Source organism: Micromonospora sp. NPDC050276, from assembly GCF_044459545.1.
Taxonomy (GTDB): domain Bacteria; phylum Actinomycetota; class Actinomycetes; order Mycobacteriales; family Micromonosporaceae; genus Micromonospora.
The window spans coordinates 301043-411411 of record NZ_JBITJA010000007.1; the positions used below are offsets into that span (position 1 = coordinate 301043).

111 protein-coding genes, 1 tRNA gene and 4 pseudogenes (1 of these 116 cut by a window edge) are annotated in these 110369 nt (G+C 71.7%); 64 read left to right on the top strand and 52 right to left on the bottom strand.

Features of this window, described 5'->3' with window-relative positions:
- Window positions 1–607, bottom strand: a pseudogene (locus ACIBF8_RS17825) (hypothetical protein); the annotation flags it as partial.
- Window positions 608–1448: 841 nt separating this feature from the next.
- On the opposite strand from ACIBF8_RS17825, the gene ACIBF8_RS17830 reads away from it, so the two are divergent.
- Complete coding sequence (locus ACIBF8_RS17830) at window positions 1449–3224, top strand: glycoside hydrolase family 6 protein (RefSeq protein WP_396784154.1); 1776 nt, start codon at window positions 1449–1451, stop codon at window positions 3222–3224.
- 122 nt (window positions 3225–3346) lie between these two features.
- On the opposite strand, the gene ACIBF8_RS17835 is transcribed toward ACIBF8_RS17830, so the two are convergent.
- The 4 genes from ACIBF8_RS17835 to ACIBF8_RS17850 form a co-directional block, all read right to left on the bottom strand.
- Window positions 3347–3733, bottom strand: a complete 387-nt coding sequence (locus tag ACIBF8_RS17835) for a hypothetical protein (protein WP_396784156.1) — start codon at window positions 3731–3733, stop codon at window positions 3347–3349.
- Between the two features lie 83 nt (window positions 3734–3816).
- The gene (locus ACIBF8_RS17840) at window positions 3817–4092 is read right to left on the bottom strand and encodes a hypothetical protein (protein ID WP_396784157.1); all 276 of its coding nucleotides are present in this window, start codon (window positions 4090–4092) and stop codon (window positions 3817–3819) included.
- 77 nt (window positions 4093–4169) lie between these two features.
- Window positions 4170–5144 (bottom strand): hypothetical protein, encoded by a 975-nt coding sequence (locus ACIBF8_RS17845; protein ID WP_396784158.1) that lies wholly within the window; start codon window positions 5142–5144, stop codon window positions 4170–4172.
- 11 nt (window positions 5145–5155) lie between these two features.
- Window positions 5156–5749, bottom strand: a complete 594-nt coding sequence (locus ACIBF8_RS17850; protein ID WP_396784160.1) for a hypothetical protein — start codon at window positions 5747–5749, stop codon at window positions 5156–5158.
- Between the two features lie 147 nt (window positions 5750–5896).
- Between ACIBF8_RS17850 and ACIBF8_RS17855 the strand changes: the two genes are divergently transcribed.
- The 8 genes from ACIBF8_RS17855 (at window position 5897) to ACIBF8_RS17890 (ending at window position 14841) form a co-directional block, all read left to right on the top strand.
- A complete protein-coding gene (locus ACIBF8_RS17855; protein ID WP_396784327.1) occupies window positions 5897–6331 on the top strand; it encodes a hypothetical protein in 435 nt (144 codons plus the stop codon).
- The gene (locus tag ACIBF8_RS17860) at window positions 6331–8724 is read left to right on the top strand and encodes a nitrate- and nitrite sensing domain-containing protein (RefSeq protein ID WP_396784161.1); all 2394 of its coding nucleotides are present in this window, start codon (window positions 6331–6333) and stop codon (window positions 8722–8724) included. The genes ACIBF8_RS17855 and ACIBF8_RS17860 overlap by 1 nt, the downstream gene beginning before the upstream one ends.
- Window positions 8724–9146, top strand: coding sequence for a roadblock/LC7 domain-containing protein (locus ACIBF8_RS17865; protein ID WP_396784162.1), 423 nt, complete (start codon window positions 8724–8726; stop codon window positions 9144–9146). The genes ACIBF8_RS17860 and ACIBF8_RS17865 overlap by 1 nt, the downstream gene beginning before the upstream one ends.
- Window positions 9133–9525, top strand: coding sequence for a DUF742 domain-containing protein (locus ACIBF8_RS17870; RefSeq protein ID WP_396784164.1), 393 nt, complete (start codon window positions 9133–9135; stop codon window positions 9523–9525). The genes ACIBF8_RS17865 and ACIBF8_RS17870 overlap by 14 nt, the downstream gene beginning before the upstream one ends.
- The gene (locus tag ACIBF8_RS17875; protein ID WP_396784166.1) at window positions 9506–10108 is read left to right on the top strand and encodes a GTP-binding protein; all 603 of its coding nucleotides are present in this window, start codon (window positions 9506–9508) and stop codon (window positions 10106–10108) included. Before ACIBF8_RS17870 ends, ACIBF8_RS17875 begins: the two co-directional genes overlap by 20 nt.
- An 88-nt stretch (window positions 10109–10196) precedes the next feature.
- Complete coding sequence (locus tag ACIBF8_RS17880; protein ID WP_396784167.1) at window positions 10197–11234, top strand: lactonase family protein; 1038 nt, start codon at window positions 10197–10199, stop codon at window positions 11232–11234.
- A gap of 157 nt (window positions 11235–11391) precedes the next feature.
- A complete protein-coding gene (locus ACIBF8_RS17885) occupies window positions 11392–13146 on the top strand; it encodes a substrate-binding domain-containing protein (protein WP_396784169.1) in 1755 nt (584 codons plus the stop codon).
- Window positions 13147–13359: 213 nt separating this feature from the next.
- Entirely contained in the window at window positions 13360–14841 is a 1482-nt protein-coding gene (locus ACIBF8_RS17890; RefSeq protein WP_396784170.1) for a sugar transferase, read from the top strand.
- Window positions 14842–14850: 9 nt separating this feature from the next.
- On the opposite strand, the gene ACIBF8_RS17895 is transcribed toward ACIBF8_RS17890, so the two are convergent.
- Window positions 14851–15981: a PP2C family protein-serine/threonine phosphatase gene (locus tag ACIBF8_RS17895; RefSeq protein ID WP_396784171.1), complete on the bottom strand. Its 1131-nt coding sequence runs from the start codon at window positions 15979–15981 to the stop codon at window positions 14851–14853.
- 97 nt (window positions 15982–16078) lie between these two features.
- On the opposite strand from ACIBF8_RS17895, the gene ACIBF8_RS17900 reads away from it, so the two are divergent.
- Window positions 16079–16702: a MarR family winged helix-turn-helix transcriptional regulator gene (locus tag ACIBF8_RS17900; RefSeq protein ID WP_396784172.1), complete on the top strand. Its 624-nt coding sequence runs from the start codon at window positions 16079–16081 to the stop codon at window positions 16700–16702.
- A gap of 58 nt (window positions 16703–16760) precedes the next feature.
- On the opposite strand, the gene ACIBF8_RS17905 is transcribed toward ACIBF8_RS17900, so the two are convergent.
- Window positions 16761–17999, bottom strand: a complete 1239-nt coding sequence (locus ACIBF8_RS17905) for an ROK family protein (RefSeq protein WP_396784174.1) — start codon at window positions 17997–17999, stop codon at window positions 16761–16763.
- A gap of 78 nt (window positions 18000–18077) precedes the next feature.
- Between ACIBF8_RS17905 and xylA the strand changes: the two genes are divergently transcribed.
- From xylA to ACIBF8_RS17920, 3 genes are all read left to right on the top strand, one after another.
- Complete coding sequence (gene xylA / locus ACIBF8_RS17910) at window positions 18078–19265, top strand: xylose isomerase (RefSeq protein ID WP_396784175.1); 1188 nt, start codon at window positions 18078–18080, stop codon at window positions 19263–19265.
- A gap of 10 nt (window positions 19266–19275) precedes the next feature.
- Window positions 19276–20703 carry a xylulokinase gene (gene xylB, locus ACIBF8_RS17915; protein ID WP_396784176.1) on the top strand — a complete coding sequence of 476 codons (1428 nt, stop codon included), beginning with the start codon at window positions 19276–19278 and terminating at the stop codon, window positions 20701–20703.
- A gap of 93 nt (window positions 20704–20796) precedes the next feature.
- The gene (locus ACIBF8_RS17920) at window positions 20797–22230 is read left to right on the top strand and encodes an MFS transporter (RefSeq protein ID WP_396784177.1); all 1434 of its coding nucleotides are present in this window, start codon (window positions 20797–20799) and stop codon (window positions 22228–22230) included.
- A 61-nt stretch (window positions 22231–22291) separates the two neighbouring features.
- On the opposite strand, the gene ACIBF8_RS17925 is transcribed toward ACIBF8_RS17920, so the two are convergent.
- The 5 genes from ACIBF8_RS17925 to ACIBF8_RS17945 form a co-directional block, all read right to left on the bottom strand.
- A complete protein-coding gene (locus ACIBF8_RS17925) occupies window positions 22292–23965 on the bottom strand; it encodes a glycoside hydrolase family 13 protein (protein ID WP_396784329.1) in 1674 nt (557 codons plus the stop codon).
- A gap of 28 nt (window positions 23966–23993) precedes the next feature.
- Complete coding sequence (locus ACIBF8_RS17930; protein ID WP_396784178.1) at window positions 23994–25040, bottom strand: LacI family DNA-binding transcriptional regulator; 1047 nt, start codon at window positions 25038–25040, stop codon at window positions 23994–23996.
- A 66-nt stretch (window positions 25041–25106) separates the two neighbouring features.
- A complete protein-coding gene (locus tag ACIBF8_RS17935; RefSeq protein WP_396784179.1) occupies window positions 25107–26072 on the bottom strand; it encodes a carbohydrate ABC transporter permease in 966 nt (321 codons plus the stop codon).
- Window position 26073: 1 nt separating this feature from the next.
- Complete coding sequence (locus ACIBF8_RS17940) at window positions 26074–27120, bottom strand: carbohydrate ABC transporter permease (protein ID WP_396784180.1); 1047 nt, start codon at window positions 27118–27120, stop codon at window positions 26074–26076.
- Window positions 27121–27186: 66 nt separating this feature from the next.
- Window positions 27187–28530, bottom strand: a complete 1344-nt coding sequence (locus ACIBF8_RS17945) for an ABC transporter substrate-binding protein (RefSeq protein ID WP_396784181.1) — start codon at window positions 28528–28530, stop codon at window positions 27187–27189.
- 250 nt (window positions 28531–28780) lie between these two features.
- Here ACIBF8_RS17945 and ACIBF8_RS17950 point away from each other — a divergent pair, with 250 nt between their 5' ends.
- Window positions 28781–29554 carry a peptidoglycan DD-metalloendopeptidase family protein gene (locus tag ACIBF8_RS17950; RefSeq protein WP_396784182.1) on the top strand — a complete coding sequence of 258 codons (774 nt, stop codon included), beginning with the start codon at window positions 28781–28783 and terminating at the stop codon, window positions 29552–29554.
- A gap of 257 nt (window positions 29555–29811) precedes the next feature.
- Here ACIBF8_RS17950 and ACIBF8_RS17955 read toward each other — a convergent pair whose 3' ends face one another.
- The 4 genes from ACIBF8_RS17955 to ACIBF8_RS17970 are packed head-to-tail and all read right to left on the bottom strand — an operon-like array spanning window position 29812 to window position 31616.
- Window positions 29812–29955, bottom strand: coding sequence for a GPGG-motif small membrane protein (locus ACIBF8_RS17955; RefSeq protein ID WP_007464364.1), 144 nt, complete (start codon window positions 29953–29955; stop codon window positions 29812–29814).
- Window positions 29946–30722 carry a metallophosphoesterase gene (locus ACIBF8_RS17960; protein WP_396784183.1) on the bottom strand — a complete coding sequence of 259 codons (777 nt, stop codon included), beginning with the start codon at window positions 30720–30722 and terminating at the stop codon, window positions 29946–29948. The genes ACIBF8_RS17955 and ACIBF8_RS17960 overlap by 10 nt, the downstream gene beginning before the upstream one ends.
- A gap of 10 nt (window positions 30723–30732) precedes the next feature.
- Complete coding sequence (locus tag ACIBF8_RS17965; protein ID WP_124823215.1) at window positions 30733–31008, bottom strand: hypothetical protein; 276 nt, start codon at window positions 31006–31008, stop codon at window positions 30733–30735.
- The gene (locus ACIBF8_RS17970; RefSeq protein ID WP_396784184.1) at window positions 31005–31616 is read right to left on the bottom strand and encodes a nucleotidyltransferase family protein; all 612 of its coding nucleotides are present in this window, start codon (window positions 31614–31616) and stop codon (window positions 31005–31007) included. The genes ACIBF8_RS17965 and ACIBF8_RS17970 overlap by 4 nt, the downstream gene beginning before the upstream one ends.
- 153 nt (window positions 31617–31769) lie before the next feature.
- Between ACIBF8_RS17970 and ACIBF8_RS17975 the strand changes: the two genes are divergently transcribed.
- Complete coding sequence (locus tag ACIBF8_RS17975) at window positions 31770–32438, top strand: dTMP kinase (protein WP_396784185.1); 669 nt, start codon at window positions 31770–31772, stop codon at window positions 32436–32438.
- Here the strand turns inward: ACIBF8_RS17975 and ACIBF8_RS17980 are convergent.
- Window positions 32423–33115 carry an SDR family NAD(P)-dependent oxidoreductase gene (locus ACIBF8_RS17980; RefSeq protein ID WP_396784187.1) on the bottom strand — a complete coding sequence of 231 codons (693 nt, stop codon included), beginning with the start codon at window positions 33113–33115 and terminating at the stop codon, window positions 32423–32425. The genes ACIBF8_RS17975 and ACIBF8_RS17980 overlap by 16 nt on opposite strands.
- Before the next feature lie 209 nt (window positions 33116–33324).
- On the opposite strand from ACIBF8_RS17980, the gene ACIBF8_RS17985 reads away from it, so the two are divergent.
- From ACIBF8_RS17985 to ACIBF8_RS18005, 5 genes are all read left to right on the top strand, one after another.
- Window positions 33325–33510, top strand: coding sequence for a hypothetical protein (locus ACIBF8_RS17985; protein WP_396784188.1), 186 nt, complete (start codon window positions 33325–33327; stop codon window positions 33508–33510).
- A gap of 64 nt (window positions 33511–33574) precedes the next feature.
- Window positions 33575–33754, top strand: coding sequence for a hypothetical protein (locus ACIBF8_RS17990; RefSeq protein ID WP_396784189.1), 180 nt, complete (start codon window positions 33575–33577; stop codon window positions 33752–33754).
- Between the two features lie 76 nt (window positions 33755–33830).
- Window positions 33831–34745: a MurR/RpiR family transcriptional regulator gene (locus ACIBF8_RS17995; RefSeq protein ID WP_030488123.1), complete on the top strand. Its 915-nt coding sequence runs from the start codon at window positions 33831–33833 to the stop codon at window positions 34743–34745.
- Window positions 34742–35683, top strand: a complete 942-nt coding sequence (gene murQ / locus ACIBF8_RS18000) for an N-acetylmuramic acid 6-phosphate etherase (RefSeq protein WP_396784191.1) — start codon at window positions 34742–34744, stop codon at window positions 35681–35683. Before ACIBF8_RS17995 ends, murQ begins: the two co-directional genes overlap by 4 nt.
- 378 nt (window positions 35684–36061) lie before the next feature.
- Window positions 36062–37051: an RNA polymerase sigma factor RpoD/SigA gene (locus ACIBF8_RS18005; protein WP_203148097.1), complete on the top strand. Its 990-nt coding sequence runs from the start codon at window positions 36062–36064 to the stop codon at window positions 37049–37051.
- Window positions 37052–37123: 72 nt separating this feature from the next.
- Here ACIBF8_RS18005 and ACIBF8_RS18010 read toward each other — a convergent pair whose 3' ends face one another.
- On the bottom strand, window positions 37124–38101 hold the full coding sequence (locus ACIBF8_RS18010; RefSeq protein WP_396784192.1) for an NlpC/P60 family protein: 978 nt from the start codon (window positions 38099–38101) through the stop codon (window positions 37124–37126).
- 501 nt (window positions 38102–38602) lie between these two features.
- On the opposite strand from ACIBF8_RS18010, the gene ACIBF8_RS18015 reads away from it, so the two are divergent.
- The gene (locus ACIBF8_RS18015) at window positions 38603–39124 is read left to right on the top strand and encodes a DUF6232 family protein (RefSeq protein ID WP_396784194.1); all 522 of its coding nucleotides are present in this window, start codon (window positions 38603–38605) and stop codon (window positions 39122–39124) included.
- A gap of 49 nt (window positions 39125–39173) precedes the next feature.
- Here ACIBF8_RS18015 and ACIBF8_RS18020 read toward each other — a convergent pair whose 3' ends face one another.
- Both ACIBF8_RS18020 and ACIBF8_RS18025 read right to left on the bottom strand, forming a co-directional pair.
- Window positions 39174–39503 (bottom strand): DUF3817 domain-containing protein, encoded by a 330-nt coding sequence (locus ACIBF8_RS18020; RefSeq protein ID WP_396784195.1) that lies wholly within the window; start codon window positions 39501–39503, stop codon window positions 39174–39176.
- A 25-nt stretch (window positions 39504–39528) separates the two neighbouring features.
- A complete protein-coding gene (locus ACIBF8_RS18025) occupies window positions 39529–39951 on the bottom strand; it encodes a hypothetical protein (protein ID WP_396784197.1) in 423 nt (140 codons plus the stop codon).
- 131 nt (window positions 39952–40082) lie between these two features.
- On the opposite strand from ACIBF8_RS18025, the gene ACIBF8_RS18030 reads away from it, so the two are divergent.
- From ACIBF8_RS18030 to ACIBF8_RS18040, 3 genes are read left to right on the top strand one after another with little or no spacing between them, the layout of a single operon-like run.
- Window positions 40083–40424 carry a DUF6158 family protein gene (locus ACIBF8_RS18030; RefSeq protein WP_396784331.1) on the top strand — a complete coding sequence of 114 codons (342 nt, stop codon included), beginning with the start codon at window positions 40083–40085 and terminating at the stop codon, window positions 40422–40424.
- A complete protein-coding gene (locus tag ACIBF8_RS18035; protein ID WP_396784198.1) occupies window positions 40424–40762 on the top strand; it encodes an SRPBCC family protein in 339 nt (112 codons plus the stop codon). Before ACIBF8_RS18030 ends, ACIBF8_RS18035 begins: the two co-directional genes overlap by 1 nt.
- 53 nt (window positions 40763–40815) lie before the next feature.
- Window positions 40816–41355 carry a DUF1360 domain-containing protein gene (locus ACIBF8_RS18040; protein ID WP_396784199.1) on the top strand — a complete coding sequence of 180 codons (540 nt, stop codon included), beginning with the start codon at window positions 40816–40818 and terminating at the stop codon, window positions 41353–41355.
- A gap of 57 nt (window positions 41356–41412) precedes the next feature.
- Here ACIBF8_RS18040 and ACIBF8_RS18045 read toward each other — a convergent pair whose 3' ends face one another.
- The 3 genes from ACIBF8_RS18045 to ACIBF8_RS18055 all read right to left on the bottom strand — a co-directional run bounded on the left by ACIBF8_RS18045 (window position 41413) and on the right by ACIBF8_RS18055 (window position 43265).
- A complete protein-coding gene (locus ACIBF8_RS18045; RefSeq protein WP_396784200.1) occupies window positions 41413–41607 on the bottom strand; it encodes a hypothetical protein in 195 nt (64 codons plus the stop codon).
- A 23-nt stretch (window positions 41608–41630) separates the two neighbouring features.
- Entirely contained in the window at window positions 41631–41864 is a 234-nt protein-coding gene (locus ACIBF8_RS18050) for a hypothetical protein (RefSeq protein ID WP_396784332.1), read from the bottom strand.
- Between the two features lie 306 nt (window positions 41865–42170).
- Window positions 42171–43265: a 3-deoxy-7-phosphoheptulonate synthase gene (locus tag ACIBF8_RS18055; RefSeq protein ID WP_396784201.1), complete on the bottom strand. Its 1095-nt coding sequence runs from the start codon at window positions 43263–43265 to the stop codon at window positions 42171–42173.
- 273 nt (window positions 43266–43538) lie between these two features.
- Here ACIBF8_RS18055 and ACIBF8_RS18060 point away from each other — a divergent pair, with 273 nt between their 5' ends.
- Window positions 43539–43757, top strand: a complete 219-nt coding sequence (locus ACIBF8_RS18060; RefSeq protein WP_396784202.1) for a hypothetical protein — start codon at window positions 43539–43541, stop codon at window positions 43755–43757.
- Here the strand turns inward: ACIBF8_RS18060 and ACIBF8_RS18065 are convergent.
- Window positions 43724–44461, bottom strand: a complete 738-nt coding sequence (locus tag ACIBF8_RS18065) for a phosphodiesterase (protein WP_396784203.1) — start codon at window positions 44459–44461, stop codon at window positions 43724–43726. The two genes, ACIBF8_RS18060 and ACIBF8_RS18065, sit on opposite strands and share 34 nt — an antisense overlap.
- Before the next feature lie 101 nt (window positions 44462–44562).
- On the opposite strand from ACIBF8_RS18065, the gene ACIBF8_RS18070 reads away from it, so the two are divergent.
- From ACIBF8_RS18070 to ACIBF8_RS18085, 4 genes are all read left to right on the top strand, one after another.
- Window positions 44563–45852 carry a M16 family metallopeptidase gene (locus tag ACIBF8_RS18070; RefSeq protein ID WP_396784205.1) on the top strand — a complete coding sequence of 430 codons (1290 nt, stop codon included), beginning with the start codon at window positions 44563–44565 and terminating at the stop codon, window positions 45850–45852.
- Window positions 45849–47186 carry a M16 family metallopeptidase gene (locus tag ACIBF8_RS18075; RefSeq protein WP_396784206.1) on the top strand — a complete coding sequence of 446 codons (1338 nt, stop codon included), beginning with the start codon at window positions 45849–45851 and terminating at the stop codon, window positions 47184–47186. The genes ACIBF8_RS18070 and ACIBF8_RS18075 overlap by 4 nt, the downstream gene beginning before the upstream one ends.
- 235 nt (window positions 47187–47421) lie before the next feature.
- A complete protein-coding gene (locus tag ACIBF8_RS18080) occupies window positions 47422–48447 on the top strand; it encodes an aspartate-semialdehyde dehydrogenase (protein WP_396784208.1) in 1026 nt (341 codons plus the stop codon).
- A gap of 201 nt (window positions 48448–48648) precedes the next feature.
- Complete coding sequence (locus ACIBF8_RS18085) at window positions 48649–49089, top strand: PPOX class F420-dependent oxidoreductase (protein ID WP_396784334.1); 441 nt, start codon at window positions 48649–48651, stop codon at window positions 49087–49089.
- Between the two features lie 15 nt (window positions 49090–49104).
- Here ACIBF8_RS18085 and ACIBF8_RS18090 read toward each other — a convergent pair whose 3' ends face one another.
- The gene (locus tag ACIBF8_RS18090; RefSeq protein ID WP_396784209.1) at window positions 49105–49686 is read right to left on the bottom strand and encodes a nucleotidyltransferase family protein; all 582 of its coding nucleotides are present in this window, start codon (window positions 49684–49686) and stop codon (window positions 49105–49107) included.
- A gap of 247 nt (window positions 49687–49933) precedes the next feature.
- On the opposite strand from ACIBF8_RS18090, the gene ACIBF8_RS18095 reads away from it, so the two are divergent.
- The 4 genes from ACIBF8_RS18095 (at window position 49934) to ACIBF8_RS18110 (ending at window position 53931) form a co-directional block, all read left to right on the top strand.
- Window positions 49934–50350: a CBS domain-containing protein gene (locus ACIBF8_RS18095; RefSeq protein ID WP_396784210.1), complete on the top strand. Its 417-nt coding sequence runs from the start codon at window positions 49934–49936 to the stop codon at window positions 50348–50350.
- A 298-nt stretch (window positions 50351–50648) separates the two neighbouring features.
- Window positions 50649–51020 carry an SCP2 sterol-binding domain-containing protein gene (locus tag ACIBF8_RS18100; protein ID WP_396784212.1) on the top strand — a complete coding sequence of 124 codons (372 nt, stop codon included), beginning with the start codon at window positions 50649–50651 and terminating at the stop codon, window positions 51018–51020.
- A complete protein-coding gene (locus ACIBF8_RS18105) occupies window positions 51020–53080 on the top strand; it encodes a glycogen debranching N-terminal domain-containing protein (RefSeq protein WP_396784213.1) in 2061 nt (686 codons plus the stop codon). Before ACIBF8_RS18100 ends, ACIBF8_RS18105 begins: the two co-directional genes overlap by 1 nt.
- A gap of 95 nt (window positions 53081–53175) precedes the next feature.
- Entirely contained in the window at window positions 53176–53931 is a 756-nt protein-coding gene (locus ACIBF8_RS18110; protein WP_396784214.1) for a lysophospholipid acyltransferase family protein, read from the top strand.
- A gap of 27 nt (window positions 53932–53958) precedes the next feature.
- Here ACIBF8_RS18110 and ACIBF8_RS18115 read toward each other — a convergent pair whose 3' ends face one another.
- The 5 genes from ACIBF8_RS18115 to ACIBF8_RS18135 form a co-directional block, all read right to left on the bottom strand.
- On the bottom strand, window positions 53959–54681 hold the full coding sequence (locus ACIBF8_RS18115) for a hypothetical protein (RefSeq protein WP_396784216.1): 723 nt from the start codon (window positions 54679–54681) through the stop codon (window positions 53959–53961).
- 72 nt (window positions 54682–54753) lie between these two features.
- Window positions 54754–55467, bottom strand: a complete 714-nt coding sequence (locus ACIBF8_RS18120) for a response regulator (RefSeq protein WP_396784217.1) — start codon at window positions 55465–55467, stop codon at window positions 54754–54756.
- Window positions 55440–56648, bottom strand: a complete 1209-nt coding sequence (locus ACIBF8_RS18125) for a hypothetical protein (protein WP_396784219.1) — start codon at window positions 56646–56648, stop codon at window positions 55440–55442. The genes ACIBF8_RS18120 and ACIBF8_RS18125 overlap by 28 nt, the downstream gene beginning before the upstream one ends.
- Window positions 56638–57816 carry a sensor histidine kinase gene (locus tag ACIBF8_RS18130; protein WP_396784220.1) on the bottom strand — a complete coding sequence of 393 codons (1179 nt, stop codon included), beginning with the start codon at window positions 57814–57816 and terminating at the stop codon, window positions 56638–56640. The genes ACIBF8_RS18125 and ACIBF8_RS18130 overlap by 11 nt, the downstream gene beginning before the upstream one ends.
- Window positions 57817–57934: 118 nt before the next feature.
- Entirely contained in the window at window positions 57935–58330 is a 396-nt protein-coding gene (locus ACIBF8_RS18135) for a VOC family protein (RefSeq protein ID WP_396784221.1), read from the bottom strand.
- A gap of 500 nt (window positions 58331–58830) precedes the next feature.
- Between ACIBF8_RS18135 and ACIBF8_RS18140 the strand changes: the two genes are divergently transcribed.
- Together ACIBF8_RS18140 and ACIBF8_RS18145 are read left to right on the top strand one after the other, a co-directional pair.
- A complete protein-coding gene (locus ACIBF8_RS18140; RefSeq protein WP_396784222.1) occupies window positions 58831–59829 on the top strand; it encodes a hypothetical protein in 999 nt (332 codons plus the stop codon).
- A gap of 45 nt (window positions 59830–59874) precedes the next feature.
- Window positions 59875–60291 (top strand): VOC family protein, encoded by a 417-nt coding sequence (locus ACIBF8_RS18145; RefSeq protein ID WP_396784337.1) that lies wholly within the window; start codon window positions 59875–59877, stop codon window positions 60289–60291.
- An 8-nt stretch (window positions 60292–60299) separates the two neighbouring features.
- Here ACIBF8_RS18145 and ACIBF8_RS18150 read toward each other — a convergent pair whose 3' ends face one another.
- Window positions 60300–60431 carry a hypothetical protein gene (locus tag ACIBF8_RS18150; protein ID WP_396784223.1) on the bottom strand — a complete coding sequence of 44 codons (132 nt, stop codon included), beginning with the start codon at window positions 60429–60431 and terminating at the stop codon, window positions 60300–60302.
- 462 nt (window positions 60432–60893) lie between these two features.
- Window positions 60894–60966: transfer RNA gene (locus tag ACIBF8_RS18155), tRNA-Arg, on the bottom strand.
- Window positions 60967–61126: 160 nt separating this feature from the next.
- Here ACIBF8_RS18155 and ACIBF8_RS18160 point away from each other — a divergent pair.
- Entirely contained in the window at window positions 61127–61822 is a 696-nt protein-coding gene (locus ACIBF8_RS18160; protein WP_396784224.1) for a hypothetical protein, read from the top strand.
- A gap of 260 nt (window positions 61823–62082) precedes the next feature.
- On the opposite strand, the pseudogene ACIBF8_RS18165 reads toward ACIBF8_RS18160, so the two are convergent.
- Window positions 62083–63084: pseudogene (locus ACIBF8_RS18165) on the bottom strand (alpha/beta hydrolase); the annotation flags it as partial.
- Window positions 63085–63315: 231 nt separating this feature from the next.
- Entirely contained in the window at window positions 63316–63723 is a 408-nt protein-coding gene (locus ACIBF8_RS18170) for an HPF/RaiA family ribosome-associated protein (protein WP_396784225.1), read from the bottom strand.
- Between the two features lie 304 nt (window positions 63724–64027).
- On the opposite strand from ACIBF8_RS18170, the gene ACIBF8_RS18175 reads away from it, so the two are divergent.
- The 3 genes from ACIBF8_RS18175 to ACIBF8_RS18185 all read left to right on the top strand — a co-directional run bounded on the left by ACIBF8_RS18175 (window position 64028) and on the right by ACIBF8_RS18185 (window position 67588).
- Window positions 64028–64762 carry a single-stranded DNA-binding protein gene (locus tag ACIBF8_RS18175; RefSeq protein WP_396784227.1) on the top strand — a complete coding sequence of 245 codons (735 nt, stop codon included), beginning with the start codon at window positions 64028–64030 and terminating at the stop codon, window positions 64760–64762.
- A 301-nt stretch (window positions 64763–65063) separates the two neighbouring features.
- Complete coding sequence (locus ACIBF8_RS18180) at window positions 65064–66050, top strand: cobalamin biosynthesis protein (protein WP_396784339.1); 987 nt, start codon at window positions 65064–65066, stop codon at window positions 66048–66050.
- Window positions 66047–67588, top strand: a complete 1542-nt coding sequence (locus ACIBF8_RS18185; RefSeq protein ID WP_396784229.1) for a cobyric acid synthase — start codon at window positions 66047–66049, stop codon at window positions 67586–67588. Before ACIBF8_RS18180 ends, ACIBF8_RS18185 begins: the two co-directional genes overlap by 4 nt.
- Before the next feature lie 391 nt (window positions 67589–67979).
- Here ACIBF8_RS18185 and ACIBF8_RS18190 read toward each other — a convergent pair whose 3' ends face one another.
- Window positions 67980–68381, bottom strand: coding sequence for a rhodanese-like domain-containing protein (locus ACIBF8_RS18190; protein ID WP_145785474.1), 402 nt, complete (start codon window positions 68379–68381; stop codon window positions 67980–67982).
- Window positions 68382–68754: 373 nt separating this feature from the next.
- On the opposite strand from ACIBF8_RS18190, the gene ACIBF8_RS18195 reads away from it, so the two are divergent.
- The 4 genes from ACIBF8_RS18195 to ACIBF8_RS18210 all read left to right on the top strand — a co-directional run bounded on the left by ACIBF8_RS18195 (window position 68755) and on the right by ACIBF8_RS18210 (window position 72813).
- Window positions 68755–69342, top strand: coding sequence for a uridine kinase (locus tag ACIBF8_RS18195; protein ID WP_396784340.1), 588 nt, complete (start codon window positions 68755–68757; stop codon window positions 69340–69342).
- A 139-nt stretch (window positions 69343–69481) separates the two neighbouring features.
- Window positions 69482–70825: a dipeptidase gene (locus ACIBF8_RS18200; protein WP_396784342.1), complete on the top strand. Its 1344-nt coding sequence runs from the start codon at window positions 69482–69484 to the stop codon at window positions 70823–70825.
- A 77-nt stretch (window positions 70826–70902) separates the two neighbouring features.
- Window positions 70903–71109 carry a hypothetical protein gene (locus ACIBF8_RS18205; protein WP_030333429.1) on the top strand — a complete coding sequence of 69 codons (207 nt, stop codon included), beginning with the start codon at window positions 70903–70905 and terminating at the stop codon, window positions 71107–71109.
- A 111-nt stretch (window positions 71110–71220) separates the two neighbouring features.
- A complete protein-coding gene (locus ACIBF8_RS18210; RefSeq protein WP_396784230.1) occupies window positions 71221–72813 on the top strand; it encodes an ATP-dependent DNA ligase in 1593 nt (530 codons plus the stop codon).
- A gap of 19 nt (window positions 72814–72832) precedes the next feature.
- Here the strand turns inward: ACIBF8_RS18210 and ACIBF8_RS18215 are convergent, their stop codons facing one another.
- Entirely contained in the window at window positions 72833–73654 is an 822-nt protein-coding gene (locus tag ACIBF8_RS18215; RefSeq protein WP_396784231.1) for an SURF1 family protein, read from the bottom strand.
- Window positions 73655–73916: 262 nt separating this feature from the next.
- On the opposite strand from ACIBF8_RS18215, the gene ACIBF8_RS18220 reads away from it, so the two are divergent.
- Entirely contained in the window at window positions 73917–75320 is a 1404-nt protein-coding gene (locus tag ACIBF8_RS18220; RefSeq protein ID WP_396784232.1) for a cobyrinate a,c-diamide synthase, read from the top strand.
- Window positions 75317–75886, top strand: coding sequence for a GNAT family N-acetyltransferase (locus ACIBF8_RS18225; RefSeq protein WP_396784233.1), 570 nt, complete (start codon window positions 75317–75319; stop codon window positions 75884–75886). The genes ACIBF8_RS18220 and ACIBF8_RS18225 overlap by 4 nt, the downstream gene beginning before the upstream one ends.
- Before the next feature lie 46 nt (window positions 75887–75932).
- On the opposite strand, the gene ACIBF8_RS18230 is transcribed toward ACIBF8_RS18225, so the two are convergent.
- Window positions 75933–78065, bottom strand: a complete 2133-nt coding sequence (locus ACIBF8_RS18230) for a transglycosylase domain-containing protein (RefSeq protein WP_396784235.1) — start codon at window positions 78063–78065, stop codon at window positions 75933–75935.
- 121 nt (window positions 78066–78186) lie between these two features.
- On the opposite strand from ACIBF8_RS18230, the gene cobC reads away from it, so the two are divergent.
- The 4 genes and pseudogenes from cobC to cobA form a co-directional block, all read left to right on the top strand.
- Window positions 78187–79272 carry an Rv2231c family pyridoxal phosphate-dependent protein CobC gene (gene cobC, locus ACIBF8_RS18235; RefSeq protein WP_396784237.1) on the top strand — a complete coding sequence of 362 codons (1086 nt, stop codon included), beginning with the start codon at window positions 78187–78189 and terminating at the stop codon, window positions 79270–79272.
- Entirely contained in the window at window positions 79272–80357 is a 1086-nt protein-coding gene (gene cobT / locus ACIBF8_RS18240) for a nicotinate-nucleotide--dimethylbenzimidazole phosphoribosyltransferase (RefSeq protein ID WP_396784344.1), read from the top strand. Before cobC ends, cobT begins: the two co-directional genes overlap by 1 nt.
- 40 nt (window positions 80358–80397) lie before the next feature.
- Window positions 80398–80847 (top strand): annotated as a pseudogene (locus tag ACIBF8_RS18245) (bifunctional precorrin-2 dehydrogenase/sirohydrochlorin ferrochelatase); the annotation flags it as partial.
- A gap of 87 nt (window positions 80848–80934) precedes the next feature.
- Window positions 80935–81657 (top strand): annotated as a pseudogene (gene cobA / locus ACIBF8_RS18250) (uroporphyrinogen-III C-methyltransferase); the annotation flags it as partial.
- Between the two features lie 62 nt (window positions 81658–81719).
- Here the strand turns inward: cobA and ACIBF8_RS18255 are convergent.
- Together ACIBF8_RS18255 and ACIBF8_RS18260 are read right to left on the bottom strand one after the other, a co-directional pair.
- Window positions 81720–81914 carry a DUF397 domain-containing protein gene (locus ACIBF8_RS18255; RefSeq protein WP_396784238.1) on the bottom strand — a complete coding sequence of 65 codons (195 nt, stop codon included), beginning with the start codon at window positions 81912–81914 and terminating at the stop codon, window positions 81720–81722.
- Window positions 81911–82750 carry a helix-turn-helix domain-containing protein gene (locus tag ACIBF8_RS18260; RefSeq protein ID WP_396784239.1) on the bottom strand — a complete coding sequence of 280 codons (840 nt, stop codon included), beginning with the start codon at window positions 82748–82750 and terminating at the stop codon, window positions 81911–81913. The genes ACIBF8_RS18255 and ACIBF8_RS18260 overlap by 4 nt, the downstream gene beginning before the upstream one ends.
- A gap of 523 nt (window positions 82751–83273) precedes the next feature.
- Here ACIBF8_RS18260 and ACIBF8_RS18265 point away from each other — a divergent pair.
- Window positions 83274–83555: a hypothetical protein gene (locus ACIBF8_RS18265; protein ID WP_396784240.1), complete on the top strand. Its 282-nt coding sequence runs from the start codon at window positions 83274–83276 to the stop codon at window positions 83553–83555.
- A gap of 87 nt (window positions 83556–83642) precedes the next feature.
- Here the strand turns inward: ACIBF8_RS18265 and otsB are convergent, their stop codons facing one another.
- The 4 genes from otsB to ACIBF8_RS18285 form a co-directional block, all read right to left on the bottom strand.
- On the bottom strand, window positions 83643–86207 hold the full coding sequence (gene otsB / locus ACIBF8_RS18270; protein WP_396784345.1) for a trehalose-phosphatase: 2565 nt from the start codon (window positions 86205–86207) through the stop codon (window positions 83643–83645).
- Between the two features lie 41 nt (window positions 86208–86248).
- Window positions 86249–87649, bottom strand: a complete 1401-nt coding sequence (locus tag ACIBF8_RS18275; RefSeq protein ID WP_030488230.1) for a trehalose-6-phosphate synthase — start codon at window positions 87647–87649, stop codon at window positions 86249–86251.
- A 142-nt stretch (window positions 87650–87791) separates the two neighbouring features.
- On the bottom strand, window positions 87792–88181 hold the full coding sequence (locus ACIBF8_RS18280; protein WP_396784241.1) for a hypothetical protein: 390 nt from the start codon (window positions 88179–88181) through the stop codon (window positions 87792–87794).
- Window positions 88174–88458, bottom strand: a complete 285-nt coding sequence (locus ACIBF8_RS18285; protein ID WP_396784242.1) for a hypothetical protein — start codon at window positions 88456–88458, stop codon at window positions 88174–88176. The genes ACIBF8_RS18280 and ACIBF8_RS18285 overlap by 8 nt, the downstream gene beginning before the upstream one ends.
- A gap of 210 nt (window positions 88459–88668) precedes the next feature.
- Here ACIBF8_RS18285 and ettA point away from each other — a divergent pair, with 210 nt between their 5' ends.
- The 4 genes from ettA (at window position 88669) to ACIBF8_RS18305 (ending at window position 92261) form a co-directional block, all read left to right on the top strand.
- A complete protein-coding gene (ettA, locus tag ACIBF8_RS18290; protein WP_396784243.1) occupies window positions 88669–90345 on the top strand; it encodes an energy-dependent translational throttle protein EttA in 1677 nt (558 codons plus the stop codon).
- 13 nt (window positions 90346–90358) lie between these two features.
- Window positions 90359–90805 carry a thioesterase family protein gene (locus ACIBF8_RS18295; RefSeq protein WP_112584127.1) on the top strand — a complete coding sequence of 149 codons (447 nt, stop codon included), beginning with the start codon at window positions 90359–90361 and terminating at the stop codon, window positions 90803–90805.
- On the top strand, window positions 90802–91545 hold the full coding sequence (locus ACIBF8_RS18300; RefSeq protein ID WP_396784244.1) for a hypothetical protein: 744 nt from the start codon (window positions 90802–90804) through the stop codon (window positions 91543–91545). Before ACIBF8_RS18295 ends, ACIBF8_RS18300 begins: the two co-directional genes overlap by 4 nt.
- Window positions 91546–91676: 131 nt before the next feature.
- Window positions 91677–92261, top strand: a complete 585-nt coding sequence (locus ACIBF8_RS18305; RefSeq protein WP_396784246.1) for a YbjN domain-containing protein — start codon at window positions 91677–91679, stop codon at window positions 92259–92261.
- 21 nt (window positions 92262–92282) lie between these two features.
- Here ACIBF8_RS18305 and ACIBF8_RS18310 read toward each other — a convergent pair whose 3' ends face one another.
- The 5 genes from ACIBF8_RS18310 to ACIBF8_RS18330 form a co-directional block, all read right to left on the bottom strand.
- Window positions 92283–92711 carry a globin gene (locus ACIBF8_RS18310; protein ID WP_396784248.1) on the bottom strand — a complete coding sequence of 143 codons (429 nt, stop codon included), beginning with the start codon at window positions 92709–92711 and terminating at the stop codon, window positions 92283–92285.
- A gap of 124 nt (window positions 92712–92835) precedes the next feature.
- A complete protein-coding gene (locus ACIBF8_RS18315; RefSeq protein ID WP_396784249.1) occupies window positions 92836–94218 on the bottom strand; it encodes an MFS transporter in 1383 nt (460 codons plus the stop codon).
- Window positions 94219–94450: 232 nt separating this feature from the next.
- Window positions 94451–95491: a mechanosensitive ion channel family protein gene (locus ACIBF8_RS18320; RefSeq protein ID WP_396784251.1), complete on the bottom strand. Its 1041-nt coding sequence runs from the start codon at window positions 95489–95491 to the stop codon at window positions 94451–94453.
- A 79-nt stretch (window positions 95492–95570) separates the two neighbouring features.
- Window positions 95571–96254: a cation diffusion facilitator family transporter gene (locus tag ACIBF8_RS18325; RefSeq protein WP_396784253.1), complete on the bottom strand. Its 684-nt coding sequence runs from the start codon at window positions 96252–96254 to the stop codon at window positions 95571–95573.
- A complete protein-coding gene (locus tag ACIBF8_RS18330; protein WP_396784254.1) occupies window positions 96251–96610 on the bottom strand; it encodes an ArsR/SmtB family transcription factor in 360 nt (119 codons plus the stop codon). The genes ACIBF8_RS18325 and ACIBF8_RS18330 overlap by 4 nt, the downstream gene beginning before the upstream one ends.
- Before the next feature lie 348 nt (window positions 96611–96958).
- Between ACIBF8_RS18330 and ACIBF8_RS18335 the strand changes: the two genes are divergently transcribed.
- The gene (locus tag ACIBF8_RS18335) at window positions 96959–97495 is read left to right on the top strand and encodes an HNH endonuclease (RefSeq protein WP_030333470.1); all 537 of its coding nucleotides are present in this window, start codon (window positions 96959–96961) and stop codon (window positions 97493–97495) included.
- A gap of 14 nt (window positions 97496–97509) precedes the next feature.
- Here ACIBF8_RS18335 and ACIBF8_RS18340 read toward each other — a convergent pair whose 3' ends face one another.
- A complete protein-coding gene (locus ACIBF8_RS18340) occupies window positions 97510–99102 on the bottom strand; it encodes a DUF6194 family protein (RefSeq protein WP_396784256.1) in 1593 nt (530 codons plus the stop codon).
- Window positions 99103–99156: 54 nt separating this feature from the next.
- Between ACIBF8_RS18340 and ACIBF8_RS18345 the strand changes: the two genes are divergently transcribed.
- Window positions 99157–99930 (top strand): MerR family transcriptional regulator, encoded by a 774-nt coding sequence (locus ACIBF8_RS18345; protein WP_396784258.1) that lies wholly within the window; start codon window positions 99157–99159, stop codon window positions 99928–99930.
- On the opposite strand, the gene ACIBF8_RS18350 is transcribed toward ACIBF8_RS18345, so the two are convergent.
- The 3 genes from ACIBF8_RS18350 to ACIBF8_RS18360 form a co-directional block, all read right to left on the bottom strand.
- On the bottom strand, window positions 99876–100649 hold the full coding sequence (locus ACIBF8_RS18350; RefSeq protein WP_396784346.1) for a class F sortase: 774 nt from the start codon (window positions 100647–100649) through the stop codon (window positions 99876–99878). The two genes, ACIBF8_RS18345 and ACIBF8_RS18350, sit on opposite strands and share 55 nt — an antisense overlap.
- 75 nt (window positions 100650–100724) lie before the next feature.
- The gene (locus tag ACIBF8_RS18355; protein WP_396784259.1) at window positions 100725–101249 is read right to left on the bottom strand and encodes a hypothetical protein; all 525 of its coding nucleotides are present in this window, start codon (window positions 101247–101249) and stop codon (window positions 100725–100727) included.
- A 344-nt stretch (window positions 101250–101593) separates the two neighbouring features.
- Entirely contained in the window at window positions 101594–102049 is a 456-nt protein-coding gene (locus ACIBF8_RS18360) for an Lrp/AsnC family transcriptional regulator (RefSeq protein WP_396784260.1), read from the bottom strand.
- A gap of 141 nt (window positions 102050–102190) precedes the next feature.
- Here ACIBF8_RS18360 and ACIBF8_RS18365 point away from each other — a divergent pair, with 141 nt between their 5' ends.
- The 8 genes in view from ACIBF8_RS18365 to ACIBF8_RS18400 are tightly spaced (at most 23 nt apart) and all read left to right on the top strand, a layout consistent with a single transcriptional unit that may run on beyond the window.
- The gene (locus ACIBF8_RS18365; protein ID WP_396784261.1) at window positions 102191–103096 is read left to right on the top strand and encodes a tryptophan 2,3-dioxygenase; all 906 of its coding nucleotides are present in this window, start codon (window positions 102191–102193) and stop codon (window positions 103094–103096) included.
- Window positions 103072–104391 carry a kynureninase gene (gene kynU / locus ACIBF8_RS18370; RefSeq protein WP_396784262.1) on the top strand — a complete coding sequence of 440 codons (1320 nt, stop codon included), beginning with the start codon at window positions 103072–103074 and terminating at the stop codon, window positions 104389–104391. Before ACIBF8_RS18365 ends, kynU begins: the two co-directional genes overlap by 25 nt.
- Complete coding sequence (locus ACIBF8_RS18375; protein WP_396784263.1) at window positions 104388–105725, top strand: FAD-dependent oxidoreductase; 1338 nt, start codon at window positions 104388–104390, stop codon at window positions 105723–105725. The genes kynU and ACIBF8_RS18375 overlap by 4 nt, the downstream gene beginning before the upstream one ends.
- A gap of 23 nt (window positions 105726–105748) precedes the next feature.
- Entirely contained in the window at window positions 105749–107230 is a 1482-nt protein-coding gene (locus tag ACIBF8_RS18380) for a 2-hydroxymuconic semialdehyde dehydrogenase (RefSeq protein ID WP_396784347.1), read from the top strand.
- A 23-nt stretch (window positions 107231–107253) separates the two neighbouring features.
- Window positions 107254–108051, top strand: a complete 798-nt coding sequence (locus ACIBF8_RS18385; RefSeq protein ID WP_396784264.1) for a 2-keto-4-pentenoate hydratase — start codon at window positions 107254–107256, stop codon at window positions 108049–108051.
- On the top strand, window positions 108048–109043 hold the full coding sequence (locus ACIBF8_RS18390) for an acetaldehyde dehydrogenase (acetylating) (RefSeq protein ID WP_396784265.1): 996 nt from the start codon (window positions 108048–108050) through the stop codon (window positions 109041–109043). Before ACIBF8_RS18385 ends, ACIBF8_RS18390 begins: the two co-directional genes overlap by 4 nt.
- Window positions 109040–110104, top strand: a complete 1065-nt coding sequence (gene dmpG, locus ACIBF8_RS18395; protein WP_396784267.1) for a 4-hydroxy-2-oxovalerate aldolase — start codon at window positions 109040–109042, stop codon at window positions 110102–110104. The genes ACIBF8_RS18390 and dmpG overlap by 4 nt, the downstream gene beginning before the upstream one ends.
- Window positions 110101–110369, top strand: partial view of a 2-keto-4-pentenoate hydratase gene (locus tag ACIBF8_RS18400; protein ID WP_396784268.1) — the beginning only. The gene runs 505 nt beyond the window's last position; only the first 269 of its 774 coding nucleotides appear in the window; its start codon is at window positions 110101–110103; its stop codon lies beyond the right edge, outside the window. Before dmpG ends, ACIBF8_RS18400 begins: the two co-directional genes overlap by 4 nt.

Consider the following 110369-nt stretch of genomic DNA (forward strand, 5'->3'; position numbering starts at 1 on the left):
CCGAGCCGTGCTCGTCCTTGGACTCCCAGTCCTTCTTGTGTTCGTCCTTGGAGTCCCAGTCCTTCTTGTCACGGCTGTTTTCGGCGTCCTGGCCGTGCTCCTCGCCCTTCCAGTCCTTGCTGCCCTCGTCGCCGTAGGCGTCGGCGGCAGCGCCGCCGCCCTGGCCACCCTTGTTCTCGTCCTTGCCCTTGTCGTCCTTGCCCTTGTCGTCCTTGCCCTTGTCGTCCTTGCCCTTGTCGTCCTTGCCCTCGTGGTCCTTGCCCTTGTCGTCCTTGCCCTTGTCGTCCTTGCCGTGCTCGTCCTTGCCCTTGTCGTGGTCGGAGGAGTCCTCCTCCTCACGCCACTCGCGGTCCTCGCCCCGGTCTTCGTGCGCCGGCTTGAGCTTGACCTTGCCGGTGACCTTGGACCACACGTACGCGTGCTCCTGCCGATCCGGGCAGATCTCGAGGAGCTTGACCTTGTCGCCAGCCTTGACGACGTGCGGCTTGGCGTAGACCTTGCCGTCGTCGTGGCCGTCGGCGAACGCGATCCCCGGTGCGAACACCAGGAGCGACGCGCCGCCGAGCGCGGCGCCCGCAACGACCTTCCCGAGCATCTTCTTAGCCATGACCTGCGTCACTCCATCCCTGTTGTCCTGAGCTCGGCGACAACCGAGCTAAGACCGACGTTAGACCTTTTCATGACTTATGAAGTGAAAGATTCGCGTTTTGACCTTTGATCCACGTAAGAGGTGAAGGGGTGCTACGCGGCTTTCGCCGCACTGAGCGCCGTGTCGAGCGGCCCGCGGCGTCCTGGGCGGCGAATCGTGTTCGGTGCTCGCCGTGCGGACCCGCGTGGGTCATCCGGTAATGACGGTGGCGGACCGCTCGGGTCTACTCGGGGGTATCCGTCCGAAACCGGAGAGCGAACCGCACCAGACCGCGCGGATCGCACAGCCGGGTGTGATCGACACGGCTTCCGTAATTTCGGGGTATCCCCCTAACGGGACGGCGCGGTTTCCGTGAACCCGAGTCGAGCACGCCACCCGTGCGCTGCGGTGGGTTTGCGCGGCGTGCTGAGCGGGGTCGGTCCGGTCGACGCGTGCTCTTCCCGGTCGGGGCACCGAAACCGTGCTGGAGGGGCCGGATACCGATGTGGTGCCGAGCCGGCCCCGGGCAACGCATCGAGCCATTGCCATGGAAGCGCTCCCATGCAAGAATCGGCGAACGCGGTTCAGCGAGCCACACCGCGCAGGCAGGGCAGTCGAGGGCACCCGGTTCACCGGGCGACGTCCCGCCGCCGATCGACCGGCCGACGCATGGGCCGGGCACCACCACCACCATCGCCCGTCCGGGTCGGGCGCCCCCCAAAAAATCCCGTTGGCGCCGGCGGCCGTCCGTGTAGGACGCCCACCGGGCCGTCCCGCCGGGCCGTACCTGGGCTCGGTCTCGCCCAAGGAGATCAGTGGCATGAATGTGTGGAGAAGGCTAACCGGCCCACGCCGGGCCCTCGCGCTCGCCGGCGCGGGTGCCCTGGTCGCCGGTGGGCTCGTAACGATTCCGGTTACCGCGGCGCAGGCCGCGACGCAGTGCGACATCGCTTACACGAGCAACGACTGGCCCGGCGGCTTCACCGCGAGCATCACCATCAAGAACGTCGGCGACCCGCTCAACGGCTGGACGCTGGGCTGGACCTTCCCCAACTCCGGCCAGCGCGTGCAGCAGGGCTGGTCGGCCGAGTTCACCCAGTCCGGCAGCCAGGTCACCGCCCGGAGCCTGTCCTACAACGGCACCCTGGCCACCGGCGCGTCGACGAGCATCGGCTTCAACGGCGCGTGGAGCGGCAGCAACCCCAAGCCGACCTCGTTCACCCTGAACGGCGTGGTCTGCAACGGTGGCACCACCCCGCCGACCACGCCCCCGCCGACCACGCCCCCGCCCACCACGCCCCCGCCCACCACGCCCCCGCCGACCACACCTCCGCCCGGCACCAAGGTCGACAACCCGTACGCCGGGGTGCGCGGTTACGTGAACCCGGAGTGGAAGGCCAAGGCGGACGCCGAGGCCGGCGGAAGCCGGGTCTCCAACAACCCCACCGCCGTCTGGCTGGACCGGATCGCCGCGATCAACGGCACGCCGAACAGCAGCTCAAACGGCGCCTTCGGGGTGCGGGACCACCTGGACGAGGCGCTGCGCCAGGGCGCCGGTTACATCCAGTTCGTGATCTACAACCTGCCCGGCCGGGACTGCTCCGCGCTCGCCTCCAACGGTGAGCTGGGCCCGGACGAGCTGCCCAAGTACAAGGCCCAGTACATCGACCCGATCGCCGCGATCCAGAGCGATGCCAAGTACCGCAGCCTGCGGATCATCAACGTCATCGAGATCGACTCGCTGCCGAACCTGGTGACCAACACCTCCGGACAGGCCGGCGGTACGGTGATGTGCGACACGGTCAAGGCCAACGGCGCTTACGTCAACGGTGTCGGCTACGCCCTCGCCAAGCTGGGCGCTATCGGCAACGTCTACAACTACGTCGACGCCGGTCACCACGGCTGGCTGGGCTGGGACACCAACTTCGGCCCGACCGCCGACATCCTGAAGACCGCCGCCGTCGCCTCCGGCAGCACGGTCAACAACGTGCACGGGTTCATCGTCAACACGGCGAACTACTCGGCGCTGCGCGAGCCGTACTTCAAGGTCACCGACAACGTGAACGGCCAGACGGTGCGGCAGTCCAAGTGGGTCGACTGGAACTACTACGTCGACGAGCTCTCCTTCGCTCAGGCGTTCCGCGACAAGCTGGTCTCGGTCGGCTTCAACTCCAACATCGGCATGCTGATCGACACCTCCCGCAACGGTTGGGGCGGCTCCGCGCGGCCCACCGGGCCGGGCGCCACGACCAGCGTCGACACGTACGTCAACGGGGGTCGCATCGACCGACGCCTCCACCTCGGCAACTGGTGCAACCAGGCCGGCGCCGGCCTCGGCGAGCGGCCGCGGGCCAACCCGGAGCCGGGCATCGACGCCTACGTCTGGGTGAAGCCGCCGGGTGAGTCGGACGGCTCCAGCAAGGAGATCCCGAACAACGAGGGCAAGGGCTTCGACCGGATGTGCGACCCGACGTACGGCGGCAACGCCCGCAACGGCAACAACCCGTCGGGCGCCCTGGCCGACGCACCGATCTCCGGTGCGTGGTTCTCCGCCCAGTTCCAGGAGCTCATGCGCAACGCCTACCCGGCGCTCTGATCGGGTAGCTCACGCACCAACCCGCTGCCAGTGGTTGGTGAGGCACTGCCGGCAGCAGGTTCCCCCCGGGTCCCCGGCTCGACCGTCGACGGTCGAGCCGGGGACCCCCCTTTGTGCCTCGATCAGGGCACGGTGCGTTCGATCGCCGCTCGGCCCTGCTCGGCCAGGTCCCGGCGGGCCTTGTCCAGGTTCTCCGGTGTGAGGTCCTGGCCGCGGGCCATCACCAGGTCCTCCGGTTCCCAGGGTTGCTCGCCCCCGGTGCGGATGTTGTCCCCGCCGGCGCCGGTGCCCGTCCCGGTGGCCCCGGAGCCGGCAGCGTACGGGTCGCCGATCAGATCGTCGGTGTCCGGCGCGAGATCGTCCGGTCGGCTGCGGGGCTCGGCGAAGCCCGGCGTGTCCCGGTCGGGGCCTCCGCCGGTCCGCAGCTGCGGCACGGTGGTGTCATCATCCACCGCCGAGGCCACCTCGGGGCTGTCCTCCAACGGCGGTTGGCGATCGCGATCGGTCATGGTGCTGCCTCCTGTGTCCGACACGGTGCCTGGATTCCCTCGCGTACCCCCTCGTGCCGCGCTCATGCCGCGCGGCACGGCGGTCAACTGCCGGGCTGCTGCTCGTTCGGTGCCGGCGGTTCCGCCGGGCGCAACCACTGCCAGAGCAGCATGAGCAGGCCGAACACGAGCATCGCCAGCCCGGCCCAGAGGTTGATCCGTACCCCTTCGGCCTTGTCGATCTCGGCCCGGCTGTCGAAGATGCCGATCAGCGTCACGATGATCCCGTACGCGACGAAGAGACCACCGATCACCCGGCGGATGTCAAACAGCCGGGCCGCGGCAGAACGCCGCTGCTCCGCCTGCGCCTCGTCGATCAACGGGTCCTGTGCCGGCTGGACGTCGCACGAATGCGCCCCGCCCGACCGGCCGGGGCGCCCTCGTATCCGTGGGCGATTCAGCGACCCAGTACGCGGTCCAGGAAGTCCCGGTAGTTGCGGACCGCCATCCGCAGTTGCTCGGTGTCGGCCGAGCCGGCGTCCTGCCAGCCGCCGAGCGTGCTCTTCTGCGCGGCCAGCGCCGAGGAGAGCGCCTGGATGGCCTCCTCCACCAGCGACTGCGCCTCGCCGGCCGCCGCCTTCGGGTCGTCGACGAAACGCAGCTGCACATCGCGCCAGCGGTCCCGGAAGCCCTGCGCGGTGTCCGTGTCGAGGAGTGTGGCCGGCTCGGCCGCGACGGTCGACCCAGCGGGTCGGGATGTTCCGGCGGACTCCAGCGTCGGGCTGGTGTCGTCACCGGGGACCGGCTCGCCGTCCGCGTCCGGGTCGACCATCTCCGGTGTCGCGCTGCCGTAGCCGACCGCGCCCGCCGGGGCGATGTCCCGATCGCTGGTCAGATCGCTGCGCCGCTCGGGGCCGCCGTCTGTACTTCCCGGCGGAACGACGGTCCGCGTGGAGGTGTCCGCGTCGGTGCGGTCGTCGAGGTCGGTGCGGTCGTCGACGTCCGTGTCGCGGCGGTGCAGCTCGGCGGTGGGGTCGGCGCGTAGGCCTTCCCGCTCGCCGTCCTCGGCGCCGTCGCCCGGCTGGGCGGTCCGTTCGGCCCGGGGGTCCGGCTGATCCTGCGGCCGTGGGCTGGCCAGCGCGGAGGCGGCCACCGCGTCGGCGACCGTGGTGGCGCCGAACGTCGTCGGCAGCGGCCCCGGCTCGTTGAATCCGCCCTCGTCGGTGGACCGGTCGTCGCGCCGGTGGCGCGGGTCGGTGTCGTCGGTTCGCTCGTGGGCGGCGGCCTGGTCGTCGAAGGTGCCCCGATCGTCGAGAGCGTCCTCGGGTACGTCGGAGCGGCCGGCCCGGTCGTCGGCCGGCGGTACCGGCACCGGTGCGGACCGGACGGCCTCCGGGTGGTCGTTGCTCACCTGCTGCTCTTCCTGGCGCATCGGTGGCCTCCTCAGCGGCTCGTGGCGTCGTGGTCCGGGTGGTGGCGCTGTTCGGGCGTACGGTTGCCGACCGGCTTCTCGCCGAGGAGGTCGGCGAAGAGTGCGCGGTAGTGCACGACCGCCTGTCGCAGCTCCTCGGTGCTGGCCTCGCCCCGGGAGTTGCGCAGGTAGATCTCGTGTGCGTCCCGGTAGTTGGTCAGCGTGCGGGCGTGCTCGACGGAGAGATGGGCGATCTGGTCGGAGAAGTCACCGGTCGGGTAGCCCTGCTCCTCGATGAGCCGGGTAACCAGTTCGTCCGCGTCACCCACGGTCTCGCCGGGGGAGTCGATGAAGCGGACCTGGAGTTCCTCCCAGGCGGCGCTGTATCGGGCCCGGGACTGCGGGCTGAGTGGGGTGAGCGTGAGCTCGGCATGCCGGCGTTCCCGGTCGCGCAGCTCGCGCTCCGCGGCGGACCTGCTGTCCTGCTCCGCCACCACCCGGTCGTACTCCGGCCCGAACCGGTTGCGCAGCGCGCGACGGCGGCTGAGCGAGCGGGCGGCCAGGGCCAGCACCGCGACGATCACCAGCACGACGAGCACGATGACGATTACCTGCGTGGGCGACATGGGCTCCTCCTTCGTCTCCTGGTATTCCCTCCGCGTAGTGATCGCCAATCCCGATCCGAGGCACTTTCCTGATGAGGGAGACCAGCAGCAGCGGACGGTTGGCTCGCGCGGCCCCGCCACGCTGGAGAAATACCACTTTCTGGAAAGATCAGCCATTTCGACCGGGAGCGGATCCCGGAGCGAGTCGTGCAAGCGCGTGGTTTCGTCGCACAGGTGAGTTCGAGGCGTACGGGACCATCGGCGACGAGCCGGCCGCGACCTACACCCGGGCCAGCTGGTCCAGGTCAAGGGCGGAAAGACGCCGGTGAGCCTGCGCTTCTCCACGGTCATCGGCGGCCGGGACTCCTCCGAAGCCACCCGCGACCCCGCCGGTCCGCCGACGGGGCGTTCGCCGTCTCCCCTCCGGCAGATCCCGGAGCGTCGATGTCGGCGCGACGGGCGGTAGTGCAACGGCCCTCGATTACGTATCCTGCCCAAGGCGCCCGCGCCGGTGCCCGGCGAACGGCCGGGCGCGCAGCCGGCCGGCGCGTTGCCCGGCGGTGCCGGCGCCCCTCCTGCCACCCCTGTACGGGCGAGGTCTGATGAGAACCCGCGACTGGCCGATCCGCTCGAAGCTGACCGCGTTGGTCGTCGCCCCGGTGACCGCGCTCCTGGCGCTGTGGATCTTTGCGACCACACTGACCTTCGGTCCCGCTCTGAACCTGCTCTCCGCCCGCACCCTGCTCTACGACCTGGGTCGCCCCGGCGAGGCCGTGGTCACCGAGCTGCAACGGGAACGCCGACTCTCGGTGGTGCAGCTGGCCAGCGCCACCGAGCTGCCGGCCCTGGACGAGCAGCGGCAACGCACCGATCGGGCGATCGCCGAGCTGCGTCGTCGGGTCGACGGCGAGGCGCTGCGCGATGCCGCCGACGACCTGTTGGAGGACCGGGTCGACCGGCTGCTCACCGCCGTGGCGGCGCTGCCGACCGGCCGGGAGTTCATCGACGACCGGATGATGGACCGGGCCGGCGCGATCGGCCTGTACAGCGGCATGGTCTCCGCGGCCTTCCAGGCGTTCGCCGGGATGGCAACCCTGAGCGATCCCGCCATCAACCGGCAGGCACTGGCACTCACCGCGTTGGGCCGCTCCCGGGAACTGCTCGGCCAGACCGACGCCATGCTGGCGGGCGTGCTGACCGCCGGCCGGTTCGCCCAGGGAGAGCACGCCCAGCTCGTCCAGGCCATCGGCAACCAGCGGTGGCTCACCGAGAGCGCGGTGGCCGACCTGCCCGAGGCCGGGCGCGTCGCCTACCAGCGGTTGACCGAGAACGAGGCGTTCACCAGCCTGCGCGCCATGCAGGAGGCGCTGATCGGGGCCAACAGGTCCGGTCGGCCACCGGTGGACGCGGCGTCGTGGCAGGCCAGTTACGACGCCGTGCAGCAGCAGTTGCGTGACTTCGAGCTGTCCGAGGCCGATGCCCTCACCGACCGTTCGGTGCCGATGGCGGTCCGCATCCTGGTGCGGCTGGCCGCCGCCGGCGTGCTCGGGCTGGTCGCCGTGGTGGTTTCGGTGCTGGTGGCGCTGCGGGTCGGCCGCACCCTGGTCCGCCGGCTCAGCGGCGTTCGCACCGCCGCACTGGAGTTGGCCGAGCACCGGCTGCCCGACGTGGTGACCCGGCTGCGCCGTGGCGAGCAGGTCGACGTCGCCCGAGAGGCGCCGCCGCTGGAGTACGGCCACGACGAGATCGGCGAGGTCGGCCGGGCCTTCACCGAGGTGCAGCGCACCGCCGTGCAGGCCGCGGTGGACGAGGTGACCCTGCGACGCGGGCTCAACGAGGTCTTCCTCAACATCGCCCGACGGAGTCAGAGCCTGGTGCATCGCCAGCTGCACCTGCTGGACCGGATGGAGCGACGCAGTGAGGACCCGGACGAGCTGGCCGAGCTGTTCCAGGTCGACCACCTGGCCACCCGGCTCCGCCGGCACGCCGAGGACCTGGTCATCCTCGCCGGCTCCGCACCCGGCCGGGGCTGGCGAAACCCGGTCGCGATGGTCGACCTGATCCGCGGCGCGATCTCCGAGGTCGAGGCGTACGAGCGGGTGGACGTCACCGCCGTGCAGCCGGCCGGCGTGCTGGGGCGAGCGGTTGGCGACGTCATCCACCTGCTCGCCGAGCTGGTCGAGAACGCCACCGCCTTCTCCCCGCCGGACACCCGGGTCACCGTCACCGGAACGCAGGTGGCCAACGGGTACGCCCTGGAGATCACCGACCAGGGGCTGGGCATGTCCGCCGCGGCGCTGGAGACCGCCAACACCCGGCTGGCCAGCTCACCCGAGTTCGATCCGGCGCAGAGCGCCCGACTTGGCCTCTTCGTGGTGGCCCGGCTGGCGGCCCGGCACGGCGTACGGGTGCGGTTGCGCCCCGCCGGCGAGAGTGGAGTGACCGCCGTGGTGCTGGTCCCCACCGACCTGGTCACCAGTGAGCCGCCGGCCGGGCCCGACCCGGCCACGCTCGGTGCCGCGTCGGCCGACCCGGGCCGCCGGCTGGCTCGAACGGCGCGCCGGGGCGCGGTGACCCGCTCCCGGACCCGTCCATCGGCGGCCCCGTCCGCCAGCCCGGCCCCGCCCGCCCCACCCACCGGAGCACCAACCTCGGCCAGCTCGCCCGGCAATGGGCGCGACGATGAGTCGGCGACCCCCGACGAGCCGGCCGACGAGCTCGATGGCCTGCCTCGCCGGGTGCGACGCCGTACCCCCACCGCCCATCCCCGGTCGACCGTCACCGACATGCCGTCGCCTCGCTCTCCGGAGGAGGTACGCCGGGTGATGGCGGCGCTTCAGGCCGGCACGGCACGTGGACGCGCCACCGTCATCACCCCGACCGCCCCCGCGCCAGCGGCGGGCTCGGCGGCGCCAACCGGTCCGGCGGTTCCGGCGACCTCCACCGACCCGCCGACGACCCCCGAGACTCCGACCGCGACTGGAAGGGACGCCTAGTGCGGCATTCGACCAAGCAGAGCGCCAGCCTCGACTGGTTGCTCGACGAGCTGGTGCAACGCGTACCGGCCGCCCGGGAAGCGGTGGTGCTCTCCGCCGACGGCCTGCTGCTCGGCAGTTCGGCGGCGTTGGAGCGCGCCGACGCCGAGCACCTCTGCGCGCTCGCCGCCGGCTTCTCCAGCCTCGCCCGGGGCGCCAGCCGGCACGTGGACGGCGGCCCGGTCCGGCAGACCGTGGTGGAGATGGAATCGGCGTACCTCTTCGTCACCGCCGCCGGACAGGGTGCCTGCCTGGCGGTGGTGAGCGACGCCGACGCGGACATCGGGCTGGTCGCGTACGAGATGGCGATGCTGGTGATCCGGGTGGGGGAGAACCTCGCCGCGCCGGCCCGATCGACAGCGGGCACCGGTGACGCGGACTGAGCCGCCCGGGCCGCAGCACGAGTGGCTGGACAGCGAGGCCGGCCCGGTAGTGCGCCCGTACACGCTCACCGGCGGCCGGGTACGCTCCGCCGTCGACGATTTCAACCTGGTCGCGTTCGTGCTGGCCGGTTCGGACGTCGACGCGGCGAGCCACCCGCACCTGCTGCCGGAGCATCGACGGCTGGTCGGGTTGGCCCGCCGGCCGGTGTCGGTGGCCGAGTTGGCAGCCGAACTGGACCTCGCGGTCGGCGTGGTCCGGGTACTGCTCGGTGATCTTCTCGCCGAGGGCCTGGTCGCGGTGCACGAGCCCCCGGCCGCCGGCATCCTTCCCGACGACGACATCCTCAAGGCGGTGGTCAGTGGACTCCGTGCGCTTTGACCAGGTGGGCACCAGCACCACCATCCCGCTGGCACTGAAGATCCTCATTGCGGGAGGCTTCGGGGCCGGCAAGACGACGCTGGTGAGCGCCCTGAGCGAGGTCCGTCCGCTGCAGACCGAGGAGGTGCTGACCGGTGCCGGGGTCGGCACCGACGACATCTCCGGCGTGGAGGGCAAGTCCACCACCACGGTGGCGATGGACTTCGGCCGGATCACCATCAACGACGACCTGCAGGTCTACCTGTTCGGCACGCCGGGCCAGGACCGGTTCTGGTTTCTCTGGGACGAGCTGGCCTTCGGCGCGCTCGGGGCGGTGGTGCTCGCCGACACTCGGCGGCTGGCCGACTGTTTCCCCTCCATCGACTACTTCGAGCAGCGTGGCATTCCGTTCGTGGTGGGGGTGAACTGCTTCGACGACTCCCGGCGGTTCAACCTGGAGACCGTACGCCGAGCGCTCGACCTGGACCCGGACGTGCCGATGGTGCTCTGCGACGCCCGGGACCGGCAGTCCGGGAAGATGGTGTTGATCTCTCTGGTGGAGCACGTCGCCCGACAGCGCGGCGAGCCGGTGCCGGCGGCCTGAGAACCGGGGCCGGAAAGCCGGTTAACGGGCGGGCAACGCGGGCAGCCTCTGGTTGGATCAACGAAGGATGCCGGCGGAGGAGTTGGACGTGAGCGGTCAGGGCGAGGTCGTCCACATCGGGGGTTACACCGCGCAGAGCGGTGGGCGGGGCAGCGGCATCGTCGCGGCACGTCGCGACCCGGGTACCGGGGCGTTGACCCCGCTCGGCACGGTGGCGGTCACCCCGTCCCCCTCGTTCCTGGCGCGGCACCCCACCCGTCCGGTGCTCTACGCGGTCAATGAGCTGGCGGAGGGGGAGATCAGCGCCTGGCGGGTCGGGGCGGACGGCGCGTTGGATCCGCTCGGCAGCCGATCGACCGGCGGGGCCGAGCCCTGTCACCTGGCGGTGCTGCCCAGTGGCGATCACCTGTTGGCGGCCAACTACGGCAGCGGCAGCGTCGCGGTCTTCCCGCTCGACCCGCAGGGCGTGCCCGGCGAGCGTTCCGACCTGGTGGTGCACGAGGGGCACGGTCCGGATCCGGAGCGCCAGGACCACGCCCACGCCCACATGGTCTCCCCGGGTAGGGGCCGGGAGCCGATCTTCGCCGTGGATCTCGGCACCGACTCGGTCTACCGGTACGACCTGGATGACGCGAGTGGACGACTGGTCCCGCGCGCACCGCGGATCCATACGACGCCCGGTGCCGGCCCCCGGCACCTGGCCCGTCACCCGGACGGACGGCGCTGCTATCTCGTCGGTGAGCTGGACGCCTCGGTCACCGCGTACCAGCTGACCGACGACGGCGCGCTGCACCAGCGCGGGCGGGTGGAGGCGAGCGGGCGGGCCGGTCACGTCCAGCCGTCGGAGGTCGCGGTCGCCCCGGACGGTCGGTTCCTCTACGTCGCCAATCGGGGCGTGGGGACCGTGGCGGTCTTCGCCCTGGCCGGGGAGCTGCCCGAGCTGGTGGCCGAAGTGGACACCGGTGGCGAGTGGCCCCGGCACTTCGCGCTGATCGGGGAGCACCTCTACGTCGCCGACGAGCGGGCGGACATGGTGCGGGTGTTCCGGCGCGACGCCGACACCGGCATCCCGGAGGCGGTCGGCGAGCCGGTGCCGGTGCCGAGCCCGACGTGCGTGCTGAGCTGAAAGCCGCGGTGCAGACGTGAGGATGACACCGATCCGGCAACGCCTCGGGGCTGCCGCGTCACCCTCTGTTGCAAAAAGGTGGTCAACTGTTTCTCCTCCGTAACTTTAGTCCGAACGGATGTGGCAGAGATGCCACCTAGTACGCAAGATGGTCACCGTGTCAGCAGGCCGCCATCGCATGCGTTCGAAACTCCGCCTAGCAGCCGCCGCCGCGACGGCGGGGGTGCTCGTCGTCACGACGGGCGCGTGGTTCGGCTATCGGGAGTTGATCCAGCCCAACTGCTCGGGCGAGATCCGGCTCGCCGTGGCGGTCGCCTCCGAGCTCGCGCCGGCGGTTGACGCCGCCGCGTCCCAGTGGGTCAAGGATGGCGCCGCGGTGGGCCCGACCTGCATCCGTGTCGACGTCTCCGCGTCCGACCCGGTCGACGTGGCGGCCGTGGTGGCCGCCAAGCACGGCGCTGTACTGGCCGGCGTCGGGCAGGCCAGTGGCACCGCCGTCAGCCCCGACGTCTGGGTGCCGGACTCCTCGACCTGGCTGCTGCGGCTGAAGAAGGACGCGACCGCGTTCGCGCCGACCAACGGCGCGTCCATCGCGCGTAGCCCGGTCGTCGTCGCGATGCCCGAGCCAATCGCCACCCGGCTGGGCTGGCCGGACAAGAAGTTCAACTGGACCGACCTGCTCAAGCAGGTCAACAGCAGCACTCCGCTGCGTACCGGGATCGTCGAGCCGACCCGCGACGCGGCGGGCCTGTCCGGCCTGCTCTCGTTGACCGCGGCCGCCAGCGCGGCCGGCGGCGACGCCCAGCGCAGCACCGTCGGCGCGCTCCGCGCCCTGGCCACCGGGCGTTCCTCGCTCCGCAACGACCTGCTCGCCCGCTTCCCGACGGCCAACGACGCGACCTCCATCGCCAGTGGGCTCGGCGCGGCGGCCCTGTCCGAAGAAGACGTGATCGCCTACAACAGCAAGAAGCCGCCGGTGCCGCTCGCCGCGCTCTACATGGAGCCGGCGCCGATGCCGCTGGACTACCCGTACGCGGTGCTGCCCGGTATCGAGCCGAGCAAGGCGTCGGCCGCCCGGGTGCTGTTCGAGCTGCTCACCAGCCCCACCTTCCGCAACCGGCTGGCCGCGCAGTCGCTGCGCGCGCCGGACGGCAACTGGGGTGAGGGCTTCAAGGCGCCGCAGGGTGCGCCGAGCCCGTCCGGCGGCGCGCCGACGGCACCGGCGAACGGTGGCACCGCGGCCGGCGGCCTGGACCCGGCCGCCATCCAGCGGGTCGTCTCCAGCTGGTCGATCGCCACCCAGTCCGGTCGAATGCTGGCCGTCATCGACGTCTCCGGCTCGATGAAGGAACAGGTGCCGAGCGCCAACAACCGCAGCCGGGAGGAGGTGACCGTGGACGCGGCGCGCCGCGGCCTCGGCCTCTTCGACGACTCCTGGTCGATCGGCCTGTGGACCTTCTCCACCAAGCTGGTCGGCAATCGGGACTACCGACAACTGGTTCCCATCGGGCCGCTCTCCAGTCAGCGGGCCCAGCTGGAGGGGGCGCTCGCCACCATCAAACCGTCCAGCGGCGACACCGGCCTCTACGACACCATTTTGGCCGCGTACCAGGCGGTGCAGGAGGACTGGCAGCCCGGCCGGGTCAACTCGATCGTGCTGTTCACCGATGGCAAGAACGAGGACGACAACGGCCTCAACCAGCAGCAGTTGCTCGCCAAGCTCAAGCAGCTCGCCGACCCGGAGCGGCCCGTCCAGGTCATCATGATCGGTATCGGCGAGGGCGTCAGTAAGGCGGAGCTGGAGTCGGTCACCAAGGTGACCGGTGGCGACGTGTTCGTCACCAAGGACCCGAACGAGATCGGCAGCATCTTCCTCAGCGCCATCGCGCGGCGTCCGCCGGCACCGCGCTGATCCGACGCTCAGATGTCAATGGGCCTGCCGTACCGTCGATCCGGTGCGGCAGGCCCGTTTTCGGCCACCAGGTTGAAGAAAAGTGACGGCAATACGTCGGAAGTAATCGGCAGTCATAGTTGTCGAGGCAGGATGTCGACTGTTCCGGCATAGTCGGTCCGCCTCCGGTCCGACCCGTCGGCCGGGGCCATCCTGTAGAGAGTGGGAGGGCCGGTGAGCGCGGCGACACTGTTGACCCCCGCCGTGTCGGCGGAGCCGGACGGCCGACCCGCCGGGCTGGTGGCCCGCGCCGACGAACGGGCCTACACCCGGGTCCTGGTGGTGCTGGACACCACCATCATCATCATCGCGTTGCTCATCGGATACGTCGCCCGGTTCGGTGACGACGAGCCGATCGGCTCGGAGATCCCGTACGTGCTGGTGGCCCCCGGGATGGTGCTGGCCTGGCTGATTTCGCTGAAGGCGCTCGGCTGTTACGACGACCGGGTGATCGGCTACGGGGCGGACGAGTACCGGCGGGTCAGCTCCGCCAGCCTGCGCCTGGCCGGGGCGATAGCCATCACCGGCTACATCGCCGACCTCGGCGTCTCCCGTGGCTTCCTCGGCATCTCCTTCGCGGTGGGCACTGTCGGGCTGGAGGTGGCACGGTTCGCGGCCCGCAAGCGCCTGCACCGGGCCCGTTCGCTGGGTGCCGGCTGGTCCCGCAGGGTGCTGGTGGTCGGCGACACCGCCCACGTGTTGGAGTTGGTGCACACGCTGCGCCGCGAGCCGTACGCCGGCTATCAGGTGGTGGGCGCGTGCATCCCGGACGCGCTGCTCGCGCCGGTGGCGCAACGGTTGGGTGACGTGCCGGTGGTGGGGTCGTTCCGGGGCATCCCGGAGGCCGCCACCGCGATCGGCGCGGACACGGTCGCGGTGACCGCCTCCGGTGAGTTGACCGCGGCCCGGCTGCGCCGCCTCGGCTGGCAGTTGGAGGGCACCGGCGTCGACCTGGTGGTGGCGCCCGCGCTGACCGACGTCGCCGGCCCGCGGATCCACACCCGTCCGGTTGCCGGCCTGCCGCTGATCCACGTCGAGGCGCCCGAGTTCCGCGGGGCCCGCAAGTTGGTGAAGGGTCTCGTCGACCGGTCCGTCTCGTCGCTGGCGCTGGCGGTGTTGCTGCCGCTCATCGCGTTCATCGCCCTGGCCATCAAACTGGACAGCCGGGGTCCGGTGCTGTTCCGGCAGGTCCGCGTCGGTCGGGGCGGGCAGGAGTTCGGCGTGTTCAAGTTCCGCACCATGGTGGTGAACGCGGACGCGATGCTCGCCGAGTTGACCGCCCGCAACGAGACCGACGGGCTGATGTTCAAGATGCGCCAGGACCCCCGGGTCACCCGCGTCGGCCGGTTGCTGCGCAAGTGGTCGCTGGACGAGCTGCCGCAGCTGGTCAACGTGCTGCTGGGCCAGATGAGCCTGGTCGGGCCCCGCCCGCCGCTGCCGTCCGAGGTGGCCCGCTACGACGGCGACGTGGCCCGGCGGCTGCTGGTCAAGCCGGGCATGACCGGCCTGTGGCAGGTCAGTGGCCGCTCCGACCTGAGCTGGGAGGACGGCATCCGACTCGATCTCTACTACGTGGAGAACTGGTCCCTCGCCGCCGACCTCACCATCCTGTGGAAGACCTTCGGCGCGGTGCTGAACGGCCGCGGAGCGTACTGACCTCGCCGGTCACGGTTGCGGGCCGGTCCAGTCCAGGCAGACGACCACCGCGTCGTCGACCAGGTCGCCGGCCACGAACGCGCGCAGGTCACCGATCAGCGACCGGACGGCGTCCAGCGGTGCCATCGGCCCGGTCCGCCGCAAGAACCGGTCCAGTGCCGTCTCGCCGTAGCGCGTGTGCTGCCCGGTGGCCTCCACCACCCCGTCGCTGACCACGAAGAGCCGGTCACCGCGCTCCAGCGGGAACTTCTGCTCGTGGTAGTCGGTCGCCTCGAACATGCCCAGCGGGAACTGCGCCTCCAGGGGCTGCTCGGTGACCTCCCCGTCGCGCAGCAGGACCAGTCGGGGCGACCCGGCGTCCACCACGGTCATCATCCCGGACCGCAGGTCCAGCTCCATCAGCAACGCGGAGAGGTGCTGCTCGCCCCGGTACAGGTCGTAGATGGCCTGGTCGGCGAGGGCGGTCTGGTCGGCCAGGCTCAGTCCGGCCCGGCGCGCGTTACGCAGCGCGTGGGTGGCCAGCGAGGTGAGCAGGGAGGCGGCCACGCCCTCACCGGTGCCGTTGATGGTGGACAACCAGAGCCGTTCCCCGTCGTCGGACCAGTCGAAGCTGTCGCCGCGCACCGTGTACGCCGGCTCCAACTGCCCGGCCAGGCTGAACGAGGGGCGGACCCGGCTGCGGCCGGGGAGCAGGTCCCACTGCATCTCGGCGGCCAGGGTGAGGCGTTGGGTGCGGCGGGCGGCCCGATAGACGTCGGTGCCGGCGGAGACCGCCGCCACCTCGTGGGCGAGCGCGGTGGCGATGTCGGTCAGCTCGGCGATCATCTCTCGGTCGTCCGGCACGGGGGCCAGGCACAGCACCCCCCGGCGCTCGCCCCGCATCGTCACCGGGAACCAGGCGGTGCCCTCGGTGAGTATCGGTGACTGGTGGTCGAAGGCGCGCCAGGCCGGGTGCCCGGGGCTGGTGATCGAGTCACCGTCGGTGAGTGGCAGCAGCTCCGCGAGTCGGTAGTCGACCTGGTAGAGCTCGACGTCGGTGATCCCGTACGACCGGGCGAGGACATCCCCGATACGACCAACGAGCCGGTCAGCTGGTGCCTCGTTCAGGGCACGTCGTGCCTGATTGACCGGTTCGCTCATGGTCACTCCCTCGCTGAAAGCTCGACCACCAGTAGGTTCGGAGTAGTCTCGGGCCACCATGGCCGAACTGAACCGTCCGACGGACCCTGAGACGAGTATGGCTGCCGCGCTGGACGCGGCGGCTGCTGCCCTGCTGGGCATTTGGGAGTCTGCCCGGGAGGGGACCGCCAACCGCGTCTCCGGGCCCCAGTTACGAGCGGTGATGGTGGTGGAGCAGTCCGACGGGATCAACCTGCGTCGGCTCGCCACCCGCCTCGACATGTTGCTCAGCTCCGCCAGCCGCCTCTGCGACCGGTTGGTCGCCGCCGGCATGCTGGAGCGCGAGCCCGGCCGCTTCGACCGGCGGGAGATCTCGCTGCACCTCACCCCGGAGGCCCGCCGGCTCCTCGCCGAGCTGCGGGCCGACCGCCAGGCCCAACTCGGCGCCGTGCTGGCCGGGATGACGCTGGAGGGCCGCGACGCGCTGCTGCGCGGGATGCGGGAGTTCGACGAGGTCGCCCGCCGCCAACAGGCGCAGAACCCGCCGCCGGTTGAGTCGACGGACCAGGGTGACTGGCCGGACGACCCGGACCGGCCCGGTGGGCGGTCGAGGGACTGGTCGGTGGATTCGGAAAGGCAGCCCCACGCGCTGTGGACGGGCCCGTCGGGGGGCCTGGAACGATCGGTCGGCACCACCCGAGAATGGCCGGCCGACGAACCGCCGGTGGCCCGTACCGCCTGATCGAGCCGGCCGGTCGTCGCCGTCGGTCACGCCGGACGCCCATCGCGCGGGGCAGTGATCAGCTGGGCCGAGCCAGCCATCCGGCCGGCTGGGCGACGATCCGGCGAACCACCGAGCCGGCGGCACCCACGGCGGCGGCCTCCGCGCCGAGCGTCGACGGCCGAACCGTGACCGGCGACCAGGCGGCGGTGAGCACCCGGCTGCTGATCTCGGCGAGCACCGGGGGGCACAGCCAGGGTGCCAGCGCCGCGTAACCGCCACCGAGCACCACGGTGTCCAGGTCGAGCAGGTTGACGACGCCGGCCACCGCGACGCCGAGCGCCGTCCCGGCGTCGTGCAGCGCCCGCAGCGCGTCGGCGTCGCCGGCCTCGGCCAACTCGGCCAACCGTGCCGTCGCCGTGTCCGCGGGAAGCTCCGCCCGGGCCAGCCCAGCGGCGGACACGATCGCCTCCTGGCCGGCGTACTGCTCCAGGCAACCCTGCCCGCCGCAGCGGCACGGGCGGCCCTCGGGGTGGACCGGGAGGTGCCCGATTTCCCCGCTCCACCCGCGTACGCCGCGAAACAGCGCCCCGTCCAGCACGATGCCGGCACCGATGCCGACCTCTCCGGATATGTGCAGGAAGCTGGACGGGCCGGGTGGTCGGGCGTGCAGCTCGCCAAGCGCGGCGAGGTTGGCCTCGTTGTCCACCGTCAGCACGGGGACACCCGGTACCTCCTCGATCAACGGAGGGTGCTCGGCGAGCAGCGCGGGCACCGGCACGTCGCGCCAGCCGAGGTTCGGCGCGAGCCGGACCAGCCCGCTGTCGTCCACCAGGCCGGGCACCGCGAGCGCGGCCCCGACCAGGGTGAGGTCGTGCCGGGCAGCCTCGTCCCGGGCCGCCGCGGCCATCTCGGCCAACCGGGCCAGGGCGTCGGCGGGCGCCACCGGGCGCAGGTCGGCCCGGTGCACCGTGCGGTGCCGCACCTGACCGGCCAGATCGACCACGCAGACGGCCAGGTAGTCGACGTTGACCTCCAGGCCGAGCCCGGCCGGCCCCTGGTCGGCCAGCACCAGTCCACGGGCCGGGCGGCCGGCGCCGGAGCGTGGCGCCGGCTCGGACTCACTCACCAACCGACCGCCGAGCAGGTCCTCGACCACCGCGGAGACGGTGGCTCTGGTGAGGCCGGTCGCGGTCGCCAGGTCGGCCCGGGACGGAGGTCGGTCGGCCGCGGCGATCCGGCCGAGGACCAGGGCGAGGTTGAGCTCGCGCAGACTGCCCTGCCGGACTGCGCCGGCCGGGGCGTGGGTGAGGCTCACCCCTTGACAGTGCCATATGGTGGGCAAATAATTCAATCGCTGAACAAATAGCGGACAACACCACCCCGGAGGTCGCTCATGGCACCCCGTCCCACCCCCGCCGACAAGTTTTCCTTCGGGCTCTGGACCGTGGGCTGGCAGGCCCGCGACCCGTTCGGTGACGCCACGCGTCCCGAGCTCGACGCGGTCGAGGCAGTGCACCGGCTCGCCGAGCTGGGCGCGTACGGCATCACCTTCCACGACGACGACCTGATCCCCTTCGGCGCCGACGCCGCCACCCGTGACCAGCACATCGCCCGGTTCCGCAAGGCGCTCGACGAGACCGGCCTGGTGGTCCCCATGGTCACCACCAACCTCTTCACCCACCCGATCTTCAAGGACGGCGGCTTCACCAGCAACGACCGCGACGTCCGTCGCTTCGCGCTGCGCAAGGTGCTGCGCCAGGTCGACCTGGCCGCCGAGCTGGGTGCCAGCACCTTCGTCATGTGGGGTGGCCGCGAGGGCTCCGAGTACGACCTTGCCAAGGACGTGCACGCCGCGCTGGACCGCTACCGCGAGGCGGTGAACCTGCTCACGCAGTACACCATCGACAAGGGCTACAACCTGCGGTTCGCCCTGGAGCCCAAGCCCAACGAGCCGCGCGGCGACATCCTGCTGCCGACCATCGGGCACGCGCTCGGCTTCATCTCCCAGCTGGACCACCCGGAGATGGTCGGCCTCAACCCGGAGGTCGGCCACGAGCAGATGGCCGGGCTCAACTACGCCCACGGCATCGCCCAGGCGCTCTGGCAGGGCAAGCTGTTCCACCTGGACCTCAACGGCCAGCGCGGCATCAAGTACGACCAGGACCTGGTCTTCGGCCACGGCGACCTGATGAACGCGTTCGCCCTGGTGGACCTCCTGGAGAACGGCGGCCCCAACGGCGGGCCGACCTACGACGGGCCGCGGCACTTCGACTACAAGCCCTCCCGCACCGAGGACATGGACGGCGTGTGGGCCTCCGCGGCGGCCAACATGAGCACCTACCTGCTGCTCAAGGAGCGCGCGGCGGCGTTCCGCGCCGACCCCGAGGTGATCGAGGCGCTCGCCGCCAGCAAGGTCGGCGAGCTGAGCACGCCGACGCTCGGCGAGGGCGAGGGCTACCAGGAGTTCCTGGCCGACCGGTCCGCGTTCGAGGATGTCGACGTGGACGCGGTGGCCGCCCGGGGCTTCGCCTTCGTCCGGCTCAACCAGCTCGCCGTCGAGCACCTGCTCGGCGCCCGCTGAGGCCCCCGCCATGCCGTTGGTCGCAGGCGTCGACTCGTCCACCCAGTCCTGCAAGGTGGTGATCCGGGACGCGGAGACCGGCACCCTGCTCCGGCAGGGCCGAGCACCGCACCCGGACGGCACGGAGGTCGACCCGGAAGCCTGGTGGCAGGCGCTGCGTAGCGCCGCCGAACAGGCCGGCGGGTTGGCCGACGTGGCGGCGATATCCGTCGCCGGCCAGCAGCACGGCATGGTCTGCCTCGACGAGGACGGCCGGGTGGTCCGCCCGGCACTGCTGTGGAACGACACCCGATCCGCCGATGCCGCCGCCGACCTCATCGAGGAGGCCGGCGGCGGCGCGGCGGGCGGTCGGTTCTGGGCCGAGGCCACCGGCAGCGTGCCGGTGGCCAGCTTCACCCTCACCAAGCTGCGCTGGCTGGCCCGACACGAGCCGGAGCAGGCCGTCCGGGTGGCCGCCGTGTGCCTGCCGCACGACTGGCTGACCTGGCGGCTGGCCGGCGCACCGGGGTTGGGCGCGCTGCGTACCGACCGGGGTGACGCCAGCGGCACCAGCTACTGGTCGCCGGCCACCGGCGAGTACCGGATGGACCTGCTGGAGCAGGGCTTCGGCCGGCAGTTGATCGTGCCGGAGGTCCTCGGCCCGGCGGAGTCGGCGGGGAAGCTGGCCGACGACCTGGGCGGCACGGGTGGCGCGCTGCTCGGCGCGGGCACCGGGGACAACGCCGCCGCCGCGCTCGGCGTCGGCGCCGGTCCGGGTGACGTGATCGTCTCGATCGGCACGTCCGGCACCGTGTTCAGCGTCGCCGACGTGCCGGCGGCCGACGAGAGCGGTGCCGTGGCGGGCTTCGCCGACGCGTCCGGGCGGTTCCTGCCGCTGGTCGCCACGCTCAACGCCGCCCGGGTGCTGGACGCCGCAGCCGCGCTGCTCGGCGTCAGCCTGGACGAGTTGGCCGACCTGGCGCTGTCCGCGCCGGCGGGTGCCGGTGGGCTGGTCATGGTGCCCTACCTGGAGGGGGAGCGGACGCCGAACCGTCCGCTCGCCACCGGTGCGGTGCACGGGCTGACCCTGCGCACGTCGACCCCCGCGCATCTGGCCCGGGCCGCCGTGGAGGGCATGCTCTGCGCGCTCGCCGACGGCCTGGACGCGCTGAAGGCGCAGGGCGCCACCGCCCGCCGGGTCATCCTGATCGGTGGGGGCGCCCGGTCCGCCGCGGTCCGCCGGATCGCACCGCAGGTCTTCGGCTGCCCGGTCGTCGTCCCGCCGGCCGGGGAGTACGTCGCCGACGGTGCTGCCCGGCAGGCCGCCTGGGTCGCCCTCGGTGGCGCCGCGCCGCCGGTCTGGGCGGTCGAGGGCACCGAGGAGTACGCGGCGGAGGCCGTCCCCGCCGTGCGCGACCAGTACGCCGCAGCTCGCGGGTTGGTTCTCGACCGGCGCTGAGCGTCGGGATCGACACGGGTGGGTGCCGGCCGACGGTGACCGGCACCCACCCGCGTGACGACCTGCCGCACGGAGTCTGGTTGGCTGCCGGTCATGACGGTGACCAGTGGCGGGTCCGACCGGCGCCCGCACGGTCGGGGCGGTGGGCGGGCGCACCGGTTGTACAGCGTCGTGGTGTTCGTGCTGCTCGCCTCGCTGGACAACGTGGCGATCGGGCTGGTCCCACCGTTGTACGGACCGATCTCCGACGCGTTCGACGTGTCCGGCCGGCTGCTCGGCGTGGTCACCGCGGTCAGCTTCCTGGTCAGCGCGGTCGCCGCGGTCGGTTGGGCGTACGTCGGGGACCGGACCAACCGTAAGCCGCTGCTCATGGTGGGCACGCTGCTCTGGGCGGCGGGCACCGGCGGGAGCGCGCTCGCCGGCGGTTACCTGACGTTCCTGGCCGCGCAGCTGGTCGCGGCGGTCGGTCTCGGCGCGGTCGGCTCGGTGGGCTTCTCCGTGGTCACCGACCTGATCTCACCGAGCCGGCGAGGTCTGGTGATGAGCTTCTGGGGGCTCTCCCAGGGGGTCGGCACCCTCGCCGGCACCCTCGTCGGCGGGCTGCTCGGCTCGACCGACTGGCGGCGGCCGTTCCTGCTGCTGACCGGCGTCGGCCTGGCCGCCACCCTGGCCTACCTGTTCACCTACGACATCCGGCGGGGCCAGAGCGAGCCGGAACTGGCCGGCCGGCTGGACGCCGGCGCCGAGTACGACTATCGGATCAGCCGCGCCGACCTGCCGCGCATCCTGGCCCGGCGCACCAACCGGTGGCTGATCCTGCAGGGTCTGACCGCGCAGGCCGCGTTCGGCTCGCTGGTCTGGCTGCCGGTGCTCTTCGCCGAACGGGCCGAGGCCCAGGGCTACTCGGCGTCGACCGCGGTGGTGGTGGGCAGTGTCTTCGCCACCCTGTTCCAGCTCGGCGGGGTGCTGTCCATCGTGGGCGGGCTGATCGGCGACGCGGTGCAACGGCGTACCCCGAGAGGGCGGGCGCTGGTCGCCTCGGTCGGCATCCTCGCCGCGCTGCCGTTCTATCTGGTGTTGTTCTTCGTTCCGGTGACCATCGACGTGCCGGACGGCGCGAGCGGCGGCGCCGTGGTCGGCGCGGTGCTGGCCAGCGTGTTCACCGAGCCGTCGGTCGGGCTGAGTCTGCTCACCGCGATCGTGGCGCTCGCGTTGACCTCGGCCAACTCGCCGAACTGGTTCGCGTTGATCGCCGACGTCAACCCACCGGAGCACCGGGGCACCGTCTACAGCCTGGGCAACCTCGTCAACGGAGTCGGGCGCGCGGCCGGCAACGGGCTGGTCGGGGTGGCCTTCCAGGCCCTGCGAGCCGCATTCCCGCCGCCGTTGAACTTCGCGGTCGGGCTGGCCGCGTTCCAGCTCTTCTTCATCCCGACCGGTGTCATGTACTGGCTCGCCTCGCGGACCTCACCGGCGGACATCGACAACGTGCACGACCTGCTGCACACCCGAGCCGACCGCCTCTGAACCCGCACCCGACCGGCCCGCCCCCGACTGTTCCTCGACGGGCGGGCCGGTCGGCGTGGGGTCAGCCGCGCAGCCAGACGGTCACGTCGGTCGGGACCGCGCCGTCGTCGTCCAGGGCGGCGCTGGCGGCGAGCACCTCGGCGCCGGCCGGCACCGGTACCGGGGTGGCACCGAAGTTGGTCAGCACTGTCAGCTCACCGTTGCGGAAGCTCAGCACCTCGTCGCCGGAGGACAACCACTCCAGGGTGCCGCGGCCCAGCCCGTGGGCACGGCGCAACCGCAGCGCCGTGCGGTACAGCTCGTACGTCGAGCCGGGCACGTCGCGCTGACGGTCCAGCGCGTACTCCGCCCAGAGCGCGGGCTGCGGCAACCAACTGGCGTCGGTCGGCCCGAATCCGTACGACGGGGCGTCGGCCTCCCACGGGATCGGCACCCGGCAGCCGTCCCGGCCGCGCTGGGTGTGCCCGCTGCGCGCCCAGGTCGGGTCCTGCCGGGCCTCGTCGGGCATCGTGGTGTGCTCGGGCAGCCCCAGCTCCTCGCCCTGGTAGAGGTACGCCGAGCCGGGCAGTGCGAGCATCAGCAGGGTGGCCGCCCGGGCCCGGCGCAGACCGAGTGCGGCGTCGGGCTGCGGGTCACCGATGCCGATGCCGTTGGGGCGTACGGTGCCGACCGGCAGGCCGAGCCGGGAGGCGTGCCGCACCACGTCGTGGTTGGACAGCACCCAGGTGGTCGGCGCGCCGACCGAGTCGGTCGCCTCGAGCGAGCGGGTGATCACCGCGTACTGGGCCGGTGCGGTCCACGCCGCGAGCAGGTACTCGAAGTTGAACGCCTGGTGCATCTCGTCCGGGCGGACGTAGCGGGCCAACCGCTCGGCCGGCTCCACCCAGGCCTCGGCGACCAGCACCCGCTCGCCGGGGTAGCTGTCCAGAACCTGCCGCCACTGCCGGTAGATCTCGTGCACGCCGTCCTGGTCCCACATCGGCGGGCGGGGTTTGTCGATCTCGTTGCCGGAGAGGATCTCCTGGGGCTCCTGCCAGTCGGCCAGGTCGGCCTGCTTGATGAGGCCGTGCGCCACGTCGACGCGGAAGCCGTCCACCCCACGGTCCAGCCAGAACCGCAGCACGTCCAGGAACTCCGCGTGCACCTCCGGGTTGTCCCAGTTGAGGTCCGGCTGCCCGGTGTCGAACAGGTGCAGGTACCACTGGCCGGGTTGCCCGTCGGCGTCGACAGTGCGGGTCCAGGCTGGACCACCGAAGACGCTCTGCCAGTCGTTCGGCGGCTGGTCGCCGCCCGGGCCTCGGCCGTCCCGGAAGATGTACCGCGACCGTTCCGGGCTGCCGGGCGCGGCCGGCAGCGCGGCCTGGAACCAGCGATGCGCCGAGGACGTGTGGTTCGGGACCAGGTCGACGATCACCCGCAGGTTGCGGGACCGGGCCTCGGCGATCAGCTTGTCCGCGTCGGCGAGGGTGCCGAACAGCGGGTCGATGTCGCGGTAGTCGGCCACGTCGTAGCCGGCGTCGGCCTGTGGCGAGGGGTAGAAGGGAGAGAGCCACACCGCGTCCACGCCCAGCTCGACCAGGTGGTCGAGGCGGGCGGTGATGCCGGGCAGGTCACCGATCCCATCCCCGTCCGAGTCGGCGAACGAGCGGGGGTAGATCTGGTAGATGGCGGCCTCGGTCCACCAGCCGGTGGCCGGTTGGTCGGAGGAGGTCTGCTGCGTCGGGTCGGTGTTCAGGGTCGTCTCCCGTGTTGCGGTGTGGATTTCAGTGTGCCCGGGGCGGTGCGGTCGAATCCCGAACCACCAACCGGGTGGGCAGGACCACCGGAGTGTCGCAACCGGCGGCCCGTTGACTGACGACAGGGTTCGGCGGTCGGGCCCCGAGCGGGTCGAGCAGCATCTGGGCGGCGAGCCGGCCCTGCTCGGCGGCGGGCTGGGCGACGGTGCTGAGCCCGAGCACACCGGCCAGGTAGTGGTCGTCGATGCCGACCACGCTGACGTCCTGCGGCACCCGCAGTCCGACGTCGCGCAGGGCGGTCATCGCGCCCATCGCCATCTCGTCACACGCGGCGACGATCGCGGTCGGCGGCTCACCGCGGGCCAGCAGTTCGGCGGTGGCCCGGTTGCCGCCGTCGATGGTGAAGGTGGACTCGATGTCCAGGGTCGGGTCGGGTCGCAGGCCGGCGGAGCGCAGCGCCGCCTGGTAACCCCGCCGTCGGTCGAGGTGGGTGGTGAAGGCCAACTCGTCGTCCGGGTCGCCGGAGATGTGGGCGATCCGGCGGTGGCCGAGGTCGATCAGATGCTTGGTGGCGACTCGCGCGGCGGCCACGTCGTCGATGCGTACACACGGCCAGTTGGGCACCCTGCTGCCCGAGCTGATGGTGACTCCGGGCAGTTCCAGCGTGGCAAGCGCGGTCAGGTCGGCCGGACGCAGGGGCGTGGCGACAAGCATGATGGCGTCCACCCGCTTGTGCAGATTGGCCGTACGCAGGACCCGCTGGCGGACCTGCTCCCGGCCGCCCAGATTGTAGAGCAGCAGGTCGTAGCCGGACTGGTGGAGGTACTCCTCGACCGCTTCGACGACGGTGCTGAAGAACCAACGGGTGATGCGGGGGACGACCACCGCGACTGTGCCGGTGCGACCACCGGCGAGCCGCGACGCGCTCGGTGAGACCTCGTAGTCGAGCTGCTCGGCGGCGGCCAGTACCCGGCGCCGGGTGGCGGCCGAGACCGTCGGCAGCCCCCGCAGGGCCCGCGAGACGGTGGCCGTGGAGACCCCGGCCAGCCGGGCCACATCATCGATCCTCGTCACGGTTTCCCCCGCTCGGTGCCCGGTGCCCGCCGCCGCCCGACGGTCCGGGCGGCGGCGGGCGCGCGGTCAGCCCTTGACGCTGCCGGCGAGCAGACCTCGCACGAAGAAGCGCTGCAGGGACAGGAACACGATGAGCGGTACGACGATCGACACGAACGCGCCGGCGGTCAGCCGTTGCCACTCGTTGCCCCGCGTGCCGGCCATCTCGGCCAGCCGGACGGTGAGCGGGGCGGTCTCGTCGCCACCGCCGGCGAAGATCAGCGCGACCAGCAGGTCGTTCCAGACCCAGAGGAACTGGAAGATGCCGATCGCGGCCAGCGCCGGGGTGATCAGCGGCAGCACGATGGTGCGGAAGATCTTCGGGTGGGTGGCCCCGTCGACCCGGGCCGCCTCCATCAGATCCCCCGGCAGTTGCGAGATGAAGTTGTGCAGCAGGTAGACGGCGAACGGGAGCGCGAAGCAGGTGTGCGCGAACCACACCTGGGCGAACTTCTGTTCGTCGACCAGGTCCCAGGCCGGCATCAGGGTGACGCCGCCGAGGCTGACGCCGGTGGAGAAGAACTTCAGCAGTGGCACCAGCGCCATCTGCAACGGCACGATCTGCAGCGCGAAGATCGCGATGTAGGCCCAGTCCCGACCGCGGAAATTGATCCACGCGAGCGCGTACGCCGCCAGGGAGGCGAAGGCGAGCGGGAAGAGCACCGACGGGATGGTGATCGCCAGGGAGTTGATGAAGTAGCTGGCCAGCTGCCCGGACGACGATGACCGGCCGAACAGGACCTGCTGGTAGTTCTCCAGTGTGAACTGCGGGTTGGTGAAGGCCGTCCACCAGCCGGTGGTCTTGATCTCGTCTTCGGGTCGGAGCGAGGAGATGAACAGGCCGAAGGTCGGGATGGTCCAGACCACCGCGATGACGATCGAGACGAGCGTCGCGGTGCGGCTGTTCAGCCGCTTGCGGACCCGCCCGGCGGTGGTCTTCGGTCCGTCGGTCCGCTGGGTGCCGACGGCGGTTGTGGGCGTGGCAGTGGTCATCTCAGCCCTCCCGCTGCTGACGGAGGTTGCGGATCTGGTAGATCACGATCGGGATGACCAGGATGAAGAGGAAGACCGCGAGCGCGGAGCCCTGCCCGTTCTCGCCGTACCGGAACGCCTGGTTGTACATCTCGTTGGCGATCACGCTGGTGTCGTAGTTGCCGTTGGTAGCGGTTCGGACGATGTCGAAGACCTTGAGCGTGGCGATCGAGAGGGTCACCACCACCACGATCAGCGCCGGTCGGATGGTCGGCATGGTGATCCGCCAAAACATCTCCCACGGGCTGACTCCGTCCAGCCGGGCGGCCTCCACGATGTCGCCGGGGATGGCCTTGATCGCGGCGGAGAGCACCACCATGGCGAAGCCGGCCTGGATCCAGACCATGATGACGATCAGCAGCAGCGTGTTCAGCGGTGATTCGAGCAGCCACTGCTTGGGCTCGCCGCCGAGGCTGACCACGATGTGGTTGAGCAGGCCGATCTGGTCGCCATCGCCGCGGTAGGCGTAGACGAACTTCCAGATGATGCTCGCGCCGACGAACGAGATCGCCATCGGCAGGAAGATCAGTGACTTGGCGACGGCCTCGAACCGGGCCTTGTCCACCAGTACGGCGTAGATCAGGCCGAAGCCGGTCGCCACCAGCGGGACCAGGATCACCCAGATCAGGCTGTTGGTCAGCACCCGGATGATCGAGTCGTCGGAGAACATCCATCTGTAGTTGGCCAGGCCGACCCACTCGTTGCTGTCCTTGTCCATCAGGGAGAGCAACGTGGTGCGGATGGCCGGCACGACCAGCCCGATGGTGAGCAGCAGCACCGTCGGCAGCATGAAGAAGAGCGCGAAGAGCCCTTCCCGTTGCCTCGGGCGCCGGGGGAGCGGGGCACCGCTGGCGGACGCGGCGACGAGCTGCGCCTCCCGACGGCGGGCGAACCAGGCCGGCACCACGTCGAGAAGCAGGAGCAGACCGCCCACCACCGCGACGAAAGCGATCAGCCCGTACATCAGCATGAGGAACTTCGGCTGCTCCTCAGCGAAGTCGAACTCCATCGACCCTCCCAGGTCCAGATCCGTCGGTGGGCCGGCCCGCGGGTGCGGACCGGCCCACCGCTCAGATCACTTCCAGCTGCTCTCGATGCCCTGGAGCACCGACGCGGTGTCCTTGCCGTTGATCCACTCGACCATGCCCTTCCAGAACGTCCCCGCGCCGACCGCGGCCGGCATCAGGTCGGATCCGTCGAAGCGGAAGACGCCGGTCTTGTCCTGCAGGATCTGGACGGAGAGCTTGTCGATCGGGCTGGCGACGTTGGCGATGTCCAGCTTGTTGTTCGCCGTCACCCAGTTGCCGAGCTTCGCGCGGCTGTTGACGTACTCAGCCGAGGCGAGGTAGGTCTGCACCGCCTGCACCTCGGGGCGGTCGGTGAAGCCGACGACGAACTCGCCCGCGCCGAGCACCGGCTTGCCCTTGGCCGTGTCGATGGCCGGGAAGTAGAACGCGAACGCGTCGCCGTCCTCGGCCACCTTGGTGCCCTCGGGGAACTGGTTGGCGTAGAACGACGCCTGGCGGTGCATGGCGCACTTGCCGGTGGTGACCGGCAGGCCGGCCTCACCGAAGGCGGTGGTGCCGATGCTCTTCACCCCGCCGAAGCCGCCGTTCATGTACTTCTCGTTCTTCAGGATCGTGCCGGCCCGGTTGACCGCGTCGACGATCCGCGGGTCGTTGAACGGGATGGCGTGGGTGGTCCACTGGTCGTAGACCTCGGGGCCCTGCGTACGCAGGATCACGTCCTCGATCCAGTCGGTGGCCGGCCAGCCGGTGGCGTCCCCGGACTCGATGCCGGCGCACCACGGCTTGATGCCGCTCGCCGCGATCGTGTCGCTGAGCTTGATCATGTCGTCCCAGCTGGTGGGGACCGTCCAGCCCTTCTCCTTGAAGAGCTTCGGCGAGTACCAGACGAAGGACTTCACGTTGGCGCCGAGCGGCACACCGTAGAGGGTGCCGTTGACGGTGCCGTACTTCAGCCAGTCGGCCGGCAGGTTCTGCTCGGCCATCGTCTTGGTGTCGGCACCGAGGGATTTCAGCTTGCTGGCGTCGGCGAACCGCTTGACCAGGCCCGGCTGGGGCACGAAGGCCAGGTCGGGCGCGTTGCCGCCGTCGACCCGGACCGGGAGCTGCGCCTCGAACTCGGCGTTGCCCTCGTAGTCGATCTCAATGCCGGTGCAGTCCTCGAACGTCTTCCACGAGTTCCTGAGCAGGTCGGCCTCGGCGTCACGGATGGACGCGTAGATGGAGACCTTCTTGCCGTCGTGGCCCTCGTACTTGTCGTATGCCGCGCACTCCGCGGAGCCCGCGTTGTTGCTCTTCTTGTCGTCGCCGGTACCACAGGCGCTGGCGCTGAGCGCCAGCCCGAGTACGCCGGCGATCACGAAGGCCTGGCGTGGTCTGGTAAAGACCGCCATGCCGTCCTCCTTCCTAGCCGGCGCGGTCGTGCTGGTGACCCTCGCCGGTCCGATTGGGCGTGCACACATGTAAGCGCTTGCATCCGGCGCGGTCCACCCCCTGTCAGACACGAGCGAGTAACAATCCGGAAACCTGCGGGCTGCCTGGTGGGGCGCGCTCTCGGGTCGAGCTTCGGCCTCTTTCGAAGACTGACGATATCTGTCAGGCTGGGCGCACCGGATCGAAGGTTTTCGACATAGGAGGAGCTGTATGCGAAAGCGGTGGATCAGCCTGCTGGTGACGGGTCTCTTCGTCGGGGGAGCACTGGTGCCGGCGACCCCGGCGCTGGCCGCGCCGACCTTCAAGGTTCCGTTCCCGTGCGGCCAGTCCTGGTCCGGGCAGACGCGGTCGGACCACAGTCCGGCGTACGCCGTCGACTTCAACCGCACCGATGACCTCGGCGACCCGGTGGTGGCCAGTGCCCCCGGCACGGTCGATCGGGTAACCGACCTCGGCGGTACCAGCTACGGCAAATACGTCCGAATCAACCACGGGGGCGGTTACAGCACCTACTACGCACACCTCAACGGCTTCAACGTCTCGGTCGGGCAGACGGTCGGGTACGGCAAGGTGCTCGGCTGGGTCGGCAGCACCGGCGGCTCGACCGGCCCGCACCTGCACTACGAGCAGCGCCTCAACGGCGGCGACATCCAGGTCCGGTTCAACGGCACCCTCGCGCTCTACTGGGGCACCAAGGGCTACACCAGCGACAACGGATGCTCCTCGGGCGGCGGCAACGGCACTGTCGACACCAGCGGCACCCCGCTGACCGTCCGCTCCGGCCCCGGCACCGGGTACGCCTCGGTGGGCACCGTCGCCGACGGCACCCGGGTGACCATCGCCTGCCAGACCAGTGGCACCACGGTCACCGGCACGTACGGCACCAGCTCGATCTGGGACCGGATCGGCTCGGGCCGCTACATCGCCGACGCGTACGTGTACACCGGCTCCGACGGATACATCCCCGGCGTGCCCCGCTGCTGACCCGGCAACGGACACGGTCCCCGGCGCGCGCCGCCGTAGGGGACCGGCGCCGCGAAGCCGACGAGGGCCCACCAGGCGCGCCGGCCGGAGGCCGCCGGCACGTCCCGAGATATCTCCATGGTCGAGATATTTCCGCCGACGAGCAGATCAAACCCCACAAGAAAGCGCCGGGATCGCGGCGGGCGGTGCTCCTGTCGGGAGGACGAAGCTCCGGTCGCGGCGACCCCGGCGGGTCCCGGTAATACGGCTAACGAGCGCTAATTGAAGATGCTGACACCACCCGGGCCGACCAGCAGCCCGACGACGATGAGGACGATGCCCCACAGGATCTGCCGGCGGAACAGCGCGAGGATGCCGGCGACCACGAGTACGACTGCGAGAATCCAGAGAATCAGCTCCATGACCTCTGACTACCCGACTGGCCGATCGGGGAAACCTGGTCGGTGTCGAGTTGATCGCCAACGTGAAAGACGCTGTACGCCTGCTTGATCACCGGGTGCGCGACGTTGCGGACGCGGACCCCGCCGGGGGTCGTGCCGCGCTCGGTGCCGGCGTGCGCGTGCCCGTGCAGGGCCAGCGCGGTGGGCGCCGAGTCGATCGCCTGCCCCAACTGGTACGACCCGAGGAACGGGTAGATCTCCAACGGTTCGCCGGCCAGCGTGTCCGGCACCGGTGAATAGTGGGTGAGCGCGACCAGCATGTCGCAGTCCAGCGAGCGCAACGCGGCGCCGAGACGGTCCGCGCTGTCGGTGGTGGTGCGCACGAAAGCCTTCATCTCCGGCTCGCCGAAGTCACTCGCGCAGCGCCCCGCGAACCCGCCGCCGAAGCCCTTGACGCCGGCGATGCCGAGCCGACCACCCGCGCAGTCCAGCACGACGCCGTTGCCCTCCAGCACGGTGATCCCCGCGTCCTCCAGCACCTTGACCACCTGTGGCACCTGGTCACACTGGTGGTCATGGTTGCCCAGCACGGTCACCACCGGCACGGCCAACCCACCGAACTCCTCCGCCACGCAACGCGCCTCGGCCTCGGTGCCGTGCCGGGTGAGGTCCCCGGCCAGCAGCAGCACATCGGCGCACTCTGGCAACTCCTCCAACGCCGGTCGGAACCGGCCGACCACGTCCTCGTCCAGATGCACGTCGCCCACAGCGGCGATCCGGATCACCATGGAACCTCCCTCAGGGCAGTTGCTCGATCTCCGTGGGCGCCTGGGCGCGGATCACCCCGATGTCGCTGGTGATCGGCACGTCCGGGAAGCGCTCGGACACCCGACGCAGGATCTCCTCCCGCCGGTGTGGGCTCTCCACCTCGCCGTAGAGCACGAGGGCGCGTTCCCGTCGGATCACGGTGATCCCCTGTTCGGCGACGGCGGGGTCCTCGACGAGCAACCGTTGGATCTCCGCTTCGACGTACTCATCCGGTGGCCCGGCGCCGATGTCGCGATGATGGGTCACGATGTCCCCTCTCCTGGCTGGGTGCCGGTGACCGACACCACCTCCAGCCGATCCAGCAGCACCAGAAACGCCTCGGCGTACGGCGAGTGCTGCGTCTCCTTGCGTACCCGTTCCCAGTCGATCTGCTCCCGCAACGACCGGGCCAGTGGCAGGCCCCGGGCGAAGTCGCAGTAGTGCTGGGAGAAACTGAGGAGCTTGTGCACCATCAGCTGGGTGGCGGACAGCACCGGCATGTGAATCGCGTCCACCGGCCGGACGACCGTGTCGGCGAACGTCTCCTCGGTCACCGGCGTCTCGATCGGCCGGTGGATCAGGTCCACCATCCGGCCGTCGTCGAAGACCTTCACCAGCCAGTCCTCCGGTGGACGTTCGGCGACGAAGCCGGCGGCCACCAGGGCCTCCAGCGCCTGCTCCACGTCGGCCTCCCGGATCAGGAAGTCGACGTCGTGGTCGCTGGAGTGGCCTCCGTGGGCGTAGACGGCGAAGCTGCCGCCCAGGGCGAACGGGATCTCGGACTGCTTGAGCACGGCGGCGACCTTCTTGAGGGTGTGCACAAGGCTCTCGTCCCCGCGCTCAGCCATCTGGTTCTCCCGTCGTCGTGGGCGCACCGGCGGTTGGATTTCAAACTCCGGTACCCGGCATTCCGGTCGGCCACACCTGCCGGTGTCGCGGTCAGGCGTCAACAGGGATGAACCACCGCAAACTTCGCGGAGCACGTGCGTGGGTCGGATAACCTGTGCAGAGTGGCCAGATCATCGGGGATGCGACGACGCAAGGCCCGATTGCGCACCGTCGCCCTGATCGGCATCGACGGTTCGGGCAAGACCACTCAGGCACACCGGCTGGCCGACGCGCTGACCGCCGCCGGCCGCCCCGCCACCTACCGCCGCAACGCCAGCGGGCGGCGCTGGCTCGGCCGGCTCGCCCGCCGGCTCGGTCAGCCCGACGCGCAACGGCTCGTCGGGCGGGACGGCGTCCTGGCCGTGGAGTCGGTGCTGCGCTGGCTCGCCATCGCGATCGCGCTGCTCAGCTGCCTGCTCACCGGCCGGACAGCGGTGATGGACCGCTACTCGGCCTGCCAGTACGCGAGCATCCGGGCGCACGGCGGGCAGCGCTGGGAACGGATCGCCCGGGCCGGCTACCGGCTGTTCCCGACCCCGCAGGTGACCTTCCTGCTCGCCGTCGACCCGGCCGAGGCGTACCGGCGCATCGAGGAACGGGGCACCGACCACGAGACGATGGGTTGGCTGACCGCGGCCGACACCGCCTACCGGACGCTGCCCGAGTACCCCAGCTTCGTGCTGGTGGACGCGGGCCGTCCGGCCGAGGAGGTGACCGAGCAGATCCAGGCGCACCTGGAGACCTGGCTGCCGCAATCCGGGGCGACCGGGGATGACGTCGGCCCGGTCGTTGCTCAGGCCCGCCCGTAGACCGGAACGGTGGCGCCGCTGGTCGGGGCGGACTCCGGCGACGCCAGGAACCGGATGACCGGCGCGATCTCGGCCGGGGTCACCCAGCGGGAGTGGTCGGCGTCGGGCTGGGCTGCCCGGTTCGCCGGGGTGTCGATGACGCTGGGCAGCACGGTGTTGCAGCGCACGTGCTGTGACCGGTACTCCACCGCGACGGCGTTGGCGAAGGCCAGCACGGCCGCCTTGGCCGTCGAGTAGCCCGCCGCACCACGGAACGGGGCGAGGGCCGCGCGGGCCGAGACGCAGACCACCGCGCCGCCGCCGGCTGCCACCAGGTGCGGCAGCGCGGCGTGGGTGACGAGGTAGGTCGGCCGCAGGTTGACGGTGAGCATCCGCTCGAACTCCTCGACCGGTGTCTCGTGCACCAGCCCGCCGCTGGCGTACCCCCCGACGAGGTTGACCACCGCGCGCAGCGGTGCCGCCGGTTCGCTCGCGGCGGTCTCGACGGCCTGCGCCGCGCCCGCCGGCTGGCCCAGGTCCGCGACCACCCGGACCAGTCCGGCCGCCGCCGGCTGCGACCCCGAGCGGACTTCCCGCTCCGGTACGACCACCCGCCAGCCCGCCTCGAGGAACGCGGTGACGACTGCCACGCCGAGCCCGCCGGAACCTCCGGTCACCAACACGCTGCGCGCTGCCATGCGCCTCACGCTAGTCCCCCCGCCCGCCCCCGCCCCCGCCCCCGCCCCCCGCGTCCCCTGCACCCCCTCCGTCGATCATGAAGTTATTGCCGTGACACGCCGATCTGGGTGGCAACAACTTCATGATCGCCGTCTGCCGCGCGTCTGCCGCGCGTTTGCCGCGGGCAGGGTGGTGGTTCGTTTGGCCGTTGAGGGCGCAGGATCGGCGGATGCGCATCCTCATTCTCGGCCGGGCGACGGCCCGGCTCGCCGTCGAGCAGGGTCACGACGTGACCTGTGCGGCCCGGGGCGTGTCCGGCGCGGTGCCGGAGGGTGCGCGGTTCGTGGCGGCCGACCGCGATGATCCGGAGGCGCTCGTCCCGCTCGCCGACGCTGGTACGGCGAGGGCGAGGTGAGCATCGAGCAGTTGGTCCGGGAACTCTGCCACTCTGGGTACGACTGCCGGAGACCGGTGGCCTGATGGACCGGGACGTCCGACCGGCCCTGGACGGCGGGCTGACGGTCCGGCCGCTGCCCGACACCGTTCGGGCGACCGCGTCCTGGATGACCGCGCACCCGGCCGCCGTCCGGCAGGGTGGACTCGACCCGGCGGATGAGGCGGCGATCCTGGGGGAGTGGCAGGCTGTGCGGGACCGGTGATCCCGGCTGATCGAAGTTTCCCCCACCTCGGACAGTCATAGTTGACGCTCACGCTTCGTGAAAGTAAGTTTCACCCGTGGCGAAGAGTCCGAAGATTTCTGCGAGTCACGAGCCCGGTGGGCTGATCGTCCACATCAGCGGGCTGTTGCCATCGCTGTCGCCCGCCGAGCAGCGGGTCGCCCGGCTGGTCGTCTCCGACCCGGCGGCCGCCGCCCGGAGGACCATCACCGACCTCGCCACCGCAGCGGAGACGTCCGAGGCGACCGTCATCCGTTTCTGCCGTTCGGTCGGCATGGACGGTTATCCCCAGCTGCGCATCCGCCTCGCCGCCGAGGCCGCCCGCCGGATCGAGCCGCCGGACGCCCGGGTGGTCGGCGGTGACATCCCGCCCGGCGCGGACCTCGCCCAGATCATCGCCACCATCGCGTTCAACGACGCCCGCGCGGTCGAGGAGACTGCCGAACAACTCGACCCCGCCGTCTGCGAGCAGGTGGTCGAGGCGATCAGCGGGGCCGGTCGGATCGACATCTACGGTGCCGGAGCCAGCGGGTTCGTCGCCTCGGACTTCCAACAGAAGCTGCACCGCATCGGCCGGATCGCCTTCTACTTCCCGGACGTGCACACCGCGCTGACCTCGGCCGCCCTGCTCGGCCGGGGTGACGTGGCGATCGGCATCTCGCACACCGGCACCACCTCCGACGTGATCGAGGTGCTGGAGCAGGCCCGCACCCGCGGCGCCGCGACCGTGGCGCTGACCAACTTCCCGCGCTCGCCGATCACCGACGTGGCCGACTTCGTGCTGACCACGGCGGCCCGGGAGACCACCTACCGCTCCGGCGCGACAGCCAGCCGACTGGCCCAGCTCACCGTGGTCGACTGTCTCTTCGTCGGGGTGGCCGCGCGCAACCGGGCCCGGGCCCGCAAGGCCCTGGAAGCGACCGCCGAGGCGGTCCAGTCGCACCGGGTGGGTGCCAACCGGAGGCGGGCATGACGGCGGGTGCGGACATGCCCGCACCGCCCGCTCGCCCGACGGTCCGGGTGGGCGCACCCACCGAACGACGCAACCCGCTCAGCGTCGACCTCGACCTGATGTCGACCCGGGACGTGCTCACCGTCATCAACGAGGCGGACCGGCGGGTGCCGGCGGCGGTCGCCGCGGTGCTCGACGAGATCGCCACCACCGTCGACCTGGCGGTCGCCGCGCTTCGCGGTGGTCACCGGGTGCACTACTTCGGAGCCGGCACCTCGGGCCGACTGGGTGTGCTCGACGCGGCCGAGCTGGCACCCACCTTCAACTCGCCCCGACACTGGTTCTGCGCGCACCTCGCGGGAGGCCCGGACGCCATGTGGCGGGCCGTGGAGGACGCCGAGGACGACGACCGGGGCGGCGCGGTCGAAGCGGCCAGTTGTGTACGCGCCGGGGACCTGGTGGTCGGTCTGGCGGCCAGCGGACGCACGCCGTACGTCCTCGGGGCGCTTGCCGCAGCCCGCGGCACCGGCGCCTCGACGGTGCTGCTCTGCGCCAATCCGGAGGCGGAGGCCGCCCGGTCGGTCGACGTGTTCATCGGGGTGGACACCGGACCCGAGGTGGTCACCGGGTCGACCCGGATGAAGGCGGGCACGGCGCAGAAGTTGGTGCTCAACACGTTCTCGACCGCCGTCATGGTGCGCTTGGGGCGGGTCTACTCGAACCTCATGATCGACATGGTGGCCACCAACGCAAAACTCCGCGGCCGAATGATCTCGATTCTGGTCGAGGCCACCGGCTGTTCGGAGGAGGTCTCCCAGCAGGCCCTCACCCAGGCCGACGGTGACCTCAAGACAGCGCTCGTCTCCCTCGTCTCGGGCGCCGAGATCGACGCCGCCCGGGCCGCGCTGGCCCGCTCGGCCGACCAGGTGCGCGGCGCCCTCGCCCTGCTCACCTCGTAGCGCCACCCGCCCCCGGGAAGCGAACCGGGCCTCGGATTGTTCATCTGGCCGGGGGGTAATAACTCCCCGTGGATGAACCGACCGGTCCCGCGGTGCGTATCTGGCAGTGACCAGGATCGCAGCGTGGTGGTGACCCGGGTCGCTGTGCCCCCACGGCGGGCGGTGTTGCCATGGTGCGGTAACCCCCTACGTGGTGCCCAGTGGCGAGCCACCCGATGGGGTGCTGACAGCAAACATGGACCGTGCTCTCAGCTACTACTCAGGCATTCGTGACACTTTCGACTCACGACATGGAATCCCCGACACGTCTCATCTGTTGTGTAGGTGTCAGCACCGCTGGGCACAGCAGAAGTTACCAGGGGTTGACGGACGTGGGGAATGGCAAGGAACCGGGCAACCGGCGCGAGCGAGGGGACCGTGGGCAACGTGGACAAGAACATCGGCATGCGAACCGACGAGGTTGCCGAGGAGCGCGACCTGGTCGGCGTCTACCTGCACGAGATCTCCCGGACGCCACTGCTGGACGCCGCCAAGGAGGTCGATCTCTCCAAGGCGATCGAGGCCGGCCTCTACGCCGAGCACCTGCTCGGTGAGGAAGCCGTTCCCGCCGGTGTCGACCGGGCCGACCTGGAGTGGCTGGTCGTCGAGGGAGAGCGGGCGAAGGACCTCTTCATCCGCGCCAACCTCCGACTGGTCGTGTCGATCGCGCGGCGCTATGTGCGCTCGGGCATGCCCATGCTGGACCTGATCCAGGAGGGCAACACCGGCCTGGTGCGGGCGGTCGAGAAGTTCGACTACGAGCGGGGCTACAAGTTCTCCACCTATGCCACCTGGTGGATCCGTCAGGCGATCAGCCGGGCGATCGCTCAGCAGGAGCGCACCGTGCGGTTGCCGGTGCACCTGGTGGAGGACGTCAACCGGATGCGTAACGTGGCCCGACAGCTGACCCGTGAGTTGGGCAGCGATCCGGAGCCGGAGCAGATCGCCGCAGCCCTCGGCGTCACCGTCGAGCGGGTGAACGAGCTGCGCCGCTGGTCGCAGGACACCGTTTCGCTGGACACCCCGGTCGGCGACGACGGCGACACGAACCTCGGCGACCTGGTCGCCGACAGTGACGCGCCGTCGCCGGAGGACATCGTGCTCAGCGGCCTGGAGCGGCAGCGGATCGAGGGGCTGCTCAACCACCTGGACGACCGATCCGCCGGCATCATGCGGGCCCGCTACGGGCTGGAGGACGGCCGGGAGCACTCGCTCACCGAGGTCGCGTCCCGGTTCTCGCTGTCCCGCGAGCGGATCCGGCAGCTGGAGATCCAGGCCCTCGGCCGGCTTCGTGAGCTGGCCCGGGCGGAGGGGCTGCAGGCAGCCTGACCTGGTAGTAATTACGGCGAACGGCCGGCGTCCGATAGGGGGACGCCGGCCGTTCGCCGTTGCCGGTCGGGGTCAGCGAACCCGGCCGTAGCCCTGAATGGGCATCATGTTCATGCCGCGCTTCAGCACGTTGCGACCGGCGCTGGGCGCGTCGATCACCTGGCCGTTGCCCACATAGAGGGCGACGTGCCCGAGCCCGCTGTAGAAGACCAGGTCGCCCGGGCTCAGGTCGCCCCGGCTGATGTGCGCGACCGCGCTCCACTGCATCCGGGTGTTGTGTGGCAGGGACCGCCCGGCGGCCCGCCAAGCCGCCGAGGTCAGCCCGGAGCAGTCGTAGCCGTTCGGCCCGTCGGCTGCCCAGACGTACGGCTTGCCGATCGCGCCGAACGCGTAGCGCACCGCCGTGCCGGCGGCACCGGCCACGGCGGGCACGTTCTTGGCCTCGGTCGCCGCGGCCCTGGGCTCGGGTCGCTCGGTGGCGGCGCCGTACGCCTGCCGGCGCAGCTCGTACAGCTTGGCCAGATCCTGCTCGATCTGCTTCTTGCCCGCCGCCAGCTGACGAGCCTGTGCGGCCTGCCGGGTCAGGGTGGCGCCCAGGCGGGCCTTCTCGTCGAGTAGCCGCTGCTGGTCGGCGGTGAAGCCGGAGATGCTCTCCTGCCGCTGGCGAGTCAACTGCTCGATCGTGCCGAGCCGGTCCAGCAGCGCGGCCGAGCCGCCGGGGCGCAGCAGGGCGTCCGCGGTGCGCAGGCCCCCACTCTTGTACGCCGTGGCGGCCATCTTGGCCACGTCGGCCCGGCTCCGCTCGACCTGCTGTTCGAGTGGGCCGATGCGGGTCTGTAATCGGACCACGGAGGCCTCGTTGGTCTTGATCTCCTCACGCAGTTTGTTGTACGACTCGACGACCCGCTCCAACTCGGCCGAGGACGTCTCGATCCGGCGGGTCAGGTCGGCGGGGGACGGCTCGGCCTGGGCCGCCGCCGTCGGGGCGATCAGCGCGGCGGACATGCCGGCCAGCGCCATGGTGCGCAGCAGATTTCTCAGGGATGACAAGAGCGGAAGGCCCCTCTCCCACGGCCGCCGGGGCTGCTGACGCCCTCGGCGACACCGGCCGGGGCCATCCGGGCGGACGGCACTGGGCCGGACCGGCTCGCCCAACCTAACCCGGGACGGTTGTCGCTCGCAGTTGAAGCAGGGGCGAAAGTTGGAAGAGTTGCACGTCGTGCCGCTGGGTTGGGTGGCGTCATCGTGGCTGGTGACGCCTGCGGCCGTCGGCGTATCACCCTTTTTGCGAGCTAATGACAGATATACGACTTTCGTCGTTCCGGGCGTATGCCGCCGGATTCCTGGTCGCCATAACCGAAAAAACCTGAAATGGATGCTGTTTCTCGGCGATGTCACCCGGTGGTGGCCAGCTGTCGGGAGCCCGTAAATGCCCAGGTCGAGTGGCGCCGCCGCAACACAATGAGGGCCGGAGCCGGGAATCCCGTCGACAGCTAGCGATGACTGTCACCGGCGGGTCGAATCGGCCAACCGTCCCCTTCGGGAGGAACCGTGAATCGTGAAGGCGCAAAGACGCGACCGCCGCGAACGGTGCCGGGCGCCCGGTCGACCCTGCTGTACGCGCGGCCCGGCATCATCGTGACCGTCGACCGGTTCACCGTCGGCCGGACCAGTTACCGGGTCGCCGACCTGACCCATCTACGTACCACCCGGGGCCCACACGACCGGATCGCCGTCCGGGCAGTCGTCATCACCGCCAGCATGCTCGGCGGTGTGGGGGTGCTCCTCGGCTTCACCGGCGGCCTGCAACGCCTCACCGCCGGGGCGTACCTGATCCTCGGCGCGGTGTTCCTGCTACCGGCCGCGCTCGCCCTGGTGGGCGATCGCTGGCGGCCACCGCCGTACGAGCTGTGGGGGTGGTACCGAGGATCAGAGGTGCTGCTGTTCAGCGCCGACGACGAACGGCAGTTCGGCCAGGTCACCCGGTCGCTGCTGCGGGCCCGCGAGGTCAACCGCTACGGCAGCTGGGTCGACCCGCTCGCCTCAGCCGACCCGTGGCGGCCCAACCGCTGACCAGATGGACGGTGGACCGGCGTCGGGTCGGCGTCGGCCCGCCGCCCGCTCAGTGGGCGACCGGCTCCGGAGCCCGCTCCTGCTGCGGTGCGGCCACCCAGGCGCTGACCCGCCGCTCGGCGTAGAACGAGACGAACGGCACGGTGCCGGCCAGCATCACCAGCAGCATCCGCTTCAGCGGCCAGTCGGCTCGGCGGCTCAGGTCGAACGCGGCCACCAGGTAGATCATGTAGAGGAAGCCGTGCGCCGGCCCCACCGTCTCCACCACGACCGGGTTGTCGAACGCGTACTTCAGCGGCATGCCGATCACGACCAGCAGGATCAGCACCACGCCCACGATCCAGGCGATCACGCGGTACCGGGTAAGGGCAGCGCCCACCTTCGTCCGTCCTTCCGAGCCCGGCTCAGCCGGGATAGTCACCGGGCTTGGCGCCCGGATTGGCGTTCAACCATGACAGGTAGTGGTTGTAGGCGGCCAGGTCAGTGTCCTCGACGACATCGCCGGCGGCCGGCACCCGGGACACCCGCACCGGTCGGCGTACGGCCGGTCGGGACCCGGTGGTGACCGCCGGTGTCGGCTCGACGGCCGGATCCGGGGGCGGCGCGTCGGCCTCCGCAGCCCTGCGCCGGGCCAGCTTCACCTCACGCCACCACACGTAGACCACGAAGCCGGCGAAGATCGGCCACTCGACCGCGTACCCCCAGCTCAGGCTGTTGCCGGCGGCGGCCCGGCTGATCTGCCACCAGCCCAGCCCGAGGAAGCCCACGACCAGCACGACCATGGCCACGTGGCGCGCGATCCACGCCGGGGTCCAGAGCCGCCTCATGGCATCGAGGGTACCGGGGGCGCTGCCGGTCTCCGACACCGTGTCGTAGTTGTCGCCTCGCCGGGGTGGTTTGGCAGCACCGCGCCTGGGCAATCGTCTAGACGCCAGCCCAAACGAGATCAAGGGGGGCGATCATGACCGGATCGGTACGTGAGGACGGCTTCGCGTCCAGCGGCAGCACGGATATGAGCCCGGAGCAGCGGGTGCCCGAGTGGGGCGGCGACCAGCTCGCCGACCCGGCCGGCGCTTCCGGTCTCGATGGTGACCTGCTCGGCATCGACCCGACGGAGCTGACCGACGAGGATCTGATCCGCGAGATGCACAGCCTGCACCGCACCCGCCTGGACACCCTGCGGCACGCGGCGGACTCCGCACTCGCCAACCACCTGCGCCGCACGGCGGAGCTGGAGACCGAGTACCTGGCCCGCCACCCGGGTCGGGAGGTCGATCCCAGCCGCCTGCGGGACGCGTGATGCCGGCGCGCGCCGTGCGCGGCATGTCCGCGCCACCCGAGGTGGTCTTCAACACGGCCACCGACCCCGACCGGGCCTCGGCCTGGCTGCCCGAGCCGCTGCGCGGCGACGGCAGCCCCGCCGCGGAGATCAGCGGCGAGGAGTTGCGGGCTCGCTGGGGGGACGGTGACGCGGACGACTGGTCCGCCGAGATTCGGGTGGAACCAGCGGATTCCGGTGGCGCCCGGATCCAGCTCGACCTGGCCGACGGTTCGGGTGGAACCAGCCCGGACCAGTTGGCCGACGAGGCGCTCAACAACCTGGTACGCGAGGTCGCCGACAACCTCCAGGCCGGCTGAATCGGCCGCGCGGGACACCCCTCCCGCACCACCACGACATGTGAGGAGATCGGGTGAGCGACACTGGCCTACGACAGAAGGCGACGAGGCTGCGCCGCGCGTACGCGCCGCACGAACACCGGCCGCTCGGTGGCTACCTGGCGGCGATGGGCGTCTACGCCGGGGTGACCGGTGCTCTCGCCGGCCTGGTCAAGGTGACCGGTCGGCCAGTGCCGGAGCGTCCCGCCCCGTCAGACGTGGTGCTGCTCTCCATCGCCACGCACAAGTTGAGCCGGTTGCTGTCCAAGGACGCGGTGACCAGCCCGCTGCGGGCCCCGTTCACCCGCTACGACCGCCCGATCGGCAGCGGTGAGGTGATGGAGCAGGTCCGCGACTCGGGCAGCTCCACCCGGCACGCCATCGGTGAATTGTTGAGCTGCCCGTTCTGCCTGGCGGTCTGGGTGGCCACCGGACTGACCGGTGGCCTGGTGCTGGCGCCCCGGCTCACCCGGCTGGTGGCAACCGCGCTGACGGCCGTCGCCGCGTCCGACTTCCTCCAGATGGCGTACGCGACGGCACAGCAGGCCGCCGAGGGTGGGCACGACGAGGACTGACGAGCAGGACACGAGAAGGGGGCCGGCGCTCGCCGGCCCCCTTCTCGTTCGTACGCCTCAGCGCTGCATGCCGGACCAGCCGTGCGGCGACTCCGGCTCCCGTACGTCCTCGTCCGCCCCGGTGATGATGTCCCGATCCACCGCCGTGCGATCGTGCTCGTTGGCGAAGTCCGGCTCGGGCGTGGTGTCCCTGCCCTTCGGGGGCTGACCCAGCGCCGGCACCTTCTCGTCGTGGTCCTCGTGGTGCGTCATGTCGGTGTCCCTTCTGCGGTCGCTCACCCGATGGAACCGCCCAGCAGGTCGCTGGCCTCGTCCACCGCGTACTCGCCCTCGGGAAGCGCGTCGATGCGGGCGAGCAGGTCCGGCGGAAGTTCGGCGGCCACGGCCTGGCGGTAAATCTCCGCCTGGGTGACCCGCTCCTGCGCCCGGAAGATGTCATCGAGCAGGTCGTCGAGGGCCCGGGTGTCCGGCTCGCCGGTCACGGATGCGTCGTCGGTCACGTCGATCAGCTACCCGGGGCGGAATCGGTCAAACGTCACGCCGACGACCGGCGTACCGGGCTCACCAGTTCCCCTGCGGCGCCTCAGGCTCCCGTCGGTGGCCCGCCAAAAGACAGCGCCGCCCCCGGCCTTGTGGGCCGGGGGCGGCGCTGGTGTCGGTGTGCAGGTCGCCTCTCGGCGAGTGGCGCTACGCGGCTCCAGCCGGACGGTATTCCGCGAAGGCTATTTAGGTGAGGCCCGGGGACACTGGACACACCGACACCCCAGTCAACGAGCCGACCCCCGCTCGTGTTCCGGACGTCGCAGTGTCGGCGGTCACACTGTCGTGGGCAGGGTGGCCCGACGGGCCCGCACGGCCGAGGCCAGGTGGTCGAGCACCTCGGCGGTGTCGTCCCAGCCGAGGCAGGCGTCGGTGACCGACCGGCCGTACTCCAGCTCCCGGGTCGGGTCGAGCTCCTGCCGGCCCGGCAGCAGGAACGACTCCAACATCACGCCGGTGATCCCACGCTGGCCCGCGGCCAGCTGAGCGGCCACGTCGGCGGCGACCAACGGCTGGTTGCGGTGGTCCTTGCCGCTGTTGGCGTGACTGGCGTCGATGACCAGCCGTTCCGGCAGGTCGGCCGCACGGAGCAGGTCGAGCGCCCCGGCGACCGACTCCGCGTCGTAGTTGGGCCGGCCGCCCCCGCCACGCAGCACCAGGTGCCCGTCCGTGTTGCCCCGGGTGTGCATGATCGCCGGGGTGCCGGAGAAGTCGATGCCGGGGAAGACGTGCGGCACTCCGGCGGCGCGGATCGCGTCCACGGCCGTGCCGATGCTGCCGTCCGGGCGGTTCTTCATGCCGATCGGCATGGACAAACCGGAGGCCAGCTGGCGGTGCACCTGGCTCTCCACCGTGCGCGCGCCGATCGCGCCCCAGGCGACCGTGTCCGCGATGTACTGCGGGGTGATCGGATCGAGGAACTCGCAGCCCACCGGCAGGCCGAGGCGCAGCACGTCGAGCAGCAACGCCCGTGCCAGCCGCAGCCCGGTGTTGACGTCTCCGCTGCCGTCCAGGCCCGGGTCGTTGATCAGGCCCTTCCAACCGACCGTGGAGCGTGGCTTCTCGAAGTAGACCCGCATCACGATCAGCAGGTCGTCGGCCAGCCGGTCGGCCGCCGTCCGCAGCCGCTGCGCGTAGTCCAGGGCTGCGGCCGGGTCATGCACCGAGCAGGGGCCGACCACCACCAGCAGTCGGTCGTCCTCGCGATCCAGGACGCGACTCACCGCGCGGCGGCCGGTCAGCACGGCCGACGCGAGCGGGGCGTCCAGGGGCAACTCGTGGTGCAGCAGGGCGGGCGTGGTCAGCGGCACGACACGGTCGATCCGCTGATCGCTGACCCGATCGGTCTCCGGGGTCGTCACGGTGGGCATCCTTCCGCCGACCGTGCCCGGGGCCGGTGCCCGGGACGAGCCGGCTGCTCGTACGCAAAAGGGCAGGAACGACAGCTCCTGCCCAGCCGGCTCGGTCCGTGGTGACGTCAGTTCATGGTGAAGTCACCGGCGTGCGAGCCGGCTGCCTAAACCATCGATAGGAACGCGTCACCAGGCCAGCGTACCCGACCGGACGCGATCACCCGGACCGTCGTCCCAAGATGCGGGGTGAACATCGCGTGCCGGGGGCGCGGTCGGGGTAACAGGGGTGCCATGACCCACGAGCAGAGCGATCAGGACCGGGTGGAGTCCCGCGCGCACCACCTACTGCCCGAGGAGACGGCGGTGGGCAGCGACGACCCGGACGCGCAGGCGGAGGCCATCCTCGCCGAGTCGGACATCCGGGCGGCGGACCAGAACGCCGCTCCGGACACGGTGCTGGAACGGCGTACCTCGGATCAGGCTGTGGCCGCGGTCGAGCCGCCGGACTGAGCGCTCGCCCCGCGGGCCCGGCGCGACCCCCGGTAGGTCCGGTCGCGCAGCCAGGCCAGTGGACCTGCCATCCGCAGTTCGGATGGCAGGTTGCGCACCGGGTCGAACGCGAGCGCCGCGTCCTCCCCGGCGCTGAGCTGCGCACCGAGGAGGATCTGCCCGACCAGCCGCCAGTGACCCACGGCCGACGCGACCGCGAGCACCAGGCGCGGGGTGTCCGTCCGGGTCGCGGCGGCCGCGGTGGCGAGGCTGCGACCGAGGTCGGCCGAGTCGGGGTCGGCCAGCACGGCCAGCCAGAGGCGGCGCCGACCCGCGCGGTAGCAGGTGATCGTGCTGTACGTGCCGGTGAAGCGGCGTCGAGGCAGCGGCAGGTTCCGCAGCACCGGGGCCGCGGCGCTGGAGCTGACCAGCAAATCGAACGGTCGGCCGTCGTCGCGGTGCAGGCGCAGCGCGAGGCCCAGCACGTCAGGCCAGCTGCCGGGGGTGGGCGTCCCCTTGGAGAGCCGGACGGTCGTCCGGTACCGGCCGGGGTGATCCAGCAGCGCCACTCCGGTGGGTGGTCCGGGCGTACCCCAAATCACCGTCTCGCCGACGAACGAGCGACCGGCGGGATGCAGCAACCGGCCGCGGCGCAGCCGACCGAGCGCGGCGCTGGCGCGTTCGACGGCGGTGGCGGGGCGGGGTGGCGGCGGGGTGGTGGTCATTTCTCTCCGGTACCCCGAGAGCCGGCCCCGATGCGGCCGGGTCGGCTCGCCGACCGACCGCGCGTCACCTTTCCGCCCGCGAGATCGGATAGCGTCGGGGCATGCCCGACAGCGGTTACCCCTGGCCCATTGAGACGTCCCACCTGGACAACGGCCTGCGCGTGGTGGTGAGTGAGGATCGCACCGCGCCCGCCGTGGCCGTCAACCTGTGGTACGACGTCGGCTCCCGGCACGAGCCGGCCGGGCAGACAGGTTTCGCCCACCTCTTCGAGCACCTGATGTTCGAGGGCTCGGTGAACGTGGCGAAGACCGAGCACATGAAGCTGATCCAAGGTTCCGGCGGCTCGCTCAACGCCACCACCAATCCGGACCGGACCAACTATTTCGAGACGGTCCCGGCCGAGCACCTGGAGCTGGCGCTCTGGTTGGAGGCCGACCGGATGGGCGGCCTGGTGCCCGCGCTCACCCAGGAGACACTGGACAACCAGCGGGACGTGGTCAAGAACGAGCGTCGGCAGCGCTACGAGAACGTTCCGTACGGCGACGCCTGGCTGCGGTTGCTGCCGCTGCTCTACCCGCCGGGACACCCCTACCACCACGCGACGATCGGCTCGATGGCCGACCTGAACGCCGCCGACCTGGCCACCTTCCAGGCGTTCCACCAGACCTACTACGCGCCCAACAACGCGGTGCTCACCGTGGTCGGTGACGCCACCGCGGCCGACGTGTTCGCGCTGGCCGACAAGTACTTCGGCGCGCTGCCGGCCCGCGACGACATTCCGTCGGCACCGGACGGCCGCAGCGTCCCCGCCACCGGGCAGACGGCCGTCGAGTCGGTCAGCGCCGACGTGCCCGCACCACGGGTGTACATCGCCCACCGCAGCTACCCGTTCGGCAGCCCCGGCTACAACGTGATCACCGTGCTCGCCACCATCCTCGGCAGCGGCCGGGGCAGCCGGCTCTACCAGCGGCTCGCCGACGGTGAGCGGATTGCGCAGCCGGATTTGGTCGGGGCGTACGGGGTGGACCTCGCCCACGCCCCGGCACCGCTGATCGCCACCGCCACCGCCCGCCCCGGAGTGAGCGCCGAGCGGCTGGCCGAAGGGCTGGCCGAGGTCGTCGACGAGCTGGCCACCGTACCGGTGACCGCCGCCGAGCTGGATCGCGCCAAGGCGTTGCTCAGCACCGGATGGTGGCGTCAACTGTCCACCGTCGACGGCCGCGCGGACCTGCTCGGTCGGTACGCCACGCAGTTCGGTGACCCGGCCCGCGTCGCCGACCAGTTGCCGGCCCTGCTCGCGGTCACCGCCGAGCAGATCGCCGAGGCCGCCGCCGACGTGCTCGCCACCGACCGGGTGATCCTGACCTACCTGCCCGAGGAGACCTCATGACGTTGATCGCCGACCGTCCCGGCCCGGGTGCCGCCCGCCCATACCGGTTCCCGCCGGTGGTCCGCCGCGCCGCAGCCGGTGGTCAGGTCGTCGCCGCGCACCTGCCCGGGCAGAACCTCGCCGTGGCCCTGCTGCTGCTCGACGTGGGCGCGGGCCAGGAGCCGGTCGGCAAGGAGGGCCTGTCCGGGGTGCTGGCCAAGGCGTTGGAGGAGGGGACCGCGCAGCGGGACGCCGCCGCGTACGCGCTCGCCGTCGAAGGGCTCGGCACCGCTCTGTCGACCGGCCTGGACTGGGACTCGTTCCAGGCCAGCGTGGTGATCCCGGTGGACCGGCTCAGCGCGGCCGTGGAACTGCTGGCCGAGGCGGTCCGGACGCCCAAGCTCGACCCCGCCGACGTACGCCGGGTCCGGGACGACGAGGCGACCGCGCTGCGGATGGACTGGGCCAACCCGGGCCCGCGCGCCGACGCGGCACTGCGCGCCGACCTGTTCGGCGCGCAGAACCGCTGGGGCCGGCCGATGCACGGCGACCCGGAGTCGGTCGCCGGGTTGGACGTCGAGGACGTGACGGTTTTCCACTCCGAGTGGTTCCTGCGCCCCGGCACCCTGATCGTCGCCGGTGACCTGGACCGGATCGACCTGGACGCGCTGGCCGCGGCGGCGTTCGCCGGCACCGGTGGCGGCCCGGTCGAGCGGAGCGGCCCGATCGAGGTGCCGCTGCACGGCGGCCGCCGGATCATCCTGGTGGACCGGCCCGGCTCGGTGCAGTCCACGCTGCGGTTGGGCCACCCGGCACCACACCGGGCGCACCCCGACCACGTGCCGATGACGCTCGCCGGCACGGTGCTCGGTGGGGCGTTCACCTCCCGCCTCAACCACCTGCTCCGCGAGGTGCACGGCTACACCTACGGCATCCGGGGTGACTTCGCCGCGTCGCGGCGGTTCGGCCGGTTCGCGGTCAGTTCCGGCGTGCAGACGGCGGTCACCGCGCCGGCCCTGGTCGAGGCGGTGGGCGAGATCACCCGTACCCAAGCGGGCGGAGTGACCGAGGACGAGCTGGCGGTGGCCCGCTCCTGGCGGGCCGGCCAGCTCTCGGTCGAGTTGCAGAGCCCGCGGGCGATCGCTTCCGCGCTGACCACCCTGGTGGTGCACGACCTGCCGGACGACTACCACGCGCGGCTGCGCGAGTCGTTGCTCTCCGCCGACGTCGACCAGGTCTCCGCGGCAGCCGCCACCCACCTGCACCCGGACGCGTTGACCCTGGTCGTCGAAGGCGACGCCGAAGTGATCCGCGCCGACCTGGAGTCCACCGCCCTAGGCGACCTCCTCCCCTAATCCCCAATCCCTCCCGGCCCCCCGGCCCCACCCGGCCCCACCCGGCCTCGCGCCGTTGATCATGAAGTTGTTGTCACTCGCCACGGCGTGTCGCGGCAATAACTTCATGATCGACGGGGTGGGGCAGGGGGTGGGGGTGGGGCCGGCGCGGGGGGTGGGGTGGGGGTGTGAGGTGGGACCCGGGGGGTGGGAAAGGGGTCCCGGTTTCGGGGGTAGGGTCGGTAGCCTCGCGGGCATGAGGATCGGCATTGTGGGGGCCACCGGCCAGGTCGGTGGCGTGATGCGGCAGGTGCTGGCGGAGCGGGAGTTCCCGGCGGAGCAGGTGCGGTTGTTCGCCTCGGCGCGGTCCGCCGGGCGGGCGCTGCCGTGGCGTGACGGCGAGGTGATCGTCGAGGACGCCGCGACCGCGGACTATTCCGAGCTGGACATCGTGCTCTTCTCGGCCGGTAAGGGCACCGCCCGGGAGTTGGCGCCCCGAGTCGCCGAGGCCGGCGCCGTGGTGATCGACAACTCGTCGGCGTTCCGGATGGACCCGCAGGTGCCGCTGGTGGTCGCCGAGGTCAACCCGCACGCCGCCCGGGACCGGCCCAAGGGCATCATCGCCAACCCGAACTGCACCACGATGGCCGCGATGCCAGTGCTGCGTCCGCTGCACGCCGAGGCTGGCCTGGTCGGCCTGGTCGTCTCCACCTACCAGGCGGTTTCCGGCGCCGGGCTGGCCGGCGTGGCCGAGCTGGACGAGCAGGTCCGCAAGGTCGCCGAGCACGCCGCCGGGCTGGCCTTCGACGGGGCGGCCGTGGAGTTCCCCGCGCCGCGCTCGTTCGCTCAGCCGATCGCCTTCAACGTCCTCCCGCTGGCCGGTTCGATCGTCGACGACGGCTCGTTCGAGACCGACGAGGAGCAGAAGCTCCGCAACGAGAGCCGCAAGATCCTGGAGATCCCCGACCTGAAGGTCTCCGGCACCTGTGTCCGGGTGCCGGTCTTCACCGGCCACTCGCTCCAGATCAACGCCCGGTTCGCCCGGCCGCTCACCCCGCAACGCGCCCATGAACTGCTGGCCGACGCGCCCGGGGTGGCGCTGACCGACGTCCCGACGCCGTTGCAGGCCGCCGGCCAGGACCCGACCTACGTGGGTCGGATCCGCGCCGACGAGACCGTCGAGTACGGGCTGGCCCTGTTCTGCTCCAACGACAACCTGCGCAAGGGCGCCGCGCTGAACGCGGTGCAACTCGCCGAGCTGGTCGCCGCCGAGCGCCGCTGACCGACACGGTCGCCAAGACGCCGGAGCAGTCGCCAAGACACCGAACTCCCACCGAGCACCGAGCACCGAGCCCTCGCCGTTCGCCGGCGGGGGCTCGGTGTCGTTCCGGGTGGTCGTGCTGCCGATCCGGGTGGTCGCCCGCGGCGGCCGGCAGGTCGTGCTTGGATGGGTCGGAGACGATCGTCCAACCTGGAGGACACCATGCCGGATGACCGCACCCAGCAGGCGTTGACCGATCTGGTGGCCGGCCGCTCGATGGGCGTGCTCGCCACCATCAAGCGGGACGGGCGTCCGCAGCTGTCCACGGTGCTCTACTCCTTCGACCGGGACGCCGGCGTGATCCGGGTCTCGGTCACCGACGGCCGCGCCAAGACCGCCAACCTGCGCCGTGACCCACGTGCCAGCTTCCACGTCAGCAGCGAGGACGGTTGGGCGTACGCGGTGGTCGAGGGTCGCGCCGAACTGACCCCGCCGGCCACCCAGCTCGGCGACGACACGGTGGAGGAGTTGGTGGCGCTCTACCGGGGGTTGCGCGGAGAACACCCCGACTGGGACGAGTACCGCCAGGCCATGGTCGACGAGGGACGGATCGTGCTGCGCCTGCACGTCGAGCGCCTCTACGGCATGCCGCCCCGAGGCTGACCCGCCCGCAGTCGATCAGCCCGGCTCGATCACGGTCACGCCGGGCCAACGCTGCGCCGGCCGGTGCCGGGCCAACCGCTGCCGGGAGCGGGCCACGTCCACCCGGGCCGGGTTGTGCCGCCACACCCCGCCCAGCAGATCTGTCAGGCCGTACGGGGCGCAGACCATGAGCCGGCCGTCCGGGTCCAGGCGGACGGCCACCGCTGTGGCGTACTCCGGCCAGGTGGCGACCGCCTCGGCCACGCTGCGGTACGGCTCGATCGGGTCGCCGCCGAACGTGGCCGCGTACCAGATGTGCACCGAGGCCTGGTTGCGCGCCTGCCACGGTGGCTGCGGCCACATCCCCGCCAGTCGAGCGGTGGCCCGGTCGTCGTCGGCGCGGGTCAGCCTCGCCGAGTCGAAGAAGACCACGTCCACATCGCGGACCCCCGCCGGGTCGAACCCGTCGCCGTACCACTCGCCCCAGACCAGGTCGCGCAGGGCGCCCGCGCCGATCCAGGCGTCCGGCAAGCCGGAGTCACGCACGACGGTCAGCGCCCGGGTCAGCCAACCGCTGCCGACGACCAGTTGCCGCAGCTTTACGTGGTCCGTCGTCATCCGGCCACGGTAGGCAGTGGAGCCGATGTGCGCCGCCCCGTGGGCAGGTGTGCCGCCGGTCGGCGGGTATAGCGCCCTGCTTTCCCGATCTGCTGGACCAGACGGTGCCGCGTCGGTTCTTCCCGGCCGAACGGGCACGGGCCGCGATCGGCCTCCTCGGGTACGCGCGGATAGGCCGGGGCCGTCGGCGTTACCCCCTCCCGAGCGGCGGGTAGACGGGCTGTGCCGACACCGAGAGGGGAGCACCATGACAACGGTCGGAGAGTTCATGACGACCCGGTTGGTGACGATGGACGGCAACGACACGCTCATCGCCGCCGCGCAGGAGATGCGTGACAGTGCGATTGGCGATGTGGTGGTAACCGACGGCGACAATGTGGTTGGCATCGTAACGGACCGGGACATAACGGTCCGAGGTGTCGCGGAGAACATGGACCCGGGCTCGACCCGGCTGAATCAGATCACCACCCGCGACGTGATCACGGTGAGTCAGTACGACGACGCCGTGGCCGCCGCGGACCTGATGCGGACGTACGCCGTACGCCGGCTCCCGGTGATCGACGACGGGCGCCTGGTCGGCCTGGTCTCGATGGGTGACCTCGCGGTCGAGCGCGAACCGCAGTCGGTCCTGGCCGACATCAGCGCCAACGACCCGAACAACTGACCGTCCGCCGCGGCGCGCGCCGGCCCTCCCTCCCGGGAGGGCCGGCCCGTCCCTGCCCCCGTCCCCGCCCCCGTCCCCTCCCCCCTCCCCTGGTTGATCAAGAAGTTTGCGTCACGACACGCCGAAGGTGGTGACGCAAAGCTCTTGATCACCGGCACAGGGGGGTTCACCCGATCTGGGTGAGGTTGGGCGGGAAAGCGGCGGGGACCCGTGCTCAGACGTGCAACGCCGGCCGTCCGCGCGAACGCGAGCGCGGTGGGTGGGATCCCGGGCCCGGCAACTGGGAGGAGTGGACCCGATGGTGGACGCGACCACGAGGTTCTTCGAGGATCTGGATCGCCGGGGGTACGAGCCGCTGCTGGCCAAGACCTCCGGGACGCTGCGTATCGACCTGCACGAGGGGGCGCAGACCCGGCACTGGCTGCTGAGGATCGACCACGGCCGGCTGAACGTGAGTCAGGAGGACCAGGAGGCCGACACGGTGATCGGCGCGAGCCCGATCCTGTTCGACGACATCGCCTCTGGCCGCGAGCACGGCCTGGCGGCGCTGTTGCGGGGGGACATGACGGTGACCGGCGACGCTCGGCTGGTCGTACAGGTGGAGCGGATCTTCCCGGGTTCCCCGGACGCCCGTGGGCCGCGTCGGCGTTTCGTGGGGGAGGGGAACTGATGGGGCAGAGCAACACGATCCGGATCCTGGACGGCAACACGTTCGTCGTCTGCGAGGACACCGGTGACATCGAGGCGACGCCGAGCGAGCCCACCGGGCTCTTCTCCATCGACACCCGGTTCCTGTCGACCTGGGTGCTGACCGTCAACGGCGAGCGGCTCAACTCGCTCTCCTTCGACGACCTGCAGTACTTCGAGTCGCGGTTCTTCCTGGTGCCGGGGATGGCGACGCACTACGTGGACGCGAAGCTGTCGATCATCCGGGAGCGGGCCGTGGGCGGCAGTTTCCGGGAACAGCTGACCGTCCTCAACCATGATGAGAAGCCGGTCGAACTGGAAGTCCGGATGGACGCGGCGTCGGACTTCGCCGACCTGTTCCAGGTCAAGGACGAGATCCTGAACAAGAAGGGCGAGATCTACACGGAGGTGGAGTCGGACCGGCTGCGGCTCGGGTACCGGCGGGGCAACTTCCGGCGGGAGACGGTGATCTCGTCGTCGATGTCGGCCCGGTACGACGACAAGGGCTTCGCATACACCGTCCACCTGGAGCCCAACGAGCAGTGGGAAGCGACGATCGACGTCGAGACCCGCGCGGTCGGGCCCGGCGGCCGGGACCTGCGTTTCGGGTTGCGCATGCACGGTACGGAGCGGCTCGCCCTGCAACACGACCTGGAGCAGTGGATCGCCGACGCACCCAAGGTCAACAGTGAGCACGGCCGGGTGGCCAGCACGTACCGGCGCAGCCTGATCGACCTGGCGGCGCTGCGCTTCTCACCGCTGTCGCTGGGCGGTGCCACCCTGCCGGCCGCCGGCCTGCCCTGGTTCATGACCATGTTCGGCCGCGACAGCATCCTCACCTGCCTGCAGACCCTGCCGTTCACCCCGCAGTTGTCGAAGACGACGCTGCGCATCCTGGCGTCGCTGCAGGGCAGCAGGTTCGACGACTTCCGGGACGAGGACCCGGGGCGCATCCTGCACGAGATGCGCTACGGCGAGACCGCGGCCTTCGACGAGCAACCCCACTCGCCGTACTACGGCTCGGTGGACGCGACGCCGCTGTTCGTCGTGCTGCTCGACGAGTACGAGCGGTGGAGCGGAGACGTCGCGCTGGTCAAGGAGCTGGAGCAGGAATCCCGGGCTGCGCTGCGCTGGATCGACAACTACGCCGACCTGGTCGGCAACGGCTACATCTGGTACGAGCGGCGCAACACCGACACCGGCCTGGAGAACCAGTGCTGGAAGGACTCCTGGGATTCGATCTCCTACTCCGACGGCACGCTGCCGCCGTTCCCGCGGGCCACCTGTGAGGTGCAGGGGTACGCGTACGACGCGAAGGTCCGGGCGGCCCGGATGGCTCGCGAGTTCTGGGGTGACCCGGCGTTCGCCGACCAGTTGGAGCGGGAGGCGGCGCAGCTGAAGGAGCGGTTCAACCGGGACTGGTGGGTGGCCGACGGCGAGTTCTTCGCCCTGGCCCTGGACCCGGACGGCCGCCAGTGCGACATCCTCAGCTCCAACATCGGTCACCTGCTGTGGAGCGGGATCGTCGAACCGGAGCGGGCGGAGAAGCTGGCCGCGCACCTGGTCGGACCGCGGCTCTTCTCCGGCTGGGGGGTGCGCACGCTCGCCGAGGGGGAGGCACGGTACAACCCGATCGGCTACCACAACGGCACGATTTGGCCGTTCGACAACTCGTTCATCGCCTGGGGTCTGCGCCGTTACGGCTTCGCCGAGGAGGCCGCGACCATCGCCAACGGCATCCTGGACGCGGCCACGTACTTCGATGGCCGGTTGCCGGAGGCGTTCGGCGGCTACCCGCGGGAGCTGACCAAGTTCCCGGTGGAGTATCCGACGGCGTGTAGCCCGCAGGCCTGGTCGACAGGTACTCCGCTGTTGCTGCTGCGCACCATGCTCGGTCTGGAGCCGCACGAGGGTCACCTGGCGGTCGAGCCACGGCTGCCGGTGGGGATGGGCCGCATCGAGGTGCTGGACATCCCGGGTCGCTGGGGCCGGGTGGACGCGTTCGCGCGTGGCCGGCTGGACCTGAACGACCGCGCCGAATGACCGATTCGACAGTCGAACCGGCGGTGGCGTGCAGCCTACGTCGCCGCCGGTTCGCCACCCAGCCGAACCCCAGCTCGGCAGGGTAGATTCTGCGAATGCCGGAGCTCGTGTACCCGCCCGTTATCGCCACCGCCAAGACGATGTTCCGCCTCCTCGACCTGAAGATCACCATCGAGGGCGCTCATCACGTACCCCGTACTGGCGGGGCCGTTTTGGCCAGCAACCACGTCAGCTATCTCGACTTCATCTTCGCCGGTCTGGGCGCGAACGCGTCGGGACGGCTGGTTCGCTTCATGGCCAAGGAGTCGGTGTTCGCGCACCGGATCTCCGGCCCGCTGATGCGTGGGATGCGGCACATTCCGGTGGACCGGCAGGCCGGTGCGGCCTCGTTCCGCGCCGCCGTGAGCGCGCTCAAGCAGGGCGAGGTCGTCGGCGTCTTTCCCGAGGCGACGATCAGCCGGTCGTTCACCGTCAAGGAGCTCAAGAGCGGCACGGTCCGGATGGCCCGCTCGGCGAAGGTGCCGGTGCTGCCGGTCGCGCTGTGGGGCACCCAGCGCCTCTGGACGAAGGGCCGCCCACGCACCCTCACCCGCCGGCACACGCCGATCACCATCCTGATTGGCGAGCCGATCAACCCGGCGGACTTCCCGGACCCGAACGTGCTGGCCGCCGAGCTGACCACCCGGCTCAGTGCCCTCGTCGACCGGGCGCAGCGGGATTACCCGGACACCCCCGCCGGCCCGGACGACACCTGGTGGCAGCCCGCGCACCTGGGCGGCAGCGCACCCACGCCGGAGGAGGCCGCCGCTCTGGATGCCGCCGCCGAGCAGGAGCGCACCCCCACCACCTGACGCCGGGCCGCACGGTGGCCAGCAGCTTCACCGATGTCCGGATGCTGCGCCGCCGGCGAGCCCGCTCCACGAGGTCGGCTCCGGTCGGGAGCGGTAGTAGTCGTCCCGAGAGAAGAACTCCACCGGCAACGAGCCGGGCAACGTGATCCGGTTGTCGCCGGCGAGCAGGCCGGGGCCGGCCCGCAGCAGCAGCACGTCGCGCTCCTGGGCCGAGAGGTCGACCAACTGCGGGCGGGTGAGCCGGAACATGGCCACCGCCCGGCGGACCTGCCGGGCCAGCGCCACGACCTCGGCGGCCGCCCCGCTGAGGGCCAACGCCGGCTGCTGAATCGTGCGCAGGGCGTCGCAGACGATCAGCAGCTGCGCGGGAGCGTCCTGCTTGGTCGCCGGCAACTCCAACCGGGACGGCCACTGCCAACGGATCTGCCCGCTCATCAGGCCGTTGAGCCGCGCCGGCGGCCGGGCCCGGCGCCTGTCGTCGGCGACCAGCGAGAGCTGCGAGCCGCTGCCCACCCAGCAGATCCGCTGATCGGTGACGGTCACCGCGACCGGCTCGGGCAGCTGCCAACGGCGTCGCGTCTCGCTCGGCCCGAGCAGGTAGCCCGCGACCAGCAGCCGGTGCCGCCCGAGCACCCGCTCACCGGGCCTCGGTCGCAGGTTGTAGCGGCGGTCCAGGGTCGGCCCCACATCGTCGTCCGGAGCGTCGAACCGGTGGGGACCGATGAAGAAGGGGGACGCGTCGGAGTGCATCGTCACGACCTTCCGGTCAGCTGGCTGTGTACTGAAGCCTGGCGGACCGGAGGGCCCCTGTCATGACGCCTGTTAGGGGGTCGGCCGGTCGTACGTCGCCTGTGACCGGTAGATGCCGATCTCCTCCGGGCGGACGAGACCGTCCTCGATCGCACGGGCGAGCAGCGCCGCCTTTGTGGCGGCCGGACGCCCCGCGCGGGTGTACTTGATCCGCGCCCGGTCGACGTACTGCTTCACGGTGTGCTCGCTGATCTGCATCCGCCGCGCCACCGACGCCTTCGACATCGACTGGAACCAGAGCAGCAACGCCTCCCGCTCCTTGTCGGAGAGCATCGGCCGGTCCGGGCGCGGGTCGCCGACCATCGCGCCGGCCAGCGCCGGCGGCACGTACGGGCGGTCGCTCGCGGCGGCCAGCACCGTCTCCACGCAGTGTTCCCGGCCCTCGTGCTTGGCCAGGAACGCCACCGCCCCGGCGTCCAGCGCGGCGAGCATCGTCTGCGGGTCGGTGTGCTCCGAATAGACCACCACCCGCCGCCCGGCGGCGCTCAGCTCGGCCAACTTGTCCAACGCCATCCGCCCGTGCAGCCGCAGGTCGAGCAGGACGACGTCGGCGTGCGGCGCCGCCCGCAGCACCTCGTCCGGGTCGTCGCCGGTGGCGAGCACGGTCAGGCGCGGCTCGGTGGCGAGCCAGGCGCGAACCCCCTCGACCACCACCGGGTGGTCGTCGACGATCGCCACGCCGACCGGCCGATCGCCCGTCACCGCCGCCACCGGGTCTGCGCCCATCTGATGTTCCCGTCCCGTTCGTAGAGGTACTGCACCGGCCCGTCGTCGAGTTCCCCGGGCGGCGGGCCGGTCGCCTCCGGCCCCTCCCGGTCCGGCGTGACCAGGCCGACCACCACCTCGTCCGAGCCGGAGACCACGGTCAGTCGCGCCCAGCCCTTGGCATCGGCGAGGGTGCCGGTGAGCGGGTCGGCCAGCCGGCGCCGGACCTCCACCGGCAGTGGCGGCGGGGTGCCGATGGTGATCAGGTCGATCGGTAGGCCGTTGCGTTCCGCCAGGTCGGCGGCGGCGCGCAACTCGTGCAGTAGCGGGTCGGGCACATCATCGGACTCGGCGATCAGGCGGCGCAGCCGGGCGGCGGCCAACATGCACCGGCGCTGCACCTCCGGGTCGTCCGGGTCGGCCTGACCGGCGGCCAGGTCCCCGAGGACCCGCCCGGCTGCCGAGCTGACCAGGGCGAGTCGATCCCGCCGCTCCCGAAGGCCGCGCTCGGCGGCATCCCGCTCGGCGGCCATCGCGTGACCGGCGGCCGAGACGGCGGCCCGCTCCCGAGCCAGGCCAACGATGACCGTGCTGCCCACGAAGACCGCCACCGGCAGCGAGAACGTGCCGTAGACGTACATCACGTAGCGGGCCACGTCGGCCGGGTCGGGGCCGTGCCAGAGCACGGCGACCAGTGCGATCAACGCGTGCGTGCCCAGCAGCGCGATCAGTCCCACCACACGCCGACCCCACACCGCCAGCACGAAGAACCAGCCGAGCGTGCCCCACACCCAGTTCGCGGCGGTGAACAACTGCCGCTCACCCGCTGCGGCGAAGACCGCCGCATCGACGACCAGCAGCAGCCCGGCCAGCGGCCACGGCGGCAGCGGTGAGCCCCGCAGCAGCCGTACCCCGGCCACCGCGCCGGTCCCGGCGACCAGCATCCAGGCGCCGAGCACCACCGCTGGCGCGGCGAACTCCGCGCGAGCGGCCAGCACCGCCGGCAGCGCGATCGCGACATGCCAGGCCAACGCGATGGCGACGGCGGCGATCCGGGCACCCCGGTCGGACGCGTGCGCGACGGCGGCCGGTGCGGCGAGCGTCGCGGTGGAGGCCGGCTCCCGGGGCGTCGGAACACTGATCTGCTGCGGTGCCTCCGGAGCGTCGGTGCGGTGCGCCCGAGCGTTCAGGTCAGCCGACACCGGGCCACTCCAGCCGAATCCGGGTGCCCGCGCCGACCGCCGAGTGCACGTCGGCCCGCCCGCCTACCGTCGCCATCCGGCCGCGGATCGACTCGCGCAACCCGTACCGGTGCGGTGGGACGGTGGCCAGGTCGAAGCCGGGGCCGTCGTCGACGACCTCGACCACGACGGTGATCGCGTCCCGGCTCAATCGCAGCGTGGCCCCGGCACCCGGCGCGTGCCGGACCACGTTGGACAGCGCCGCGAAGGCGCTCTCGCTGATCGCGTCGGCCACCCCGACGGGAACGGCACAGGACGCCAGGTCCAGCCGCACCGCGAGCTCCGGCAGTCGGTCGACCACCGACCGCAACCGCTCGTCGAGCGGCACCGGGCCGTCGCCGGCCACCGGGCCGACGTCGGTGAGTGCGACGAGGGTACGCAGGTCGGCAGCGCACCGCTCGCGAAAGGCGGCTGAGGGCCCCGCCACCGCGCCCAGCCCCACCATGGTCAGCGTCCCGAGCACGGTGTCGTGCAGATCGCGATTCTGTTGGCGTTCGGCCTCGCGGGCGGCACGCGCGACCACCGCCTCCCGAATCAGCCGCTGGTGCTCGGCGAAGGCGCGGTCCGCCCGGCCGATGCGTCGTCGCATGACCGCCGCCATCATCGCCGTGCAGGCGATCTGCGCCAGCAGCGTGGCGGCGTGCGCCCGCGCTTCGGTGGGGTTGCCGGCCGCGTGCGCCCCGGTCACGTAGGTGGCGATCACGAGCAGACCGGCCGGGATCGACCAACGAGCCGGGGCGGTGGCCTGTGTGTTGATCACCGTGGTGCTGGCCAGCACGGCGATCCAACTACCCTCGCCGGGCAGCACCTCGGGCGCCACCAGGACGGGGATGAGCAGGCAGGTCAGCGCGGTGACCGCCACGTCACCGGCGACGAGGGCGGGGTTGATGCCGTGGCCCAGCGCGCGGTATGCGTACCAGAGGGACCAACCGGTCAGCACGGCCACCGCGGGTAGCAACACCGCCCGCTCGACCGGTGGGGTCTGCACCGACACGGCCACCGCCGCGCCGAACAGCCCGCAGGTCAGCCGCAGCAACGCCGGCAACGTGGTGAAGATGAGGCCCAGGGCCCCGCCCGCCGGATTGTCCAGCGTGGGCGGCGGCACGGTTGGGGTGGCAACGGCCGGCATCGGGAAGTGTCCTTCCGACAACGACCCGGTCCGGGTCCACGCGGCGTAGATCGACATCGGACAATAGCACGACCGACGGTGCGGGATGACCCTATGTGTGCAGTGTGTCGCTAATGGGTCACCCTGCGGTGCGCGGCTCAAGCAGGTCCCACCGGTTGCCGTAGAGATCGACGAATACCGCTACCGAACCGTACGCCTCATGCCGCGGTTCCTCCAGGAAACGCACCCCGGCCGCCACCATCCGGGCGTGATCCCGGGCGAAGTCCTCGGTGTACAGAAACAGGCCGACCCGACCGCCGGTCTGGTCGCCGATCCGGGCACGCTGCTCGGCGGTGCTCGGCCGCGCCAGCAGCAACGCGGTCTCCCGGGCACCCGCCGGGCGGACCACCACCCAGCGCGAGCCGTCCGGTCGGGCGGTGTCCTCCACCAACTCGAAACCGAGGTCGCCGACGTAGAAGTCGATCGCCTCGTCGTACTCCTTGACCAGCAGCGCGACAAGTCCCAGGTGTGCCATTCGGCCATCATGCCGGCGGGTGCCCCGGGCCCGGCCGGCGGCGTCCCCGCCGGTCACCCGCGTCACGCCGCCGGCGGGCCTGGCGGCTCGGTGCCCTGGCGGGGCCTGGCGGCCCTGGCGGCCTGGCGGGCCTGGCGGCCTGGCGGCCTGGCGGGCCTGGCGGGCCTGGCGGCCCTGGCGGGCCTGGCGGCCCTGGCGGGCCTGGCGGCCCGGCGGCCTGGCGGGCCTGGCGGCTCGGGGCCCTGGCGGCTCGGGGCCCTGGCGGTCCGGCCGGCCTGGCGGCTCGCGGTCCGGCCGGCCTGGCGGCCTGGCGGCCCGGCGGCCCGGCGGCCTGGCACATGATCCACTCGTGTTTCTGGAAGTCGGGGCATCCGGGACGCCGCGACACCCCGACATCCCGAAAGCCGAGTCGATCACGAGTGCCGTGCCACGGACCGCGCGGCCGGAACCGGGCGCACTCGCCATCCGTCTCATCCTCGGGTGGAAAGGTGGTGAGCCGGATGCGCTTGTCTCGGACGGTACTGGCGGTGGCACTGCTCGGCGTGGCGCTGGTTGGCTGCAATGACACGGACCAGGTGCCGCGCACTCCGGTGGGGCCGTACCCAGCTGACATCGTCGCCGGGTGGACCTCCTGTGCCGAGGACGCCCCACGGGCCGGCGAGATCATCTCGGTGCCGAGCACTGGGACGCCACCACCGCCGGCCGACTACCCGAGGGCCGGTTTCATCGACCCCGGGTTCACCCCGGTCGCGGCCGTGATCTGCGGGCGGGAGATCCGGCCGGGCCCCAACGGCGGCCACGAGCAGATCGCCACCGAGCGACTGGCCAAGGACATCGCACCGCTGCTCACCGCGTTGCGCCTGCCCAGCCAGGAGACCGGCGGAAACGTCGCCTGCACCCTCGACATGGTCGTCCCGCCGTGGCTGGCCCTGGTGGACGACCGGTTGCGTTGGCTTCGACCCAGCCTGCCGACGGACTCGTGCGGCAAGCCGCGCGCCGAGGTGATCGCCGCGTTGGCCGGGCCGCAATGGACCACGGTGGACATCCGTACCATCCGGCAGGTCGAGTCCGCGGCGGCCGAGGCCGCCGGATGCGCGCAACAGTGGACGGACATGGTGTGGGTGGAGACCAGGAACGCCCGCGGCGGGCCGCCCGGACCGGCCACCTCCCCGGCCGCCGGGCCGCTGCGACTCTGCGTCTACGAGGTGCCCGCATCGATTCAGGGCGGCGACAAGCCGGCGGGTGATTTCGTGTACGGCGGGCCGCTGCCCGCCGAGCGCCAGGCGGGCGTGTTGCGGGCGCTGTCCAACCGGCGGGCGGTGGTCGACTGTGCCACCCCGGCGTCCCGCTTCGCGGTGCTGCGCCCGCTCGACGGAGGTGGCCTTGACCGGTACGTGGAACTCGACGGCTGTCTGCGCTTCCTGGTCGCCTCGCCGACGGGTGGGGCGCAGCTCGGCCAGGGCGACGCCACGCTGGCCGCCCTGCTGGGGCCCGTCTAAAGTCGGAGGTGCGCGCTACCGTCCCGTCTGGCAGCTCGCATCACCCTGACCCTCGACTCCACCGACGCGCAGGTGCTCGCCGCGTTCTGGAAGACGGCACTGGGCTACATCGACGAACCGCCGTCACCGCCCTTCGCCACGCGCGAAGAGTGGCACGCGCAGTTCGACCTGCCGCAGGACGACCGTCCCGAGCATGGCGCGTGGCTGTGCGACCCGGACGGCACCGGTCCGCATCTCTCCATCCTCAACGTGCCCGAGCCCAAGACGGCGAAGAATCGGCTGCACATCGACATCCGGGTGCCCGGCCACGGCAGCCCGGACGAGCGGTGGGCGCGGATCAGGGCCGAGGCTGCTCGGCTGGTGCGGGCCGGCGGACGTGTCCTGGCGGAGGTCGACCAGCAACACGTGGTGATGGCCGACCCGGAGGGCAACGAGTTCTGCGTGGCGGCGACCGCAGCCTGAGGAGGCCGTTACCAGGTGTCGGGGCGGTCGAGGTCGCGGGCCGGTTGGTACCCGCCGAGGATCGCCAGCCCTTCCGACTCGGTGTAGCCGTTGCCCCAACCCCTGCGGAACGCCTCGACGACGCAGGGTTTGACGGCCATCTGCAGCACGTCGCTGCCCTGCCGACGAAACCCGGTAGGGGCCCGCGACGAGATCCCCGGGCCGGGCCTCGTCGCCGTCCGGGGCGAGCTGCGCCCGAACAGTCAGCCAGCGACCGGAGTCGTCGCCGACCACCAGTGAACCCTCGACGAAGGAGTCCCGCGCCGACCGGCCGAGCGTGACCGAGCATTCGAGTAGCCGTCCACCGGGCGGCGGTGACTCCAGCCGGAACGTTGCCGCAGCGCCGCCAGGGCACGCCTCGCGTGGTCGAGTTGTTGTTCGAGTGCTCGGCCGCACTGTTCCAAGAACCACTGCCCGTAGGGTTTGGAGTCGAGACTGAGGACAAGCAAGTCAGAGAGGTCAGCTACCCGGTCGCTCTCGGAGGAAGCGACTGGCAGCGGGTCGCTCTGAGCAATTGTGAGCACGCATAGGCGCGGTAAGCCGCTGACCTGCGGTGAGGTGGGTGCGCCCGGCAGGATTCGAACCTGCGGCCTTGGGATTAGAAGTCCCCTGCTCTATCCGCTGAGCTACGGGCGCGTGTGACGTGGATGTCGCGCCCAGAGGGTACCGCCGTCCCACAGCCCGGCGGCGAAAAGGGTGCCCGCGTCCGCGTTGCCGAGCAGGGTCTCACGTTCGCCCCGGAGCGGTCATCCGGGTTCCCGCGGAACGGCCTGACCTCGGACCGTACCTTTGGCTGGTGTTGCTGGATTCCGACGCCGAGAGCGACGTCGCCTACGAGCTGTGCCAGGTCGTTGGTCGCGCCATCCTGCCGTACCGGTCACCGGACGCCTTCGGTACCGCGTTCTTCTTTCGCAGCGGCGACGACCCGGTGGGGGAGTCGCTGTTGACGGCGGCCGACCTGGTGGGGGCGCCGGGTGGCGAGCTGAGTCTGCGGGCGAGCGTCACCGAGCCGGCGGGGGTCGCGCCGGCCGTCATCGCCGAGGCCGAGATCGTGCCCGGCTGGGCGCGCTTCCCGGGCGACGGGGTTGCGGTGTTGCCGACCGCCGGCCTGCATCGCCATGCCGGCGACGGTGGCTGGCGGTGGCGCGTCCAGCCGGTGCCTGCGGGGATCGCCGCCGGGCACGAGGTGGTCGCCCGCCTCGGCGCCGACGCGGGTTCCGCTTTCGTGCTGGCCCACGGGGTACGCGAAGACGGGTCGCGCCCGCTGGAGGTCGCGATCGAGCGGGTGGTCCGCGACGGGGACGCCGTGCTGATCACCACGGAGCTACCGCCGGGGTACGTCGGCGCGCCGGTCTTCATTGTTCAGGCCGACGCGACCGGTGAAGTGTCCCCGTACTGCCTGGGTCTGGTGCGGCCCGGCGTCGGCGAGCACCCGGTGGCGACGTTCGACCGGATCCGTGCCGTGCTCCCGGCGACGCCCGGTGACATCTGAGCCGCGACGGGCATCACCGTCCGGGCTGATCAGCGAGCGGGGGTAGTCGCGGCACCTGCCGTGTCGGCCGCGTTCGGCGGTGCGGCGTCGGCCGGGGTGGCGTCGGGTTGGGCCGTGTCAGCGTGTGCTGCGTCGGGTTGGGCCGTGTCAGCGTGTGCTGCGTCGGGTTGGGCCGTGTCAGCGTGTGCTGCGTCGGGTTGGGCCGTGTCAGCGTGTGCCGCGTCGGGCTGGGCTGCGTCAGCGTGTGTTGCGTCGGGTTGGGCTGCGTTGACCGGGTCCGCCTCGCTCGGTGCCGCGTCGGCCGGGGCGGTGGGGCCGGCGGCGAGGAACGCCTCGGCCCAGCGGCCCACCTCGTCGAAGACCTTCTTGCGTACGGCTGGGCCGGAGAGCGTGAGGTCGTGCAACCCGCCGTCGAAGCGGGCCAGGGTGACGTGGCGACCGAGGCGGGGCGCGTAGCGAACCATGTGCTCGACGTCCAGTACGGCGTCGGTCAGGGTCGCGTTGTCGTGCCACTTGGTGCCCCGGAAGGAGCGGGTCGAGCAGGCCAGCAGCACCGGCACCTGGATGTCCAGGCCAGCGCGGAGCCGCCGTTGCCCGGTGCGGATCGCGTTCAGCCAGCCGGCCCGGACCGGGAACCCGGCCAGCGGCTTCCACGCCAGGTCGTAGGTCCACTCGCCGCGGTGGTCGGAGTGGATGCTCTCGCCGTACACCGTGCCGAGCCCGAACGGGAGGATGCGGTGCGGCGCGCTGCGGCCCAGCCGGGACGCGGCGGCCGCGAGGGGTCGACGCACCACCCAGGGGGCGTTCAGGTCGAAGTAGGGGCTGTTGAGCACCAGGCCGTCGATGGTGCCGGTGTCGCGGCGGGCGTCCGCCCAGAGCGAGATGATCAGGCCGCCGGTTGAGTGGCCCATCGTCAGCAGGGTCTCGTGCCCGTCGTCCCTGCGGATGATCTCGGCGGCGGCGTCCAGCTCGGGGAAGTAGTCGCTGATGTCGCGGCAGAAGTTCGGGGTCTGACCGGGGAGCAGACTGCGGCCGTATTTGCGCAGGTCGAGCGCGTAGAAATCCCAGCCCCGCTCGGTGAAGAAGTCGGCCAGATGGGTCTGGAAGAAGTAGTCGACGAAGCCGTGCACATAGAGAACGGCCCGCCCGGTGGGGCCCTCGGCCCGCCGCCGGACCAGGGTCGCGACTACCGGCCCCTCGTCGTCGGTGCCCAGGTCGATCGTCTGCCGCTCATACGGCGGCCCCAACACGTCCGGTTCCACGAACGCGACGCTACGCCGCCAACCTACCCAGCGGTAGCCCCGCCGCCGCCCCCCGTTACCCCCGCCCGCCCCGCGCCCACCCCCCGTTACCCCCGCCCGCCCCGCGCCCACCCTGCGGGCCCCCGCCCGCCCGCCGCCGCCGCGATCTTGCACTTTCTGTCCCGGCATACGGGGTGAATGCCGCTGTTCGGCGACAGAAAGTGCAAGATCGCGGGGCGGGGCGGGGCGGGGTTAGGCCGGTTCTGCGTCGGCGCGGGGGGTCTCGTCTTCCTCGGCCTGGGGCGGCGGGAGGTCGCGCAGGTGTTTGTTGTGCCGAGGCTCCTGGCGGGTCTTGGCGTCGTTGAGCCGGCGGCGCAGGTCGTCGCGGACGTCGTTGAGGGCGGCGTGCAGGTCCTCCTCGGCGGAGGTGGTGACGATCTTCTGCCGGCCGGCGATCCAACACTCCAGGGTGACCTTCTGGCCGCGCGCCTCCCGGTCCTTCACCGATACCTCCAGCTCGGTGGCGTCGGCGTGGAAGCCGGCGAGCCGGGCGTCGAGGGTGGCGAACTGCTCGGCGATCCAGTTGCGGTCGCCCTGCGAGAACCCGGCGCCCACCCGCAGGCACTCAGCCACGGTGGCCGGGTTCGCCACGGCGCTCATCGCCGCGCCTCGGAAGCGTTCGCGGAGCCGATGGTAGTGATCATCATGGCGCTGACCTCTCGTCGACGTGGAGCTGTCGGTGGTGCGTTGATCAAGTCCTTACCCAGTTCGACATGGCTGGGAAACCGTGGGCGGCGGGCCGGGCGGGTTGGGCGTACCACATCCGAGCGTGATCAGGGCGTTGTCCACAGGTGGGCTCGTCGTCCACAGGTTGGGTCCGGGCGCTGGCGATGCCCCGCCTCAGCGTCGAGGCTCGGTGTCGAGTCGACTCGCGCTGGCAGGCCCCGATCCCCCTGGAGGGACGATGTTCGACACCAACGTAACGATTGTCGGTAATGTCATGACCGCGCCACAATGGCGGCGTACGACCCAGAGCAACACTCTGGTGGCCAACTTCAAGGTCGCCTCCACCGCCCGCCGACTCGATCGGGACAGCGGCCGATGGGTTGACGGCAACTCGCTCCGCGTCCGCGTCAACTGCTGGCGCAAGCTCGCTGAGGGGGTAGCGGCCTCGATCATGGTCGGCGATCCGGTGGTGGTCTGCGGGCGGCTCTACACCCGCGACTGGACCGACGACGCCGGCAACCACCGCACGCTCTACGAGCTGGAGGCGGTCGCCGTCGGCCATGACCTGTCCCGGGGCCGGGCCCGCTTCCTGCGCAATCGGCCGAGCATGACGACCAGCACCGTCGAGGACGGGGAGGCCGAGAGTCGGGTGCAGGGCGAGCCGACCGAGCCGGTGCCGACCGGGGAGGCACCTGTGCTGCCCGACGACCGTCCGCTGGACGACGACTTCGAGCTGCCCGACTACGCCGAGCTGCGAACCAACCCGCTCGGCACCGTCCCGGAGGACGACGACATTTCCGCGAGCGGTGAGGTTTCCGAGTTGGCTCCGCCGCCCCGTGCGACCGACGACGACGCCGACGCCGACGTTGACCTGGACCTCGAACTGGGGCCGGTGCCGGACGAGGGGCAGCCGGAGTCGACGCCGTCCGGTCGCGGGCGGCGTGGTCGGGGCCGGGTCCCGCAGCCAGCCTGACCCGATCGATCCGGCCGTCGCCGGTCGAATGGCGATCAAGTTGCCTGAGGTCCGGTGCCGGTCGTGAATGCCGCCGCGCAACGGCACCCCAAGATGCGGCGCGGCGCGGTGCGGTGCGACGGGGGCGGGGTGGCGGCGCGACCAGCGTCGTCACCCCGCGTGACGAGCGTCGGCGGGCCAGCCCCGCCTGTTCGCTCCACGGGTTCTCGTCGCCGGTGCGGCACCGTGGGTTGGGTTTGTGCACGGGGTGCTCGTCTAGGCTGGCCGGCCGGAGGTGGTGCGGGTGCGACGGACAGCGCCGATGGCGAACGCGGCGGGGCTGCTCGCCGGGTACGCGCTGGACAGGTTGCTCGGCGACCCACGCCGGTGGCACCCGGTGGCCGGCTTCGGGCGGGCCGCGGGCGTACTGGAGCGCCGCCTCTACCGCCCGGACCGGACGGCGGGAACGGCATTCACCGCGCTGGCCGTCGGCGGCCCGGTGCTGCTCGGGGCGGCCGCCGCGGTGGCTACCCGGCACCGGCCGGTGACCCGGGCGGTGCTCGTGGCGGCCGGCACGTGGACCGTGCTGGGGGGTCGCACGCTGCGGCACGAAGCAACCGTCATGGGCCGGACGCTGCGCGACGGCGACCTGCCCGCTGCCCGGCGACGTCTCGGACACCTCTGCGGGCGGGACCCGTCGACGCTGGGCGAGTCGGAGTTGGCCCGCGCCACCGTCGAGTCGGTCGCGGAGAACACCTCCGACGCGGTCGTCGCTCCGCTGCTCTGGGGCGCGGTCGCGGGTCTGCCCGGGTTGCTGGGTTACCGCGCGGCGAACACCCTCGACGCGATGGTCGGGCACCGGTCGCCGCGCTACGGGCGGTTCGGCACCCCGGCCGCCCGACTGGACGACGTGCTCAACCTGGTGCCGTCCCGGCTGACCGGGCTGCTCACCATCGCCGTCGCGCCAGTAGCGAACGGGGACCGGCAGCGCGCCTGGCAGGTGTGGCGGCGTGACCGCAACGACCACCCGAGTCCCAATGCCGGGCAGTGCGAGGCGGCGATGGCCGGGGCGCTCGGCGTCCGCCTCGGCGGCCGCAACGTCTACTTCGGGCGCTCCGAGGTGCGGCCGTTCCTCGGCGACGGGCCCCGTCCCGAGGCACGGCACCTGAAGCGGGCCGCCCGGATCTCCGGCGCGGTGGGGCTGGCCGCCGTCGGGCTGGCCGCCGCGTACCCGGTGACTCTCGGCCGCCTCGTCGGTGCCGTGAGCAGGCGCGCACTGATCGGGGTGCGACGGGGGAGCGGGCGGTGAGCGGCGGGCTGCTGGTCGCCGGCACGACGTCCGACGCGGGCAAGAGCGTGCTCACCGCCGGCATCTGCCGCTGGCTGCACCGGCAGGGCATGAAGGTGGCGCCGTACAAGGCGCAGAACATGTCGAACAACTCGGCGGTGGTCGTCGGGCCGGACGGGCGCGGCGGCGAGATCGGGCGGGCCCAGGCCATGCAGGCTGCGGCGTGCGGGCTCGCACCCGACCTGCGGTTCAACCCGGTGCTGCTCAAGCCGGGCAGCGACCTGGCCAGTCAGGTGGTGCTGCTGGGCGAGGCGGTCGACACGATCACCGCCGGCACCTTCCGGCAGCTGCGTCCACGGCTCGCCGAGACCGCGTACGCGGCGCTGGCCGAGCTGCGCGAGGCGTACGACGTGGTGATCTGCGAGGGGGCCGGTAGTCCCGCGGAGATCAACCTGCGGGCCGGTGACTACGTCAACATGGGGCTGGCCCGGCACGCCAACCTGCCCACCATCGTCGTCGGCGACATCGACCGGGGCGGTGTCTTCGCCTCGATGTTCGGCACCGTGGCCCTGCTCGACCCGGCCGACCAGGCGCTGATCGCCGGCTTCGTGATCAACAAGTTCCGGGGCGATCTGGGGCTGCTCCAGCCCGGTCTGGACATGCTGCGGCAGGTCACCGGCCGCCCCACGTACGGCGTGCTGCCCTGGGCACTGGACCTGTGGCTCGACGCGGAGGACTCACTCGCCTACGGTCGGGTGCTCGGCCGACCCGCCGCCCCGCACGGCACCGAATGGCTGGATGTGGCCGTCGTCCGCCTACCCCGGATCAGCAACGCCACCGACGTGGAGGCACTCGCCACCGAGCCGGGCGTCCGCGTACGCCTCACCATCGAACCGGCCGAGCTCGCCGCCGCCGACCTGGTCGTCCTGCCCGGCTCGAAGTCCACCGTCGCCGACCTCGCCTGGCTACGTGAGACGGGCCTCGCCGACGCGGTGGTCACCCATGTGGCGGCCGGTAAGCCCCTGCTCGGCCTGTGCGGCGGTTTCCAGATGCTCGGCCGGGCCATCCACGACCCGGTGGAGAGTCGGCAGGGCAGCGTGTCCGGGCTCGGCCTGCTGCCCATCGAGATCACCTTCGATCCGCGCAAGACCGTCCGGCAGTCGGTGGGCACCGGCCACGGCGGGCTACCGGTGCGTGGCTACGAGATCCACCACGGGTACGTCTCACAGACCGACCCCAGCCTGACCCCGCTGCTGACCGGCGACGACGGCGTCGGAGAGGGAGCCGTGCTCGGTGCGGTGCACGGGACGCACTGGCACGGGGCGTTCGAGTCAGACGGGTTCCGCCGGTGGTTCCTCACCGAGTCGGCTCGCCTGGCCGGCCGCAGCGGGTTCCGGGTCGCACCGGCCACCAGCTTCGCCGCCGCCCGGGAACGCTCACTCGACCTGCTCGGCGACCTGGTCGAGGAACATCTGGACACCGACGCCCTCTGGCGTCTCATCGAAACCGGCCCGCCCGCGGACCTCCCGTTCATCCCACCCGGCCCCCCACCGGCGTGACCGGCCCGCCGTCCCATCCGGACTGTCGGGCGGGGGCCGTGCCCGGGGGTAGCGCGGGGTGTGGGGCCGGGGCGGCAGCGCGGAGTGTGGGGCCGGGCCGGGCCCAGCGAGGCATGATCACGCACGATCCTTGTCGTAGTGGCCTCCGGGGCGACGGAGGGGCCTGGTTCCTGGATCGAGCGTGATCTTGGCGCGGGCGGCGGGCCGCCGGGGTGGGCGGGCGGCGGGCTCGACGGCCTGGGCGGGCGGTGCGCCGACCAGGCTGAGTGGGCGGCGGGCCGACCAGGCTGGGCGGTCGGCGGGATCGGCGGGCCGACCAGGCTGGGCGGTCGGCGGGCTCGACGGCCTGGACGGGCTGGGCGGGCGGGCGACGGATTGGGCGAGGCGGGAATCAGGGGCGGATGTCGGCGGGGCGGTCGGTTGTGGGCAGCCCGGCGGCGAGCCAGGCGTCCACGCCGCCGATCATGTCGGTGGCCCGACGCAACCCGAGGGTTTGCAGGCTGGCGGCGGCCAGGCTGGAGCTGTAGCCCTGTCGGCACACCAGCACGATCTCCCGGTCGTAGCCGGTGGCCTCCGGGATCCGCCAGGCGCTGGCCGGATCGAGCCGCCACTCCAGTACGGTCCGGTCGATGACGACCGCACCAGGCAGGTCGCCCTGTTCGCGGCGCTGCAGTTCGGTACGGGTGTCGACCAGCAACGCACCGCCTCGGACCGCCTCGACGGTCTGCTGCGGAGTCAGTCGGTGCAGCCCGGCGCGGGCCTGTTCGAGCAGGGCGTCTATACCGGGGCTCATCACGTCTCGGAGCACCACCCGATCATGCCGATTCGGTGGCACGTCGGACGGCGAACGGGCCGCCCGTCACCCGTCGCCGCCCCAATTCCCCCGGACGTGACAGTGCCCGGCCGGGGCGGTCAGCCGGACGGGTCACCGTGGCCGCCGCCGACCGCCCACACGACATGATCGACACGGCTTTCCTGACGTCGCGGTGTCCCGCCGACAGGGATACCGCGAATTCAATGAACCGGAGTCGATCACGGATGAAGCCCGGAGTCGATCACGCCGTTCGGGGGGCGCGGCGGCATACTTCGGGCATGCACCACGGGAGGTTGCACTGAACCCGGAGACTGGCCGGCCGACCGTGGCGGTCGTCGAGGCGTACGCCGAAATGGCTCGTCGGGTGCTCGCGGGCCCGGCGCGGTTGGGGCGGACCCGGCTGGTGGCGGTCGACGGGCCGAGCGGCGCGGGTAAGAGCCGGTTCGCCGCGCGGCTCGCGGATGCCCTGGCGGGGCCGCTCGGCGGCCGACCGCCGGTGGTGCACACCGACGACCTGCTCGATGGGTGGGACGACCAGATCACCTTCTGGCCCCGGCTCGACCGGGGAGTGCTCGCCCCGCTGCGTCGGGGGGAGCCCGGTGCCTACCGGCGGTACAGCTGGGTCCGGCAACGCTTTCTGCCCCGGCCGGTGCCGGTGCCGGTGGCACCGGTGCTGGTGTTGGAGGGGGTCACCGCAGCCCGAGCGGTCGTCCGGCCGGAGTTGACGCTGGCCGTGTTCGTCACCGCGCCCGCGCCGCTGCGGCTCGATCGCGCGGTTGCCCGGGACGGGCTGGAGATCCTGCCGGAGCTGCGCCGCTGGCATGCGGGGGAGCTGGCGCACTTCGCCGCCGACGAGACGGCGATTCACGCCGATCTGCTGGTCGACGGCGCGCCGACGTTGCCGCACGACGCGGACCGGTACTACGTGCGGATCGGTTGAGCGGGACGCCAGCCGTTGAGCAGGGCAGACCGGGCCGCACCCGGTCGGTGCCGGCCGGGCGGAGAGCGGTGACGGTACGGGCTCCGCCGGCACGCCCCGGTAAGGCCGGCATACGATGCCGGTCATGACCTCACCGATCATGTCCGAGTCCGAGGTGCGGGCCGCCGTCGAGCGGGAGATGCCTGGCGTACGGGCCGACCTGGAACGCCTCGTCCGCATCCCCGGCATCGCCTTCGAGGGCTTCGACCACTCGCACGTGGAACGCTCCGCCGAGGCGGTCGCCGAGCTGCTGCGCGGCTGCGGCCTGGACGTCGACATCGTGCGATCCGGCGGCCAGCCGGCGGTGATCGGCCGTCGGGCCGCTCCGCCCGGCGCTCCCACCGTGCTGCTCTACGCCCACCACGACGTCCAGCCGGTCGGCGACCAGTCGCTGTGGGAGTCCGACCCGTTCGAGCCGGTGGAGCGGGACGGCCGGCTCTACGCCCGGGGCGCGGCCGACGACAAGGCCGGCATCATGGCGCACGTCGCGGCGCTGCGCGCGTACGGCGACGCGCTGCCGGTCGGCGTGGTCCTCTTCATCGAGGGTGAGGAGGAGTACGGCTCCGACTCGCTGGAGCAGCTGCTGACCGAGCACCGCGACGAGATCGCCTCCGACGTCATCGTGATCGCCGACTCCGGCAACTGGGACATCGGCGTACCGGCGCTGACCACCTCGCTGCGGGGCATCGTCAACTGCTTCGTCGAGGTGCGCACGCTGGACCACGCGGTGCACAGCGGCATGTTCGGCGGCGCGGTGCCGGACGCGCTCACCGCCCTGGTCCGGCTGTTGGCGACGCTGCACGACGACGCCGGTGACGTGGCCGTGGCCGGGCTGGTCGGCCGCGAGGGCGCCACCGTCGACTACCCGGAGGATCGGGTCCGGGCCGAGGCGGGGCTCGCCGAGGGCGTGCAGTTCATCGGCACCGGCCGGATCACCGACCGGCTCTGGACCAAGCCGGCGCTGGCCATCCTCGGTGTCGACGCGCCGTCCACCGGCGAGGCGCCGAACGCCCTGGTCCCGGCCGCGAAGGCGAAGCTCAGCATCCGCCTGGCTCCGGGCGACGACCCCAAGCGGGCGTACGCGGCGGTGCGCGCGCACCTGGAGCAGCACGCGCCGTGGGGCGCGCAGGTGACTGTCACGTTCGAACACGACGGCGACCCGTGCGTGATCGACGCGTCCGGGCCGATGTTCGACGCCGCCCGTGCGGCCTTCCGGGCCGCCTGGGACGGCACCGACCCGGTGGACATCGGCGTCGGCGGTTCGATCCCGTTCATCGCCACCTTCCAGGAGATGTTCCCGAAGGCGGCGATCCTGGTGACCGGTGTGGAGGACCCGCACGCCCGCGCGCACGGCCCGAACGAGAGTCTGCACCTCGGGGAGTTCGCCCGGGTCTGCCTCGCCGAGGCGCTGTTGCTGGGCAAGGTGGCGGCCGCGGCAGGTTAGGCGTCAGAACGGCAACTTCGGGCCTGATCTGGCAGTTTACGGCGTGTCGAGGCGTCGTCTGTTATAGCCTTTCGTACATGAGTACGAACGAGGTGATGGCCCGGTTGGGGGCCGCTGTCAGCGCACTGGGAGACGTCGACGTCTCCGCGTGGTCCGAGGACACGCTCAACGAACAGCTCGGTGAGCTCTCCGCCGCCCTGGTCGCCCTCGACTCGGTGCTCTCCCGGGTCGCCGGTGAGGTCCGCGCCCGAGGGTTGCGCATCGAGGAGCCCGTCTCCGCGTAGGGCGTGTTGCGGGAGCAGGCCCTGATCCCGTCGTCCGCGTGAGCGGGCGGCACCTGCCGACACCGCCCCGGGCACGGCAATGCCCGGGCGGTGTCGGAGGTGACTGGCAGGATGAGCTGCGTGCGGTTCCTCGATCTGGCAGCCACCTCCGCCGCCGTCGGCGCCACCAGCGGCCGGCGTGCCAAGGTGGAGCTGCTCGCTGATGCGCTGCGCCGGCTCGACCCCGGCGAGGTCGAGCCGGGCGCCGGCTACCTCGCCGGTGAGCTGCGCCAACGGCAGACCGGCGTCGGCTACGCGAGCCTGCGGGACCTGCCACCACCGGCCGCCGAGCCGACGCTGACCGTGGCCGCCGTCGACGCGGCCATCGGGCAGATCGCCGCGGTGCACGGCTCGGGCTCGCAGGCTCGGCGTCGGGCACTGCTCGGTGCCCTCTACGCGGCGGCGACGGCCGACGAGCAGCGCCTGCTCACCGGTCTGTTCAGTGGCGAGCTACGCCAGGGCGCCCAGGCCGGCCTCCTCGCCGACGCGGTGGCCCGGGCCGCCGACGTGCCGGTGGCGACGGTCCGCCGGGCGCTGCTGCTCGCCGGTGACCTGCGGGCCGTGGCGGTCGCCGCGCTGTCCGGCGGAGCCGCCGAGCTGGCCGGCTTCGGTCTGCGGGTCGGTCGACCGCTGGCGCCGATGCTCGCGCAGAGCGCCTCCTCGGTCGACGAGGCGCTCGCCGCGACCGGCACGCCGGCAGTGGTCGACGTGAAGCTCGACGGCATCCGCATCCAGGTGCACCGCTCCGGTGCCGACATCGCCGTCTTCACCCGCAGCCTCGACGAGATCACCACCCGGGTGCCCGAGGTGGTTGCCGCGGTCCGTGCCCTGCCCGGCCGGGAGTTGGTGCTCGACGGCGAGGCGATCGGCCTGGACGAGACCGGCCGTCCGCTGCCGTTCCAGCAGACGTCGAGTCGGGCCGCCCGACGCACCACTCCCAGCACCACCGGGCGCACACCGGTCGCCCCGGCGGTGCTCGCGGCGGCCGCCAGCACGGGCACGACGGTGCTCACCCCGTACTTCTTCGACCTGCTGCACCTCGACGGTGAGGATCTGATCGACCTTCCCGGCCGGGAGCGGTGGGCCGCCCTCGCCGGTTCGGTGGATTCGTCGCTGCTGGTCGGGCGGATGGAGGTCGACGGCCCGGAGCAGGCCGCCGCCGCGTTCGCCGCGGCGCTCGACGCCGGGCAGGAGGGCGTGGTGGTCAAGGCACCGGACGCCCCCTACGACGCCGGCCGGCGTGGCGCCGCCTGGGTCAAGGTCAAGCCACGGCACACCCTCGACCTGGTGGTGCTCGCCGTCGAGTGGGGCAGTGGCCGACGAAAGGGCTGGCTCTCCAACCTGCACCTGGGCGCGCGGGACGCGCGCACCGGCGAGTTCGTCATGCTCGGCAAGACGTTCAAGGGGCTCACCGACGAGTTGCTGCGCTGGCAGACCGAACGGTTCCTCGACCTCGCGGTGGAACGCGGCGACTGGGTGGTCCGGGTCCGGCCCGAGCAGGTGGTGGAGATCGCCTTCGACGGGGTGCAGACCAGCTCGCGCTATCCGGGAGGGATGGCGCTGCGGTTCGCCCGGGTGGTGCGCTATCGCGACGACAAGTCCGCCGCCGAGGCGGACACCATCGACGCGGTCCGCGCCATCCACACCGGCCGTCCCACCGGCTGACCGACCGGGGCGGCCCGCGTCAGGCGGTCGCGGTCGGTGCGGGTTCGGCGGCTCGGTCCAGCGGAGCCTCGGTGGTGCCGATGCCGGCGGCCCGGCGGGCCTCCCGGCGGGCCACCCAGCCGTAGCCGAACAGGGCCATCACCGCGAACAGCCACCACTGCACGACGTAGCCGAAGTTCTGCCAGTTGTTGGTGTGCCCGACCGGCACCGCCTTGAACACCGGATCCGCCGCCGGGGTCTGCTCGTCGAGCAGCAGGTAGGCGCCGTAGACCGGGTACGGAAGTTCACCGGCCAGCCGGGACACCCCGATCCGCCGGATCTCCAGCAGCCCGTCGCGACGGGCCACCGCACCGGCGCCGCTCTCGGTCTCGTGCACCCGACCGACCACCGTCACGTCGCCGGTCGGCGCGGCGGGCACCGACGGCTGGGCGGTCGCCCCACCGGGCGCCGGGGGGATCCAGCCCCGGTCCACCAGCAGCGCCGTGCCGTCGGCGAGCACCAGCGGGGTGAGCACCTCGAAGCCGACCCGGCTGTCCACCGTCCGACCCCGGACCAGCACGGTGTTCGTGGGGTCGTACCGGCCGGTGACGGTGATCCGGGTCCAGACCTTGTCCTCGGCGGGGGCCGGGCCGGCCGTCCCCGCGCCGCCGGTGGGCGCGCGCAGCGCGTCGGCGAGCGGCGCCGGGGCCATTCGCTGACCCGCGTCGATCCGCTCGTTGACCTCGGTCCGCCCCCGGTAGCGGTCCAGCTGCCAGTTGCCGAGGAACACCATGACGGCGGCGGCGACCAGGGTCAGCGCGAGGGCGCCCAGCCAGCGTGGGCTCAGCAGGAACCGGTACACGGCACCGAGGCTACTCGTATGACCGGCGCCACTGACCTGGACCGGGCCGGGAGCGGGCCAGCGTCGGGGTCGGGAGCGGGCCAGGGCCGGGCCGGGAGCGGGCCGGGGTCGGGCCGGGACTGCCTCAGGGGGCCGGGCCAGGGCTGAGTGGGCGGGCCCGGTTGGCGGTGCTCACGTCGCCAGCCGGGCGGGTATCGTCACGCCGACGGATCGGCCTCGGTCGTCCCGTCGCGTACCCGCCGCCGCTCGCGAGGAGTCGATGATGACCGTCGTGCCGCGCCTGGTGCTCAGCGCGCCGTCCTCCGGGCACGGTAAGAACGCGCTGGCGATCGGGCTGCTCGCCGCCCTGGCCGAGCGAGGGGTCGACGTCGCCGGGTTCAAGCTCGGCCCGGACCACGTCGACGCCGCCTACCTCGGTCTCGCCTCCGGTCGGCCGGGTCGGGTGATCGACCCCCGGTTGGTCGGCGTCGACCGGCTCGCCCCGCTGGTGGCGCACGGCGCCGCCGGTGCCGGGCTCGCCGTGGTGCAGGGCAGCATGGGGCTGTACGACTCGGTCGGTGGCCGCCCGGAGCAGGAGTCCACCGCCGCCGCGGCCGCCGCGCTGCGCAGCCCGGTGGTGCTCGTCGTCGACGTGGCCGCGATGGGTCAGTCGGTGGCGGCCCTGGTGCACGGTTTCCGCTCGTACGACGAGCAGTTGTGGCTCGGCGGGGTGATCCTCAACCGGGTGGCGTCGTCGCGGCACGAGGCGATGCTGCGCGAGGCGTTGGACGACGTGGGAGTGCCGGTCTACGGCGCGCTGCGTCGCCAGGACCTGCCGGCGGTGCTGCCGTCGCGGCGGCACGGGGTGGCACCGGTGGTCGACGACTCGGCCGACGCCGGCCGGGCGGTCCGCCGACTGGGCGAGGCCGTCGCCGCCACTGTCGACCTGGAACGGCTGCTCGGGCTGGCCCGCTCCGCTCCGCCGCTGCCGGCGCCGGCCTGGTCTCCCGAGGACGCCCTCGGCACGTTCGCCGCTCCGGCGAACCGCCCGCTGGTGGCGCTGGCCGGTGGGCCGGGCGGCAGCTTCAGCCATCCGGAGACCGCCGAGTTGCTCCGGGCCGCCGGCGCCGAGGTCGTCGTCGTCGACCCGCTGCGCGATGAGGCGCTGCCGGTCGGCACCCGCGCGCTGGTCGTCGGTGGCGCGCTGCCCGAGGCGTACGCCGAGCAGTTGTCGGCCAACCGGCGGCTCTGCATCGCGGTGGCCGAGTTGGCGCGGACCGGACGTCCGGTGATCGCCGAGGGTGCCGGGTTGCTCTGGCTGGCCCGGGAGCTGGACGGGCTGCCGATGTGCGGTGTCCTGGATGCGGTCGGCGTGAGTCGCGACGGGGTGGTGGCCGGCTACCGGGAGGCGACCGCCCAGACCGACAGCGTGGTCGCCGCCACCGGCACGGTGCTGGTCGGGCACAAGGCGCACCGCGCGGTGCTCACCCCCCGCGCCGGTCAGCGGCCGGCGTGGAGCTGGGACGGCGGTGCGCCGGAGGGCTTCGTCTGGCGCAACGTGCACGCCTCGCAGCTCACCCTGCACTGGGCCGGTCATCCGGCGACGGCCGCCCGGTTGGTCGCCGCGGCGGCGGCGGACCCGACGAGCGAGGTGGTGCCCGCGCAGCCCGGTGGGGTGTCGGTGTGATCGGTCAGGTGGCGGTGCGCCGCTTCCCGGAGTTGACCGTCTCCACCCCGCGCACCGAGGTGCGCCGGCTCACGGCGGCGGACGCGGCGGCGGCCGGGGAGATCTTCGCCGACAAGCTGACCCGTCGTTGGCTTCCGCTGCCCGACGACTCCGGCCCGATCGACGGGCACGCCTGGTGCACCGACCTGGCCCGGCAGCGGCGCGACAGCGGGGAGGGCGACCACTACGCGGTGCTCCGGCGGGAGGATGACCAGGTGGTGGGCTCGCTGTGGACGCGGCGTACCGACTGGGGCGCCCGCCTCACCGAGGTCTCCTACGCGATGGCGGCACACGCGCGGGGCTACGGCTTCGCCGCCGAGGCGGTCGACGCGGTGGCCATCGCGTTGATCCTGGAGCACGGTTTCCAACGGGTCGAGCTGCGGGTGGCGCCCGGCAACCTGGCCTCGCGCCGGGTCGCCGAGAAGGCCGGATTCAGCTACGAGGGTCTGCTGCGCAACGCCGGGTTCGTCAGCGGTGGCCGGGTGGATCTGGAGGTCTGGTCGTTCGTCGCCGCCGACCTACGCTGAGCCGCGCTGACCCGCTGACCCGCTGACCTGCTGACTCTCGCGCCGGTCAGCCGACGATGGCGTCCGATGGCGGGGTGAACTGGCGGGTCGGGGTGCCCTTCAGGCCGTCCCGCAGGGTCTCCGACACCGCTTTGATCGGGATTTGGGACTGCCCGTCACCGACCGCGTTGAACGGGTTGTCCGGGTCGGAGATGAAGCTCGCCGCGGCCAATTCCGGGGTGTAGCCGACGAACCAGGCCGACCGGGTGCTGTCCGTCGTACCGGTCTTGCCGGCCACCGGGCGCCCGACCGTGCCGCGCACGGTGTCGGCGGTGGACCAGCCGCCGCAGCTGCCGCGGGCCGGGGTGTCGCCGGTCGGGCAGCGGGCCGCGTCGGTGGCCGCCCGAGCGGCGTCCGCGCTGACCACCTGCCGGCAGCGTGGCTTGGCCACCTCCCGGTGCAGGCCGCCCGGGGTGGCGTAGGTGGCCGGCGTACCGTCCCGGTTCATGATCGCTTGCACCGGGATGGCCTCGCAGTAGCGGCCGTCGGCCGCGATGGCGGCGTAGGCGTTCGCCATCTCCAGCGGGGTGGCGTCGGAGACGCCCAGGGTGAACGCGCCCCACTTCTTCGCCTTGGTCGGGGACGCGTGGTCCCGGTCGACGTCGGTGCGCCACCGCAGCCCGAGTTGCTCGGCGAGCCGGACTGCCCGGTCCGCGCCGACCTGCTCCTCCAGCCACACGAAGTACGTGTTGACCGATTTGCCGAAGCCGGACCACATGGTCTGCTGACCGGACATGGCGCCGCTGGCGTTGGAGGGCGACCACCCGTCGTAGACCTCGGACCGGTAGCGGTGTGGCGCGTTGAACGAGGTGGAGAGGGGCATCCCCGCGTCGAGCGCGGCCAGCATCGGGAACATCTTGAACGTGGACCCGGCCTGGTAGCCCGCCAGGTCACCGCCGCCGAGCAGCGGTGCCACCGTGTTCGGGTAGTTGGCCTTCACCTTTGGTCCGGCCTCGGGATTGGAGCTCTGCGGGTTCTCCTCCAGATCCAGCGAGTACGTCCGGTTCACCGCCATCGCCTTCACCCGCCCGGTGCCCGGCTCGGAGACCACGATCCCGTTGGCGAACGGGCTGCCGGTGGCTTCCTTGGTGCCGACGCTCTTCTCCGCCGCCTCCTGGATCTTCGGGTCGAGGCTGAGCACGATCCGGTAACCGCCCCGGCGCAGGTTGTCCATCCGTTCCAGCCGGTTGGCCCCGAACGCGGGCTGGGCGCTCCACCAGTTCTTCAGGTAGTCGCAGGCGAAGCCCCAGCTGTTGTACTTCTCCGTCACCGCGGCGCAGTCGTGCGGTGGGGTGGTCAGCTTGAGCCGGATCGGCTCGGACTTGGCGGCGGCGGCCGAGTCGGGGGAGAGGTAGCCGAGCTGGCTCATCCGGTCCAGCACGTAGTTGCGCCGTCCGGTGGCCTCCTTCTGGTCGGAGTCGGCCGGGTCGTACTCGGACGGGGACTTGACCAGTCCGGCGAGGGTGGCGGCCTCGACCGGGGTGAGGTCCTTCGGGGTCTTGGAGAAGAAGATCTCGCTGGCCGCGTAGATGCCGTACGCCCGGTGCCCGAAGTACGCCGAGTTCAGGTAGCGCTCCAGGATCTGCTCCTTGCTCAGCTCCTTCTCCAGGTCCAGCGCCATCCGCATCTCCCTGACCTTGCGCAGGCTGGTCTGCTGGGTGGCTTCCTGGACCTCCTTGGGCGTGGTCGCGCTGTCCCGCAGGGCCATCCGGACGTACTGCATGGTCAGCGTCGAGGCGCCCTGGGAGACGCCGTTGGAGCGGGCGTTGGAGACGAAGGCCCGGGCCACGCCCTTCGGGTCGACGCCGTGGTGCTGGTAGAAGCGGGAGTCCTCGGCCGCGACGATCGCCTGCTGGATGTTCGGCGACATGTCCGACAGCTTGGTGTACTGCCGGTACTCCTCGTAGAACATGGTCAGCACGGTCTTGCCGTCCGGGGCGTAGAGGTACGAGGTCTCGGCGGGCAGGGCGGTTTTCAGCACCCGGGTCTTCTGGTCCACGGCGTGCGCGGTGGCCTTCGCGCCGAGCCCGGTGAGGGCGACCAGTGGGTACGCGGCGGCGGCGATCACGATTCCGGCGATCAGCCCGGCGCGCAGGAGAGGGACGAGACGACCAGCGGCAGCAAGGGGTCGGTTGCTCACGTGGTCAAGTTATGACATTTCCGATTCGTACATGAGAAGAACTCTTAAACCGGCGAGTGGTGACGTGGCTTACGTCGGGATCGACTGTCCCGCCGGCCGCCTTCCCGGCAGGATCGCGGACATGTGTGATCAGCCGCGTGCGGTCGCCCCGCCCGGCGGGGCCGAGCCGGACCTCGCGCACCACGGGGACGCGGAGGCGACCGCCGGCCTGATCGACCTCGCCGTCAACGTCCGTCGGGCGCGACCGCCCGCCTGGCTGGCCGACCCGATCGCCGCGACCCTGACCGACCTGGCCCGCTATCCGGACCCGGCGCCGGCCCGGGCGGCGGTCGCCGCCCGCCACCGCCGTCACCCGAACGAGGTGCTGCTCACCGCCGGCGCCGCCGAGGGCTTCGTGCTGATCGCCCAGGCGCTGCGCGGCGTCCGTCGCCCGGTGGTGGTGCATCCTCAGTTCACCGAGCCGGAGGCGGCGCTACGGGCGGCCGGACACCCGGTCGAGCGGGTGCTGCTGGACGCCGCCGACGACTTCCGGCTCGACCCGTCCCGGGTGCCCGCCGACGCCGACCTGGTGATGATCGGCAACCCGACGAACCCGACCTCGGTGCTGCACCCCGCCCAGACGCTGGCCGCGCTGGCCCGCCCCGGCCGGGTGCTGGTGGTCGACGAGGCGTTCGCCGACACCACCATCGCTCCCGGGCACCCCGGCGAACCGGAGTCGCTGGCCGAGCGCCGCGACCTGCCCGGGCTGCTCGTCGTGCGCAGCCTCACCAAGACCTGGGGGCTGGCCGGCCTGCGGATCGGCTACCTGCTCGGCGCCGCGGAGTTGCTGTCCCGGCTGGCCGCCGTCCAGCCGCTCTGGGCCGTCTCCACACCCGCGCTGGCGGCCGCGTCGGCCTGCGCCAGCCCCGTCGCGGTCCAGGCCGAACGCGCGATCGCCGCCGACCTCGCCGCCGACCGCGACCACCTGGTCGCGCGCCTCGCCGACCTGCCCGGTGTACGCGTCGTCGGCCGTCCCGCCAGCGCGTTCGTCCTGCTGCACCTGCCGGGCGCGACCCCGATCCGGGCCGCCCTGCGCGAGCGCGGCTGGGCGGTGCGCCGAGGCGACACGTTCCCCGGGCTCGGCCCGGACTGGCTGCGGGTGGCGGTACGCGACCGAAACACCACCGACGCGTTCATCGAGGTGCTACGCGAGACCATGGAGGCATGATGCTGGAGACCACGATCGCGGCGATCCGCCCGGCGGACGAGGCGGCCATGGCCGCCGCCCGGGAGCTGCACGGCCGGCTCACCAAGCCGGCCGGCTCGCTGGGCGCGCTGGAGGAACTGTCGGTACGCCTCGCCGGCCTGGCCGGGGCCTGCCCGCCACCGCTGCCCGAGCCGGCCGCGGTGGCGATCTTCGCCGGTGACCACGGGGTGCACGCCCAGGGGGTGACGCCCTGGCCGCAGGAGGTCACCGCCCAGATGATCGGCAACTTCCTGGCCGGTGGTGCGGTGGTGAACGCGTTCGCCCGACAGGCCGGCGCGTCGGTCACCGTCGTCGACGTCGGCGTGGCCACCCCGCTGCCCGCCGAACCCGTCGCGGCGCCGGCCGTCCTCGACCCGGCCGTGCCCCGACTGGTTGTCGCGTCGGTCCGCCGGGGCACCCGAGACCTCGCGGTGACGGCCGCGCTCACCCGGGACGAGGCGCTGGCGGCGGTGCAGACCGGCATCCGGATCGCCGACGAGCTGATCGACGCCGGTGCCGGCATCCTGCTCACCGGTGACATGGGCATCGGCAACACCACCCCGGCGGCCGCGCTGATCGCCGCGTTCACCGGCGCCGACCCGCTGGACGCCACCGGTCGGGGCACCGGGGTCGACGACCCGACGTACGCCCACAAGGTGGCCGTGGTGCGGGCCGCGCTGGCCCGGCACGCGCCCGACCCGGCCGACCCGCTGGGCGTGCTGGCCGCCGTCGGTGGCCTGGAGCACGCCGCCCTGGCCGGCTTGATCCTGGGGGCTGCGGCCCGCCGGACGCCGGTGCTGCTGGACGGCGTGATCGCGGTCTCGGCCGCGCTCGCCGCCGCCGCGTTCGCCCCGGCGGCGGTCGACGCCATGGTCGCCGGGCACCGCTCGGCCGAGCCCGGTGCGAGGGTGGCGCTACGGCACCTCGGCCTCGACCCGCTGATCGACCTGGGGCTGCGCCTCGGCGAGGGCACCGGCGCGCTGCTGGCGTTGCCCGTGGTCACCGGCGCGGTACGGGTGCTGCACGAGGTGGCCACCTTCGACTCCGCCGGGGTGTCGGAGAAGTGACCACGCGCAGCGAGCGAACCGTCCCCCTCGGCGGTGCGACGTGACCCCCAATCCGTACCCTCTGGGTCTGCGGCTGGCCGGGCGGCGGGTGGTCGTGGTGGGTGGTGGGGCGGTCGCCACCCGGCGCGTGCCCGCGTTGCTGGATGCCGGCGCGGACGTCCTGCTGGTGGCCCCGGAGCTGACCCCGGCGCTGCGCGCCCGGGTGGACGCGGGTCGGTTGCACTGGGTGCCGCGTCGGTTCGAGCCCGCGGACCTGGACGGCGCGTGGCTGGTGCAGGTGGCGATCGACGACCCGATGGCGGCGGCTTCGGTGAGCGCCGTCGCCGCCGAGCGGCGGATCTTCTGCGTCCGGGCCGACGACCGGACGGCCGCCACGGCCTGGACCCCGGCGGTGACCCGGCACGGCCCGGTCACCGTGGCGGTGCTCGGCGGCGGCGACCCCCGCCGCGCGATGACCGTCCGCGACGCGATCCGCGACCTGCTCGCGGTCCGCCTGGAATCGGACGGAAGCGCACCGACGCGGAGCCGACCCGACGCTTCGACTGCGACGACCGGTACGACCGGCGGACGGCAGACCGGACGGGTGGCGCTGGTCGGTGCGGGGCCCGGCGACCCGGAGCTGATCACCGTGAAGGGTTGGCGGCTGCTCACCGAGGCGGACGTGGTGGTCGCCGACCGGCTGGTACCCGGGCTGCTGCTCGACGAGCTGCGCCCCGACGTCGAGCTGGTGGACGCCTCGAAGATCCCCTACGGCCCGTCCCGTGCTCAGGAGGAGATCAACCAGATCCTGGTCGACCGGGCCCTGGCCGGCGCCGTCGTGGTGCGACTCAAGGGCGGCGACCCGTACGTCTTCGGCCGCGGCGGCGAGGAGCTGCTGGCCTGCGCGGCGGCCGGCGTGCCGGTGACCGTGGTGCCCGGCGTGACCAGCTCGATCGCCGCCCCCGCCGCGGCCGGCATCCCGGTCACCCACCGGGCGGTGGCGCACGAGTTCACAGTGGTCTCCGGGCACGTGGCGCCCGACTCGCCGGCTTCGCTGGTGCGCTGGGACGCCCTCGCCGGTCTGCGCGGGACGCTGGTGATCCTGATGGGGCTCAAGAACCTCGCCGCCATCACGGCCACCCTGATCGCGCACGGCCGGTCGCCGCAGACGCCGGCTGCCGTCGTCCAGGAAGCCACCACGGGCGCCCAGCGGGTGCTGCGGTCCACGCTGGGCGCGGTGGCCGCCGAGGCTCTTACCGCCGACCTACGCCCGCCCGCCGTCGTGGTGGTGGGCGACGTGGTGGGGGCACTCGATGGCTGAAGGAGGGGTCCGGGCCCTGGCGGTACTTCACGAGGACGAGGTGATCGACCCGGCTACCGTGCTCAGGCGTCGAACTTGCCGGACTTGACCCCCTGGACGAAGTCAATCCACTGACCGGCGCTGAATGCTAGCGCCGGTCCCTGTCGGTCCTTGGAGTCCCGTACCTGTGCGGTGTGGTCCGTGTACCGGGCCTCTACGCAGGCACCGTTGCCGCCACTGCGGGTGCTGGTGCGCCATTGGTTATCGAGCGCCCTCATGGCGTCTCCTTGTCACGAAGCTTCTTGATCAATTTGGTTGAGTCCGTGGGTGACAGTGCGGCTGCTCGCAGGTTGCTGAACACCCGTGCGCACCGGTCGACGTCCTCGCCCTCAGCGTAGAGGTCACCGGTCAGTCCCTCGATGTACACCACCCCGGGTCCTTCCTCGAAGCCAAGGATGTGGAAGCTGGACACCATCGAGGCGTAGGCGCCCTCTCGGAACGGGATGACCTGGATGGTGATGTTCCAGCGCTTCTGGGCTTCGAGCAGAGTCGTGAGCTGTTCTGCCATGACCTCTGGCCCACCGATCTGGCGGTGGAGTACTGCCTCGTCGATGACCGCCACGAGCTTTAGTTGACCATCGGTCAGCAGCCTCTGTCGTTCCGTCCGTGCGGCTACTCGCTGGGCCACCCCATCAGGCGTCGGTTGCGAGGCGTCGGCGCTGATGATCGCTTGGGCGTACTCGGCGGTCTGGAGTAGGCCGGGCACTACCAGCGTCTCGAAGTTGTGGATCTCTGACGCGGCGGACTCCAGGCCGATGTACTGCCGGTAGGAATTCGGCAGATCGCCGTACTTCGCCCACCAGCCGCGCTGCTTGCCGCTGCGAGCCATCGACAGCAACGTCTCCCGCAGTTCGGCATCGATGACGCCGTACCGATCGAGTAGTGCGTTGAGCGCCGGTCCCTTCAAGCCGACGCGCCCCTGCTCGATCCGACGCAAGGTGCTCGGTGACACCTCAATCAGCGCGGCGGCTTGCTCGACGGTCACGCCTGCTTCTTCGCGGCCTCGCTTCAGCTGTGCGCCGAGCTGGAATCGCAGGAACGTCGGGCTCTCCATGGGCGTCATGATGCCTCGCCTTCCTCGCGTTCGCGTGGCCACACGCCGTGTGTCATTGGCAACCGTAGGTCATTGACCTCGCATAAATGCGCGCGCAAAATGGCGTTGTGATTCACAGCACGCAAACGCGAGGGAGCAAACATGTCTCGGCATGTGCCCTATGGCGAGTACATCGCGGCAGTCGCTATGACCCTGGCTCGCAGGCATAAGCCGGTGTGGTCGTGGATCAGGTGGCGGAACGTCTGCAGGTGCGGCAACGAGTTGCCCTGCCGAGCTAGACACAGGATCCCGATCAATCGGGGTCACTGGCCGGGTGAGAGCTGATGACGAGGCATGGACCGGTACTCCCGCTCTGGTTGTGCGAGACCTGTGACCGGCCCTGGCCCTGTGCCACCCGCCGTGCCGAGCTGTTGAGCGACTGCGACCGGACAGCGCTGGCCCACTACATGAGCCTCTGCCTGATCTCCGCTGGACAGGACTTGAGCTGGGCACCTGGCGATGTGCTGCGGCGCAGGTTCATCGGGTGGCTGCCGTGAAGCCGGGAGACGTCGTGTTCATCGGCCGGGCCTGCTCGGTGCAGTTCACCGGGGACCGGGCGCTGTTGATACGGCTGGTGTCCCTCGGCGAGGTCGACCCATATAACGGGTGGACATGGCTTACGGGCTACGTGCTTGACGCGCGGGGGATGGCCAAGGACAAGCGCGAGCTGTACGTCATGAGGGCCGGGCTACGCGTCGCCCCGGCACCCGCGGTGGTCGGGAAACAGGGGCGTAGGAGGCGCGTCAGTCCGCGCGTACCGGCCTGACAGGTGCGACCCGACCGATCGCGACGGGACCGGACAGCCGACGGGCCGGAGCAGCGCTGCTCCGGCCCGTCGTGGTCTGACAATCGGCTACTGCTTGAGCATGTTGTCCAGCAGCAGGGCGCAGCGGATCAGCCCGAGGTGGCTGTACGCCTGCGGGTGGTTGCCCAGCCCGCGCTCGGCGAGCGGGTCGTACTGCTCGGGGAGCAGCCCGGTCGGGCCGGCGGTCAGCACCATCTGCGCGAACAGCTCCTCGGCGTCGGTGCGGCGGCCGGTGCGCAGGTACGCCTCGATCAGCCACGCCGTGCAGATGTGGAAGCCGCCCTCACGGCCGGGCAGGCCGTCGTCCCAGTGGTAGCGGTAGACGACCGGGCCGCTGCGCAGGTCCGCCTCGATCCGCAGGACGGTGGACAGGAAGCGCGGGTCGTCGCCCGGGAGCAGGCCGGAGAGCCCGATCCAGAGCGACGAGGCGTCCATGTCCTCGTCCCCGTACGCGACGCTGTACGCCTCGACGTCGGAGTGCCAGCCGTGCTCCAGCACGTTGGCACCGATCCGGTCGCGCAGGTCCTTCCACTCGGGCCGGTCCTCACCGCCGTGCTCGCGCATCACGTGCAGCGCCCGGTCCACGGTCATCCAGCACATCACCTTGGAGAAGACGTGGTGCCGGGGTGGCAGCCGAGCCTCCCAGATGCCGTGGTCCGGCTCGTGCCAGCGGCGGCGGACCGCCTCGACCATGTTCTCCAGGACCCGCCACTCGTCGTCGCGGACCGAGCCGCGGGCGTCGGCGACGGCCGCGATCAGGTCGGCGATCGGGCCGAAGACGTCCAGCTGCAACTGGTGGTTGGCGAGGTTGCCGACCCGGACCGGCCGGGAGCCGGCGTACCCGGGCAGCGTGTCGATGACCGCCTCGGCGCCCAGCTCGTAGCCGTCGATGGTGTAAAGCGGGTGCAGCCGCTCCGGGTGCCCGCCGGTGCGCTCGATGCAGCCGTCCACCCAGCGCAGCAGCGCCTCGGCCTCCTCGACGGAGCCCAGGTCGACAAGCGCGCGGGCGGTCAGGGCGGCGTCGCGCAGCCAGCAGTAGCGGTAGTCCCAGTTGCGGACGCCACCCAGCTCCTCGGGGAGCGAGGTGGTCGCCGCGGCCAGGATCGAGCCGGTGGCCTCGTGGCAGAGCCCGCGCAGGGTGAGGGCGCTGCGCGCGACCAGGTCGCGGGCGGTGGACGGCAGCCGCAGCGAGGCCACCCAGTCCTTCCACGGCTGCTCGGCGGCGGCCTGCCGCTCGTGGATCGGCACCCGGTGGTGCTCCAGGCTGTGCGTGCCGAAGCGCAGCTCCAGCACGACCTGCCCGCCGGCCGCGGAGAGGTCGACGACCGCCTTCGCGGTCTCGTAACCGCCGTCGTTGCCGACCTCCCACTCCACGCCAGGGGCGTAGAGCGCGACCGGTTCATTGGAGCCGAGCACCAGCAGGCCGTCGCCGAGCGGCTGCAACTGCACGGCGACCTGACCGAACTCCGGCCTCGGCGCGAACTCCACCCGGGCCTTGCCACTGCCGGTGAGCACCCGGACCAGGGTCGAGTCGCCGGTGATGACCGCTGGGCTGTCGTCCGGAGTGGTCTCCCGGGCCGGCTTGTCCAGCCAGTCGGTGACGGTGAGCCCGGACCAGCGGGTCTCCACGGTCATCGTGCCGGAGCGGTAGCGCTGGCCCAGCGGGATGCCGCCGCGTTCCGGGGTGATGCTGAAATGGCCGGCCGGGCTGCCGCCGACCAGATCGGCGAAGATCGCCGCCGAGTCGGGCTTGGGGTGGCAGAGCCAGCTCACCTTGGCCTCGGGGGTGAGCAGCGCGACGGTACGACCGTTGGCCAGCATGGAGTGCCGCTCGATCGGCACGGCCCGCTCGCCGAACAGCCAGTGCCGCCGGGTCTCCAGCAGCAGCGCCAGTGCCCGCGCGGCCTCCAACGGGTCGGCGACCCGGTAGTTGGCCTGGGTGTCGCCGGGGCCGATCTTGATGCCGAGGTCGGGACCGTGCAGGTTGCCGAACGCGTTCTCGTCGGTGATGTCGTCACCGATGAACAGCACCGCGCTGGCGGCGAGCTGGGTGCGGAGCTGGTCGACCGCCGTGCCCTTGTGGGTGGCCACGACGGACAGCTCGATGACCTCCTTGCCCTGGGTCACCGTGACGCCGTCGAAGGTGGCCGGACCGTTGAGCACCGCCTCGATGGCCGAGGCCGCCACCTGCGGGTCGATTCCCCGGGTGTGCATCGCGACGCTGGCCGGTTTGCGTTCCAGCCGGATGCCCGGGTGCTCGGCGGCGATCTCGCGCAGCGCGTTGCGGACCTGGGTGCGCACCGCGACCAGTTCGGGGGAGAGCCGCTCGACGAAACCGATGTCGAACTCGGAGCCGTGGCTGCCGACGAGGTGCACCTCGCTGGGCAGCCGGGAGAGCGCGGCCAGATCGCGCAGCGCCCGGCCGGAGACCACCGCCACGGTGGTCTGCGGCAGCGCGGCGAGCGCGCGGACCGCGGCCACCGACTCGGGCAGCGGTACGGCCGTGCTCGGGTCCTCCACGATCGGTGCCAGCGTGCCGTCATAGTCGCAGGCGATCAGGAGCTGGGGGACCCGGGCGATCCGGCCGATGGCGGAACGCAACTCGGGGTCCATGACCCCGGTGGCGTTTGCCGCCCCATCGTTGACGGTCGTGTTCACTCGGCCTCCGCCTCGGGAACTCCCAGCTCCGAGAGGAACGACTTGGCCCAGTGGCCCACATCGTGGGTACGCAGGTGACGTTGCATGGTCCGCATCCGGCGGCGTGCCTCGGTTTTCTCCACGTGCACTGCCCGGAGCAGGGCGTCTTTGACCGCGTCCGGGTCGTGCGGGTTACACAAAAATGCCTGGCGCAGCTCCGTTGCGGCGCCGGCGAACTCGCTGAGGACGAGGGCGCCGCCCTGGTCGGCACGAGAGGCTACGTATTCCTTCGCCACCAGGTTCATCCCGTCTCGCAGCGGGGTCACCATCATGACGTCGGCAGCAACGTACATCGCGGCAAGCTCACTGCGACTGTACGACTGATGCAGATAATGCACCGCCGGCACGCCGACCCTGCCGAACTCGCCGTTGATCCGGCCGACCTCGCGCTCGACCTTGACCCGAAGTGCCTGGTAGTGCTCGACGCGCTCGCGGCTGGGTGTGGCGACCTGCACCATGACGGCGTCGGGGACTGTCAACTTTCCGTCAGCCAGCAGCTCCCGGAAGGCCTTGAGCCGCAACTCGATGCCCTTGGTGTAATCCAGCCGGTCCACGCCCAGGATTATCGTCTTCGGGTCGCCCAGCTCGGCGCGAATCTGCTTGGCCCGGGCCTGGATCGCCGGGTCGGCGGCCATCCGCTCCATCTCCTGGGTGTCGATCGAGATGGGGAAGGCGCCTGCCTTCACCTGCCGACCGTCGACCTGGATCATCTGCCCCTCGTAGCGCAGCCCGAGCAGGTGCCGGGCCAGCCGGACGAAGTTCTGCGCGGCCAGCCGTTGCTGGAAACCGACCAGGTCGGCGCCGAGCAGACCGCGCAGGATTTCGGTACGGAACGGCATCTGCATGAACAGCTCGATCGGCGGGAACGGGATGTGCAGGAAGAACCCGATCCGCAGGTCCGGGCGGAGCTCGCGGAGCATCGCCGGCACCAACTGGAGCTGGTAGTCCTGCACCCAGACCGTCGCACCCTCCGCCGCCACGTCGGCCGCGGCCTCCGCGAACCGGGCGTTGACCAGGCGGTACGCCTCCCGCCAGCGGCGCTTGTAGGCCGGCGTCTCCACGGCGTCGTGGTAGAGCGGCCAGATCGTCGCGTTGGACTGGCCCTCGTAGTAGCGCTCCAGCTCCTCCGCGCTGAGCGGGACCGGGTGCAGCCGGATCCCCTCCAGGTCGAACGGCTCGGGGGCCGCGCCGGTGCCACCGGCCCAGCCGACCCAGGTGCCCTGGTGTTCGGCGAGTACGGGATGCAGCGCGGTGACCAGCCCGCCCGGGCTGCGTCGCCACTGCCGTCCCTCGGGTGTGCTCACCTCGTCGACCGGCAGACGGTTCGCCACTACGACAAAGGAGCTACGGACGGTCACGATCGGCCACCTCCGGGTACTGACGGGTCCACCGCGATGAGCGTACTGAGCGTAGCTGCGGCGTCTTGTGCCCCGTGCCGGAGTCTCCTACCCGCCTCCTTCTGGCCGAATCCTGAAGGTGATCTTGTCGACAGGTCGAGGGTCAGAGGTCGATGATCGGCCATTCCTTGGGCAGCACCTCGCCGAGCAGCTCCCGCCGATCCGTCATGATCGGAACGACCGCTCGGGCTGCCGCTTCGATCGCAACCTGGGCGAGATCGATGCTGCCCAGGAAGCGGGACCAGCCGCCCAGGATGGGGCACATGTTGTGATCGACCGGCGTGACAACTACAGCTTCGAGATCGGAGACGATGTCCAGCAGCGGCCAGCCGTCGCTGGACACCCGGCGATATGCGGCTGTCAGGCACATGGCCGGAATGATCACGGACTCCCGGCGGTAGGCAACCTTGGCGATCTGGATGCCCACAGCCGGTTCTCCTTCGGCGTAGGCCAGCAAAGCGGTGGTGTCGAGTACGAGGCCCGCGTCAGTCACGAACCTGCAGCCGTCCCCGCGACGCCTCGTTGAGCAGCGCGGCGGCCTTGGCGCGCAACTCGGGAGTTATCGCCTGGCGAGCCTGATCCAACTTGCGCCCGGCCTCCTCAAGGCCCTCGTCGGTGATCTTGAACCCGATCTGTTCCAGGGTCCGCCGGGTTCGTTCACCGACCATTCGTTGGCGGATGCTCTCCGTCACGAAGGCCGACACGTTGGGCTCGGCGGCCAGCCGTTCTGCGACGTCGTCAGGGATGCTGATGGCGATCTTCTTGGTCACACTCAAGACGGTAGTGAGTTATACCGACGCCGGCAACGCGGCGCGCCCGCGTACTCCTGGGGCGGGGTGATGTGGGCGAAGCGCGTCGTACCTGTCAGGATTGACGATGGCGTGCGCGCGGCCGGCTCCCGGCCGGCGGCGGCGGGCGGTCCTCGCAGCCCGCGCCGCGCCGCCGATCAGCGACAGCAACCGACGGAGGTAGCCCGCACCGTGGCCCAGTACATCTACGTCCTGGAAAAGGCGCGCAAGGCGCACGGCGACAAGGTCGTGCTCGACAACGTCACGTTGAGCTTCCTGCCGGGGGCCAAGATCGGTGTGCTCGGTCCGAACGGCGCCGGTAAGTCCAGCCTCCTCAAGATCATGGCAGGGCTGGACAAGCCGAGCAACGGCGAGGCCCGACTCATGCCCGGCTACACCGTGGGCATGCTCGCCCAGGAGCCCCCGCTCAACGAGGCCAAGACCGTGCTCGGCAACGTCGAGGAGGCGGTCGCCGAGACCAAGGCCAAGCTGGAGCGGTTCAACAAGATCGCCGAGCAGATGGCGACCGACTACTCCGACGAGCTGATGGAGGAGATGGGCAAGCTCCAGGAGGAGCTCGACCACCTCGACGCCTGGGACATCGACTCCAAGCTCGAACTGGCCATGGACGCGCTGCGCTGCCCGCCGCCGGACGCCGACGTGACCCAGCTCTCCGGTGGTGAGCGTCGCCGGGTCGCCCTCTGCAAGCTGCTGCTGGAGGCGCCCGACCTGCTGCTGCTGGACGAGCCCACCAACCACCTGGACGCGGAGAGCGTCTCCTGGCTGGAGCAGCACCTGGCGAAGTACGCCGGCACCGTCATGGCGATCACCCACGACCGGTACTTCCTCGACAACGTGGCCGGCTGGATCCTGGAGCTGGACCGTGGCCGGGCGATCGGCTACGAGGGCAACTACTCCACCTACCTGGAGAAGAAGGCCGCCCGGTTGGCCGTCGAGGGTCGCCGCGACGCCAAGATGAAGAAGCGCCTCACCGAGGAGTTGGACTGGGTCCGCTCCAACGCCAAGGCCCGGCAGACCAAGTCCAAGGCCCGCCTGGACCGGTACGACGAGATGGCCAGCGAGGCGGAGAAGACCCGCAAACTGGACTTCGAGGAGATCCAGATCCCGCCGGGTCCGCGCCTGGGCAGCACGGTCATCGAGGCGAACAACCTCAGCAAGGGCTTCGGTGACCGGCTGCTGATCGACAACCTGTCGTTCTCGCTGCCGCGCAACGGCATCGTCGGCATCATCGGCCCCAACGGCGTCGGCAAGACCACCCTGTTCAAGACCATCGTCGGGCTGGAGCAGCCGACCAGTGGGTCGGTCCGGGTCGGTGAGACGGTCTCGCTGTCGTACGTCGACCAGAACCGCGAGGGCCTCAACGGCGACAAGACCGTCTGGGAGGTTGTCTCCGACGGGCTGGACTACCTGATGGTGGGCAAGGTCGAGATGCCGTCGCGGGCGTACATCGCCGCGTTCGGCTTCAAGGGCCCGGACCAGCAGAAGCCGACGAAGGTGCTCTCCGGCGGTGAGCGCAACCGGCTCAACCTGGCACTGACCCTGAAGATCGGCGGCAACGTCATCCTGCTCGACGAGCCGACGAACGACCTGGACGTGGAGACGCTGTCCAGCCTGGAGAACGCCCTGCTGGAGTTCCCCGGCTGCGCCGTGGTCATCTCGCACGACCGGATGTTCCTGGACCGCGTCGCCACGCACATCCTGGCCTGGGAGGGCGACGACCAGGACCCGGCCAAGTGGTTCTGGTTCGAGGGCAACTTCGAGGCGTACGAGAAGAACAAGATCGACCGCCTTGGCGCCGAGGCCGCCCGGCCACACCGGGTGACCTACCGCAAGCTGACCCGCGACTGACCGGCCCGACACGGTGTCTGACCGCTTCGTCTACCACTGCACCCTGCGCTGGTCCGACCTGGACGCGTACGGCCACGTCAACAACTCGCGCTTCCTCACCCTCTACGAGGAGGCGCGGGTGGCGTTGATGTTCGCCGGGGGCCGGGCCTGGGGAGTCGGCTCGTTCGCCGACGGCGTGGTGATCCGCCGCCACGAAGTGGACTACCTGCGCCCGGTCGACTACGCGCTCGGCCGGGCCACGGCGGAGGCGGCACCCACCGTGCGGATCGAGTTGTGGGTGGAGGAGATCCGGGCCTCCCGGTTCACCGTCGCCTACGAGCTGTACGACGGGGAGGTGCTGGCCAGCCGCGCCCGCTCGGTGCTGGTGCCGTTCGACCTGACCCGTCAGGTGCCCCGGCGGATCACCACCGAGGAACGGGACTTCCTGCTCACGTACGCACCGCAGGGCGGTGTGGCGTGACCCAGCCGGGCACCGCTGAGCCGGGCCGGGTGGCGGCGTCGGCGTACACCCATGGGGTCGCCGGGGTGGCGGACGCGGGCGCCTTCCTGGCCAGGCTGGTCCGGCTGGATCCGGTCGCACCGGTCCGGTTGCGGCCGGCCGGTGTGCCCGGCCGGGTCGCCCTGTGGGCCCGCCTGCCGTGGCAGGTCCTGGTGGTCCGCACGGTGGCCGGCGGGCCGGCCGACGGTGCCGCCGAGGACGTCACGGTGGTCGCCGCGGAGCTGCTCGCGGAGCTGGAGCGCGGCGGCGCGGCCCTGCCGACCCGTCGGGACGCCCAGTGGCGGTGGCCGCTGCCGCCGGCGCGCAGCCATCAGGTGGAGGCGCTGCCCGTCGCCGAGCTGCGACGGATCGCGGACGCCGCGGCGGGCACCCTGCGGACGGCCAGCGAGCAGGGTGTCGCCGGCCGTGCCGTCGGCCAGCGGGCGTTGCGCGACGCGTTGCTCGACCACGTGGCGGTGCTGATCACCCCGGACGGCTCGCCCGCCGCGCCGGTGGAGGTGCCGCAGCGGCTGGTGCAGGGGGTGGTCCGGATGGGCTTCCTCGGTGCTGCCGGCGGCCCGGCGGCCGGCGATGGCGGGAACGCCGTTCAGGTCCGGGTGGCCGGTCGTTGGGTCGGCCTGGTGGGACCGCACGGAGCGGCCTGGTTGCAGAAGGCCACGGATCTTGCCGTGACGCCCCTCAGGGATCGTCCGAACGGATGACCCCGGGTCATTCTTCTGGGCAGGGGCGGTCGTTGGGGGGGTGCTTCAACCCGGCTGTCCGGGTACCGTCCATCCTCGGATCCAACGCACCGTAGGCGTCTGGATCCGCTGGGGAGTGAGGTGCGCGAGCGATGCCGTGGTGGTCATGGCGCCCCGGTCCCGCCGACGGCGGCGATCCGGATACCCGAAGCGGGACCACAGTCGATAGCGCGGTCCGGATCGGGCCGCCCAGCCCTCGCCAGCCGGGGGACGACTGCCCGTCCAACGAGCGGCCCGTGCTGACCGAGATGCCCGCCACCGTCGAGCCGGTGAGTCTGCGCCGGGTCTGTGACGCGCTCGATCTGCTCGACGTGCGTTATCTGGCCGACGGCGACGGCAACCTGCTGGCCATGTGGGAGCGGCACGCCGTGCTGGTCACCCTCGAAGGCCCGGAGGACGAGATCCTGGTCATGCGGGCACGTCCGCACGCCACGGTCCCACCGGACTGGGCCGACCGGGCGTACCGGGTGGTCAACGAGTGGAACCACACCCGCCGGTTCTGCAAGGCGTACATCGGCGATCCGACCGAGCGTGGTCAGCTGCCGATCTACGCCGAACTGCAGGTGCCGCTCGGTGCCGGCACCCACGACGCGCTGCTGGTCGAGATGCTCGACTGCGGCGCGGCGGTCGCCACCAGCTTCGTGGACTGGCTGCACGACGAGGGCGCGCTGCTCTGACGCCGCCCCCTCACCCGGCGGTCAGACGCCGCCGGCCGGGTCGTCCTCGACGTTGACCATGAAGTACGCGGCGCGCTCCAGGTAGTCCCAGAGGGTGCCTTCGACCTCCGGCTCAAGGTCGAGCCGGTCCACGGCGCGACGCATGTTCCGCAGCCAGGCGTCCCGTTCGGCCGCGCCGATCCGAAACGGCGCGTGCCGCATCCGCAGCCGCGGGTGACCACGCTGGGCGGAGTACGTGTTCGGCCCGCCCCAGTACTGCATCAGGAACAGGGTCATCCGGTCCGCGGCCGGGCCCAGGTCCTCCTCCGGGTACATGGGGCGCAGCAGGGGATCGGTGGCGACACCGGCGTAGAACTCGTCGACCAGCTTGCGGAAGGTGGGTTCGCCGCCGACCGCTTCGAAGAGGGTCATCGACGCACCGGGACGGTCGGATTCACCTGCGGAAGTCACCGCTCCATCCTGCCAGGTGCCCTCGGTGTCGGCCCGACCCGGACGGCGTGCGTCGAATCACGCCGCAGCGACGCCCCCGAATGCCGGCCGCCGCCCCCGCTCGGGCACGAGTCGGCGCAACGGGTCAGGTGACCGCGTGCCGGCGGTGGCCGTCATCGGCATGCGGGTCGGACGTACCCACTGCTGTGCCGTCACCGGCCGGGCTGCCCGGTGCGGAGGGCGGATCGGCGTTGGCCGCCGAGGCCGCGGCGATCGCCTCGTCCACCGTCTGCCGGTCCGGCCAGCGCAGCGCGGCGACCGCCATGAGCACCACCCCGGCCGCGCTCCACACCCCGACCACCACCGGGATGGGGAACCGCTCGGCGAGCACCCCGGTGACCAGCACCGCGAGACCCTGGATGACCTGGACACCGGTCGCCATCACGCCGAAAGCGCGGGCCCGGAAACCGTTGGGCAGCGCCTGGACGAACAGCCCGTTGGCCATCGGCAGCATGCCGGCGACCGCGAACCCGCAAGCAGCGGCGAGCAGGGCCACCACCAGCGGCGGGGGGTCGAGCAGTGCCGGCACGAGCACCAGCGGGGCGAGCACCGCGAGCGGTCGCATCAGCCGCAGCCGGCGGGCCGGCCCGAACAGGCGGCTCACCAGCAACCCGCCGAGAAGGAAGCCGATCGGGTTGGCCACCATGATCGCCGCCTGGGCCGTGCCCGCGCTCACCGCGCCGCGGCTCTCCTCGTTGGCCCAGGCCGCGGCCAGCCCCTCGGGAACGATCGAGAAGAGCATCGCGCTGAACACCAGCACCGCGATGGCCCGCAGCACCGGCGTACGGAACACGATGCCGAACCCCTCACGAGTCTCCCGCAGCAGGTGGCTGCGCTGCGCCGGGTTGGTCACCGCCGGGCGGTTGCGTACGCCGAAGCGGACCAGCAGCGCCGAGAGGCCGAACGTGGCCGCGTTGAACAACAGCGCCACCACCGGGTCGATCGCGGCGACCGCGGCGCCGAACACGTACCCGACGATCTGGGCGGCCTGCCCGACGCTGCTGTTCAGCGACAGCCCCACCACCAGCCGGTCCCCACTGAGCATCTGAGGCATCAGCGCGGACTTCGCCGCCTGGCTCGGTGGGTTGGCCAGCGTGGCGGCGAAGATCAGCACCAACACCGCCTGGTACGGCAAGTTCGGAATGGCGATGAGCACCATCAACGCCATGCGGATGAGGTCACACGCCACCATCACGCGCCGGTACGGGTAGCGCTCCGCGAGTGCGGCGAGCAGGGGACCACCGAGCAGCCAGGGCAGGAAGCTGACCGCGAAGGCGGTCGCGGAGAGCGCGACGGACCGGGTCTGCTGATAGACGAGCAGGGTGACGGCGGCCTTTGCCACGTAGTCGCCGACCCAGGAGAGAGCCCCAGCTGCGAATACAGCCCGGAACTCGTGCTGGGCGAACACTTCGCGAAAAGTGGCGGGGCCTTCCGCGGAAGGTCGCTCGTCGGGCACCGTCGCCTCCATCGGCCCCGGCTGGCCGCTCGTGGCAGCCCGGCCGGAAGCTCTCGTCAGATCTACGGATCAGCGAGGATGTGATCACGCTTTGGCAGGAACGCGTGCTCCGGATTCTGCCCGATCGTCTGACAACTAGCTAGGTCGAACGGGTCGTTCGTCGCCTCCCCGACTGAACGAACGGACGATACCTGAGGGGCCGGGCGGCTGGCGACCCCTGAATCGGAGGACAGTGCCGTCTGGGTCAGGTAGCGCCGCCCTGGCCGGTCTCACCCTCGGGCATCGGCCGGGTCGACAGACCCGGATAGAGGCGTGCCGCAGCGATCTGCGCGGTGATCCCCGAATTCTCCAGCGCTTCCGCGAGGCGCCGACGCAGCTCCCGGCCCACCGCGAACTGCCCGTCCGCGGTCGTCTTCACCACCGTCCGGATGACCGCGCCGTCCACCGTCACCTGCTCGACACCGAGCACCTCGGGCGCCTCCACGATCTCCGGCGACAGCTCCGGGTCCACCGCGACCGAGGCGGCGGCGGTCCGCATGACGGCGGTGGCCTCCTCGGTGCTGTGGAAACCGATCGGCAGGTCCACCACCACGAGCGCCCAGCCCTGGCTCTTGTTGCCCACCCGGATGATCTCACCGTTGCGGATGTACCAGAGCACACCGCGGCCGTCGCGCACAGTGGTGACCCGCAGGCCGACCGACTCGACCACGCCCATCGCCTCGCCCAGGTCGACGTTGTCGCCCACGCCGTACTGATCCTCGATCAGCATGAAGAGACCGGCGATCAGATCCTTGACCAGGCTTTGCGCACCGAAGCCCAGCGCGACGCCGGCGATCCCCGCGCTGGCCAGCAGCGGAGCCAGGTCGAAGCTGAACTCGCGCAGGATCATCAGCAGCGCGATGCCGAAGACGAACGCGGTCGTCAGGCTCCGCAGCACCGATCCGATCGCCTCGGCCCGCTGCCGTCGCCGCTCGGGCACGAACTCGGCCGGGTCGACCGCGGCGGCGGGTACCCGTTCGCGCAGTGGCCGCAGCATCGTCGGCACCGCGCCGTCGGTGGTCGTCCGGACCAACCGGTTGATCGTGCGGTGCAGCGCCCAACGGGCCACCATCGCCAGCGCCAGGATCAACAGCACCCGCAGCGGTTTGAGCAGGATCCAGTAACTGCCCTCGGCGAACCAGGCCGAACTGGTGATGTCGTAGAGCCATTCGCAGGAGGTACTGCCTTGGCAGTTCACCGATCCGACGGTGGACAGGGCAAGGGGCGTCACGCTGGCGGCACTCACCCTGTCTTCGTACCGTAGGGAGCCCGAGCGCCCACCGCCGACCCACCGTCCCGGTGACCTGCCGGCCGGATCGTCAGGCCTACCGGTCCGTGCAGCAGCCATCGGCGCAACCCGAGGAGGTCTGGTCGCCGACCGGCAGGGGCGCGCAGTCGTCGCAGTGCTCACCGCGCCACGCCGCCAACCCTTCTTTGACCGCCACGCCGGCGATCACGAGTGCCGCTACCGGGTCGGCCCAGGACCAACCCCAGGCGGCGTTGAGGACCAGGCCGACGAGCAGCACCGCGGACAGGTAGGTGCACAACATCGTCTGCGTCGAGTCGGCCAGCACCGTGGCCGAGCCGAGTTCCCGGCCGGTGCGTCGCTTGGCCCGAACGAGCAGCGGCATCACGAGCAATGACGAGACGGCGAGGCCGATGCCGACCGGGCTGGCGTCGGCGTCGCCGCCAGCCAGCAGAGAGCGGACGGCATCGACGGTCACCCAGGCGGCCAGGGCGAAGAACGACGCACCGATGAGCCGAAGGGCGACCCGTTCCCGATCCTCCGGCACCCGCGAGCGGAACTGCCAGATCAGCACCGCCGCGCTGGAAACCTCGACGAACGAGTCCAGGCCGAAGCCGAGCAGCGCGGTGGAGGAAGCCGCCGCGCCGGCGGCGATCGCGACCAGGCCCTCCAGGAGGTTGTAGCCGGCGGTGGCGTAGGCCAGCCACAGGCTGCGGCGGGACAGCGCCGCCCGACGCTCCGGAGTCAGCAGTGACGCGCTCACGCCGACGCCGCCGTGGGGGAGTCGGCCGGCGTCCCGTACACCGGGCACAGGGCCACGGCTTCGCCGGTGGCGGCGAGGACCTGCTCCGCCGAGCGCAGGAGGTCCAGCAACTCGGGCCGGGTGACGGTGTAGAACGACTGGCGACCCTCCACCCGATAGTCGATCAGGCCACAGTCGCGCAGGCACGCCAGGTGTTTCGACACCGTCGACTGCGCCAGCCCCAGTTCGCCGGTCAGGTCGACCACCCGCGCCTCGCCGGCCGCGATGCGGCGCAGCATCGCCAGCCGCGTCGGATCTCCGAGAGACCGGAACAGCGCGGCGGCAGGAGCCAGGCCAGGAGTACGATCAATCGCCATGGGGCGATGATAGCCGGATTCGACGATGATTTGGGATGGGCTTGAGCGATCCCGAGGACGGGCCGGCATAGAAGATCATCGAGCAGCGATCCAGCGAGGTGGGGCCGGCAGGGCGGTCTACCACTGTGCGCCAACGGAACAGTCCGCCCAGGCCGGAGCAGCGATCCGTCCGATTGTGGATGATCCTCATACCCCATGCGGGATTAGTGCGTGCAATCCGGGGTCCGATCAGGGACTATTGGCGCAACGGACGTCGGTGATCGGCCCGGCGTCGACCGTGTGGGCTGTCGTGCCCGGCCCCGGTCGGCGCCGGTCCGCAGCAGCCGCTGAACCGGGAGGGTGAGCGCGATGCCTGACATACGACCCACGGTGGGCTCCGGCGCGTTGGTCCTCAACGCCACCTACGAGCCGCTGTGTGTCGTGTCGGTGCGTCGCGCCGCGATCCTCGTCCTCTCCGCCAAGGCCGTTTGTGTCGCCGACGGTGACGGCATCCTGCACAGCGCCCGGGACGCGCTTCCGGTGCCATCCGTGGTCCGGCTCACCCGCTTCGTCCGGGTGCCGTACCGAACACATGTCGGGCTGTCCCGGCGGGCGATCTTCGCGCGGGACGGATGGCGGTGCGCCTACTGCCGGGGCCCGGCCGAGACCATCGACCACGTTTTTCCGCGCAGCCGGGGTGGCCGGCACGCCTGGGAGAACGTGGTCGCTGCTTGTGCGCGGTGCAACCACACCAAGGGTGACAAGACCCCGGCCGAGATGGGGTGGCGGTTACACGCGCTGCCGGCCGCGCCGAAGGGCACCGCCTGGCGGGTGCTCGGGCACCGCGCGCCCGACCCCCGCTGGGCCGACTGGCTTGACCTGCGCGAACCCGAAGCAGCCGCCTGACTCCGAAGGGGCGGTCAGGCCCCGGATTGCGGGTGGCTGGCCCGGCGCGCCGCCCGCTCGTGCCGGTCGACCGCCCGGCCGTGCGCGATGGCCAGCAGCCGGTCGATCTCGGGCAGCAGCTGCGGACCAGGCATGACAATGCTGCCGAAGCCGTACAACGCGTAGCCCGGGTGCGGCACGAGGGTGTCCAGCCGGGCGAAGTCGAACTCGTGCCGGTGCTCCTCGAACGCCTTCGGCGGGAAGCCGAACAGTCGCTCGAACTCGGCCCTGCCCAGGTCCAGGTTGAGGCGGAAGACACCGGGGCGGTCAAGCTGCGCGGCCTCGTCGAAGCCGGGCACGTCGTGCTCGACGATGGTGGCGAACGGCTGGCGGCGGTCCGGGCCGACGTAGAAGAACCGGTCGCCCCAGGCCGCCTCGGGTGATCCGTTCTCCGCGCTCGCCACGACCTGCTCGACGCCCGGCAGCGCGACGATCCGATCGGCGAGTACGGCCGCGTCGACACCGGTCGGGATGTGCAGGATCGCGTCGGCGTGTTCGATGGTGGCCCGGTCCAACGGGAAGTAACGGTAGTCGTGTGTCCGCGGTTCGGCCGGCCCGATCTCGGACGCCGGCGCGTACCGGGGAAGGTCGGTCTCCTGCTGGAGTCTGCCCTCGTAGGTGGACGGTGCGGGCTCCCCGATGCCGAGCGCCGGGCTCGCGCCGAGGCTGCCGGCGATCACCGCGTACCGGTCGCCCAGCAGCGACGCGACGATCGCGCCGGCGCCGGCCCAGGACACCTCGGTGCCGTCCACCGTCATCGTGCCCGGATGGCGTTGCAGGTGCGTGTTGTGCGCGAAGACCAGCGTGGGTCCGCGATGGGCCTCGACCGCCCGGATCGCGAGCAGGTTCTCGGCCATCAGCGCGTCCCGGACGCCGGCCAGGTGAACGAAGCGTTTCTCCTGCGCCAACGGGGTGGCGGCTGCGGCGTGGTAGCGCAGCACTGCGACCGCGGACGTGGCGTGCACGAACGCCGCCGGCCAGCCCGCCGACTTCCAGGGCGCCCGCAGGTACAACTCGGTCAGCAGGTCGTCGGCGACCACCCGCAGTCGCTGGGCGTCGGTCGAGTGCCCGACCGACCGGCCGGGTTCCCAGATCGCCGCCGGGTCACTCCAGCGCGCCTCGTCCCCGATCAGGTCGTCGATCTCGGCGGACCGGTCCAGGCCGAGGAAGTGGCAAACCTGGTGGAGGTGGTGGCGTGGGCTCGGGGCGTTCTCCAGTTCCACCGGCGCGTCGAAGCCGTGGAACGTCAGGCCCTCGGCGAGCGGACGTCGGGCGTTCCACTCGCGCATCCGGAGCAGTAGGTCACGGTTGGCCGGTGCCATGCCGAACCCGTGGCTGAACCCCTCGGTGAGCGCACGGTCGAGCGTCACCGCGCCGCCCTGCACGAACTCGTCGGCGATCAGCCCGGCGGCCCGGTCGCTCTCCAGCGCGATCGACCGGTAGCCGTGCTCGGCCAGCGTCATGAATGCCTCGTTGCGGAGCTGAGGAAAGGCGGACTCACCATGGGTCGGTTCGCCGAGCGCGAGCAGATCCGGAGATACCGCCAGCAGGTCGAGAAAAGATGCCATTCCATAAACCGTATCGTTGAACCAGCGGTTGAGACTCATGAGCGACGGAGCGCGGTGGCAGCGACAAAACCTTCAAACCCAGGGGTACGTCGACCGGTCGATCTCGCGCGCGCCCACGGCCTCTCCGCGCAGGCCGTGCGTAACTACGAACGAGACGGCGTCCTGCCGCCGGCCCAGCGCACCCCGAACGGCTACCGTCGCTTCACCGAGGTGCACGTCAAGGCCCTGAGTGCCTACCTCGCGTTGATCGCAGGCCACGGCTACGCGGCCAGCGGCGAGATCATGCGGGCCGTCAACCGGGGTGAGATCGACGCGGCGTTGCGCACCATCGACCAGGGGCATGTCCTGCTCCAGCGCGATCGGGAGACACTGGACGCGGTCGAGACGGCGGTGTCGACACTCACCGGAACGCGGCCGCAACCGCCGGGCCGGACAGCGGTGCCGGTCAGCGTGTTGGCGCACCGGCTCGGTCTACGGCCGGCCACGCTGCGCAAGTGGGAGCGGGCCGGGGTGCTGCGGCCGGTGCGTGATCCGGTGACCCGCCACCGGGTCTACTCGCCGGACGACGTGCGCGACGCCGAGCTCGCCCACCTGTTGCGTCGCGGTGGGTACCGGCTCGACCACATCGCCGGCGTGTTGCGTCGAGTGCGCGACGCGGGCGGCGCCGAACCGCTCGCCGCGTCGCTGCGCCAGTGGCGGCAACGGCTCACCGAGCGCGGTCGGGCCATGCTCACCGGGGCCGCCCGGCTCGCCGAGTACATCGACGCTTGCCCTCAACCGGAGCGGGCCTTGACCAACGAGGCGAAGACCACCACGTTGTCCGCGTAACCGGTCTCGCCGCCGACCCATTGGCCGCCGCAGGTGATCAGGCGCAGGCTCGGTCGGCTGAAGTCGCCGTACACCTCGTCCACCGGCAGTCGACCCTTGTCGAACTTCTCCACCGAGTTCACCTCGAAGATCGCCACGCGCTGGTCGGTGCGGGTGACCTCGATCTGGTCACCGGAGCGCAGTTCGCGGAGTTTGTGGAAGACCGCCGGCCCGGTGGTGCTGTCGACGTGCCCGACGATCACGGCTGGGCCGTACTGACCCGGGGTGGGCCCTTGGTCGTACCAGCCGGCCTCCTGGGCGCGGGCCACGTCCGGCACGGCGATCGTGCCGTCCGGGGCGATGCCCACGTCGTGTACGGGCGCCCGCACATCGATCTTCTCGATGGTGAGGCTGGTCGGGCGGCTGGCCGGCAGCACCGGGAACTTCTTCGGCGGCGGTCGCAGCCCGGCGCTGAGCCGGTCCGGTAGCAGGCTCATTCCGGTCACCTGCTCGACGCCGAGCATCGCCACGATCAACACCATCAGCGCGGCGATGGCCAGCACCGGCAACCCCGGGCCCGTACCGAAACGGTGTCGGGCCAACGACGAGCCGGCCGAACGCCTCGGCGGCAGCGGATGGGCGGCCGGATCGGTGGTGGCGACGCTGGCCGACCCGGCCTGCCCGGCGGCCCGGCGCAACCGCCCGGAGACGCGGGCCACCAGCCGGCCGGACGCGCGCAGCGCCGGCCCGGCCCGGAAGCGGGCGCGGCGATCCGGCCGCGCACGCGCGGATCTGCGGGTCATGGGTGATCCGGCTCAGGAGCCGGCTCCCGGTCGGCGTCGGCCGCCCGCCACGCCCAGCAGGATCGCGGTGGCCACCAACGCCACGCCGCCGAGCACCAGCAGCGAGCCGGTGCCCTGACCGCCGGCCATCCCGCCGCCCCCGGTCGCCGGTCCCTTGCTGGGCGAGGCCATGTTCAGCACGGTCAGTGTGGTCGAGGCCGTCTGGCCGTTGTCGCAGCGCAGGTCGACCGGGTAGTCACCGGCCGGTTTGTCACGCGGAATGCTCGCCTGCCCGACCAGGAAGCCCCTCTCGGGTCTCAGCGTCACTGACCCGAACGCGTCGGAGTGCACGCTTGACTGCCGGTTGTTGTTGTCGTTGTCGCAGCTCGCCTTGATGCTGACCCGGCTGCCGGCCTGGACGCTGTTCGGTGTCACCTCGACGAAGACGTTCTCACCGGCGCGCGCCGGGCCCACTGACAACAGGACGAACGCTCCGACCAGCCCCACCAGTGTCAGTACGGCCGAGAGCGCGCGGTTGATCGTGCGGATTTTCGGCATGATTTCCCCCCAACCGGCGACGACCGCCGGAACCCTCCCCTGGGCACGCGCGCTGCTTTCCCGCTGGCCCAAAGGCAAACCGCCCCCGCCCCCCGCCCCCGCCTCGCCCCGCCCCCCGTCCCGCGATCTTGCACTTTCTGCACCGACGAAACGGGCCACAGTCGTCATTTCGCCAACAGAAACTGCAAGATCGCCGGGGCGTTGGGCCCGGCCTGCGTCGATCATGGAGTTGTGGTGCCTCACAAAGGGGGCGCATGTGGAGCTGTTGCCCACCACGACTCCATGATCGACGGGCGGGGGGTGGGGTGGGGGGGCGGGGGGCGGGGCGGGGCGGGGGGTGGGGGTTAGCGCTGGTGGGGGGGTGTGGGGAGGGGGGTTATGGGTTGGCGGTTTAGGGGGGTGGAGAGGATCATCGTGCTGGACGGTTGACCGTACGGGGCGAGGCGGTCGATGACCCCCTCGAACGCGCCGATCGAGCCGGCCGCCACCTTCAGCACGCTGCACGCGTCCCCGGTGATCCGGTGGATCTCCAGGATCTCCGGCCAACCGGCCACCGCCGGGTCGTGCAGGATGCAGCGCGCGCCGTAGCAGGACATCCGGATCAGCGCGACCACGGTGCGACCGGCGCGGCTCAGGTCGACATGGGCGTGGTAGCCGGTGATGACGCCGGCCTCCTCCAGCCGCCGGACCCGTTCGGCGACGGACGGCGGTGACAGGTGCACCCGTCGGGACAACTCGCTGAAGGAGAGCCGGGCGTCGGCCTGCAACTCGCGCAGCAGCGCCCAGTCCATGTCGTCCACGCTCAGACCTTACTTTCGTGAACCGACTTCGCCTAGTTGCTTTTGGTTCGCCAGGAGAACGCCGCTAGAGCCGTTGATCCGGCATTCCGTAGGCGGATCCGACCGCGAGATCATGACGTCGCTAGTCCGGGAGGGAGACAGATGGTGGATCAGACGGGCCGGCAGGCGCCGAATCGCCCTGCCTTGGTGCGACCGGTGACCCCGCGGCAGCGGGCCGCCCGGGCCGCGCGCAACGGTGGCGAGCCGACGCTGGAGTTCGCCGAGCGGGTGCCGTACGACGCGTACGTGCAGGCCAGCACCCTGCACACGTTGCAGCAGCCACTGAGCAGCGATCCGGGCGAGATGTCCTTCCTGATGGTCAGCCAGATCATGGAGCTGTACTTCGGGCTGACCTGCCACGAGCTGCGGGAGACTCAGCGACTGATCCGCGCCGACCAGGTCTGGGAGGCGCTGGCCCCGCTGCGCCGCGCCAAGCTGCACCTGGAAGGGCTCAACGCCGCCTGGCAGGGCCTGCGCTGGATGAGCCCGGCCGACTTCAACCGGTTCCGCAATCTGCTCGGTGAGGGCTCCGGCTTCCAGTCCGCCATGTACCGGCACCTGGAGTTCCTGCTCGGGCTGCGAGACCCGACGCTGATCCGCCCGTTCCGCCGGCAGACCGAGGTGTACGCCGCGCTGACCGCCGCGCTGGCGACCCCGAGCCTCTGGGACGACGTGGTCGCGTTGCTGGCCCGGCACGGCTTCGACCTGCCCGCCGACCTGCTCGACCGGGACGTGGCCGTCGAACACGAGCCGCAGCCGCTGGTCGAGGCGGCCTGGGTGCGGATCTACGACAGCTCCGGCCCGGACAACCACCTGCGGCTGCTCGGCGAGGCGCTGAGCGCTGTCGCCGAGGAGTTCGGCGACTGGCGCTGGAACCACGTCAAGGCGGTGCAGCGGACGATGGGCGCCAAGGTCGGCAGCGGAGGCTCCGCCGGCCTGGCGTGGCTGCAGCGCAGCATGGCCCGGGTGGTCTTCCCGGAGCTATGGTCGGCCCGCACCGCGATGTGACCGGAGAAGAAGACATGCACACCCCAGCACAAGAGGCACATCGCCTCGACGAGGCCGACCCGGGCCACCGGCACCTGTTCCACGTGCCGCCGGCCGACGGCGGCGACCACCCCGAGTCGGCGTACCTGGCCGGCAACTCGCTCGGCCTGCAACCTCGGGCCACCCGTGACGAACTCCTGGCCGACCTGGACGCCTGGGCGCGGCTCGGCGTCGAGGGGCACCTGGAGGCGGAGCGCGCCTGGCTGCCGTACCACGAGCTGTTGACGGCCCCGGCCGCGCGACTGGTCGGCGCCCGCCCCGCGGAGACCGTGGTGATGAACTCGCTCACGGTCAACCTGCACCTGCTGATGGTGAGTTTCTACCGCCCGGCCGGCGCGCGCACCCGCATCGTCATCGAGGACAGCGCGTTCCCCTCGGACAGCTACGCCGTACGCAGCCAGGCGCGGTTCCATGGCCTGGACCCGGACGACACGGTGATCCGACTGCGTCCCCGCGCGGGCGAGGACGCCCTGCGCACCGAGGACGTGACCGACTATCTGGCGGCCGAGGGCGACCGGGTGGCGCTGGTGCTGCTCGGTGGGGTCAACTACCTCACCGGCGAGCTGCTGGACATCCCGGCGATCACGGCGGCCGGCCGGGCCGCCGGCGCGGTGGTCGGTTGGGACCTGGCCCACGCGGTCGGCAACGTGCCGTTGGCGCTGCACGACTGGGACGTCGATTTCGCCGCGTGGTGCTCCTACAAGTACCTGAACTCCGGGCCCGGTGCGCTGGCCGGCGTCTTCGTGCACGAGCGGCACCTCGGCGACCCCCAGCTGCCCCGCTTCGAGGGGTGGTGGAGCACCGCGGCGGCGACCCGGTTCGAGATGACCCCGGTGTCCCGCCCACCGGCCACTGTGGAGGCCTGGCAGATCTCCAACCCGCCGATCTTCGCGATGGGCCCGGTGCGTACCTCGCTGGAGCTGTTCGACGCGGTCGGGATGACCGCGCTGCGGGCGCGCAGCCAGCGCCTCACCGGCTGGCTGGAGTCACTGTTCGACGAGGTGACCGTCGGCCGACCGCTGCGCGTGGTCACCCCGCGCGACCCGGCCCGCCGGGGCTGCCAGCTGTCCGTGCGCATCGAATCCGGCAGCGCCGCCGAGTTGACCAAACGCCTGCGCTACGAACACGGGGTGATCGCCGACGCCCGCGAACCCGACGTGGTTCGGTTCGCCCCCGTACCGCTCTACTCCACGTACCTCGACTGCTGGCGGGCCGCCGCCGCGCTGGCCGCGACCGTGGGGCAGGTGAACCCATGACCGCGCGGCGCGACGAGATCGCGATCATCGGTGCCGGCCTGGCCGGCTGTCTGGCGGCCTGTTTCCTGGCCCGGCGCGGCTACCCGGTGGCCCTCTACGAGCGCCGGCCCGACCCGCGTACCGGCACGGCCGAGCGCGGTCGCTCGATCAACCTGGCGCTCTCCGAGCGCGGCCTGGACGCGTTGCGCCGGATCGGGCTCGCCGAGCAGGTGCTGACCGACGCGCTGCCGATGCGCGGTCGGATGATCCACCCGGTCGAGGGTGAGCAGCAGTTCCAGTCGTACAGCGCGTCCGGCGACCGGGCCATCAACTCGATCAGTCGGGGCACGCTGAACAACGCCCTGCTGGACGAGGCCGCCGCGCTACCCGGGGTACGGGTCGTCTTCGACCACCGGCTGGTCGGGCTCGACCCGACCGACGGCACGCTGAGCTTCGAGACCCCGCAGGGCCCGGTCGCGGCCAAGGCGTCGGTCGTGCTGGGTGCCGACGGTGCCGGCTCGGCGGTGCGCGGACAACTGCTGGCGTACGGGCTGCTGGACGAGAGCGTGGACTTTCTCGACTACGGCTACAAGGAGCTGACGATTCCGCCGCTGGGCGGGGACTTCGCCCTGGACCCGGACGCCCTGCACATCTGGCCCCGGGGCACCTCGATGATGATCGCGCTGCCGAACCCGGACCGCTCGTTCACCTGCACGCTGTTCTGGCCCAACGACGGTGCCGGCAGCTTCGCCGCGCTGACCAGTCCGGCGGAGATCGAGCGGCACTTCACCGAGCACTACCCGGACGTGGTGCCGTTGGCCCCGAACCTGGTCGACGACTACCAGCACAACCCGGTGGGCGTGCTCGGCACGGTGCGGTGCACCCCCTGGCAGGTCAACGGGAAGGTCGGCCTGCTCGGCGACGCGGCCCACGCCATCGTGCCGTTCTACGGCCAGGGGGCCAACTGCGCCTTCGAGGACGTGGTGGAGCTGGACCGCTGCCTGGACGAGTGCGCCGACGACTGGGTGGCGACGCTGCCGCTCTTCCAGCGGCGCCGACAGGAGAACGCCGAGGCCATCGCGACGATGGCGCTGACCAACTTCGTGGAGATGCGGGACAAGGTCGCCTCCCCGGTCTTCCAGACCCGGCGGCGGGTGGAGCACGCACTGGAGCGGGCCCTGCCCGGCCGGTACGTTTCCCAGTACGAGCTGGTGTCCTTCTCCACCACCCCGTACGCCGAGGTGCGCCGCCGGGTGCGCCGACAGCACCGGGTGCTCGGTGCGGTCGTCGGCGGGGCCGCGTTGCTGCTGGTCGGCGCGATCGGCGCGGCACTGAGCCGAGGGAGGCGCGGATGACCGGCACCTGGGATCCACGACTGATGGCCGGCCACGCGCCGAGTGGCCCGCACCGGTTGCGCAACTTCGTCGCCGGCGAGTTCGTCGACGGCGGGGCGACGTTCGCCAAGGCCAGCCCGGTCACCGGGGAGCAGGTCTTCGAGGTGGACGAGGCGTCGCAGTCCACGGTGGACGACGCGGTGGCCGCCGCCCGGGCCGCGCTGCGCGGGCCGTGGGGCCGGATGGGGGAGCGCGAGCGCGCCGAGGTGCTGCGTCGGGTCGCCGACGAGCTGGAGCGCCGCTTCGACGACCTGGTCACCGCCGAGGTCGCCGACACCGGCAAGTCCATCGCCCAGGCCCGAACGTTGGACATCCCGCGCGGGGCCGCGAACTTCCGGGCGTTCGCGGAGATCGTGGCGACCGCACCCACCGAGTCGTTCACGACGGTCACCCCGACCGGCGGGCGGGCCCTCAACTACGCGTTGCGCAAGCCGGTCGGCGTGGTCGCGGTCATCGTGCCGTGGAACCTGCCCCTGCTGCTGCTCACCTGGAAGGTGGCTCCGGCGCTGGCCTGCGGCAACGCGGTCGTGGTCAAGCCCAGCGAGGAGACTCCCGCCTCGGCGACGCTGCTCGCCGAGGTGATGGCCGCCGCTGGCGTACCGGCCGGGGTGTTCAACCTGGTGCACGGGTTCGGGCCGGACTCGGCGGGTGAGTTCCTCACCCGCCACCCGGGCGTCGACGCGATCACCTTCACCGGCGAGTCGGCCACCGGCGGCGCGATCATGCGAGCCGCCGCCGACGGGGTGAAGGCGGTGAGCTTCGAGCTCGGCGGCAAGAACGCCGGCCTGGTCTTCGCCGACGCCGACCTGGACGCCGCGGTGGCCGGCTCGGTGCGGTCCAGCTTCACCAACGGTGGCCAGGTGTGCCTCTGCACGGAGCGGATCTACGTGCAGCGCCCGGTCTTCGAGGAGTTCACCGCCCGACTGGCCAAGCGGGCCGGCGAGTTGGCGTACGGCTGGCCGACCGACGAGGCCACCGCCACCATGCCGCTGATCTCCCAGCAGCACCGGGCGAAGGTGCTCGGCGCGTACGAGTTGGCCCGGTCCGAGGGCGCCGAGGTGCTCGTCGGCGGTGGCACGCCCACCTTCGGCGACGCCCGCGACGGCGGGTCGTACGTGCAGCCGACGGTGCTCACCGGGCTCGGTCCGGAGGCGCGTACCAACCGGGAGGAGATCTTCGGCCCGGTGGTGCACGTCGCCCCGTTCGACACCGAGGACGAGGCGTACGCCCTGGCCAACGGCACCGAGTACGGCCTGGCGGCGACCGTGTGGACCCGGGACGTGGGGGTCGCGCACCGGGCCGGCGCCCGGCTGGACGCCGGAATCGTCTGGGTCAATACCTGGTTCCTGCGGGACCTGCGCACCCCGTTCGGCGGGGTGAAGGCGTCCGGCATCGGTCGCGAGGGCGGCGTGCACTCGCTGAACTTCTACTCCGAACTCACCAACGTCTGCGTGGACCTGTCGTGATCAGCCGCAGCGAGGGAGCGGGCATGGACGCTGACATCGAGGCCGCCAACCGGGAGCTGGCCGACGCCCGCAGCACCGGCAAGCCGTGCCCGCCGCTGCGCGGCCGGCTGCTGCCGGAGGGGGACGTCGAGTCCGCGTACCGCGTGCAGCAGCTCCAGGCGCGGGCGTGGCAGGGCCGCGGCGAACGCCGGGTCGGCGCGAAGATCGGGTTGACCTCCCGGGCCGTGCAGGAGACCTTCGGGGTGTTCCAGCCGGACTTCGGCATGTTGACCGACGCCATGGCGGTCGGCGACGGGGTCGAGGTGCCCATCGACCGGCTGCTCCAGCCCCGCGTCGAGGCGGAGATCGCCTTCGTGCTCGACAAGGATCTCCCGAACCCGCAGCTCACCACCGTCGACCTGATCCGTGCGGTCGACCACGTGCTGCCGGCGATCGAGATCGTCGACTCACGGATCGCCGCCTGGGACATCTCCATCGTGGACACCGTGGCCGACAACGCCTCCAGCGGGCTCTTCGTGCTCGGCACCTCGCCGCGCCGGCTCGCCGATGTCGACCTGCGGCTGTGCGGAATGGTGCTGGAGCACGCCGGCGAGCCGGTCTCGGTGGGGGCGGGCGCCGCCTGCCTGGGCAACCCGCTGCACGCCCTGCACTGGCTGGCCGGCACCCTCGCCCGCGCCGGTGACCCGCTGCGCGCCGGTGACGTGGTGCTCTCCGGGGCGCTCGGCCCGATGGTGCCGGTCACCCCCGGTGCCGCGTACGAGGCCCGGATCTCCGGCCTTGGTTCGGTACGGACGGCCTTCACCCGAGGGGAGTCAGCGTGAGCGCCGGAGTGGCGGTGCTCGGTTCCGGCAACATCGGCACCGACCTGATGATCAAAGTGCTCCGGCTGAGCAGCGCCGCTGATGGGTCGCGACTGCGGGACTCCGCTTCGCTGCGTTCCTCGCGCTCCCCGGCAAGCCTGCGGATGGTGGCGATGGCCGGCATCGACCCGGCCTCCGACGGCCTGGCGCGCGCTCGCCGCCTCGGCGTCGCCACCACCGCCGACGGCGTGGACGGGCTCGTGGCGCTGCCCGAGTTCGCCGACGTCGAGCTGGTCTTCGACGCCACCTCGGCCGGCGCGCACCGACGCCACGACGAGGTGCTGCGTGCCCACGGTCGCACGGTGGTCGACCTGACCCCGGCCGCGCTCGGGCCATACGTGGTGCCGCCGGTCAACCTGGACGAACACCTGCACGAGCCGAACGTCAACATGGTGACCTGCGGCGGGCAGGCGACCGTGCCGATCGTCGCCGCGGTGCGCCGGGTCACCCCGGTGGCCTACGGGGAGATCGTCGCGTCGATCGCGTCGAAGTCCGCCGGTCCGGGCACCCGGGCCAACATCGACGAGTTCACCGAGACCACGGCTCGGGCCATCGAGGTGGTCGGCGGGGCCGAGCGGGGCAAGGCGATCATCGTGCTGAACCCGGCGGACCCGCCGTTGCTCATGCGCGACACCGTCTACTGCCTCTGCCCGGACGCCGACGCCGACACCGAGGCCATCGCCGCCTCGGTCGCGGACATGGTGGCGGCCGTGCAGGAGTACGTCCCCGGCTACCGACTCAAGCAGGACGTGCAGTTCGACCGGGTGCGGGCGTACCTGCCGACGCTCGGGCGGCAGCTCACCGCGTTGCAGGTGTCGGTCTTCCTGGAGGTCTCCGGTGCCGGCCACTACCTGCCCGCGTACGCCGGGAACCTGGACATCATGACCTCCGCCGCCCTACGAACGGCCGAGCGGCTGGTCGCCCTGCGTTCTTCGGAGGTGGCCGCGCCGTGACCGAGCTGTACATCCAGGACGTGACGCTGCGCGACGGTATGCACGCCATCGCCCACCAGTACACCGTCGACCACGTCCGCACCATCGCCGCCGCGCTGGACGCCGCCGGGGTGGCCGCCATCGAGGTGGCGCACGGCGACGGGCTCGCCGGTTCCAGCGTCAACTACGGCCACGGCGCGGCCACTGACGCCGAATGGATCTCCGCGGCCGCCGAGGTGCTGACCACGGCGAAACTGACCACCCTGTTGCTGCCGGGCATCGGCACGATCGCCGACCTGAAGGCCGCGAAGGCGCTCGGGGTGACCAGCGTCCGGATCGCCACCCACTGCACCGAGGCGGACATCTCCGCCCAGCACATCTCCTGGGCCCGGGAAAACGGCATGGACGTGGCCGGGTTCCTGATGATGTCGCACATGTTCGACCCGGCCGGGCTCGCCGGGCAGGCCAAGCTCATGGAGTCGTACGGCGCGCACTGCGTCTACGTCACCGACTCCGGTGGCCGGCTGCTGATGTCCGACGTGGCGCAGCGGGTCGACGCGTACCGGCAGGTCCTCGCCCCGGAGACGCAGATCGGCATCCACGCCCACCACAACCTGTCGCTCGGGGTGGCCAACAGCGTGCTCGCCGTCGAGCACGGCCGGGTCAGCGGCTCCGCGCCGGCCGGCCCGGACGCGGTTCACGGCCGGACCGTCCGCGTCGACGCCTCCCTCGCCGGCATGGGCGCGGGCGCCGGCAACGCCCCGCTGGAGGTCTTCGTCGCCGTCGCCGAGCTGCACGGCTGGAAGCACGGCTGCGACGTGTTCGCGCTGATGGACGCCGCCGACGACCTGGTTCGGCCGCTCCAGGACCGGCCGGTCCAGGTCGACCGGGAGACGCTCTCCCTGGGGTACGCCGGGGTCTACTCCAGCTTCCTGCGGCACGCCGAGCGGGCCTCGGAGCGCTACGGCGTGGACGTGCGCTCGATCCTCGTCGAGTTGGGCCGTCGCCGGATGGTCGGCGGCCAGGAGGACATGATCGTCGACGTGGCACTGGACCTGGCCGGCAAGGAGCAGCACTCATGATCGGACCGGATATCGCGGGGATCGCCGAGAAGTTGGGCGCGGCGGCCGACACGGCCACCGCGATCCCGCAGCTCGCCGCCGAGACCGGCCTCGACGTGGACTCCGCGTACGCCGTGCAGGCCGCGCTGCTGCAGCGCCGGCTGAACGCCGGTGCGCGGCTGGTCGGGTTGAAGATGGGGCTGACCAGCAGGGCGAAGATGGCCCAGGTCGGCGTCGACGAGGTGATCTGGGGGCGGCTCACCAACACGATGCGGGTGCCCGACGG

Bases quoted from the DNA above. Each gene is read 5' to 3' on its own strand.
- ACIBF8_RS17835 (WP_396784156.1), bottom strand. From the start codon at position 3,733: ATGACCGATCGCGATCGCCAACCGCCGTTGGAGGACAGCCCCGAGGTG.
- ACIBF8_RS18315 (WP_396784249.1), bottom strand. From the start codon at position 94,218: ATGGAGGCGACGGTGCCCGACGAGCGACCTTCCGCGGAAGGCCCCGCC.
- ACIBF8_RS18095 (WP_396784210.1), top strand. From the start codon at position 49,934: ATGACAACGGTCGGAGAGTTCATGACGACCCGGTTGGTGACGATGGAC.
- ACIBF8_RS18170 (WP_396784225.1), bottom strand. From the start codon at position 63,723: ATGAGCGCCGTGGCGAACCCGGCCACCGTGGCTGAGTGCCTGCGGGTG.
- ACIBF8_RS18200 (WP_396784342.1), top strand. From the start codon at position 69,482: ATGTCCGAGTCCGAGGTGCGGGCCGCCGTCGAGCGGGAGATGCCTGGC.
- ACIBF8_RS18070 (WP_396784205.1), top strand. From the start codon at position 44,563: ATGCCCGACAGCGGTTACCCCTGGCCCATTGAGACGTCCCACCTGGAC.
- ACIBF8_RS18175 (WP_396784227.1), top strand. From the start codon at position 64,028: ATGTTCGACACCAACGTAACGATTGTCGGTAATGTCATGACCGCGCCA.
- ACIBF8_RS18035 (WP_396784198.1), top strand. From the start codon at position 40,424: ATGCCGGCGCGCGCCGTGCGCGGCATGTCCGCGCCACCCGAGGTGGTC.
- ACIBF8_RS18120 (WP_396784217.1), bottom strand. From the start codon at position 55,467: ATGGGCGCAGACCCGGTGGCGGCGGTGACGGGCGATCGGCCGGTCGGC.
- cobC (WP_396784237.1), top strand. From the start codon at position 78,187: ATGTGTGATCAGCCGCGTGCGGTCGCCCCGCCCGGCGGGGCCGAGCCG.
- ACIBF8_RS18380 (WP_396784347.1), top strand. From the start codon at position 105,749: ATGGCCGGCCACGCGCCGAGTGGCCCGCACCGGTTGCGCAACTTCGTC.
- ACIBF8_RS18190 (WP_145785474.1), bottom strand. From the start codon at position 68,381: ATGAGCCCCGGTATAGACGCCCTGCTCGAACAGGCCCGCGCCGGGCTG.
- ACIBF8_RS18130 (WP_396784220.1), bottom strand. From the start codon at position 57,816: ATGCCGGCCGTTGCCACCCCAACCGTGCCGCCGCCCACGCTGGACAAT.
- ACIBF8_RS18135 (WP_396784221.1), bottom strand. From the start codon at position 58,330: ATGGCACACCTGGGACTTGTCGCGCTGCTGGTCAAGGAGTACGACGAG.
- ACIBF8_RS17895 (WP_396784171.1), bottom strand. From the start codon at position 15,981: ATGAGCGAACCGGTCAATCAGGCACGACGTGCCCTGAACGAGGCACCA.
- ACIBF8_RS18335 (WP_030333470.1), top strand. From the start codon at position 96,959: ATGCCTGACATACGACCCACGGTGGGCTCCGGCGCGTTGGTCCTCAAC.
- ACIBF8_RS18075 (WP_396784206.1), top strand. From the start codon at position 45,849: ATGACGTTGATCGCCGACCGTCCCGGCCCGGGTGCCGCCCGCCCATAC.
- ACIBF8_RS18105 (WP_396784213.1), top strand. From the start codon at position 51,020: ATGGGGCAGAGCAACACGATCCGGATCCTGGACGGCAACACGTTCGTC.
- ACIBF8_RS18110 (WP_396784214.1), top strand. From the start codon at position 53,176: ATGCCGGAGCTCGTGTACCCGCCCGTTATCGCCACCGCCAAGACGATG.
- ACIBF8_RS18330 (WP_396784254.1), bottom strand. From the start codon at position 96,610: ATGGCGATTGATCGTACTCCTGGCCTGGCTCCTGCCGCCGCGCTGTTC.
- ACIBF8_RS18195 (WP_396784340.1), top strand. From the start codon at position 68,755: ATGGCTCGTCGGGTGCTCGCGGGCCCGGCGCGGTTGGGGCGGACCCGG.
- otsB (WP_396784345.1), bottom strand. From the start codon at position 86,207: ATGGACCCCGAGTTGCGTTCCGCCATCGGCCGGATCGCCCGGGTCCCC.
- ACIBF8_RS18100 (WP_396784212.1), top strand. From the start codon at position 50,649: ATGGTGGACGCGACCACGAGGTTCTTCGAGGATCTGGATCGCCGGGGG.
- ACIBF8_RS18260 (WP_396784239.1), bottom strand. From the start codon at position 82,750: ATGGAGAGCCCGACGTTCCTGCGATTCCAGCTCGGCGCACAGCTGAAG.
- ACIBF8_RS17960 (WP_396784183.1), bottom strand. From the start codon at position 30,722: ATGGTGATCCGGATCGCCGCTGTGGGCGACGTGCATCTGGACGAGGAC.
- ACIBF8_RS18385 (WP_396784264.1), top strand. From the start codon at position 107,254: ATGGACGCTGACATCGAGGCCGCCAACCGGGAGCTGGCCGACGCCCGC.
- ACIBF8_RS18340 (WP_396784256.1), bottom strand. From the start codon at position 99,102: ATGGCATCTTTTCTCGACCTGCTGGCGGTATCTCCGGATCTGCTCGCG.
- ACIBF8_RS18085 (WP_396784334.1), top strand. From the start codon at position 48,649: ATGCCGGATGACCGCACCCAGCAGGCGTTGACCGATCTGGTGGCCGGC.
- ACIBF8_RS18115 (WP_396784216.1), bottom strand. From the start codon at position 54,681: ATGCACTCCGACGCGTCCCCCTTCTTCATCGGTCCCCACCGGTTCGAC.
- ACIBF8_RS17955 (WP_007464364.1), bottom strand. From the start codon at position 29,955: ATGGAGCTGATTCTCTGGATTCTCGCAGTCGTACTCGTGGTCGCCGGC.
- ACIBF8_RS17935 (WP_396784179.1), bottom strand. From the start codon at position 26,072: ATGACCACTGCCACGCCCACAACCGCCGTCGGCACCCAGCGGACCGAC.
- ACIBF8_RS17950 (WP_396784182.1), top strand. From the start codon at position 28,781: ATGCGAAAGCGGTGGATCAGCCTGCTGGTGACGGGTCTCTTCGTCGGG.
- ACIBF8_RS17985 (WP_396784188.1), top strand. From the start codon at position 33,325: ATGCGCATCCTCATTCTCGGCCGGGCGACGGCCCGGCTCGCCGTCGAG.
- ACIBF8_RS18355 (WP_396784259.1), bottom strand. From the start codon at position 101,249: ATGCCGAAAATCCGCACGATCAACCGCGCGCTCTCGGCCGTACTGACA.
- ACIBF8_RS17850 (WP_396784160.1), bottom strand. From the start codon at position 5,749: ATGTCGCCCACGCAGGTAATCGTCATCGTGCTCGTCGTGCTGGTGATC.
- ACIBF8_RS18210 (WP_396784230.1), top strand. From the start codon at position 71,221: ATGAGCTGCGTGCGGTTCCTCGATCTGGCAGCCACCTCCGCCGCCGTC.
- ACIBF8_RS17975 (WP_396784185.1), top strand. From the start codon at position 31,770: ATGCGACGACGCAAGGCCCGATTGCGCACCGTCGCCCTGATCGGCATC.
- ACIBF8_RS18220 (WP_396784232.1), top strand. From the start codon at position 73,917: ATGACCGTCGTGCCGCGCCTGGTGCTCAGCGCGCCGTCCTCCGGGCAC.
- ACIBF8_RS17920 (WP_396784177.1), top strand. From the start codon at position 20,797: ATGACGGTGACCAGTGGCGGGTCCGACCGGCGCCCGCACGGTCGGGGC.
- ACIBF8_RS18365 (WP_396784261.1), top strand. From the start codon at position 102,191: ATGGTGGATCAGACGGGCCGGCAGGCGCCGAATCGCCCTGCCTTGGTG.
- xylA (WP_396784175.1), top strand. From the start codon at position 18,078: ATGGCACCCCGTCCCACCCCCGCCGACAAGTTTTCCTTCGGGCTCTGG.
- ACIBF8_RS17940 (WP_396784180.1), bottom strand. From the start codon at position 27,120: ATGGAGTTCGACTTCGCTGAGGAGCAGCCGAAGTTCCTCATGCTGATG.
- ACIBF8_RS17945 (WP_396784181.1), bottom strand. From the start codon at position 28,530: ATGGCGGTCTTTACCAGACCACGCCAGGCCTTCGTGATCGCCGGCGTA.
- kynU (WP_396784262.1), top strand. From the start codon at position 103,072: ATGGTCGGCCCGCACCGCGATGTGACCGGAGAAGAAGACATGCACACC.
- ACIBF8_RS18090 (WP_396784209.1), bottom strand. From the start codon at position 49,686: ATGACGACGGACCACGTAAAGCTGCGGCAACTGGTCGTCGGCAGCGGT.
- ACIBF8_RS17980 (WP_396784187.1), bottom strand. From the start codon at position 33,115: ATGGCAGCGCGCAGCGTGTTGGTGACCGGAGGTTCCGGCGGGCTCGGC.
- ACIBF8_RS17860 (WP_396784161.1), top strand. From the start codon at position 6,331: ATGAGAACCCGCGACTGGCCGATCCGCTCGAAGCTGACCGCGTTGGTC.
- ACIBF8_RS17830 (WP_396784154.1), top strand. From the start codon at position 1,449: ATGAATGTGTGGAGAAGGCTAACCGGCCCACGCCGGGCCCTCGCGCTC.
- ACIBF8_RS18045 (WP_396784200.1), bottom strand. From the start codon at position 41,607: ATGACGCACCACGAGGACCACGACGAGAAGGTGCCGGCGCTGGGTCAG.
- ACIBF8_RS18005 (WP_203148097.1), top strand. From the start codon at position 36,062: ATGGCAAGGAACCGGGCAACCGGCGCGAGCGAGGGGACCGTGGGCAAC.
- ACIBF8_RS18150 (WP_396784223.1), bottom strand. From the start codon at position 60,431: ATGGCCGTCAAACCCTGCGTCGTCGAGGCGTTCCGCAGGGGTTGGGGC.
- ACIBF8_RS17900 (WP_396784172.1), top strand. From the start codon at position 16,079: ATGGCTGCCGCGCTGGACGCGGCGGCTGCTGCCCTGCTGGGCATTTGG.
- murQ (WP_396784191.1), top strand. From the start codon at position 34,742: ATGACGGCGGGTGCGGACATGCCCGCACCGCCCGCTCGCCCGACGGTC.
- ACIBF8_RS18180 (WP_396784339.1), top strand. From the start codon at position 65,064: ATGGCGAACGCGGCGGGGCTGCTCGCCGGGTACGCGCTGGACAGGTTG.
- ACIBF8_RS18375 (WP_396784263.1), top strand. From the start codon at position 104,388: ATGACCGCGCGGCGCGACGAGATCGCGATCATCGGTGCCGGCCTGGCC.
- ACIBF8_RS17990 (WP_396784189.1), top strand. From the start codon at position 33,575: ATGGACCGGGACGTCCGACCGGCCCTGGACGGCGGGCTGACGGTCCGG.
- ACIBF8_RS17845 (WP_396784158.1), bottom strand. From the start codon at position 5,144: ATGCGCCAGGAAGAGCAGCAGGTGAGCAACGACCACCCGGAGGCCGTC.
- ACIBF8_RS18305 (WP_396784246.1), top strand. From the start codon at position 91,677: ATGCCGTGGTGGTCATGGCGCCCCGGTCCCGCCGACGGCGGCGATCCG.
- xylB (WP_396784176.1), top strand. From the start codon at position 19,276: ATGCCGTTGGTCGCAGGCGTCGACTCGTCCACCCAGTCCTGCAAGGTG.
- ACIBF8_RS18255 (WP_396784238.1), bottom strand. From the start codon at position 81,914: ATGAGGGCGCTCGATAACCAATGGCGCACCAGCACCCGCAGTGGCGGC.
- ACIBF8_RS18140 (WP_396784222.1), top strand. From the start codon at position 58,831: ATGCGCTTGTCTCGGACGGTACTGGCGGTGGCACTGCTCGGCGTGGCG.
- ACIBF8_RS18055 (WP_396784201.1), bottom strand. From the start codon at position 43,265: ATGCCCACCGTGACGACCCCGGAGACCGATCGGGTCAGCGATCAGCGG.
- ACIBF8_RS18205 (WP_030333429.1), top strand. From the start codon at position 70,903: ATGAGTACGAACGAGGTGATGGCCCGGTTGGGGGCCGCTGTCAGCGCA.
- ACIBF8_RS18060 (WP_396784202.1), top strand. From the start codon at position 43,539: ATGACCCACGAGCAGAGCGATCAGGACCGGGTGGAGTCCCGCGCGCAC.
- ACIBF8_RS18080 (WP_396784208.1), top strand. From the start codon at position 47,422: ATGAGGATCGGCATTGTGGGGGCCACCGGCCAGGTCGGTGGCGTGATG.
- cobT (WP_396784344.1), top strand. From the start codon at position 79,272: ATGCTGGAGACCACGATCGCGGCGATCCGCCCGGCGGACGAGGCGGCC.
- ACIBF8_RS18025 (WP_396784197.1), bottom strand. From the start codon at position 39,951: ATGAGGCGGCTCTGGACCCCGGCGTGGATCGCGCGCCACGTGGCCATG.
- ACIBF8_RS18065 (WP_396784203.1), bottom strand. From the start codon at position 44,461: ATGACCACCACCCCGCCGCCACCCCGCCCCGCCACCGCCGTCGAACGC.